The organism is Dethiosulfovibrio peptidovorans, assembly GCA_002748665.1.
GTDB lineage: Bacteria > Synergistota > Synergistia > Synergistales > Dethiosulfovibrionaceae > Dethiosulfovibrio > Dethiosulfovibrio peptidovorans_A.
On sequence record PDTB01000017.1, the window covers coordinates 1 to 111,010 of the forward strand.

Genomic DNA, 111,010 nt, shown 5'->3' on the forward strand with positions numbered 1-111,010 from the left:
TGGATGATTCACATACGACCAGGGCCATGAGCGTACTCGATCCTCATCGGTATCGGGTTATCCCCCAGCTGGGAGAGGTCTATTTTGACTTGGCGGGGATCATTAAGGGGCAACTGACATCCGCAGGCATCCCTGATTATAACATCGCTGTCGCAGACACCTGTACGGCTTGTGGCGAGACGTGCTGTTTCTCATACCGCAGGGGGGACATTCGGGATCGAATGGTTCTTTTTTCCCGTGTAGATCATGCCATTTTTGTCGAAAAAAAGTGATACTATTAGAAGTAGTAGCATATAAATGGATGATCTCATATTAATAACCACACGTTGTGTCTATATCCGCTTAGATGGGGAGTGAAAAACGTGGGATTAGAGAGAATGGGTGTCGTCGGCGTTGGCCATTTGGGACAGCATCACGCCCGTATTTATACGGAGGTTCTGGGGGCCCAACTGGTGGGCGTCGTCGATGTCAATAGTGATCGGGCCGCCAGTATTGGGCAATATCTGGGCGTTCCATACTATGACACCATAGATGAGTTGCTGGACGTGGCCCGCCCCGACGGTATCAGCGTGGTGGTCCCCACCGTACACCACTTCGAGGTAGCACAGAAGGCTCTTCTTCGAGGGGTCCATGTGTTCATAGAAAAGCCGGTTACGACGACCGTGGATGAAGCGGAACAACTGCTCTCTATAGCAGCTGATCGGGATCTGGTTCTTCAGGTGGGGCATATAGAGCGGTTCAACAGTGCCATCCAATACGTTTCCAAAATCTCTCACGAGCCCATGTTCCTCCAATCCCGCCGCCTTGGCCCGTTTTCCTCCAGGATCAGCGATGTTGGAGTTGTCCTGGATCTCATGATCCACGATATCGATATCGTCCTTTCCCTTGTTCGTTCCAAGATCGTGAGCATCTCAGCTACAGGACGCTGTATTCGCTCTGATTACGAGGATATAGCCTCGGCTCAGCTCTCTTTTGAGAACGGAGCCATGGCCCATATCCTGGTCAGCAGGGTCTCCGAACGCCGCCTTCGTCAGATGGAGATTATGGAGCCCGAGCGGTATCTCTCCATCAACTACGAGACTCAGGACGTCTCCATCCATCGATGCGTGAACAAAAATGGTTCTGGGTTGGTCGAGGTTATTGAACATCCCATCTTTCCCAAGAGCGAGCCTCTCAAGCTGGAGCTCCAGCACTTTATCGGGTGTATCCGGGATGGCAAGCAACCATTGGTGGGTATTTCCGACGGAAAACGGGCTTTGGAGGTCGCTGTGGATGTCCTTAAACAAATCCACGGGGGGATGCAGAGCTCAGGAACAAGAGGCCATCTGATGGGCTTTTGATCGCCAGGTAGTGTACAATACAGGGGAGGGGCTCTCGGGCCACCTCCCCGTATTTTTTACGGTCATTCGAAGGAGGACCTGTCATGGCTTTTATTCAGGCGATTCCCAGGGTTAACCTTCAGGCTCTTCTGGCTCTGGGATGTTTTGGACTTTGCCTTTTTTTCTCCCGGGTTGTCCGTCGGATCTCCGAGGGAGTTCTTCCTGGTGGACCAGGAACCGTGGCGTACATCCGATGCCTCATCGGTTTTCTTTTTGCCGCCGCAATCGCCTTAGGCGTAGCCTCTTTTGCCGGTTTGGATCTCTTGCACAAAGGAATATTGTATCCATGAGAGTGATGCCCATCCTCTGTCTTATTGTATTGTGCTCCTGGAGCTGTAGAGAGCCGCTCTTTGCCGTGGAACCTGCTACGATCCCCACCACGGAACTCGTTCGACCCCCTAAAGGCGACCGTGTCGAGTCGGAACGCCGTTTTGTCGAGAGCTATAAATCCTTTGTCGATCGCCGATATTGGGATGCTTTGGATGCTGTAGATGCGAGTCTCCAGGCCGATCCGTACAACGTGGACTGTTATCTTCTTCGCTCGTTGATCCGCTCGCATGTAGGACTCTCCGAGATGGCTCTTCAGGATCTTCGCTCCTATCTGGAGGTTCGTCCCATGGACGCCACGGTTCAGAAGATCTTGTCGGCAGTCGTGAAGTTTCATGTGGATCCCCTCAAGAAAATAAAAACCGCCTATACTGGTTTTTCCCAGTCTCTAAAGAGTTTTCTCTCTCTTCCCCCTGAAGTGCCAACGGGGACAGTCGGCTTGAGACAGTGTGCGGCTCTGGGCGACGCCATCCTTCTAACAGATCAGTTTGCTGATTTAGTCCAGGTTTTAGAGCCACATCGGCGGCGGAACCTGCCCTTCCCCGAGCCCGTTTCGGTGGTGTCTTTAAGTCGCTCTCGATTCCTGGTGGGGTCCAGGCAGGGACTTCTCGTCGAGTATGAGGATGACGGAAACACCTTTCTGTCCCTTCGAAGTCGCGATATCGGACCAGACGTGGGGGATATGGCCCTTCTCTCGTCCTCTCTCCTGGTCGTCACTCGTCCTATGGGGCGAACGGTGGACATCTATGACTATCCGTCTTTGAAAAAAATCCATAGCTGGGATCCCGACGATAAAGGCGTTTTCGAACCGAGAGCTGTGGCGATCCGGGGAAAGACGATCGCCGTCTCTGATCGGAACGGAGATCGTATCTGTCTGTTCTCCTGGCCTCGTCACGACAAAGTACGTTTTCTGAAGAAAAGGTCACCCCGCTCTCTTGTCTGGGGACCGACTGGCGACCTTTTAGCTCTGTCCGACGACGGCAGCCTCTCGGTGTTTGCTCCTCAGGAGGACGGGGCGTGGGAGCAGACCAACCTTTTCGATGTTCCCGATGGAATGGCCCTTTTTGCCTTGGACGATCGTCGTGTCGTACTGTCCTCCGATGGACGATCCATTATGGTTTTTCAGCCCAGACCAGGCGATAAAAGTGGCATTTCAACCCTTGCGGCTCTAGCGGCCCCATCGGTGGACTCTGTCGATGCCGAACATGGATTAGCTGTGACGATTTACTCCGTCATGGGTACGGCATTTCCCCATTATCTTAACGAACAACGTGGTGTGCTTTCCGCCGTATGGAAAAATAAGATGAAGGCTGGCCGACTTTTGAAGGATTCTCGTACGAAAGGAGACGTGACTGCTGTCGTGGCACCCGGCCACGAGGCGAAGCTCTCAGCTGCGGTGGTCGTATCTGAGGCCGTAGGAGTGGATGATATCCTTCGCGACCTTTGGGGAAGGTCCCAAAAGATCTCACAGATCGTAGTCGATACTGCGGTCTTTTTCTCTCAGGCGGACATGAGACGACTAACCCGCTTCTGTCTCTTCAATGGAGTTTCCGTATCAGGCTGGGTGACCGATATTCCCGATGATCCCTTCCTGTCCATGGTGGAGAATACCGGGGGACGGTGGTACTATGCTCCTGTGCTCAACGACAACGACATAGATGATCTTTTTTCAAATACGTTTGTTTTTAAGATTTTTTACCCTCAAACAGTCAGGTCTTCTGGATATCCCAGTAAAAACATGTTATCAACCATCGTGGATTTTGGTATGATCTCATACCGGGGCTGGTTGCCCCTTTGGCCCGATCTGCTGTGACAATTGATGCGAAAGGGGGATCTCGGAGAGTGGAGAGACCTGAGGGCACGGGTTCAGACCAATTTGTTCACTAATTAGGAGGGAAAGGGAATGGCGAGTCGATCCATCGACGAACTGTGTACACACCTTCTGGAAAAACGAGAGAAGGTGAGCTTAGGTGGCGGAACTAAAGCTGTTGCCAGGCAGAGAGAGAAGGGGAAAGGGACGGCCAGAGAAAGAATCCAGATGCTTTTAGATCAGGGTTCTTTCGTGGAGATTGACGAGTACGTTGAGCATCGGTGCCATAACTTTGGGATGGAGTCCAAGGTTATCCCCGGTGACGGGGTCGTCACTGGATGGGGAACCGTCGACGGACGAGTCGTCTACGTCTACAGTCAGGATTTCACCGTTCTGGGTGGTTCCCTGGGGGAGATGCACGCAAAAAAGATCTGTAAAATTATGGATCTGGCTCTTCAGAACGGAGCTCCGGTGGTGGGGATCAACGACAGTGGCGGTGCCAGAATCCAGGAAGCTGTCGATTCTCTTAACGGGTATGGGGGAATTTTCTATCGAAACACCCAGGCCAGTGGGGTGGTCCCCCAGATATCGGTTATCGTGGGGCCTACAGCAGGAGGTGCCGTCTACAGTCCAGCTCTGACCGACTATATTTTCATGGTAGAGAAAACTGGGATTATGCACATCACAGGTCCAGCCGTCATCAAGGCCGTGACCGGCGAAGAGGTCTCCAGCGAGGAGCTGGGAGGAGCGATGACTCATAACAGCAAGTCAGGCAACGCCCATTTCTTCGCCTCATCCGAGGCCGAGTGTTTTCAGCAAGTCAGGGAGGTCCTGGGCTTTCTTCCAAGTAACAACATGGACGACGCCCCCCTCCGAAAGACGGCGGACAGGGCTGATCGGGTGGAACTTGCCCTTCGGGAGTTGGTTCCCACAAATCCCAACAAGGCTTACGACGTTCGAGACGTGATCACGAAGATCGTGGACGACGGACGTTTCGTGGAGGTCCAGCCCTTGTGGGCCAAAAACATGGTTATCGGCTATGGATCCTTCGGCGGACAGGCTGTAGGTATCGTGGCCAATCAGGCCAATAACATGGCGGGATGCCTGGATATCGACAACTCGGACAAGGCCAGTCGATTCATTCGTCATTGTGATGCTTTTAATTTACCTATAGTAACACTGGTCGACGTCCCTGGGTATCTACCTGGAAAGACCCAGGAATGGAACGGCATTATCCGCCATGGAGCCAAGCTTCTGTACGCCTATAGCGAGGCAACGGTCCCCCTGATCTCCGTGGTATTGAGAAAAGCCTATGGAGGGGCCTACTTGGGTATGTGTGCCAAGGCTCTGGGGGCCGATACGGTTTTGGCGTGGCCTCAGGCCCAGATTGCCGTCATGGGAGCCGAGGGTGCCGCCAACATCATCTTCCGAAAGGAGATATCCGAGGCTGAGGATCAGCAGGCCACGAGGCAGCAGAAGATCGACGAATACGAGAAGGCTTTCGCCAATCCCTACCAGGCAGCGAGTCGAGGGCTTGTGGACAAGGTGATCCTTCCCGAGGAGACTCGACAGGAGATTATCCTTGCTCTTCAGAGCAACGGATCCAAGCGTAAGGCTCCTCCTCGCAGGAAACACGGCGTCATGCCCCATTAAAGGAGGTCTGTTATGGAAAACGCCGTTTTCGAGGGAATCAGCGGTGCTTTGAGCCTGTCTGTAATAGCCTTCAGCATCGTCTTTCTGGTCCTGTTGGGACTGACGGTGGTGATATTCACGATCCGGCTGTTCGTGAGCTTTAAAAAAGAGGTGCAATCTCCCGGAGGTTCAGGTAAACCATCCCAGATGGCGCTGTCTCAAGCCGCTGTGATGCCCCCCCTCTCGGGATCGATCCCGTCGAAGGGATTGTCTCCTGAGCTGGTCGCGGCTATCAGCGGTGTGCTGATTGCAAAGCTGGGGAATGGGACTCGGATTCTCAGTGTTCAGCCGGCTCGAGGGGAAGGTCTTCGGCACTCGTGGCTTAACTGGGGGCGTTTTGATGGACTGCAGGGATTGGATCGATCGGCCTGGACCGCAGGTAATCGAAAGTTTTAGACGTATTATGAAAGGATGAATACGATCATGGCGGAAAAATACAGAGTGACGGTTAATGGAACGCCCTTCGATGTGGAAGTGGAGGCCCTGGGCGCTGTCTCAGCATCGGCCCCGTCTCCTGCACCTGCTCCGGCTGCGCCCCCTGCTCCAACTCCAGCTCCGACTCCAGCCTCCAGTCCGGCTCCAGCTCCTGCGCCAACGCCAGCAGCGTCGGTCTCGGCATCCGGTGGTGAGTCCGTGACGGCTCCTATGCCCGGAAAGATCCTTCGGGTTGTCGTCGCCCAGGGGGGATCCGTGGCGACCGGTGATGTGCTTATGATCCTGGAGGCCATGAAGATGGAGAACGAGATCGTGGCTCCTGCCGCCGGAACGGTAACCCAGCTACTCGCAAAAGAAGGAGCTACGGTCAACAGTGGTGATGTCCTGGCCGTAATCGGCTGATTTGGAGGAGTGCTATGGAGCTCTATCTCCAATCTATGGCAAAGGTCCTGGGATCGTCAGGATTTGCCGCCCTGACCTGGGGCAACATCATCATGTTGGTCGTGGCGTTTGCCTTTCTGTATCTGGCCATAGCCAAGGGCTTTGAGCCGCTCCTTTTGGTGCCTATAGCCTTCGGATGCGTTCTTGTGAACCTTCCTCTGTCGGGGATTATGGATGAAGGTGGCTTTCTTCGGTATGTCTTTTTTGGAACGGAACACGAGATTTACCCGGTGATCATCTTTATGGGTATAGGAGCCTTGACGGATTTTGCGCCGCTGTTGGCTAATCCGGTGACGTTTCTCCTCGGAGCGGCAGCGCAGCTGGGCGTGTTCATCGCCCTATTCGGGGCCATGGCCATGGGTTTTTCGGTCAAGGAGGCAGCTTCTATCGCCATTATCGGCGGAGCCGACGGTCCGACCAGTATCTATCTCACCATGAAGCTGGCCCCTCAGATTCTGGGTGCTGTCGCTGTGGCTGCCTACAGCTACATGTCTTTGGTCCCCCTGATCCAGCCTCCTGTGATCAAGCTCCTGACCTCCAAGGCCGACAGAGCCATCCGTATGGATAATCTTCGTCCGGTCAGCAAGATGGAGAGAATCCTGTTCCCCATCGTATGTACCGTGGCGGCGGGGTTGCTCTTGCCTATGTCGGTCCCCCTTATCGGGATACTCATGTTTGGGAATCTCGTCAGGGAGTGTGGTGTGACCGATCGGTTAAGTCAAGCAGCTCAAAACGAGATACTCAACGCGACCACCATTTTCCTGGGGCTGTCGGTGGGAGCGACCATGAACGCCGCCGATTTTCTTACCCTGGGGACCATCAAAATCATCGTGCTGGGGTTGGTTGCCTTCGTCGCCAGCACAGCAGGTGGGGTCCTGTTTGGTCAGCTGATGAAGGTCCTGAGCGGAGGGAGGATCAATCCCATGATCGGAGCTGCCGGGGTTTCGGCTGTCCCTATGGCGGCTCGAGTGGTTCAGAACGTTTCTCAGAAGGAGAATCCAGGTAACTTTCTATTGATGCACGCAATGGGGCCCAACGTGGCCGGTGTGATAGGTACTGCCGTGGCTGCGTCGGTGATGCTTACGTTGCTCAGCTAAAGGAGAGGTCCCATGAGAGTCGTCATCGGGTCGGACCATGCCGGGTATGACCTTAAAAAAGAGCTGATCTCCTTCCTCCAGAATCTCCATTTGGATGTGTCCGATTTTGGGACCGATAGTGGAAATGTCTCCTGCGATTACCCTGACATCGCTCTTCAGGTAGCTAAGATAGTGGCTTCCGATGAGGCTGACCGGGGAATCCTGATCTGTGGTTCCGGTATAGGCATGTCCATAGCCGCCAACAAGGTACCTGGCGCGTACTGCGCTCTCTGTCGGGATCAAGGGGATGCTGAGCTCTCCCGGCGTCACAACGATGCCAACATCTTGGCGCTGCCCGGTCGGGGAGCCGACGTGGATCGATCAAAAGACATCGTCTCTGTGTGGCTGAAAACCGATTTTGAGGGAGACCGTCATGTCCGGCGTACTCAGAAAATTCGTGCGTTTGAGCACAGTCTCTCCAAGTCCTTTGGGCAAAAACGGGGGGAAATCGTGATTTTCGACCATCCCCTGGTCCAGCATAAGGTGAGTCTCATCCGGGATGTCCGCACGTCGGTCAAGGATTTTCGAGACCTGGTCCAGGAGATATCCAGCCTTATGGTCTACGAGATCACCCGGGACTTGCCTTTGGAGATGATCGACGTGGAGACCCCCCTGACCACGACCAAGGCCTACGCTCTGGCAGGAAAAAAGCTCGCGGTGGTCCCCATCCTTCGAGCGGGCATGGGCATGATGGATGGCATCCTGGATCTGGTACCGAACGCCAAAGTCGGATTTATTGGCCTGTACCGTGATCCCGAGACCCTGGAGCCTGTTGAGTATTACTGCAAGCTTCCCGGCGATATCAATGAAAGGGAGATTTTTATCCTGGATCCGATGTTGGCGACGGGAGGCTCGGCCGTGGCGGCCATTGACATGATCAAAAAACGAGGGGCCCGGCGGATCTCCCTGGTCTGTCTTATCTCCGCTCCCGAGGGAGTGGAGCGGGTTCATCTGGCCCATTCCGACGTTAATATCTACTGCGCAGCTCTGGATAGCCATCTGAACGACCACGGCTACATCGTCCCCGGCCTGGGGGATGCCGGAGATCGACTCTTCGGGACCAAATGACCTGGATCTCCCTTGATGCCTCGACGATCACGGCAACGGTGTTTCTTTTTTTATGGGGGATCGGACTGACCCCTCTGTCCATAAAACTTGCGGGGCGTTTTGGGCTGGTTGATCGCCCTGAGCCCCGCAAAATCCACAGGGAGCCCGTTCCTCGAGGAGCTGGGCTCATCCTCTGGGCTGGATACCTGTTCTGGAGTCTGATATTCTCCCCGGCAGGTATTTTTTTCCCGACATTGATCACAGGATGTTCAATGGTGTTCCTGGTGGGATATCTGGACGATATGATTTCCCTGAGTCCACGCCTGCGTCTCTTGGTTCATCTGATGGCTGCAGGGCTTGTCGCTGTGCCTTTTTTTAAGGGTGCTCTTGTGCCCACTATTCTGTCGATCCTGTGGATCGCTGGCACGACCAATGCATACAACCTGATCGACGGAATGAATGGCCTGTCACTGTCCATGGCCACCTTGGCTTTGGCTGCTCTGGCCCTTCGAGGCTATCCTGCGACGACCCTCCCTCTGGTGGCCCTCTGCCTGGGGGTTCTTCCCTGGAACTGGCCGAAAGCCAGGACGTTCCTGGGCGATGGAGGCGTTTATTTTCTTGGATTTGTGGTCTCCTCTCTGACTTTACCCTCTCTCTCCTCCTTCTTTATAAAGCCGGGAGGTCGAGAACTGCTGGGGCTCGTCTTTTGGGGAGGGGTTCCGGTCATCGACACCATGATCACTATCGTGCGTCGTCTTCTCAGACACCGTTCCCCTTTTTTGCCGGATCGGGGGCATGTACATCATCGCCTTCTGGATCTTGGTTTCTCCACGCAAGCCGTTTTGGCGATTCTCTCCCTTGCTCAGGTTTTTGCCTTGGGAGTGGGGACGTCTTTTTTACGATAACTCACAGACCGGTGATGGTATAATCAACAGATGATCATGAGATCGGGATGCGGGAGAAGTGTCGATTCCCGGGTACGATGAAGATGCTAGGAGTGGTATCGTGGAAGACACGTTGAGAATTAAGGGTGGGATCCCCTTAAAGGGGACCATTCGAATGCAAGGGGCTAAAAACGCTGCCTTGCCGGTGATGGCTGCATCTCTGCTTCTTCGAGACGCCACTTTGGTTATGGACAACGTGCCGGAACTTAAGGATATCACCACCATGGTAGATCTTCTTCGAGTCTTGGGAGCTGATATCACCTTTTCGGATCATCGAGTTGTCGTAACGGTTCCAGACTCTGTCTCATGGGAAACCCCGGGAGAGTTAGTTCAGAAAATGCGGGCGTCCTCCCTGGTACTCGGTCCCTTGCTGGCTCGTGAGGGACGTGCTGTCATGCCTCTTCCTGGAGGATGCTCGATCGGGAGCCGTCCCATTGACCTCCACCTTAAGGGACTGGCCCAAATGGGCGCCTCCATCGACCTCCGTCACGGAGCGGTTCACGCCTCGACGAAGGGCCTTAAAGGGTGTCGCATCTACCTTGATTTCCCCTCGGTGGGGGCCACGGAAAATCTTCTCATGGCTGCTGTACTTGCAAAGGGAGAGACGGTGTTGGAGAACGTGGCTCGAGAACCTGAGATCGTCAATTTGGCCGATGTCCTCAGAAAAATGGGGGCCAAAATCGAGGGCGAGGGGACCGGGGTTTTGACCATTCAGGGGATGGCAGATCTGAGCGCTGCGTCCATTCGCATCATACCTGACAGGATCGCCGCCTGTACGTATCTTCTGGCTGGGGTTATCACGAACGGGGCTGTGACGGTTGAGGATGTCATCCCTCAGCATTTTGACTCCTTGCTCGCCAAGTTGGAGGAGGCCTCGGTGGAGGTTCACTCTATGGAAGGCTCCGTCTCGGTCGTTCCGTCGCAGGAAAGAATGAAGGCCGTCTCTATGAAGACGTTGCCCTATCCCGGATTCCCAACCGACGTACAGCCTCAGCTCATGGCTGTTATGTCTCTGGCTCGGGGGACCAGCATCATCAAGGAGAGCATCTTCGAGTCTCGGTTCCTTCACGCCAGCGAGCTCAAAAAAATGGGGGCCGACGTGGAGCTCCAGGGGAATACCGCCATAGTCACCGGTGTCCACTCTCTGAACTGCGCTGACGTGGTGGCCTCGGACCTCCGGGCCGGAGCGGCTCTCATACTTGCAGGGCTCGCCACTCAGGGAGAGACGGTGGTTCATGGTATGAGCCATGTGGAGCGCGGGTACGAGCGGATCAAGGAAAACCTCATGGCACTGGGGGCCCAGGTTTCCTCTGTGGTCTCAAGTAAGCGCTGAAGGCCGTCATGACAGGCCCGCTGGAGAATATTCGGGTCATCGCTTTTGTCGGTCCGGCCGGAACGGGGAAAAGCCTTCGAGCCCAGTTTGTGGCCCGTCAGAAGGACATCGAGTATATCATCGACGATGGCCTGGTTATCGCCAGAGGGCGAATTGTGGCGGGAAAAAGTGCGAAAACCGAGAAAAACATGGTCCGAGCCATTCGACGGGCCATGTTCCTCTTTCCCGATCATCGTGCTGAGGTGATTTCGTTCCTGGCTCAGAGGAAATCATGTTCCCTTATGGTGATCGCTACCTCCTATGGGATGGCTGAAAAAATATGTCGTTCTCTCGGTCTGAACCAACCCGAGGAGTTTGTCCTCATATCGGATGTGGCCTCTCCTGATGAAATCGCTAAAGCTCAATATGAACGACGGCATAAGAGGCAGCATGTTATACCCGTGTCCCAAGCTCAGATCAGAAAGAACTACACAGGTAAACTGGTAGGGCGACTCAGAAATCTCCTGCGTTTCAAAGACTCGTATGAAAAGACCATCGTTCGTCCTCCTTTTAGTTTCTACGGAGATATCAAGATAGAGGCCGATGCTGTCGAACAGATCGGCCGTCATCTAGCTCAGAAACACCTGCAGGTCTCTCAGGTAACCGGTCTCCAGGTCCGTGAGACCGATGGGGCCGTGGATATGTATCTGACAGTCTCACTCGTCGTCGGAGATCTTACGTTGCTTGCCGTGGCTCGAGAGTTATCCGCTTGTGTGAAGCTGACCGTCGAGTTTCTCTGCGGTTTAGAGGTGCGAAAGGTCGATGTGGATGTGAATGAGGTACTCCTCCCGTGAGCTTGGATCGGGTCAGAAAAATCCTGAGTAGCGTCGAACAAGAGGCGGCTCGGTGTGAGCGATGTGCTTTGTCCGAGGGGCGAACCAACGTTGTCTTTGGAGCAGGGCCGGCAGATGCTCCTCTCATGTTCGTCGGTGAAGGACCTGGTGCCGATGAGGACCGACAGGGAATTCCTTTCGTGGGCAAAGCTGGTCAGCTTCTGAATCGGATCCTCGATGCAGCCGGCATAGATCGTCAGCAGGTATACATCACCAACGTGGTCAAATGTCGGCCTCCGCAGAATCGGGTTCCTTTCATAGAAGAAACCATGGTCTGTCAGCGTTTTCTTGAGGCTCAAATCGCCGTCGTCAATCCAAAGGTCATCGTCTGTCTTGGGAATACTCCCATGAAATGGTTCCTCGGAACGGGTGGAGGTATCACCAAATTGCGGGGGCAGTGGTTTTCATGGAAAGGAATCGATCTTATGCCTATGTTTCATCCAAGCTATCTACTGCGAAACGAGTCTCGTCGCCCTGACGGCCCCAAGGCCCTGACCTGGAAGGATATCCAGGAAGTACGGGCCCGGCTGGATTCTTTGACTTCTGGAGGGCGGTCATGATCGATCAAGAAGGCGTTCCGGGACACCTTGCCGTCATCATGGACGGTAATGGCCGGTGGGCCAAAAAACGAAAGCTCCCCAGACTCCTGGGTCACCGGGCAGGTGTGAGAACCCTCGAGACAATCGTGTACGCTGCCAGAGACAGGGGGATCAAATATCTCTCGATCTACGCCTTCTCCAGCGAGAATTGGAGAAGGCCGACTCTTGAGGTCACCGGCCTCATGAAGCTGTTCGGATATTACGCCAGAAAAAAGCTCAAAGACCTCCTTCGAGAGAATATCCGGGTGCGATTCGCCGGCAACCGAGACGGCCTTCCCGCAGCAGTGCTGGAAGCCATGGATACGGCTGAATCCTCAACCTCGGCGTGTACAGGGCTTCAGCTCATCGCATGCTTCAACTATGGCGGTCGTCGAGAAATAGTGGACGCCGTGAACCGCTTTATACAGGAGAACCCCGGTCAGTTCGTCTCGGAGGATATCCTGTCCCAACGGATGTACCTCTCAGATGTTCCCGATCCCGACCTGATCGTGAGAACCAGTGGGGAACTCCGGCTGAGCAATTTCTGGCTTTGGCAGGGGAGTTATAGCGAGCTCTACTTCACCGACACCCTGTGGCCCGATATGACACCTCGTGAGTTGGATGACATCCTTGAGTCCTTTAGAAGAAGGGAACGACGGTATGGTACTGTCCGCTGAACGACGTAAAGAGCTGTTCATCCGTACTTTCAGCGGTCTCACGGTCGCAGCGGTGGTCTTGGGAGCCATCATCTATGGTGAATGGGCTTGGGGAGTTGTGGTCACGGTTATCGCAGGGACATCTCTGGTTGAATTCTACCGTCTGGCTGGTCGGAGGCTAAAGGTCTCCCCGGGGATTGGTCTCATTGCTGGCGTCATCGTCCTTTTAGGTGTCGGGCTCGCCGATATGGGGGCACGAGCTATCCTGGTCTCTCTTGGGGTGACTTTCTTTATGACCATGACCTTCGAGATTCTTCGGCGGCAGAACTCCGAGGTGAGTACAGCGCTTGAGAATGGGGCCGGGATCATGGCTGGTTTCGTCTATGTGGTCCTTCCATGGAGTTTCGCTATCCTGCTTCGGAGCGCTCCGGCAGGGAAGATATTGCTTCTCACCGTTTTCCTCTGTACGTGGACCTGCGACGTCTTTGCGTACCTCGTAGGAACCGCCTGGGGACGCCATAAAATCTGCGATCAGGTGAGTCCCAAAAAAACTTGGGAGGGGTTCCTCAGCGGGTTGGCCGGAAGTTTTTTGGCGGCCTCCCTCATGGCGTACCTTCGTCGCTTCCCCCCGTTTCCTCTGCTGGTGATTGCGATAATCTGCGGGATAGTGGGACAGGTTGGAGACCTGGCCGAGTCGATCCTGAAACGGGAGGTCTCCGTCAAGGACAGTGGCAACGTCCTTCCCGGGCATGGAGGGATGTTGGATCGTTTCGACAGCGTTCTTTTCAGCCTGACCGTCGTGTATCTTCTCTTTGAGGTTATCTGGCGGTGACTGTCGGCGTTGCCGTGATCGGCTGTACCGGCAGCGTGGGGGCGTCTGTTATGGAGGTCTGTCGTCGCTATCCTGACGAATTCTCCGTGATCGCTCTGGCTGCCAACAGCGATATGAAAAAAATGGGACCGCTCGTTCAGGAGTTTCGTCCCGCCCTGGCCGCCATGGCTGGTCTCTCAGGGAAAACGTCGCTCCCCAGAGGGCGTACTACCAGGTGGAGCTTCGGTCCCCAGTCCCTGATGGAGGTCGTTGACCATCCTGACGTCTCTCATGTCGTCGTGGCCTCGTCGGGGACTGACGGGATCCCAGCCCTCCAGGCTGCCCTGATCGCTGGGAAGGACGTCTCTCTCGCTAACAAGGAAAGCGTGGTGGTCGCAGGGCCGTGGGTATTGCCTGAGGCGGCCCCTGGACAAATTCGCCCCCTGGACAGCGAACACAACGCGATCTGGCAGTGTCTTCTGGGCGAGGACATCGCTGCCGTCGATCATGTGGCGGTGACGGCCTCGGGAGGTCCTTTTCGTGAAACGCCCCTGGAGGAGCTTGCGTTGGTCACTCCCGAGATGGCCGTGGCTCATCCAGTATGGTCCATGGGAGATAAGATCAGCGTGGACAGTGCCACCATGATCAACAAGGGCATAGAGATCGTCGAGGCAATGAGACTCTTTGATCTGCCCCACGATCGAGTGAGAGGGTATATCCATCCCGGCTCCTCAATCCACGGTCTGGTCCGGTTTATCGACGGGACGGTCAAGCTCCTCATGGCTCCTCCAGACATGAAGCTCGCCGCTCTCAGTGCCCTCGGGTATCCCAAAAGGGTTCCTCTGGCCCCCTTGGGGATCTCGCCGTTGGACCTGGATGGCGCTGACCTGTCTTTTCGGAGTCCTGATCGAAACCGATACCCTGGATACTATCTCTGTCTTGAAGTGGCCAAAGCGGGGGGCAGTTATCCCACAGTCCTCGTCGGAGCCGACGAGGTCGCTGTCCTTGCCTTTTTGCGTGGGGTGATCCCGTTCACTCATATCTGGCGGACAGTTGCGTCGGTCCTGGAACGATTCGATGGGCGGAGGGCCTCCTCTTTGGAGGACGAGCTGTCCATTCTGGACTGGGCCCGTCGGGAGGCCCGTTCCATCTGTGTTTTGGAGGAATAGACATGTTTATCAATATATTGGCGTTTGTATTCATCATCGCCGTGTGTGTCGTTATCCACGAATACGGTCACTACCGAACTGCCGTGGCCTGTGGCGTACAGGTTCATGAATTTGCTTTCGGTATGGGGCCCTCGTTGATCTCGATTCAGGGAAAGAGGAACCTCTGGTCCATCAGGCTGTTTCCCATCGGTGGATTCGTTCGACTGGCTGGCATGGAGGAGGACGACGGGAAGCCCGTCGCCCCTGGAATGGGGTTCGATGAAAAATCGGGCTGGGCCCGATTGGCCGTTTTATTCGCGGGGCCGGGAGCCAATATACTTCTGGCCTTCATCCTGACGGCGGGCCTGCTCTGGTGGCATGGAGTCCTGGACATGGAGGCCGCCCGGATCGGCGTCGTCATGGACGGATATCCGGCCCAGTCTGTTGGTCTGCAACCTGGCGACGTGATCCTCTCCGTGGACGGTGAGGCTGTCGACGACTGGGCTTCCATGGCCGACCGGATCCGTTCCCACGATGACGATTCGCCCTTGGATCTCCAGGTTCGTCGAGGCGAGGGGGTTTTCTCCATAACGGTTAAGGTTCCCGTGGATCCCTCGTCAGGGCGGCCACTGCTTGGGGTTCAACCTGGGATGCGGCGCTATCCCCTCCTCCTGGCCCTGAAAACCTCTGTCTCGTATACCATCTCTATGTCGGTCGCTATGGTCCGGGGGATATTCGACTGGATTGGAGGACAGAGCCAGGTCGATGTCTCCGGTCCCGTGGGCATCGCCTCCATGGCCGGATCGGCCGCAAAACAGGGATTCTGGGCGTTTGTGTCCTTCCTGGCGATTATCAGTCTGAACTTGGGGGTAGTCAACCTTTTCCCATTTCCGGCCCTGGACGGCGGTCGAATCGCCTTTATCATAGGGGAGATGATCCTGGGCAAAAAACTTCCGTCGAAGATCGAGGCGTACATTCATCTGACCGGATTTGTCGTGCTGATCGCTCTCATCGTGGTTATCACCTGGCACGATGTGGCCCGGCTTCTGTCGTCGTGAGGAGGACGTCATGGCCAGACAGGTACTGATCGGGGGCCTTTCCATCGGCGGGGACGCTCCCATACGGGTTGAAAGCATGCTGAAAACACCTCTGAACCATCGAGACATCTGCCTGGCCGACTTAAAAAAACTGCATGAAGCTGGATGCGAGATGGTCCGGGTGGCCTTCCCGTCGGCAGACCTCAGGGAAGACCTGGGCTTTGTCGTAGAGTACAGCCCCATCCCCGTCATGGCCGATATCCATTTTGATCCGGCCCTGGCGGTGGAGGCTCTGGTCAGAGGTTGTGCCGCTATCAGAATCAACCCGGGAAACATGGGGAGCCCGGAAAAACTGAGGGGCGTCATCGCCGCTGCCAGGGAACACGAGGCCGTCATTCGGATCGGAGCCAACAGTGGATCGATCAGCCAAAGACAGGTGAAAGAGGCTCAGGGAGACAGGGGAGCGGCCTTGGCTCTTGCCGTAGAGGAACAACTTTGGATGCTTCAGGAACACGATTTTCATGACGTTATCCTCTCGGCCAAGTCGACCAGCGTGGGAGAGACCCTGACGGCAAACGGGCTTCTTCACCAGCGACATGGTGACTACCCTTTCCACATTGGCATCACCGAGACCGGATCCGGTATTCCTGGTGTGACCAAAAGCGCCGTCGGTCTCGGTATCCTTCTCTCCAGAGGGATTGGCAACACCCTTCGGGTAAGCCTGAGCGACTCGCCTCTGGTGGAGGTCCAGACAGGGTACGAGATCCTTCGCTCCTTGAACCTGCGACATAAGGGAGTTGAAATTATCTCCTGCCCAACCTGCGGACGAAAGAAACTCGACGTCATTGGCGCTATGCCCGATCTGGCCCCTCTCCTCGAGGATCTTCCCGATGGGTTCACGGTGGCTGTCATGGGTTGTGAGGTCAACGGACCTCAAGAAGCGCGTCACGCCGATATCGGGGTGGCGGGATCTCCGAGCGGGATCGTCTTTTTTCGAAAGGGGAAAATCGTGGGCCGATGTCCCAGAGATAAACTTGCTGAAGAAATGAGTTTACTTCTTGCACCATATCGGCTACAATCTACGGAGAGAAAAGAGGACTCGTAGAGCCCGAAAAAAAACAGTGTATATTTTGAAGGGAGTGCGTTTTGCTATGCCACTTAATCTCAAAGGACGAAGCTTTCTCACGCTGAAGGATTTCACGTTCCAGGAGATCAACTATCTTCTTGACCTCGCCATGGACCTCAAGCGTAAGAAAAGGGCTGGAATCAAAGGGAACCTCATGGATCGGAAGAACGTGGCTCTCATCTTCGAGAAGTCGTCCACCAGAACGCGGTGTGCCTTCACTGTCGCCTGCATCGACGAGGGTGGTCATCCTGAGTTCCTGGGAAAGAACGACATCCATCTGGGCAGAAAAGAGGACGTTCAGGACACCGCCCGGGTGCTGGGACGGATGTTCGATGGAATTCAGTTCCGGGGATTCAGCCAGGAGCTGGTGGAGGCGTTGGCGAAGTACAGTGGCGTGCCTGTATGGAACGGCCTGACCGACGACTACCATCCCACCCAGGTGCTGGCCGATTTCCTGACCATGCGGGAAGCCTTCGGATGCCTCAAGGGCCTGAAGCTCGTCTACGTGGGCGATGGACGGAACAACATGGCGAAATCCCTGATGATCGGCGCTGCCAAGGTCGGCATGCACTGCACAATCGGCTCGCCCGAGAACCTGTTCCCCGATAAAGAACTCATGGACGAAATCCAGGAAATCGCCAAGGAAAGCGGTGCCAAAATCGTTCTTGAGAGCGACCCCAAAAAGGCAGTCGAGGGAGCCCATGCGGTATACACCGATGTCTGGGCATCCATGGGCGAGGAGGACAAGGCCGCCGAGAGGGAGGCTCTCCTGCGCCCCTACCAGGTGAACGCCGAGCTCATGAAGGCTACCGGGAATCCCGACGCCATCTTCCTCCACTGTCTGCCCGCCATCAAGGGACAGGAAGTCACCGAGGAGATCTTCGAGTCGGCCAACTCCCGGGTTTTCGACGAGGCGGAGAACCGGCTTCACACCATCAAAGCCGTCATGGTCGCCACTATGGGAGCCTGATCCAGCAGCTGTTTCGTAAAAAACCGAACAGGGGCCTCAGACTCAGGGATCTCCTGCGCCTGAGGCCCCTGTCTTTCAGCCCCGACGCCGAGCCCCTGCTCGCGCGTCGGGGTTTTGTCTTGCCCTTCATGGTCTGTGCTTCTCATGGCACCCTCCCGGAAGCGGTGTGACCGATGCCCGGGGACGTCCCACATCCCACGGAGGATGTCCTCCCTTCCTCCCGTCCTTTCCCCGCTTTTTTCCCGACATTTTCCACTGTTCAGAGCTTGACAGAAGGGGAACGGCGCGGTAGTGCGTTAATACTCAGATAGAGAAACAGGCGCCATGTATTATATATTATGCATTACATGTTATATGTTATGCGTTATCTGTATATGTTTTCGGAGTGTGCTCTCCGATGCCCATATATATATGTCACATATCATATATCACATATCAACGTGAAAGGAGATGAAGTCATGGGTGGATTGGGGGGGCGTGGAGACGGAGGCACGAGGAGAGGAAAAGGGAGAGGGGAAGGAATGGGGGCAGGAGGGGCGATCCTGGTTCTGACTTTGGTCGTGGCCCTTCTGAGCGGATCCGCCTGGGCAGTGACGATCCTGAGGGTCGATGCCGCAAATACCGGTGGTGGCGACGGTTCTGATTGGTCCACAGCCCTGAACGAGGTCCAGTTTCGAGAGGCTTTGAAAGCTGTCCCTCCTGCCAACGGTGACGTGGAGTTCTGGGTGAAGGAGGGCGTCTACCGTCCCGGTACCAGCAACACCGACTCCTTCGTGTTGCGGAACAACGTGGCCCTCTACGGCGGGTTCAAAGGGGACGAGACGAGCTCCGCCGAGCGGGATCCCTTCAAGAAGATCACGGTCCTCACCGGGGACATCGACGATAACGATACCCACGACATTCACGGAGCCACGGTCTTGGCGGATCATATTCAGGGGACCAACAGCCTCCACGTGGTGAGGTCCACCGGCTGCGGCGATACGGCGATCCTTGACGGGTTCACGATCTGCGCCGGGGCTGCAGATCTCTCTGGCGGCGGGATGGGCAACTGGATAAGCAGCAACCCCGCCGTGACTAACTGCATCCTCTGGGACAACGGGACGGAGATCTCTCATGACGCCAGTGTTCCCACCGTGAAATACTGCGTGGTGGAGGGCGGGTACACCGGAACGGGCAACATCGCATCCGACCCCAAGCTCGATCCCCTGGCCGACAACAGCGGTCCGACCCTCACCATGGCTATCGGATCAGGCAGCTCGGCCATCAAGGCGGGCACGTGGGATGTGGGCGCTGGCATCAAACCCCTCATCGCCAGGGATCAGAGGGGCGAGCTTCGAACCCCCGAACCGGTCAACCCCGACATCGAGGCCTACGCACTGACCGTGGGGACTCCGTCACCGGGCACCGACCTCGACAAGCCCGATGCGTTCGAATTCGTCATCCTGAACTCCGGCGACGTGTACATCACGCCAGAGCTCGCGGGTACCGTATTGATTGTGGAGGAGGTCCTGCCGAAAAACGACGGGGAGGAGCGAACGATGATCGACGCCGTGGTCGGGACACTCACCTCGAAGGAGATACACCTGGGTCCCGGCAGAATCGCCACCTCGGTGAGGGCTCTGTCCGTCATCCCCCTCGAGACGGCTGATACGATCCCCGAAAACGTGACCGACGCCCGCATCGAGATCACCCTGACGGAGGAGAACCTGGGTAAATTTAAGAACGTGAACACCGTAGCCGCCCTCATGAAAGCACACAAAGACGGCGACATCGACGCGGGGGGGACCCTGGTACAGGTGAAGCGGGGTCGGTGGTACGGCCCGCCCGTCATCGCATCGAGGTTCATCTCCAGGAACACGCTTGAGGTCACGATCCACGGCTTCAGGAACTTCTTCTCGCGCGGCGACCTCGTCCTCGTGGAGCTTGAGACGACCCAGGGGTCATCGCCCGAGCCTCACTCGTCCTCGGGTGGTGGGGGATGCGCCACGGGGCTTTCCCCGGCGTCGGTGCTCCTCGCCCTGCCCCTGCTTTTCCTGAGGCGATGAGGGACGCACGAGCCGGGAGAGTAAGCCATACGGACGCGCCGGAGACGGACAACGGGTAGAGCGCAGCGTATGGTGTATAGCGCGCATAGCGCATAACACATGAGGAACACGAGGAGCCGTCCCGATCGTCGGGGCTGCTCCTCCTCTGTCTCGCACTTGTCGCCAAGCGACCATCACGTCCCTTCCAGCTCTCCTCACGTACGCCGATCCAGGCGTTCCCGGACGAGATGAGGAGAGGAACGGGACGTTCATCGAGAGCTCCGGGCTCGGAGATGCCCCGATCCGTCGCTCTCTCCTGAGCCTGTATGGTACAATAACCAAGTTGTCTATCAAGGAGGGAGAGCCGTGATCGAGATTCGACGGGCCCCGGCGGAGATCGTCGAGGCCATTCGGGTTTGGCTGAGACGCAAACTCGACGAGAGTCCATGCTCAGGTGCGGTCGTCGGTCTGAGCGGAGGGTTGGACTCGGCGGTGGTTTCAGTTCTACTCCGGAACGTGTGTGGAGAGCGTATGCTGGCGGTGAAGATGCCCTGTCACAGTCTGGCCGAGGACTCCTGTCACGCCGATCTGGTCATCGATGCCTTTGGTTTGCCGTCGGTCACGGTTGACCTGTCGGAGGTGTATGATACTCTGGTCTCCGTAACGGGAGTCGATCCTCACGGACTTGCCGGGGCTAACGTCAAGCCCCGGCTTCGGATGACGACCCTCTATGCCCTGGCTCAGAGCCGAAACTATCTGGTCTGCGGGACGAGCAACAGGGCTGAGTTCACGGTGGGGTATTTCACCAAACACGGCGACTCGGGAGTCGATCTCCTCCCTCTGGGGGCTCTCACAAAAGCCGAGGTTCGAGCCGTGGCCTCGTATCTGGCTGTTCCTCCGCTTATAATCGAGAAACCGCCGTCAGCCGGTCTCTGGGAGGGACAGACTGACGAGGAGGATATGGGGCTCTCCTACGAGAGGATCGACGGCTATATTTTGTCCGAGGGACAAACTGGCGATGGGGACGTTCGGCGACGCTACGAGCTCAACGCCCACAAGCGATGTTTCCCCGAAATATGCGATCCGTTCGGAGGCGACATGGCGAGGGGCGCAATACACCAATCAACGAGGTGATGGAAAAATATGTCTGGACATTCAAAATGGGCGAATATAAAGCACCGCAAGGCCGCTCAGGACGCCAAGCGGGGCAACCTTTTTCAAAAATTAATCAAAGCTGTAATCATCGCTGCCAAGGAGGGGGGCGGTGATCCAGCGACGAACATCCGTCTGAAGGCGGCCCTTGACAGGGCCAAGGCGGCCAGCGTTCCGTCGAGCAACATCGAACGGGCCATCAAACGAGGTACCGGTGAGATTGAGGGCGCGACCTACGAGGAGCTCATCTACGAAGGCTACGCCCCCGAGGGTGTGGCTGTGATCGTCGAATGCCTGACGGATAACAAAAATCGAACGACCCCGGAGATTCGGATGATCCTGGACAGAAACGGAGGCTCTCTGGGGGCCAGTGGATGCGTTGCCTGGATGTTCGAGCGTCGAGGCGTGATTACCTTGGCTGGGCAGGAGCTGGACGAGGAGGAGCTCATGGAGGCCGCTCTTGAATCCGGGGCAGAGGATGTGGAGACCGACGGCGGCTTTGTAGTGTATTCTGACCCCTCTGTGGTGGACGACGTTCGTTCAGCCATGGAGGCCAGAGGGTACTCTGTGGAGGATGCCGAGAGTCAGATGGTGCCCAAAAGCACGGTGAAGGTGAGTGATCCAGACAGAGCCCGGAAGATATTGAAGCTCATGGACCTTCTGGAGAACCATGACGACGTCCAGAACGTCTCATCCAATTTCGATATTCCCGACGAGGTCATGGAACAGATTGAGTGAGGCAATTCGGTGTTTGGGTATCGATCCGGGCATCGGCCGAATGGGATATGCTGTGGTGGAACAGCGGGGAAGCCGATTTCGACAGCTCATCTACGGCTGTGTCGAGACATCCCCCCGGATGGGTGTTCCTCAACGTTTACGTCGGCTCTATCGGGCCGTGAGGGAGCAGATAGAGACATGCTCCCCTCATTTTATGGCAGTGGAACGGCTCTACTTTGGTCGGAACACCACCACGGCCGAGAGCGTCTGGGAGGCCCGGGGCGTGATCCTTCTGGCGGGAGCAGAGAGCGACCTGGTCGTCCTTGAACCCAAACCTTCGGAGGCCAAGATCACCGTCTGTGGAGACGGTCGGGCCGAGAAGGGGCAGGTTCAGCGTATGGTTCAGACTATCCTTGGTCTCGACGATCTTCCGAAGCCGGACGACGCAGCAGACGCTCTGGCCGTGGCCTTGGCTGGGCTTGCTCTTTGGCCGGGAGTCCTTGCGGGGAGGTCCTGAGAGATGCTGGCGAGAATCAGGGGAACCGTGGTCGATGAGACCATTTCCGGTGCTATCGTTGACGTGGCTGGCCTTGGTTTTGAGATCCAGCTGAGTCGAAAGGCCGGGGCTCTGTGCTCCCTGGGTGCTCAGGTGGAGCTTCACTGTCACGTCCAGTTTGCCGAGACCGGGCCAAGCCTTTTCGGATTTGCCGACGGCCTTGAGAAGGCCGTCTTTCTCCGCCTTCTCTCGGTTCGGGGCATCGGTGGAAAACTTGCGATGCAGGTCCTTCAGGGCATGGCTGCCGAGTCGGTTGTTCAGGCGGTTACCCTGGGCGATCCTGCCGCTCTGACGTCCGTTCCGGGCATCGGAAAGAAAACCGCCGAGCGTATCTGCTTTGAGCTTCAGGAGAAGATGACTCGAGGTCTTCCTGAAACGGTGGAAAGAGGGGATTCAAGAGCGGTCATTCCCGATAGAGAGACCGTCTTGGAGGCTCTGGAATCACTTGGTTTTTCCCGCCAAGCATCGGTCCAGGCCATGGCCGTGGTGGCTGAGCACCGTTCTTTGGAGGGACTTGGTGTGGAGGAGCTGATTATGATAGCGCTGAAACACCTGAGTTCACACGGGGCGGAGGGGCGGTGATCTGTCATGAGCTCTGATCAGCGTCTGGTCGACGTCTCCGATCAAGACGACGACCTTTCCCTTCGTCCCCTTTCTCTGGACGATTTTACGGGGCAGGAGCCTATCAAGAACAAGCTTCGTATCTATATCAAGGCAGCCCGTCAACGGGGCGAGGCCCTGGATCACTCCCTTTTTTACGGACCGCCGGGGTTGGGCAAGACCACCCTTGCAGGGATCATCGCCCGGGAGATGGGGGGGGATCTTCGAATTACCACAGGGCCTGCCCTGGAGAAGACCGGAGATCTGGCAGCTCTTCTGTCAAATCTCCAGGATAACGATGTCCTGTTCATCGATGAGATTCACCGTATGAACAGCAGCATCGAGGAGATCCTGTACTCGGCTATGGAGGACTTCTCCCTCCACATTATCGTCGGCAAGGGGCCTTTGGCCAGAAATATCTGCCTCTCTCTTCCCCGGTTTACCCTGGTAGGAGCCACCACCAGACTTGGTCTTCTCACGTCCCCACTGAGGGCCCGATTCGGCATCGTTGAACAGCTCTCCCTCTATTCAGGACGGGAATTGGCATCTATCATCGATCGGGGGGCCTCGGTGCTTCGGGTGCCCATCGACCCCGAGGCCGCTCTGAAGATCGCTGAGCGCTCCCGGGGGACCCCTCGCATTGCCCTTCGAGTGCTTCGTCGAGTTCGAGACGTGGCGGAGGTCTCTGGGAGTGGGATCATCACGGCCGCTCTTGCGGAACGGGCCATGGCCATGCTCGGTCTGGATGATCTCGGATTGGACGAGGGGGATCGTCGTATCCTGGAGGCCTTGGTCGATCTGTTCGGAGGCGGTCCCGTGGGACTCTCCACCGTGGCGGCGGCTCTCAACGAGGAACCTCAGACGGTGGAGGACATCTACGAACCGTACCTGCTTCAGCTGGGCTTTCTGGAGAGAACCCCCCGAGGTCGAAAGGCTACGGCCCGGACCTATTCGTATTTAGGGCGCTCTGTACCTCAGGATCGTCAGCTTGTCATACCCATTAAGGAGGATCAGTGAATGCCCTTTTTTCGTAAAACGAGGGTCGTGTTGTGGCTCATAACGGTCGTTCTTCTCTGTTCTGTGTCCCCCTCCGGAGCCGAACAACTCATCAGGGTCGGCCTTGCCGAGAGACGCTCACGTGTCGATATCTCGTCGTCTTCGGCTCTCTCTTTTTCTGATCGATCAGGAAAACGGATCTCCGCAGGGCGATCTGCGTCCGTGATGGTCTCGGGCTCCTCCCTACGTGTCAACGGCCAGACGATGGCCCCGCCGGTGTCGGTATCGTCGTCGTCGATGCTTATCTTCAACAAACGCAGATACCTTGGGCGATTCGACCTCCTGCTTCGGGCCAGGAGGATCACCGTGGTGAACGTCCTGGGCGTGGAGAGCTATCTTCGTGGCGTTCTCAAGATGGAGGCTAATCCATCCTGGCCTATCGAGGCCCTCAAGGTCCAGGCCATCATCTCCCGAACGTACGCCCTGAGACAGATTGGGCGTCACAGCAAAAAGGGCTACGACGTCTGTGATACCCACCATTGCCAGGCTTATCGGGGAGGGAGCGCCCACGATCCTGTCACGGATCGGGCCATCGCCCAAACTAGGGGGATGGTCCTCACCTACAGAGGGAGGCTTGCCAAGACCTTTTTTCACTCCGACTGTGGCGGGGTCACCGCTGCGGTGAAGGATGTATGGGGTGGAGACGTTCCATATCTTCGCTCTGTCGCCGATCCCATACCCTCGGGATCGCCCTATATGACGTGGACCGCCTCCCTGAAAGGCTCGACCATCGGTCGAGCCTTGGAAAGGGCCGGATTTCCTGTCGGAGTTGTCTCCGCCATGACGGTCCTTGACCGGGACGCTTCTGGACGAGTTCGGACTCTCTTGGTCACTGGATCGAAGGGGCAGAGGAAAATATCGGGGCATCGTTTCCGCATGGCTGTCGGAAGTCGTCTGGTCAAGAGCACGGCTTTTCAAATTCGGGGCAGCCGGGATTTCTATCCGATCCAGATGCCTGTATCCTCTCCTCGCCCAGTGCTATCGCCCACCGTCGATGTGGTTGCTCCTCTGACCGCTACCGAGGAACAGCTCCTGTTCTTGCTCACAAAACAAGGGGCCTTTACGTCAAAGGAGCTTATCGAGATGCTCGTCGATCCGTCTCGTAAACGACACTATCTTCAGAGGGAAGGTGGCAGCACGTCAGGAACCGGCAGCTTTTCGGTCAACAAGCCGATCTCCGTCCCCATCGGGAAATCCTCCCATGGTGCCTTCGTCCTGAAAGGGCGGGGTTGGGGGCACGGCGTCGGGCTTTCCCAGTGGGGAGCTCGGGCTCTCGCCCTCTCTGGCTGGCCAGCCAGGAAGATCCTGTACCATTATTATCCTGGAACGACGTTGACGACCCGTTGAGTGCCATGACTGACGAGAGGCTCTACCTGACGTCTTCCTATGGGTATCAGCTCCCCGAGGGGCTCATCGCCCAATCTCCCGCGGTTCCCCGGGATTCATCGAGGCTTCTGATCCTGTCCCGTCGTGATGGCACGATGGAACATCGCCGTTTCTCCGACCTGACGGAGTATCTTCATCCCGGAGATTTGTTGGTTCGCAACGATACCCGGGTTATGGCCGCCAGGCTGATGGGAACCAAGATCGGAGGAGGGGCCAAGGTGGAACTCCTTCTGTTATCCCGACTCAGCGATCGAACCTGGGAGGCCCTTGTACGGCCGGGACGGCGTCTTCAGCCCGGGGTTCCCGTCGAACTGGAGGACGGAACGACGGTCACCATCGAGGCAAACAGATCGGAGGGACTCAGAGAGGTCGCTTTCCCCGATGGGCTGAACGTGGACAAGCTCATGGACCGACTGGGGGTCGTGCCTCTGCCGCCGTATATCACGAATACGTCGTCTCCAGCCGAGTCCTACCAAACGGTTTTTTCCCGAAATCCTCGATCTGCGGCAGCGCCCACGGCCGGGCTTCACTTTACCTCAGAACTTTTGGACAAAGTGGCCCGTATGGGGGTGGAGATCGTCGACGTGACCCTTCACGTCGGGCTGGGGACATTTCGTCCGGTTCAGGAAGATGACATTCGAGCTCATCACATGCATCGGGAGCGGTGCTTCATCTCGTCGAAGACCGCCGAGGCCGTGAACCGTGCTCGGCGGGAAGGTCGTCGGGTCGTGGCGGTGGGGACTACGTCGGTCCGTACCCTGGAGTCGATGGTTGAGAACGGCGAGGTCGTCTCCGGGAGTCGAGAGACGTCTCTGTATATCTACCCAGGGTTTCGGTTTCAGGCTGTGGATGCCATGATCACTAATTTTCATCTCCCCCATAGTTCCCTCCTCATGCTGGTATCTGCCTTTGCCGGTTTGGATATGGTTCAGAATGCCTACAGGGAGGCCGTCCGTCGTGAGTATCGTTTTTTCTCCTTCGGCGATGCCATGCTGATCACGTGAGGTCCTGGGTATGAAACGATTTTTTTTGTCTCTGGCTTTTCTGGCCGTCGTCCTGGGAGGCTGGGCCACATGGCACTTGGGTACCTCCTTCTGGACCGATCTTCTGATAATGCCTTTTCGAAACGATGCACCGGTGGATTATCATCTTCCTCCAGGACAGTCAGCATCCGTCACGGCCACCGAGCTTGTGCGACTGGGAGTCGCTGTTCATCGTCGCTCTCTGGTCTGGTGGATGGTGCACACGGGCGTGGATCGGAAACTTCGGCCGGGACTCTATTCCCTTTCTCCCGGTGCCAGCTGGCAGGTGGCTGCTCAGCTTGGAACCCAGGAACCCACGGTATGGCCCGCCACGATCGTTCCTGGAACCGATCTCGAGCAATACTATCCCTTCGATGAGGACGATCCGTCGGCAGATCGCCTGGCCCCTTTGTCCGACGACGCCTTTCCGGGGGCAATGGTGCCGTTGTTGCCCCTGGACGTTCGCTTCAGGGCCGCGTATCTTTTGCCCGAGACCTATCTTCTTCCTGAAAAGTCTCCTCGAGTCATGGTTGCCCTGGCCTCTCGGGGATGGTGGCGACGTTTTGATCAGAGAGTGGCCGGGAGCACATCGGCCGATCTGTTTCAGGCCGCTGTCGTGGCCTCCCTCGTGGAACGGGAATCTCTTCGTGATGAGGAGCGTCCACGGGTGGCTGGGGTGATCCTCAATAGGCTTCGCCTGGGAATGCCTCTTCAGATCGACGCGACCGTGGTCTATGCCTGGAAGCTTCTTGGTCGAACCATTCGTCGGGTGACCTACGACGATCTGAAAGTGGACTCGCCGTACAATACGTATCGGATAGGCGGGCTGCCTCCCGGGCCTATATGTATTCCATCGGCTCCTTCCTGGGAAGCGGCTTTGAATCCCGAAAGCCACGACTACCTGTATTACGTAGCTGACGGATCGGGAGCCCACCGATTTTCCAGAAGTTACGAGGAGCATCGACGGGCGATCAGATCCATTCGTATGCCGTAAAAATCGGTGAGACCTGCTACAATAGGAAAGGAACTGGTGTTTTGAAAAGAACTGACGTATTTAGGAAAGGAGATGACATGAACTCCGATCACGAGAAAAAATGTCCCGGTTGCGGGAGCCTGTTTCAAACCGACGATCCTCGGGAAGCGGGGTATCTTCCGCCAGGCAAGGTGCCACAGGATGGTGTCGTCTGTCGCCGGTGTTTTCAAATGCGCCACTATGGCGTCTTCGCTAAGGCCACCATACGGGATCGAGCCATCAAAAACGAGATCCGTCAGGTCTCTCGCCAGACCGAGGCTATCTTTATGGTGTTGGACGTGGCGCAGTTTGAGGTCTCGTCCAGTGCGCTGGATTGGGTGTCGGATCTGGACCAGCCGGTGTTCGTAGTTATCAACAAGTGTGATCTGCTTCGAGGCAGGCTGGACAGCGGAGGCGTTGCGCACTGGGGGGCGGCTCGGCTCGGTGTTCCAGAGCATCGGGTATTTCCGGTATCAGCTACCAGTTCGGGCTCTGTGGCTGAACTCCGCCGTCGTATCGAAGCGGGGGTTCCTGCTGGAGCAGCTCTCCTTTTTCTGGGGACCACCAACGTGGGGAAGAGCACCTTGCTTCGAGGCCTGACCGGGGATCGGGTCCTCACGGTATCCCGGCTTCCGGGCACCACCTTGGGCGTAAGCTCAGTGACGGCCAGAAGCGGTTTACGATACGTGGACGTTCCTGGATTAAAAGAATCTAACCCATGGTTAGGGCGTCTGTGTCCCGACTGTCTCGTCAGTCTGGTGCCCCAGAAAAAGCTCAAAAATCTCTCGTTCGTGATGAGGGCCGAACAGGCGCTGGCTCTTGGAGGCATGGGATGGCTTGTCATGGATTGGGCCGGAGTTCAGGGCTGGGCTCGCCTGGAAGCCTTTGTCGCCGACGGGGTTGCCTTACATCGGACGTCTTTCTCTCGCCTGGAGGAGCTCCTGAGTCCCTATCGATCGGATATCCTGATGCCCCCGTGTCCCAGCTGCTGGTCGTCGCTGGACGGTCCCGGTTATATCTCCCACGAGATAGACATCCGCGAGGGTGAGGACCTTGTCCTTCCCGGCTGCGGCTGGCTCGCCGTTCGAACTGGTCGCTGGATTGGGCGATTTTTCCTGCCCGAAGGGGTAGAACCGGTCGTTCGCTCCTCCCTGGTACCGTCGCTTGCGAAAAATCCCCACAGGAGACGACGATAAACGAGGACGGATGGGCGGGGGTGGCGTTTTGAAAACGTCGTGAATATCGGCGCGGCTCTGGGTACACCTCGGGACTGTACGTAAGAAGCGGTCAGAACTTTCCGGTTATGTGAGTTTAGCTGTTTTTTTGATTAATTAAAAGCATGATGGTTAGGAGGGAGTTCGACGACCCCATGTCCATGAATCAAGATAGCAATCAAGTCATCATCAGAAGACGAAAGCGACGGAATCCTCGTCTTTCCGTCGAGAAACGCCGGATCCTTTCCACTCGGCTGACGTTTTTGATTCTGGCCTCAGTCCTGATCTACGGAATCCTCACAATCTGGGTACCGTGGACGGGCTTTTGGGGTCGAGCATTGGGAGACTGGCTCTTGGATACGTTGGGAGGTTCGGTGATCATTCCCTTTTGTCTGGGAATATATCTTCTCTTTGCAGCGGGGACAGGGCGCTCTATCTCATCTCTGCCAAGGCAGTGCGGGGGGACTCTTCTTTTGTATCTTGCGGGGTCCATCATGATGGGACTCATGTCCCTCTCGGGCATGGCGTTTCGTCCCTTAGCTCCCGGTATCGTCGGGACGGTTCTAGCCTCAGGTCTTTGCTACTGGACCGGTGCTTTAGGAGCCCTGTTCATAGGAATCGCCATAACGGTTCTTTCGGCCGTCGTCTATGAGATCACGAGCATTTCTCCCGATGACCTGAAACGGGTGGTACAGAAGCTTACCTTAAAGATTCGATCCAGAAGATTTCGTCGTCAGAGGCAAGTCGTTCAGGAGGATATTCCCGTCTCCTGTGACGACAAGGAGGAATCGGGTCAGGATGTTTCTCATGAAGAACCTCTGGATGATAAACTCGTTGATGAACCGATGGCTTTCTCATCTACGGAGTCGGAGATTCCTGTCGATCATTCCTTTCCGGTGGAGCGATCTTTCGGTGCCGAATCCTGGAGCATGAGGGAGTACTCTCCGGTGCGTGATAAAAAACGCAGGCTTGAGGACAAGGAGCTTGATTACGGTGCCTCTGAGAGGATTGAGAGGTTCAGGGATATGACTCCAATGTCCGACTCATCCGTTCCAGACCAGGTTCAGGAGGATCCTGAGCCTGTCAGACCAAGACGTACCAGGTTTTATGTCTCGGGGAGAACGGAGATACCGACGAAGAACCAACCTGCTTCGGAGACTTCCTTTAAACCTCGAACCAGCGTTTCAGCTCCGTCTCAAGATCGTGTGGTGATTGAGGAGAAACAATACGTGGAGCCAGCCCCTGCAGATTTTCCTCCCTTGATGGATGCCTTCGGGCCAAAGGATACCGGAGCGATGAGAAACGATCCCATCATCCTTCGACAAAAGGGACTCGATATCGTCACGGCTTTAGCCAGTTTTGGTGTGGAGGCCTCTTTAGCTCATACGGTGGAGGGACCTACAGTGATTCAGTACCAGCTTCAATTGGCTGCAGGGGTAAAGGTCAGTAAGGTGGCTGGGTTAAGCAAGGATATCGCCGTAGCCTTGGCTGTCCCCTCTTTGAGGGTTGAAGCTCCGATTCAGGGAACCTCCTACATCGGGATTGAGGTTCCTAATCGAAAACGGCGCTCAGTGACGCTTCGGTCGGTTGTGGAGTCTCAGGAGTTCTCCTCGGCGGAGGTCCAGCTGCCCCTGCCTCTGGGTTTCAGGGTCGATGGTTCGCCCGTCGTTGTCGGACTTGAAGAACTGCCCCACCTCCTGGTCGCCGGCACTACGGGATCGGGTAAGAGTGTGTTTGTGACGAGCTGTATCACAGCCCTCTGCGCGACTAGGACGCCCCAGGAACTTCGCTTCATCCTGGTTGATCCCAAGAGGGTCGAGATGGCCATTTTTGAACATCTTCCTCATATCCTGGCGAAACCCGTCGTGGACCCACAAAAGGCCGTTCATGCCCTTGGCTGGGCTGTTCGTGAGATGGATCGTCGGTACGAGGTCTTTGCCCGAGCCAAGACGCGAAACCTCTCAGGGTACAACGCTAAAGTGCTGCCGAAAGATCAATTACCCCATATCGTCATCGTGGTGGACGAACTGGCAGACCTTATGCTCACTGCGTCTAAGGATGTTGAGGAGTTCATCTGCCGGCTGGCCCAAATGGCCCGGGCAACGGGCATTCATCTTATTCTGGCGACACAGAGACCATCGGTGAACGTCATCACCGGCCTCATCAAGGCGAATATTCCTGCTCGGGCGGCCTTTACATTGCCGTCCCAGACCGACTCCCGGACTATCATCGACGTCACAGGAGCCCAGCAGCTTTTGGGGAAAGGTGACATGCTTTTTTCCAGCACAAAAAACCCTAAACCTATTCGAATTCAATCTCCGTTTATCGATGAGGATACGACCTTACAGGTCATTGACTCGCTTCGACGAACTTTCGGTGATCCCGAGTACGTGGAGATAGAGGACCAGCAGAACGGCCGAAACGGAGGCGAGATGGATTTTGCCAACGACGACCGGCTGGAGGAGGCCGTTGAGCTGATCCTGAAGAGCGGTATCGCATCAGCCAGCCGTCTTCAGAGGCAAATGCGAGTTGGGTTTACCCGAGCCGCCCGTATGATCGACGCTATGGAGATGATGGGTATCATTGGCCCTCAGGACGGTGCTAAGCCCCGGGAGATATACGTGGACGAAGCTCAGGCCCAGAGGATTCTTGAGGAGCATTTTGGTCGATGATCTCATGGGGGTTTTGAGTCTTCCTGGACTGCGTCTGTATTTCGAGGCCACAGAGGAGCCTGTATGTGTCCTGGTTGCTGGAGGACGCCCCCCCGAGCCCTGGTGGCTGAAGAGTGTTGGGGTGGATCGGTGTCTTTGGGCGGTGGACGCCGGTGCCGATGCTTGTCGGTCAGCTTCCCTGATCCCTCATCTCGTCGTGGGCGACTTAGACAGCGTCTCGTCCCGTACTTTAGAGTGGTTGACGGAGTATCGTGTGCTGCTGGAACGCTATTCGAGGGATAAGGACAAAACCGATTTTCAACTGGCACTGGAGCGATGGCTCCTTCATCCGTCTCGAACGTTGATCGTTTCGGGCTGCTGGGGTGGTCGTTTTGACCACCTGTGGGCCGTGGTCCACGATTGTGTGCGGGTTCGAAAGGCCAAGCTCTCGTTTGTCTGTCTTGCTGACGAACAGGAGGCCATGGTGATCATGGGGGATGGTGATCGGGGACGTATCCTTCCCGACGGAGGATTCCCTCCGTCGATTCTCTCTTTGCTGCCTCTGTCCGATTACGTCAAAGGCGTTACTCTTGAGGGGGTTCGTTGGCCTCTGAGGGATGCTACCTTGTTTCGGGAGTTCTCCTACACGGTGAGCAACCAGCCCTTGCCCTTGTGGGCTTCGGAAAGGGACAAGGGCGTGGACGTCTCTCTGGGCGAGGGATGGATGGGGTTGTACCTGGCTTGGGAAGATGTTGGAGATAGAATTTTCGAGGCTCGAAGAAAAAATGAGGAAGCGGGCCCTTAAAGGGCCCGCTTGACCTTACTGGATCGAAGGCAACGAGAACAAATACGGAGTCTTCTGACCTCACCGGCACCCATATCGACTCGCACCGAGTGGAGGTTGGGGAGCCAGCGCCGACGGGTTTTCCTGTGGGAATGGCTGACGGAGTTGCCCGTCGCAGGGCCCTTACCGCAGCAATCGCACATCTTGGACATGATAAATAGGCCTCCTTACGTAGGTTCAAATCAACTGAGGCATTGTATCATAGAAAAAGCTAAAGAAGCAAACGAGACCTCTCAAGGAGGAGTGGTTTATAATGAGCTTTTCCGAAAAAATGATGGCTCTTGAGGATATCGTTCATCGGTTAGAGGTTGAGGCTTTGCCCCTGGAGGATGCCCTGGAGCTTTTCGAACAGGGTGTGAACTTAGTGAAGGATGGGCGGCTGTTTCTGAGCCAGGCGGAACAGCGAATCTCTGTCTTGACCGAGGACGGAGAGCAGCCCTTTTCGATTGGAGAGGTCCCGAACGATGACCGTTGATGTGAAAGCTGAACTCAATGCCAGGAAAAACCTGTTCGAGGCCTCCCTGAACGAATGGTGTGACTGTCGTCCACCAGCGGCTCCGCCCCGCATCTGGGAGGCCATGACGTACTCCCTTCTGGGAGGTGGAAAACGGCTTCGGCCCGTTCTGTGTATAGCGGCGGCCGAGCTCTTTGGATCTCCCCCAAAAAACGTCTTCCCCATGGCCTTGGCTCTGGAGATGGTCCACACAGCGTCGTTGATCCACGACGACCTTCCGACTATGGACGACGACTCGCTGAGGAGAGGACACCCCACCAACCACGTGGTTTACGGGGAGGCTTTGGCTATCCTGGCGGGGGATGCTTTGTTGACTCATGCCTTTCAGTTGCCACTCCAGGCCCTGTCGGGGCTTGTTCCTGCAGAACGGATCGTCGCAGCCATGGCCGATTTTGCTCAGGCACTTGGCGCCCAGGGTATCTGCGGTGGTCAGGTTCTGGATATGGAAGGGGATCTCTCAGGATTGAGCGACGCCACACCTCTGGTCATCGCTGAACTTAAGACAGCGGCCTTGATCCGAACGTCCTTGGTCACCGGGGCTATCCTGGCCGGGGCCGACGACGATGCTCAGAAGGCACTGAACCGATATGGTTTGGAGCTCGGGGTGGCCTTCCAGATTGCCGACGACATCCTGGATGTGGTCGGGGAGCAGGAGAGCATGGGGAAATCCCTGGGGAAAGATCGGGACCAAAACAAGAGGACCTTCATCAGCGAGTATGGTCTTGAGGGTGCCAGGGAGTGCCTGTCTCGCAGGACCAAGAATGCAGTGGAGTATATGAGGTCCTTTGGGGCGTCGGGTACTTTTTTAAGGGAGTTGGTCCTGTACCTGGAACATCGAACACAGTGAAAGGGGGAATTGTCATGGCATTGTTGGAGCATATGAATGGTCCCGAGCAGCTGCGTGACCTGAACTCCGGCGATATCGCCATGCTCTGTCAGGACGTGAGGGACATGATCGCCGACGTGGTTTTTGAGAACGGCGGTCATCTGGCCTCGTCCCTTGGTGCTGTGGAGTTAACGGTCTCTCTCCTCAGACAGTTTGATCCTCTGAGGGACCGGATCGTTTTCGACGTTGGACATCAGACGTATCCATATAAAATCCTTACCGACCGCCGAGACCAGTTTGCTACGATCCGTCGCTTCGGAGGACTCAGCGGTTATCCCAAGAGGAGCGAGAGCCCGTATGACCATTTCGATGTAGGGCACAGCAGCACGTCTCTGTCGGCAGTACTGGGGTACGCCAAGGCTCGAGACATCCTGGGGCAGGATCATCATGTGGTGGCCGTTATTGGCGATGGGGCTATTATCAACGGAATGGCCTTCGAGGCGTTGAATCATCTCAGGGAGACCGATACGAAGGTTATCTATATCCTGAACGACAATGCCATGTCCATCAGTCCCCGCGTGGGGGGAGTTGCGACCCATTTTGCCCATCTTAGCGCCAATCCGTACTATCTCAAACTCAAAAAAGCGGTGAAAGATTGCTGTAAGGGCTTGCCCAAGGGCGAGACCATCGAGCATATTCTGGGCAGGGCGAAGGACCAGATCAAGAGCCTGGTCAAACCCGACAACCTTTTCGATTCCCTGGATATCGCTTATTGGGGCCCCTTTGATGGTCATTCAGTGGAGGAAATGGACCTTATTTTCACCCTGGCCAAGCAATACGACAAGTCGGTTTTGATCCATCTCATCACCCAAAAGGGACGAGGACTTCTGGCGGCCGAGGAAAATCCCAGTGCCTATCATGGAGTGTCCCCGGCATCGTCCAAATCAAAGCCCTCGTCCACAAGCTGGAGTCAGGCTGTGGCTGATTGCGTCTTAAGTGCTGCTGAGTCCGACCCTCGAGTGGTCCTCCTGACCCCCGCCATGAAGGAGGGGTCGAAACTTGGAGTTTTCGCCAGGCGTTTCCCAGACCGCTTCTTCGACGTGGGAATCGCGGAGGAACATTCTCTCACCCTGGCAGCTGGTATGGCAGCTGGAGGTCTTCGTCCGGTAGTCTCGATTTACTCCACGTTTTTACAGCGAGCCATGGATCAACTGGCCTTGGACATCTGCCTTCAGGATTTGCCGGTGGTCTTAACCCTGGACAGGGCTGGGATGATCGGTGAGGACGGCGAGACTCATCAGGGACTTTTCGACATGAGTTGGACCCGGACGATCCCCAATCTGGTGGTCCAGGCTCCTCGCGACCGGGTCGATTTGGCCCGGATGATGGACGACGCTATGGAACGTTCCGGCCCCACAGCAATTCGCTTTCCCCGGGGGGCGGTGATCGAGTCCCTTCATAGGGAAACGTCCTCCGAAAAAGGGGCTCTTCAGGCCGAGGTTATCTTCAGCTCCGAGGGGGCGGTCTGGTACGTGGGGGTGGGAAAGACCGTTGCCTTCCTGAGTAACGCCCGTGAAGAGGCTATCCGCCAGGGATACCTGGCTCCAGGATTGGTCGATCTTCGGACCATATCTCCTCTGGACTGGAACGTGTTGGACCCCGTCCTGTCGCTTGGGGGTGTCGTCCTGATCGCCGAGGACGGATACCTGGAGGGGGGCGTAGGAGAGGCCATAGCAGCTCGAGCCGCTGAAATCGGCTCGTCGTCCTCGATCCACCGTATGGGGGTGCATCAGATATTTATGCCTCATGGCACGATCGACGAGCAATGGCGTCTGTGTGGTATGACGATAGAGAAAGCGGTGGCCGTCTGCGGTGAAAATACAGAGAGAAAGACTGGATAAGCTCCTGGTGAACCGGGGCTTCGTACAGACCCGTACCAAGGCCCAGGCGCTTATCATGAGCGGATCTGTCCTGGTAGCCGATGAGGTGGTGGATAAGGCGGGAACCGCCGTGTCCACGGATGCCTCTATTGAGATCCGGGGCAAGGGAGATGGCTGGGTCAGTCGTGGGGCTCATAAGCTACTTCGAGGTCTTGACGCTTTTGCCGTTGATCCTCAGGGTGCTGTCTGTCTGGATGTCGGGGCATCCACTGGAGGATTCACCCATGTCCTGCTGTCTCGGGACGCTTCACTGGTTTACGCTGTTGACGTTGGGTATGGACAGCTTCACTGGACTCTCCGGCAGGATCCCCGCGTGGTGGTCATGGAGCGAACGAACGCCCGATCTCTGCTGCCTTCGTCTTTTGATCCGCTCCCGACACTGGCGGTCATGGACGCGTCCTTTATCTCAATTCGCCTCATCCTTCCGGTCCTGGAGGCTGTTCTCCCATCCGACGCTACGGTCGTCACCCTGGTCAAACCGCAGTTCGAGGCGGGACGTAATAGGATTGGCAAAGGGGGCGTCGTCCGCTCGGCTGAGGTTCATCGGGCCGTTCTGGGCGAGCTTCATTCCTTTCTCTCAGAAAACACCTCTCTGGGGCTCATGGGATGTGTCCCGTCCCCTATACGTGGACCGAAGGGGAACGTGGAGTTTCTCTTTCATCTTGTGAAGGGGGTGCCGAGCCGAATCGTCGATCTCGACGAGCCGGTACGAGAGGCCCACGAAGGACTTCTACCATGAGTTTGTCGTCACGACACACGACATTAGGGATGATCGTCAACACACAAAAAAAACGGGCCGCGGATCTCGCTCAACGGCTTCTTCGTTGGGCTCCTGCGCAGGGCATCAATTTTCGGCTCCCTCCACAGGACTCCTCAGCCCTCGACGTGGAGCCTTGCCTTGGCCCATGGACCGATGGTCTCTCGGTCGCTTTGGTCATCGGTGGTGATGGGACATTCCTTCGAGCTGCCCGATATATTTTGGAGGAAGAGATCGCCCTGTACGGCATCAACGTGGGGCGTCTGGGCTTTTTGGCTGCTGGCGATCCAGAGAATGCTGAGAGGGACGTCCTTCAGATCGTTCAGGGAGATTTTCATCGCGGACAACGAAGTCTTCTCTTCGGCGAGATCGTTCGAGATGGCAAATCCGTACAGACCATGTACGCCTTGAACGACCTGGTGCTCACCAAGGGACCTCTGGCCAGAGTGATGGAGGTGGAGATACTGGTCTCAGGGTCCCTGGCCTGTGTGCTTCGCTCTGACGGAATCATCGCCTCGACCCCTACGGGTTCTACCGCCTATTCCCTCTCGGCCGGAGGCCCGATCGTTCCTCCCCACGTTCCATGCATGATCATGGCTCCCATATGTGCGCACACTCTCTACGCTCGTCCTATGGTTTTAGGGCCTCGGGATGTCCTGCGCCTCCATCCCAAGGGAGAGGGGATCACCCTCACCCAAGATGGCCAGTTGGGCTATGAGCTTTTTCCGGGAGACTACATCGACATTCGGCTCTCCTTCGACAAAAATCTGGAGACCCTCTGGCTTCCCGATCGAAGTTACTACGATCTTCTCAGGGCAAAGCTCATGTGGGGGCATTCAGGCCTCGAGGATTCGGTGTGAGGTGAAAAAGGATGATTGAAGAGCTCCACATTCACGGTATCGGCGGCATCGACGAGGCCCATCTTTCCCTGTCGTCTGGACTGACGGCCATAACCGGCGAAAGCGGTGCGGGGAAGAGCAGCGTCGTCCGATCCCTGGAATTGGCATCCGGGAAACGGGGGAACTCCTCGGTTATCCGGTCGGATCGCCAGGACGCCGTGGTCGAAGCTATTTATACTTGGGACGATGATAACGAGGACGATCCCTATGCGCCTCAGGAAGGGCGTCTCTTCGTCCGCAGGGAGTTGGCTCGTAACGGTCGGGGGAAGGTCTTTCTTCAGGATTGCCAGGCCCCCCTCTCCACCCTCTCTGATCGGGTCCAGAAACTTATCGTCATTCAGAGCCAGTTTGCGCAACTTGAGCTTCTGGATCAGGAGAAACAGCTGGAGTTGGTCGATCACTGCGGAGGTTCTGAGCTGGCGTCCGTGAAGGACTCCCTGGGGAGGATGGTTCGGGCCACCATTGAATCGGAGAGGCGTCTCCAGTCACTTCGATCTCGTCAGAAGGAGATTACCGATCGATTTCAGGGAGCCGAGGACGTGATTCTGGGCTGGCGCCAATCAGCCATATCTCCGAACGTCGAACGCAACTGGGAAGAGCAGTATGAACGGGAGACTCGGGAATTGGCCTCTCTGGACGAGATCGCCCGGATTATGGACAACCTGGACGGAGATGGGGCGGAGACCCTGAGGGAGCAGCTGGAACGAACGACCGGGCGCCTTTCGGAACTGGTCTCTCAGGATATTGAGCCTCGGCTTTCTCAAGCCCTGAACGACCTGTGGAACGGGTTTGAGGCTCTCCTGGAGGTCATGAAAACCGCCTCAATACCGGGATGTCGATCCAGCCTGGAGGAGTCGGTGGAGCGGCTGGAGACGAAACTCGGCGGGCTTCGGAAGCTGAAACGGGCGGCTGGAGTCTCTTCCACGGAGGAACTCGTGGCATATTGTACGGACGCTGACCGAGAGTTGACCTGGCTTGAGGAGAGCCATAGTCAAAAGGCACACCTTGAGGAGGAGGTAGAGACTTTTCGTCGCCGAGCCTCTCGGATGGCCCTGGAGCTGCGACAGCTGCGGCATCAGGCGGCACAGTGGCTGGAGAAGCGGGTCAACAGCCATCTCTCTGAGATGGCTATGGAGGAGGCTGTTTTCTCTGTCCGGTGTACCCCCGAACGCAGACTTCGTTCCCACGGTGCCGATTCAGTTGATTTTCAACTGTCGTGGGGGGATGGACCTCCCGGCCCCGTCTCCAAGATGGCCTCGGGGGGCGAACTCAGCCGGATTCTCCTGGCGGTTCGGCTTTCCTTGCCGGAGGATGGCCGACCGGCTACGGTGGTCTTCGACGAGGTGGAGGCTGGACTGGGAGGGCAGGCCGCAGTCCTGGCGGGCTTGAAGCTGAAGGACCTTTCCCGGGAAACCCAGGTCATCCTCGTGACCCACGAGGCCTCTATTGCGGCTCTGGCCGACCGCCATTTCGTAGTTCGACGTCAGGAACTCCTCAGCGATGTTCGGGAGCTTCGAGGTGACGAACGTGTGCCAGAAATTGCCCGGATGCTTTCGGGGGATTTGAATCTGAACGAAGCTCAAGTCCATGCGTCTCGGTTGTTGCAAAAAGAGCAAAAGATCTGACCTCAGAAGGGAGGACTCGACATGAAAGCCCGACTGGCAACACCGTTCGACATAGATATGGTTCTGGGACTACAGAGGAAAAACCTGGTGTCCAATATGACGGACGAAGAGAAGAGAAACGGGTTTGTCACCACACCGTTTACCCTGAAACAATTGAACGACCTGATTCAGGTTGATGGGCTCTTCGTTCTGGACGACGATGGAGCCGTCGTTGGGTATGCCATGGCAGCCGGTTGGGACTACTTTGAGGGACGGCCTATGTTCGATTACATGATCGAGAGATTCTCCGGCCTGAACTACAAGGGAACGGCCATCATGCGCGACAACTTCTTTCAGTACGGCCCTGTGTGCATCGCCGGGGAAAAACGGGGAACTCACACCCTCCCCGCCCTTTTCGAGGAGATGAGGGCCCACATGTCGTCCAGTTTCGATGTCGGAACGACGTTTATCAATAAAACGAACGCCGATCTTTCGAGGCTCACACCAGAAAGATCGGGCTCGATGTAATCGACGAATTCGAGTTCAACGACAACAGCTACTATGGGTTGGCCTTTCTCACCCCTGTGGGAACTACTCAACAGAACGCACCTTAATAATCAGAATAACTGGAAGAATCACTTTTCAGGGCAGACGTTTGAAAAATATTTTAAAAGATTGCTTAATGGAAATTCTAAAAGCTCAAGAGATGAGCTCTCATGACGACCTGCCTGTAACGGATGTATTGAACAACTGCACAATGCCCCGTCAGAAGTGTTGCCGTGAGTCTTGACGCCCCAGGGCCTCTCCCGTATAATGTCAAAATTGTTAGTGAGCCGCATGAGACGGGTTTTTAAAGCGAAGCTACCCGATCTTGGCGAGAGGAGAGGATTAGTATGTATGCGATCATCGAGACCGGAGGGAAACAGTATCGAGTTCAGCCCGGCGACGAACTTCGAGTGGAGAAGCTCGCTGTTGAGGAAGACGGCGCTGTGACCTTCGATAAGGTGCTTTTACTGGGCTCCGATGAGGGCGTTACGGTGGGAAGCCCGACGGTGCCCGGAGCGTCGGTTACGGGAACGGTTCTGTCCAGCGGAAAGGCGAAAAAACTCATCGTCTTCAAGTACAAGAACAAGACCAATTACCGCAGGTTTCGGGGGCACAGACAGCCTTACAGCCTGGTTCGGATAGACGCCGTCAACCCCTAAGCTCATGACCAGGGTCGAGGTGTCCCTTCGAGGGGAACTCATCTTTGGTCTCTCTGTGTGTGGGCATTCGGGCTACGCCCCGTCTGGACAGGATATCGTCTGTTCTGCCGTAACGACTCTGGTTCAAACGCTTCATATTGGCCTGGCCGACGTGCTTCATCTTTCGCTGGACTCCCAAGTCCATCGGGAGTCGGCGGTGATCGCCATGAGATGGCGTGATGAATCGCCTGAAGCCCAGGCAATAGTGGCTACCGTGGTCGAGAGCTTTCGGGCTCTGGCCCGAACTTATCCCGAAAACGTAGAAGTGGTGGAGGTGCAGGAATATGCTGTATAGTTTTTTTGAACTTCAGTTTTTCGCCCATAAAAAAGGCCAGGGAAGCAGCTCAAACGGGAGGGATTCCCGGGGGCAGAGGCTTGGTCTCAAGCTGAGCGATGGTCAGCTCGCCAAGGCAGGCAATATCATCGTTCGCCAGAGGGGCACGTCCTTTCATCCCGGGCAGAACGTGGGGCTCGGCAAGGACTATACCCTGTTTGCCCTGAAGGACGGTGTGGTTCGCTTCAAGAGCAAAGGGAACAGAAAATACGTCCTCGTTGAAGAGTCGGCTGTCGCTGTTTAACGTTTTTTCTTCGGCATAGCCAGCTACGGGCCCAGGTTCCCCTTGGCCCGTTTTTTTTTCATGGATATTCAGGGGGCCTTTTCGTGAAATTTGTGGACATGGTGACCATCCAGGTCTCTGCTGGTCGAGGTGGCAACGGGTGCATGAGTTTCCGTCGAGAGAAATTCGTCCCCAAGGGTGGCCCCGATGGGGGGAACGGCGGTCGTGGGGGGCACGTGTATCTTGAGGCTACTCCCGATATCCACACCTTGGCCGATTTCGAGTATTCCCGGCGAATCTCAGCTACCGACGGAGAACACGGTCAGGGCTCCAAAAAATTCGGAGCCAATGGATCGGACGTGGTAGTGAAGGTTCCCTGTGGGACGGTAGTGTTCGATAAGGATCGAGGCGAGCCTCTGGCCGATCTCCTGGAACCGGGGGATCGGTGTCAAGCTGCCCGAGGCGGTCGTGGAGGTAAGGGAAACGCCCATTTTGCCAGTTCCCGTCGGCGGGCACCTCGCTTCTCGGAGAAGGGCGAGGAAGGACAAAAGCGAACCATTACGCTGGAGCTTAAGCTTATCGCCGACGTCGCGCTGGTGGGACTCCCCAATGCCGGCAAGTCCAGTCTCCTGGCTGCTATCTCCGGTGCTACCCCGAAAGTGGCCGACTATCCTTTTACGACCCTGTCCCCTAACTTGGGCGTACTTTGCCTCGACCAGGAAAAAATCGTGGTTGCCGATATTCCGGGACTCATAGAGGGAGCTCACGAAAACAAGGGGCTAGGACACTATTTTCTCCGCCATATCGAGCGAACCAGAGCCATCGTCCACGTCTTGGACCTGTCGGCCGGCGATCCTAACTCGGTTCTGTCTCAGTGGGAGACCGTGCTGGATGAGTTTCAAGCGTATAACGCTGCCCTCTTGGATCGCCCGTATCTGATCGTAGGGAATAAGACGGACCTTCCGGGAACCGCTGACGTATCGCGAGGTGTGGCTCAGCACTTTCGGGAGCGTAGTATCTCCTATTTCGAGACGAGCGCCCTGACTGGCGATGGCGTGTCTGATTTTATCGATGCCATCGTACGGCTCTGTCGGGAACATCCAAGACCTACTGGGATGACCAGGCTTTACGCCACGGTGGAGGAGGAGTCCCATGGACCTTGGGGACGAGGGCGCGTTCAGGTGATTCGTCTTGCCGACTCGGGACATTTTCGGGTGATCCATCCTCGGATCGAGGTGGCTGTTGCCCGGTATGATTTCGGCCAGGAGGAAGCGGTGGTTCGATTTATGCGGATTCTTCGGGAGTATCGGGTGGAGGATCTTCTGGAGGCCGGTGGAGCCCAGGAAGGCGACACCATTCATATCGGCGATGTCACTTTTGAATTTCAGCCCGAACGGGCCTACTGAGAAGGACTTCCCCCGACGGATCGGCATCATGGGGGGAACCTTCGATCCGATTCATCATGGACATCTGGTGGTAGCGGAAGAAGCCTATTGGGCTTTGGAGCTCGAACGGGTTATTTTTATCCCGACGGGCAACTCTTTCCATAAATCGGAGCGTCGGATCTCCTCGGCCGAGGATCGATACATGATGACCTGTCTGGCTACTTTGGAAAACGAACATTTTCGGGTCTCCCGAGTTGAGATCGATCGTCATGAACCCAGCTACACCGTGGAGACCTTGCGCGAGATGAGGCACTGGTTTTCTCAGGGAGAGGCCAAGTTTTTCTTTATCACCGGTATCGATGCCGTGTTGACCATCCTTGATTGGCACGAACGGGATGCCCTGCCCGATCTGTGTACCATAGTGGCGGTCAACAGACCGGGTTTCGACGATAGGGCCGGGCTCGACGCTATCCAGGATCTGCCCGCCCCCCTCCGGAAAGTGGTTTTTCCTCTGACCGTACCTTCTCTGTCCATATCGAGTACCGATGTTCGACGTCGAGCTGCGGAGGGGAAGAACATCCGCTATCTGGTGCCTCCTCTGGTGGAGCGGTATATTCTGAAAAGACGCCTGTACCAGGAAGGCAATCACGGCGGGATAGTCAGAAAGGGATGAAATGATGGTACGGAAAATGCGGATTTTGATTCTGATCCTGGTCGTTCTGGCATCTACTTCGGCAGGTGTCGCCTGGCGTCTCAGGAGGCTCATCTCTCCCGAGGCGAAGGATATCAAGCAGACTGTCCAGTTCGACGAGAAGACTGGCAGCGTGAATATCCTGGCCGTCGGGATGGACGATGTCGAGGGAGCCCACCGATCAGATACCATCGCTTTCATAACGGTTGACATCGATCAGAAATGGATCAAGATCATCTCCCTTCCAAGGGATACCAGGACGTCTATTCGAGGACACGGAACTCAAAAGATCAATCACGCCTTTGCCTATGGGGGCATGGATCTTCTGAAGGAGACGGTCGTCAACCTCCTGGGAATGCCCATTCATTATTCGGTGGCGGTCAACTACCAAAGCTTCCCCAAAATAGTGGATATCCTGGGCGGCATCGACATCGACGTTCAAAAGAACCTCCGATACACCGACAAGGCCGGTCATCTTTCCATAAATATCAAAAAAGGTTGGAGGCATCTGGACGGAAAAACCGCACTAGGATATGTCCGCTTTCGCCACGACGCCCTGGGGGATATTGGCCGAATTCGACGGCAGCAGCGATTTCTCAAGGCTCTCCTGAAAAAAATGTATGACCCGGTCACTATGTCGAACCTCTCAGAGATCACCTCGGAGCTTCTTTCCGTTCTCAAGACCGATATTCCCCCAAGTCAGGCTCTTTTGCTTGCGTCGTACTTGAAGGATATCCCCCCGAGCAGGGTCTCCTTTTTGACCATGCCGGGCAAGGCAGCTCTCATCAACGGTATCAGCTACTGGTCGCCGGATTTGGTCGAGATGTCGACCATGCTCACGTCGGATGAAGCGGAGGAGGAGCAGGCCTCGACCAACGAGGGAGCTCAGGACTCAAATACCACCAGCAACGACGTTCAGAAGGTACTTCAAGCTATCGACCGTCCTGTCGCTGTCCTTAACGGCGATGGAGCCTCGGGACTTGGAAAAAAAGTGTCGTCCCAATTGGAGCGTCAAGGTATCGAGGTGTTATACGTGGGGAATGCCAAACATTTTGATTTTCACTACAGCACTATAAGCCATAAACCAGGGGAGCAAAATCATTCAGCCGCCTTGGCTTTGGCCGATTTATGCGATATCTCGGAGAACCTCGTCCAGTCGGACACTAAATCACCCTATGAGGTTACAGTGACCCTAGGACACGATAAGGATCGAATCCTGGATATTCTGGAGCGGGTTCAATGAGAGGGATAGAGACAGAGAAGGAGGAGCCATACGTGGAGAAGGATAAGACCGTCGAGATGGTGGTAGCCCAGGCGGTTGCCGACAAACGGGGGCGTGACGTGACCGTCATGGATGTCTCCAAAGCATCGACCATAGCCGATCAGTTCATAGTCGTCACCGCAAACTCGGATATTCACATGGGCACCCTGTGCGATGCGGCGGGAGATGTTCTGGACGAGTTGAACGTGGACTATACCGTTGAGGGACAAACGAGCTCCCAGTGGCGTCTCCTCGACGCCGGAAATCTCCTGGTCCACGTCTTCAGTTCCAAAGGACGGGAATTCTACGACCTGGAACGGGTCTGGGGGGACCATCCTTCGTATCGTCTGGAAAACGTGGACTGAAGATGAAGACGGACGAGGTGTTGAGATCATTCTCGATGCCTCGTTTTTTGACAGCTCGTTATGTCCTATAATATATCTTATGTTGCGCATGATCCATTATGGTCTGTCTTGCAATCATGTTGCTTATGCAATATAATTGCAAGAGGATGAGGATGCAGGCGCTTGAAAGGAGATCTGTTCATGTACCGTCGAACTCTATGCCCCTGGCTTATGGCTGGAGTTATCCTTCTAGTTGTATCACCGGCTTTGGGACGATATCCCCTGGAGATCAGGGATGTCCTGTCGGGAGATCCCGTGGCTTCGGCGATTTTTTTTCGGATCAGGGTTCCCAGGATCCTGGCCGGTCTTATGGTGGGGGCTTCTCTGGCTTCTTCCGGAGCGGCTTTTCAAGGCCTTTTTCGAAATCCTCTGGCATCTCCGGGGTTGTTGGGAGCTTCTTCAGGTGCTGCCTTTGGAGCGGCTTTGGGAATTTTTTTGACCCTGGGCACCGGTACTATCGAGCTGGCCTCTTTTTTTGGCGGTTTGGCCGCCGTGATTGGGACGTTTTTCCTGGGAAGGCGATTTGCTGTTGGGGGAACTTTCGGTCTCATCCTCTCGGGAATAATGGTCTCATCTCTCTTTTCGGCAGCGGTATCGTTTCTGAAGTTTTTCGCCGATCCCACTGATACATTGCCCAATATCGTATTCTGGCTTATGGGAAGTCTGTCGTCGACCGATATGAACGACGTGGTGCGGATCACTTTGCCCGTTATCGCGGGTCTCTGTCTTCTGTGGGGCTCGGCATGGAGAGTCAACGTTCTCTCCTTGGGTGAGGCTGAAGCCGCCGCCCTCGGTCTGGATGTCCGTCTCTGGCGAACGGCGATTATCGTGGGCTCCACCGTTCTTGTGGCCTCGGCGGTCTCGATCAGTGGGGTCATCGGATGGGTGGGCTTGGTTGTGCCTCATTTTGTCCGATTTTTGGTTGGCCCTGATTTTCGGCTGGTCATTCCCTGGTCAGGGGCTTTCGGAGGGGTGTTTCTCCTGGCTGCTGACACGGTGTCCAGAACGGCGTTCCCCGTTGAAATTCCTTTGGGCATCTTGACGGCGATGATAGGTATTCCCTGTTTTTTGATCCTCATGGGACGGAAAGGAGGTCCTTTATGGCGGTGATCTTCAGCGATCTTTCCTGCGGTTACGGACGTACCCCTTTGATTTCCGGTCTCTCCGGCACAGTTGAATCTGGGCAGGTCCTGGCAGTTCTCGGACCAAATGGGGTTGGAAAGACGACTTTTTTTCGATCTATTCTGGGCCTTATTCCTCTTATGGCAGGTTCTTTGACCGTCGACGGGTACGCTGTTCTTAGGCAATCTCCCAGGGAACGAGCCAGGCTCATGGCGTACGTCCCTCAGGAATCGCCTTCACCCTATGGGTATTCGGCCCTGGACATGGTGACCATGGGCAGAACGTGCCACCTTGGTCCTTGGACTTCTCCGTCCCGTCGGGATAAGGAGGTGGCCAAGGCGGAGCTTGCAGCCCTGGGTATCGGCTCTATGGCGGAGCGATCCTACACGACCCTGAGTGGCGGCGAACGTCAACTTGTTTTGGTTGCCAGAGCCCTGGCTCAAGAGCCCTCAGTGCTTGTCATGGATGAGCCCACGGCCAGCCTGGACATGGCTAATCGTCACGGAGTCATGAGCACGGTCAGGAAGGTGACTGGGCGGGGCATATCGGTCATCTTCTCCACTCATTCTCCCGAGGAAGCCTATCGCTACGCCGATCAGGTCCTCCTCATGGGGACTGGATCTGTCTCCTGGGGAGGAGCTCGAGAGATTATCTCCGACGCATCCATGTCGAAACTCTACGGCCTTCCTGTTCATATATCGAGGCTTCACGGCGGTTTAATCGCTGCGACCGTATAAATCAGACGAGGAAAGAGGTATTGGTATGGTGAGAAAAGGAACGTTATGGAGTCTGATCGCTGTTTTGCTCGTCGCTTCCTGGGCGGGATTAGGCAATGCCAGAGAGTTCCGGGATATGGCCGGTCGGGTTCACTCGATCCCTGAGCGAATAAGCAAGGTTTTCTCTATCGGTCCTTCGGGGACGGTGCTCCTCTACACGGTGGATTCCAATCTGCTGTGTGGGTGGAACTATACCCTGAAGGAGAACGAAAAACGTTATATCGCAAAGGCCCTGTGGGATCTCCCCGTACTGGGTGGCTGGTTCGGCAAGTCAACGGGCAACCCCGAGGAGATCGCCAGGGTCGATCCTGAGGTGCTCTTGTCAGTCGGATCCCTCTCACCTCAACGGGTCTCCTTCGCCGATAAGATTCAGGCCCAAATAGGTATTCCGGTGATTATGCTGGACGGGGATCTCGCAAGGTCGCCCGAGCTCTACGAGGCTATGGGTGAGCTGACGGGACGGGGTGACCGATGTCAGAAACTGGCGGCTTTCTGTAGGGAGACGTTGGACTTGTCCAAGGCAATCCTGGCCGAGGTTCCGAAGGAGCAGCGCCCCACTGTCTATTATGCCGAGGGCCCAGAGGGACTCAACAGTGAGTCCGGGGATTCCAGACATCTCCAGGTCCTCTTTTTGGCGGGAGGACGGAACGTCGTTCCCGGAGAGACCACGTCGGGGCGGGGAATGAAAGCCGTGACTCTGGAGCAGATTCTTCTGTGGAATCCCGAGATCGTCCTATGCTGGAGCAGCAGCAGGGGCGGGGCGTACGACGTTATTCTCAAGGACCTCCTGTGGGGACGGTTGCCCGCCCTGAGGAACCGTCGGTTTTACGAAATTCCTCAGGATCCCTTCAACTGGTTCGACCGACCTCCGTCGGTAAACCGCATTATAGGGCTTCGGTGGCTTCTGGGACTCTTCTATCCCAGCCGGATAACGACGCCTCTGGATCAGGATGTGGCCTCCTTTTATGAGCTTTTCTACGGACTGAAGCTCTCAGATAAGGACCTGGAGAAACTGCTCAGCCGTGCCCGATAGGCCCCGAGCGGTCTTCCTCACCGGTGACGTCGGCTCGGGGAAGACCACGGCCCTTGAAAGGGTCGTCAGGACGCTCGGGCTCGTCGTCTCGGGGTTTCGGACTCCTGCCGTCAGAAAGGATGGACGTGTTCGAGGTGTGCGTCTCGTCTCTCTGGGTGATGGGGGGAGAGAACACCCCTGGGTGGCGACTATCGAGTCAGGGAGACTTCTCCCCTACCCCGATGTTTTTGAAACACAGGGAGTACAGATCCTCCAGAAGAGTTTGAAAGATCGATCAGCCCGTTGTCTGGTTATGGATGAGCTGGGATTTCTGGAGACCGAGGCAGTATGTTTCCGAGCCATGGTTCACAGATGCATCGATGATGGACCTTTGGTTCTGGGGGTGCTGAAGCGAGGAGATGCTCCCCTGCCCAGTTCTGTTGCTGCTCGACCAGATGTGGCTGTTGTGGAGATAGAGAAGACCAGGAGGGATGAGGGGACTTCGTCTCTCCTGGTCTTGGTGTCGTCTATTCTCGACGTTGACTACCGAGCTTGAGCCATAGCGGCGAAGGACGACGGATTCATGGATGCACCTCCAACCAACCCGCCGTCGATGTCGGCCATAGCGAAGAGTCCCGAGGCGTTATCGGGTTTGACGCTCCCGCCGTACAGGATGGGGATCCCCTTCCCGGGAAAACGACCTCTCAACCATCTTCGGATGGCTCCACAGACCTCCTGAGCGTCGCCCGGCGAGGCCGTACATCCCGTGCCGATGGCCCATACAGGCTCATAGGCGACCAGAAGCAGATCAGGATTGACGGAGCCTGCCAATCCGGTATTCAACTGTCGTTCGACTACGACCCAGGTCTTACCGGCCTCCCGCTCCTTCAGGGTCTCGCCCACGCAAAGCACCGGCCGAAGTCCCTCACAAGAGCAAGCCTCCAATTTCTGCGCTGTTGCCTCATCCGACTCGCCGAAGATGTGTCGTCTCTCGCTGTGTCCCACCAGGGCGTAGGTCGCGCCGCAATCGAGAGCCATGGAGATCGATATCTCCCCAGTGTACGAACCGTGATGGGCGCTGTGGACGTTTTGAACCCCGAGAGCCACGGGGCTCCCTGATCGCTCCACGGCCCTGAAGGCCCGCTCCAGATAAATCGACGGGGGGAAAACAGCCATGGTTACGTCGGATCTGGAAGCCGAGGGCAAGTTGTCAAAAAAATGATCGGTATCGGCTCCAGACATGTTCATCTTCCAATTTCCAAAAAGGTATCGTTTCATAGCGCAGCAACTCCTCAGAGCACGAGGGGAGCGATACCAGGCAGGTCTTTCCCTTCGCAGAACTCCAGGCTGGCACCGCCGCCCGTCGATACGTGAGAGAAACCGTTGGCGAAGCCCATGGAAGAGACAGCTGCAGCCGTGTCGCCTCCGCCTACGACCGAGAAGGCCCCATTCTCCGTAGCTTTGACGACCGTCCGGGCAATCTCCCGGGTCCCTCCGGCAAAGACAGGAGATTCGAACACCCCAGAGGGACCGTTCCAGAGAATTGTTTTAGCTTTCACGATCTCTTGAGCGAAGGACATCACCGTTTTGGGGCCTATGTCCAACCCCATTTTGTCGTCTGGAATGGCCGAGGCAGGAACCACCGACGTGTTCAGATCCTCCGGTGACGAGGTCGCCAGCACGTCGTCAGGCAAGATCACCGAGACTCCTACATCTTTCGCCCGGTCGAGCATGGCCCTGGCGAAATCCAGATGGTCGGTATCCACCAGGGATCGGCCGACGGATGCACCCTGGACCTTGAGAAAGGTGAAAGCCATGCCTCCCCCAATGAGGATAGCCGAGGTCTTATCCATGAGGTTCTCGATAACGCCAATTTTATCAGCGACCTTGGCTCCCCCCAGGATGAGGACAAACGGAGCTTCAGCCTCGTCTCGAACTTGCGAGAGGGCCTTGATCTCGTTTTGCAGGAGGAACCCTGCGTAGGAATCTAAATGAGACTGAACCCCTACGGTGGAACAATGGGCTCGATGAGAGGCGCTGAAGGCGTCGAGGACAAACCCATCGAAAGGCTCTGCCATGAGCCGGGAGAAGTCCTGATCGTTTTTCTCCTCTTCTTTGTGAAAACGGGTGTTCTCCAGAAGAAGGAGCATCCCATCATCTTCGGCCATAACGACTGTCACACTTTCCCCCACGCAGTCTGGGACGAAACGAATCGGTCCCAGAACCGGCTCAATGGCCGGGATGACCTGAGCTAGAGAGAATTTCTCCTGTACCTGGCCTTTCGGTCGTCCCAGATGAGAGACCAAGGCGATCTTAGCCCCTGCGTCCTTGAGTGCTGAGATCGTCTCCCTGTGGGCCCGTATCCTAGTGTCATCGGTGACGATGCCCTCCTTAAGGGGGACGTTGAAGTCCACCCGAACCAGGATTTTCTTGCCTTTCAGGGAAGCGTAGTCAGGGCTCCGAAGCTCCATGGGTCTACAACCCCTTTTTGATCATGTGGTTGATCAGGTCGATGCAGCGGCAGGAATAACCCCACTCGTTGTCGTACCAGGCCAGAACCTTCACCATGTTGTCAACGACCATGGTGTGGCTCGGTGCGAAGATGGACGACCGGCTGTTGTGGACGAAGTCCATCGAGACGCAGTCGTCGGTCTCGTACCCGATGTACTTGGCCATGTCGCCCTCGGCATGGCGTCGGACGGCGTCGTTGATCTCCTGGGCTGAGACGGATTTTGGCAGTTCTACCACCAAGTCGACTACCGACACGTCCGGCGTGGGAACCCGAAGGGCCATCCCGTTGAGCCGGCCCTTGAGCTCGGGGATGACCAACCCTACGGCCTTGGCTGCTCCGGTGGAGGTCGGAACCATGGACAAAGCTGCTGCTCGGCCCCTGTGAAGTTTTTTGTGGGAGGAGTCCACCGTCTTCTGATCGCCGGTGTAGGCATGGATCGTGGTCATGACGCCTTTGACGATGGAGAACTCATCGTTGATGACCTTGGCGACGGGGGCCAGGCAGTTGGTCGTACATGAGGCGTTGGAGACCACGTGATGGATCATCGGGTCGTAGGTGTTTTCGTTGACTCCCATGACGAAGGTACCCAGACCGTCGCCGCTCCCCGGAGCGGTGATGAGGACCTTCTTGGCCCCGGCATCCAGGTGAGCCTGGGCTTTAGCTGTATCTTTGTAGAGGCCCGAGGCCTCGATGACAATGTCCACACCAAGCTCACCCCAATTGAACTGATCCGGTGAGGTGTGCCGCAAGGTTCGCACTCTCTTGCCGTCGATGATGATGGCGTTCTCGTCGCAGGATACGTCGCCCTGATAGCGGCGATGAACCGAGTCGTACTTGAAGAGATAGGCCCTCTGGTCCGAGGTGGATCGGCTGTTGGTGGCAACGATGTCGAAAAGTCCTTCATCGTCATACTCGTACAACCCCCTGAGGACAAGCCTCCCTATGCGTCCAAATCCATTAATGGCTACTTTTGCCTGAGACATGTAACACCTCTCCCTTCTGATAATTCGAAGCTTTTCTAGGGCACCTTTAAAGACCTGCATCCGAGTCTTCCAGCCTCAGGTCGTTTCGCCAGAGCCCTGTCTTGCCTCAACGTATTTTTTGACCTGCTTGCTCCATCTCGAATGGCACCTCCTGTGCCCTCTCGGCTTGGGACGATGGCCACCTTGCCTCAGTCGATATTTCACGACGGCAGGTCAAAAACACGAACCTCGAATGGACTTCGTCGAAACGGCCTGAGGCGAGTTTCTGAGTTTTTAGAGGATCCCTCTACAAATTATTATCGAACCCGTAGGATTCTGCTATAGCCTGAAGTTTTTTCCATCGATAGGTTACGGTGCTTTTGCTTACTGGCGTGTTCATAGCGGCTCCCAGCTCGCTGAGACTTGCGCTGGGAGCTGCCTTTCGGAGCTCTATAAGCTCCACAAGCTCGGGGGAAAGGGCATCTATTGGGCCATTCTCTCTCAAAAAATCGATAAGTTGTCCCTGTCTTTCAGCAGCAGCCACCGATTTTCTGATATTTGACGCATCGCAGTTGACCAGCCTGTTGGCCCGATCTCTCATAGAACGTACGATAGACTTCTCCTCCAACAACAGGGCCGACTCGGGCAGGCCCATCCCGACCATAAGATCCACGATAGCACTTTGGTCCCGCAAAATGACTTCGACGGCATGAGCCACCGGTCGATAAGAGATGGGAAAGCCGTTTTTCTCCAGATGATCCTTCAGTCCCGCAAACACCGAACCAACGGGAGCTCGGAAGAGAAAATAGTACCCCCTTTTCGGAAAGTACAGAGCCCCCACTCCGCCGAATACTCCACGAATCCATGGCCAGCGAAGAAAACCACTATTGAGTTCCTTGGTCTGCATGGCCAAGGCGAGGCCTAGGGGAAGCTCCAGACGAACACTCCCCTTATGACGTTCAGGAACCCGAAGAATATCTCCGAGATCGAGGTCGCGGCTCCATCCGGTTTTACTCCAGAGGTGTCGGATTCGACGAAACGTCCAAAGTCGTCGAGACCATAGGATAATCTTCTCAGAAACCTCTTTGTTTCGAAGACAGGACAGGATTCCCGAGAGCTCCGATTCGGCAGAGACTCGGTCTGAAACGGAATCGGAGACCCATTCATCCCAAATTCGGGCACTCAGGGACTCCACGTTAAAATCGGGCCTCCTCTCTTTCCGTATGGACGAGAGAGAGGATAGCCTCGGAGAGACGCCATCCATCATGACGAATCACTGGTTCACCCTGGATGGTATCTACCCGGAGAAATGATCCTCGGATAACCCGACATCCCCGTTCATACAAGGCTCGTTCCTCCTCGTCTCCCAGATACAGGGGATCAGCTCCCTTTGCGTTGTATCGTGCCAGAAGTTTCTGGGGGATCTTCTGGTCGTTGACGACCACGTACTCTGGTATCTTCCCCAGGATTTTTTCGATCCAGCACACGTGCTCCATGATGGACATGCCCTCGGTCTCGTTAGGCTGGGTCATGACGTTGGCCACGTAGACTGTCGGTGCCAGGGAGACCCGGATTTTATCCTGAAAACCCTGGATCAGGAGATTGGGTATGACACTGGTGAAAAGACTTCCAGGTCCCAGGACGATCACGTCGGCCACCTCCAAAGCCGACATGACGTCTCGAACAGGTCTGACGTCCTTGGGCTCGATCCACACAGACTCCAGACGAGAGCCGTTAGCGGATATCTCCAGTTCTCCTCTGACAGGGACATCATCGGTCGTTTTGCCCATCAGCACCATGTTCTCCGTTGAGACGGGCAGGACACGGCCGCGGATAGCCAGAAGCTGATTAATTTTTTCTACGGCTAATTTGAAGTCACCTGAAATTTCTGTCGCAGCCAAAAGCATGAGGTTCCCCAGACTATGACCAGCCACGTCACCTCTGTCGAAACGAAAATCCATGAACGAGCGAAGGGCTGCGTCGTTTTCACTCAGGGCCACGATACAGTTGCGAATATCGCCGGGCGGCAGAACGCCCCAATCCCTGCTGAGTCGACCGGAACTCCCCCCCTCGTCGGTCACCGTGACGACAGCTGTGATGTTTTTAGTGAAGCCCTTAAGCCCCAGAAGGAAGGACGACAGCCCGGTACCACCGCCGACGGCAACCACGTAGGGACCAGCCGAGAGATGGGTTCGAAAGGCAGAGCCCAGGACGGACGACTCGAGGTGAGATGAGAAGAGTTTTCCTGTAAGAACCACCCCCACACCCCCTAACAGGAGTCCCGCTACGAAATACCACATGGCTAGAGTTTGCCCACATCTCTGTGGCACGGAGAGACGACGAACCCCTCGCCCCTGAGCCGACGTGTGAGCCATTCCACCACGGCCACCGATCGATGCCTGCCCCCGGTACACCCCACGGCGATATGGACCGAGTTTTTGCCCAGACGGGCATAGCGAGGCAAAAGGAAGGTAAGGTACTCTCCGGTCTGGTTAAGAATTTCGTCCAGGTCAGAGCATTGCTCTTGAATGTATTTTTTGACGGGGTTGTCGCGTCCATCCTTTTGCCGTAAATTCTGGACGTAATACGGATTAGGCAGAAAACGGACGTCCAGAACGTAGTCACTATCGCTGGGAATACCGTGTTTGAATCCGAATGAGGAGAGAATGACTGTCATATGAGGCTGTGGTTCTCCAAGGGAGCGGAGCAGTTCGGCTCTGAGGGAGCGAAGATCCAGTTTGGACGTGTCGATGATGACGTCGGCCTCGTCCCGGATCGGAGCCAGAAGTTCTCTTTCCTGACGAATCCCCTCCATGATAGGAAGGTGATCCCCCAGAGGGTGTGAGCGCCGGGTTGTCTTAAATCGCTGAACAAGGACCTCGTCGGTTGAATCGAGAAACAGAACCCGGCAAAAATTCATCTCGTTCCGAAGAGCTCGAACCACAGAGGGAAATTTACGAAGATCCCGACTTCTGATATCCATGACGGCTACGACACCGTTAGCCACAGCCGACTCATGCCCCTTCAGGAGATTGAGCAATTGGGGCAGAAGAGCTGCAGGGATGTTATCCACAGCAAAAAGACCTTGATCCTCCAGGAGGTTCAAGGTACTTGATTTGCCACTCCCAGAGAGGCCGGTGACGACGACCAGCTTATCCACCGGATACATGCTCATGGAGTTCTGAGCCTCTACCGTTTGGGAAATACGAAATACTCGTACCCTAGCCGAGCGAGCTTCTCCCCAATCATCATGGCGCTCTCTCGTGTGCCCCCCCCGGGAAGCCAGACTTTGTAATATTTAACCCCCGAGACAAGCCCTTCACCAAGGACAGGCTTATAGCCTTTTCCTCGAATGGTTGAGATGAGCTCCATCGCCATCTTCTTCTGTTGAAAAGCCCCGATTTGAACGACCCAGGGGCCTGACGACGCTGACGGAGTTCCCGTTACCGATGGCTTCTTAGGTTTAGGTTGGGGCTTGGGTTGGGCTGGCCGACGTGCCGTTTGAGGCTTCTCAGGGGCCGGTTTCGGTTGTTTTGGTGTTATTACCTGGGGGGTGGGGAGAGGCGCTCCAACAGGCGCCGCTACGACCCCCTCAATCGTGTCGTCGGACTCTTGAATTGTGCCACCGAACTCTTGGGGTGTCGAGATCGGGGGTGTTTGGGGTTTTTCCTGGTACACCGAATAAGGGGAGGACTTCTCTGATGCAGATTCCTGCTGAACGTATAACTTATAAGGGTCGTGTTCTTCAGGGAGGAAGAACACTCTGATGCCAAATACCAATATGCCCAGAGCGATTAGGCCCAGGACTGGCAGCATCATGTCCCCAAAGGGAAGAATAGGTTTTCTCTGTCGTCTCGGTGCTCTCATTATGCAGAGTCCTCTCTCGCGGTATTCTTAGGTGATCTAAGAGTTCGAGATCTCCATTATGTTCAGTTTTTTTCCTTATTTTTCCGACGAACCTTCCTGAGGTAGGCCGGAACATCGTAGGAGTCTTTTGGAACCCCTGGAAGCTCGAACATGTTGGGCGATTCGTCGTCCTGAGACAGGTCAGTGGGCTCCAGATGGACACTGGGAGCCTTTTTTTTCCCCCCGTGAGCCGACGGAGCACCTTTGATAGGCTCTACTTTCCTGTCGTTTTGGGATCGACACTGATCGTAGCTGGCAAAACCCGTCGCGATGACCGTGATCTTGATTCGATCCTCCATCTCCTCGTCTATGGCGCTTCCCCAAATGATATTGGCGTCCTCGTCAGAGGCCTCGTTGATTATTCTCGCCGCCTCTCGGATCTCGTGGATGCCAACGTCTGGCCCTCCAGCGATGTTGAAGAGCACGCCCTTGGCACCGCTCATGGGGATGGACATGAGCGGGCTGTTGATAGCTGCCTGAGCTGCCATGGCAGCTCTGGAGTCACCTCGTCCCTCGCCGATGCCCATGATAGCTGATCCGGCGTTCTGCATGACTGAACGGACATCGGCAAAATCCACGTTGATCAGAGCTGATCGAAGAATCAGGTCGGTCACACCCTGAACGGCTTGGCGAAGAACATCGTCGGCGACCCTGAACGCATCGGTGAGTGCAGTGTTTTTGTCCGAGATCTCCATAAGCTTGTCATTCTCGATAACGATAAGGGCATCCACCTTTTCCTGAAGGGTTTTGATTCCCACTTGAGCCTGTTCATTGCGTCGCTTTCCCTCCCAGAAAAAGGGCATGGTGACGACGGCCACGACCAAGGCGCCCGACTCCTTGGCGAGCTCGGCAATAACTGGGCTGGCACCGGTTCCCGTTCCACCGCCCATACCGGCAGTCAGGAACACCATATCAGATCCCGTTAAGAGCTCTTTCAGCTCGTCAAAGGACTCCTTGGCAGCAGCATAGCCCACCTGGGGATCGGCCCCAGCCCCATGTCCCCGGGTCAGATCACGACCCAATATAAGTCGGGTCGAGGCCTCGGAGAGGTCAAGGGATGCCATGTCGGTATTCACCGCCAGGAACTCCACTCCGGTAACTCCGCTTCGTATGATGTTGTTCAGCGCGTTGCCGCCGCCGCCCCCAACACCGACAACCTTGATGATTTCCCTATGGGGGCTGTGTTCTGCCGTAACATTAAAGACCCCGTTCATCTCCATATTCAACCTCCCAGTGGATCGCTCTCGTTAAAACAGGTCCTTGAAAGCTTGTTTGATGGAATCAAAGATCCCATTGGTGTCACCCAGAATCGGTAAGCGCTTGGTCGTCTTTTCCCTGATGGCTCCATAACCTCCTCCTCGAAGCACATGAACAGGGGTCTCAATGTACCTGTACTGATGCCGATCCTTCTCCACCAGATAGCGGACAATTCCCGCCAACGCTGCATGTTGGCATGTTCCCAAGCCAGGAGGCATTTGATGGGAGACTACGGGTATCCCGATTCGGACCGGCAGGCCCATGATCTCCGATACAAAACCTTCCAGCCCTTCCATAAGGGCAACTCCCCCGGTGAGTATGATCCCTGAGGGGAATGCGTGATAGTTGACTCCCTCCAGGAGCCCCTTGACATGGTGGGAAAACAGCTCCTCAAGGCGACAGGAGACCACATCCGAGAGTGCGTCTACGGGCATAACCTTCGATTTGCCCCGAATCACGACCTCGAACTCGTCTTCCCCAGTATCAGGCTCAAGGGACAGCTTTTTTTTCAGTTCTTCGGCCACACTGATGGGGATTTTTGCTACATAGGCCAGATCATTGGTTATATGGTCACCCCCAATGGGGATCACCGACAGTTTCACTGGTCGCCCATCCACAAAGAGGGCCGCACCGGTTGTCCCCCCTCCGATGGAGATGACCACAGCTCCTGCGGTTCTTTCTTCTGCGGAGAGAGCCCCCAGTGCTGCCACAAGAGGCTTGACCACAAGGCCAGAGACCGACACTCCTGCCCGTTCCACACAGTTCATGACGTTCTGAAGAGCTGTGGTCGGAACCACCACGGACTGAAGTTCGATCTCGAGACGGATTCCCGTCATTCCCAGGGGGTCGTCAATCCCCGAGTTGCCATCGATGGAGTATTTTACCGGAATCGTGTGAAGAACGCTTCGGTTTGATGCCACGGAGAGTTCACTTTGAGCAGTCTCGATCACCCGTTCGATGTCGTCGATCTCAATCTGCCTGGGGGTTCGTCCCAGAGAGACCATCCCATGAGACATGACGCTGTCAATTTCCACTCCGCTGAAGGCCACAGTCACCTCGTCCAAAGGGAAGCCAACCATGGTCTCCGCCTCGCGAACGGCTCGCCGAACCGACAGGACTGCCTGTTCAAGGTTGACGATCATGCCCTTTCGAATCCCTGCGGAGGGAGCCTGTCCGATCCCGATGATCTGAGCCTCGTCATAGCGTACATCTCGCTCTGCCACGACAACCGATACCTTCGAGGTGCCGAGGTCGAGACCGACAAAAACATCAGGCTCTTTTTTCACGAGGCCATCGCTCCCTTCATATGGGCGTTCTTGAATCAGCTATCCTGTACGACTATTTTATCCTTGTACGATGCGTCGATGATTCCGCCACTTTTAATCTTTACGCCAGAACGAAATAACTCAATAACCGCCTGTACCTGAGCTCCGATATCGCGGTTTCGATCGACGACGATGGTGACGAATCCATCCTTTTGACGGAGGTAGACGGAGGCAAGATCCTCTCCTCCCTGTCGAAAGAGACGTAAAGCCGCTAGGACTCCCGGCCACCGTGCATTTCGAATTTTTTGCATATTCTCCGTAAAAGTCGCCAGATCGTAGGCAAATTGCCGAACCGGAGCCTCTCCCGCAACGGGAGAGGGCATAGACGCATCGACAGTTATCTCAGGTTTATTCGGAACACCATAGAGCTCCTTGTTGATCGGGTGGTCACCGCTCCACACTGCTCCGTTCTCTGCAAGGTACCACGGACAACCATTCCAGGAAAAGACATCGACGATCTTCAGGGGAATCATACAACAACGGAGCCCTTGCCACAGAGGCTCTAGTCGTACGGCCAAAGGCTCCTGTTCCGTTATGGTTGATATCAGCTCGCTTCGTTTTCCCAGGAACAATGGCCAAAAACGCCATACATCCGACGGAATCCCCGCAAAAAACTGTCGCTCAATACGAGACGACGGACACCCTTCAAAAAACACTTTCTTGAGACGAAGCCATTGATACGTCCGTTCCAGACGAAACGGAAAGGCCGCAAGAAACGAGAGCAACAACAGGAGAAAAAGCCATCCCCGTCGCCTTTCCGCCACGTTTTCTTCTCCTGATGAATGCCAGAAACGGAGATCAGGCGCTGACGGCGATCAATGACGAGGTGGATCTCTGCCGAAGCAAGCTCTTCACCAACAGATCTCCGACATCCGCGACGTCTCCCGCGCCGATGGTGAGAACCACATCCCCCTGGTTGATCATACTCAATGCCTGAGGAACAACGTCGTCCCCGGGGGGTAGCATGGTAAAGCAAGGATGACCACTCTGGCTAAGAATGTCACCTATCAGAGCTGAGGTTACCCCGGTCAGGGGTTCCTCGTCGGCGGGGTATATAGGGAGAAGGAGCACTTTATCCGCCCCTTTTAAAACCCGGGCGAACTCATCAGCCATAGCGGCAGTTCTGGTATATCTATGAGGCTGGAAAATAACCAAGACTGATCGATCAGGGAAGATCTGATTGACCGCCTTCAAGGTGGCCTCTACCTCACGGGGATGATGGCCGTAATCGTCGTAAATATCAATGCCATTTAACGAACCTTTAAACTGAAGGCGACGTTTCGCACCCTGAAACTGTCGGAGGGTCGTCGCTATGACGGAAAAGGGCACAGAGAGCATATCGGCGACAGCACAGGCAGCCAGGGCGTTGAGGACATTATGATCCCCCGAGACGGCGAGCTCAAGTCGCCCCAAGAGATGGTCTCCTTTTCGAACGATGAAGGAAACCCCTCCTCCTTGATTATACCGTATATCCAAAGCACCCCAATCCCACTGATCGTCGAAACCGTACGTTGTCTGTGAGCACTCCTCGGGTATGACCTTTAAAAGACGACGAACTCCAGCGTCTTCACCACAGAGGATAAGAGCCCCTCCGGTGCGGACGTTTCGGGAAAAATCCTCAAAGCTTTCCAAGACCGAATCCAGGCTGGGATAGTGGTTCACGTGATCCCAATCGACGTTCGTGATTACCGATATTGTAGGGTGAAAAGACAGAAAAGAACCGTCGCTCTCGTCGAGCTCGGCCACCATATGAGGTCCGTTACCCAGTCTGGCGTTGCAACCGATATCACAGAGTTCGCCACCGATGGCGACCGTCGGCTCAAGCTCGGCTCCGTTCAAAATCAGGCTGATCATGGACGATGTCGTGGTTTTGCCATGAGTTCCGGCAACCCCGATACCGTACCTCGCATCGAAGATGGCACTCAGAACCTGCGCCCGTTTAGCCACGAGTATTCCCGCCTTTCTGGCGGCTACAAGCTCGTGGTTATCCTCGGGGATGGCGCTGCTGTAGACTACGAGATCCGGCGTAAACTTCTCAAGATGGTCCGGATTGTGTCCGATGTCGAAGTCAATATGAGCCTGGGTAACCTTGTTCACGTAGAATCCGTAGGACATGTCACAACCGCTGACGATGAATCCTAATTCCTTGAGAAGAAGGGCAAGTCCACTCATGCCAGCACCGCCAATGCCCATCAGGTGTATGTGACGAATTCCATCTAAAGTGATCTTAGATAACTCCAATACCGGACTCTCCTTTCATGACATGAGAACAAATCAATAGCCACAGCGAGGCGGATGGGGAGGTCCCCCGTCCTTTTCTGTACCTGGAAACGGACGAAAGCGTCTGATCGACGAGGTTCGCCAGACCAGCTCCCCCCGTTGAGGGAGACCAAAGTCGCCCCAACCCCGTTTCCCGGATAAAACAGGTGGCGTTTGCTTTTTGATGTTCCTGTGTTGCCCCTTCCCACGGAGCGATGATGGCAGGTATCCCCTGAGACCGGAGCTCCGCCAGAGTTGCACCGCCACCTCGGCAGATGACCAGGTCGGCTACAGCATACACCGGCGACATATCCCATTGAGGTGGCAGAGATACCACGGTGTCTGTAGATGTCTCGGAAGAGCTTCCGATGCAGAGAAAACAGCACCCCACAGATTTTACCATAGATGAGGCAATAGATATCGATTTTGAAAGAAAAGAGCTTCCCAACGACCCCCCAAGAACCACCACTATTGGGCGAATTCCCCTTGACCATCGGCAAAGGCCGAGTTCCTTAAGCGCATCATCTCGACTTAATGATCGAAATGAGCGAACGGGGATGCCTGTGTAGACTCCTCGAACGCCTCGACAGAAGCCCCATCCTGTGGCTACAGGAACAGACAAGAGGCCAGCTAACCGGGTAACTCGACCAGCCACGGCGTTCTGTTCGTGGATCACGGCAGGAACACCCATACATCGAGCGGCGATAAGAGCGGGGAGACTCAAATACCCCCCAAAAAGGACTACGGCACGAGGTCGTTCTCTGTGGATTAGGTCCCTCATTTGCGCAAGGGCTCGAATAAGACCAGCTGTTCTGGTAAGAATATCGCCCGGTTTTTTTGTCCCCAAAGGGGAGCCTTGAACCGGCAAAATCACCGGATTGACCCCATGCTCCCGGTAAATTTCCTGTTCGAGGAGCCTGGTTCCACAGACGTATCTGACTTTCTCACCTCGAGTCCGAAGCCATGCCCCGAAGGCCAGAGCCGGAATTACGTGTCCTCCGGTTCCACCTGCGATCAGCAACACGGTCACTCCATCACCTCCATCTCTCTCACAGCTCGAAGAAGCAGACCGACCTTTATCCAGGAGACGACCAGAGAGCTTCCACCGTAACTAAGAAACGGCAGAGGCATGCCGGTCATCGGGATTAAGTTGGTAACCCCTCCTACGTTGATGATCAGGGGAAGAGCCACAGAGAGTCCCATTCCCCAAAACAGCAGTGATATCTTTTGGTTCTTACATTGGTTGAAATGGACATAGACTCTAATGAACCAGAAGAAAAAGAGAGCCAGAACTCCGACGCTCCCCCATACGCCCAGGGTTTCGCTCAGTGCCGCAAAAATGAAGTCAGTATGGGCTGCCGGAAGAAAGCGGCTTCTCTGCATAGCTCTCCCCAGACCAGTTCCCCAGAATCCGCCGTTGGCAAAAGCGACCAGACCTTGAATAGTCTGGTATCCTACATCGCTGGGATCCGACCATGGGTCGAGCCAGGCGACGATCCTTCTGTGGCGATACTCTTTCTGAGATAGAAACATGAACACCGGCGAGAGCAGGATAACCGACATCAGAGGAAGCAAGATACCGTGTGCTCCCACGTATAGCCCCATAGCGAGAAAGAAGAGGAGGAGAGAACCTCCTAAATCGGGCTGAACGAGGATAGGAAGCATCACCATCGCTCCGAGCAGCAAAGTCAGCACAAAAGACCGGAGACCTTGAAGTTTTCCTCGACCGTAAATATTGCATAGGTGTACCACCAAAAAAAAGGTTAAAAACTCCAAAGGCTGGAACGTCATACTGCCGACCCGAACCCATCGAAGGGCCCCACCGCCTCCGGCGCCTATCCCAGGGATCAGAGGAAGCCAAGAGAGCGCCCAGGCAAAGATCAGGAAAAAACCACTGTGGTCCAACCAGAACCGGAGGGGAACGGCACTGACTATGAGCATGGCACCCAAGGCAACGGCAAGCCACTGAGTCTGCTTCTTCCCCAATATGAACGACAGAGAGCCATCACCCAATCGCACAGACGTGAGAGACAGAATCACGATGACCCCAAGAGCCGACAGAATCAGGGGAATGACCCATAAAAACGGATCTCGACGACTCACGGAGACGATGCCTTCTCCTTCAGAGTGGCGACCAGCTGTTGAAAATGGTCTCCCCGGATCTCGTAGTTGTCGTACATGTCCCAACTGGTGCAGGCAGGAGACAGAAGGACCGTGTCGCCGCTCTGAGCCTCTTTCGAAGCATGATCGACGGCTTCATCCATGGATTCAGCTAACGTCCAATGGGAAAAACCCCGCCGTTTCAGAGTGTCGGCTATGGCCTGTCGTTCCTCGCCGATGAGTACCGCCCAACGACATGTCTCATTCACGGCAGACGCCAGAGTCTCGTAGTCTTCCCCTTTTCCCCGTCCTCCCAAGATGATGACCTTATGTCCCGGAAGAGAGCGCAAAGCAGTGCACGTGGAGGCTACATTGGTTCCCTTGGAGTCGTCCACATACGTCACATCTTTCACGGTTCCGACGAGCTGACACCGATGGGGAGGCGGCTGGTAGGATTGAAAACCTGCCGCCCAGTCTTCCGTTCGATTCGTGGAGAGAAAACAGGCAGCTACCGCCATGGCCCCGTTTTCAACGTTGTGTCGTCCCAACAGAGGCAAACTCTCCACGTCGAAAAACTTTGTGGAGTGTCCGTTGATGGTGATAGAAACCGACCTGTCCTCCATCCAAAGTCCATCGCCGGATGGTACCCCGTGACTGAGTCCGATGATCCTGGGTGTATTCAGGCTCCTCAGAACCTCTCGGTCCATCTCCTGGATGACAGCCCATCCGTGGGGACTGCGGCGCTCCAAGATACGTCGCTTGGCGGCGACGTATCGATCATATCCACCGTGCCAGTCGATATGATCCGGTGCCAGGTTGGTGACCACCGAGACGTCGAAAAGAGCGTGATGAGTCCAGTATAGCTGGAAACTACTGAGTTCAACCACGAAGACGTCTCGTTTCTGACCAGCAAGAGCTCCCAGGGGAGCGCCGATATTTCCGGCTTCGACCGCATCCAGCCCGGCATAGCGCAAAAGGTGAGCCGTCAAAGATGTCGTGGTCGTCTTACCGTTCGTTCCCGTAATCGCCACGACTATTCCGTCCATGTAGGGCCTTGTCAGATCGACCTCACCGACGACAGGTATGCCTTGGCTTTGGGCACTCAGGATCACAGGAGCCGTGGGCGGAACTCCCGAGCTGAGGGCTAGCATGTGGCACTCCAGAGCCCGAGCCGAATGTCCCCCCGTCTCCCACCGGACTCCGAGGGATCGAAAGTCCTCCAGGTGAGATTCAGGTATCCCCGCTTTTGCCTCGGTCACGAAGGGCTCTCCGCCGTGTACGGCGATGAATCGGGCCAAAGCCGCTCCGCTAACGCCGCCACCGATGATGGTGATCTTTTTTCCGGTAAGGGCTTCCAACCGCTTCTCACCTCCTTTGCTATCCCTGCCGAAGCAGGAAACCGCCCACGGTCAGAGCTCCGACCATCCCCATTAAGTGAAGAAGTAGAAAACGAGTTACTATGGTGACCTCGCTCCATCCTGCCAACTCGAAATGGTGATGAAGTGGGCTCATGAGGAAGATTTTTCTTGAAAAACACCGGATCGCCACGATCTGAATCGCAACCGACAGAATCTCCACGCCGAACAACGCCCCAGCTGGAACGAGATAGAGACAGCCTCCGCCACAGACGACGATGGACGTCAACAGACCTCCCAGAAAATGGGACCCGCAGTCTCCCATAAAAATTCGAGCCGGGTGAGCGTTGTGCCAGAGAAAGGCTGACGAGAAGGCCGCTCCCATGACGGCTCCTACGGTCCCTTGATGGACCACCAGAGAGAGGTAGATAAAGGATATGGCCGAAGCCCCTGCAGCCAATCCGTCCAGCCCATCGGTCACGTTGACGGCGTTGATCATGGAGACCACCAAAAAGGCGATCATCGGAACGAACATCCTCACGGACATGGGATTGCCAGGCAAAACCCTGATGCCAGGAACCTGAGCAGCCCACATGGACCAGCCGATGGCGATGATCACCTGAAGCCCCAGTTTTTGAAGACTAGAGAGTCCCTCGCTGGAATGGCGGACGTATTTTAGGAGGTCGTCCCACAGACCAATACACCCCGCCAGAAGAGGAAGGGACCATAGACTGATCTGAAAAACGAAGGAGCCGTCCCCCAGGGAATACCCGATCAAAAAGGCCGGAAGCGACATGAACATAAAGACCAAGCCTCCCAGAGCGGGAGTCCGCCCCTTGAGGGGATCTCTGGTTGGGCCGTATTCCTTTTGTACGAGGCGGAGGTTATGGCTCTGAAGCCAGTTGATCCAAGCCCTCTGCAGGATACAGGAGGCAATGGCTACGATCATACTCCATAAAAGAACTTGCTCCCCCCTCATCGTAGAGCCTCCAGAACCCGTTCCATCCGATTCGACAGGGAGCCTTTGATCAGAACCAGGTCTTTGGGCCTCAGCTCCTGCTTCAACGCTTCGATAAGCGCGTCCATTTCCTTCCAGACTCGATGATTTGCCCGAAGAGGCCAGCTTGAGCCGAAGAGATAGAGATTCCCTGTCCTTTCCGCCTTCTTCAGGATCTCCTCGTGCGCTTTTTTTGAGGCTTCTCCCATCTCTCTCATTTCACCCAGAACGAGAAAACAACGCTCCTTCGGAACTGGAGCACTGCGTACCAAGTCCAGTGCGGCACTCATGGATGCAGGATTAGCGTTGTAGGACTCGTCCAATACCTGAACTCCGTTCAGAGACAACAGACGCCCCCGCCCTTTGCAGGAGGTACAGTGGCTCAGACGATAAGCGACCTCTCCGGGATCTCGACCAAGGTGGACAGCGGTTCCCCAAGCCAGAGCGAGGAGAAGGGCGTTCTGAACGCCCGACATCTTGGCCCTCACGGTCCAAGAGCCATTCCTATGATGAGGTAACTCTAACTTCACAGAGACAATCGGCACATCGGACCAGATCAAGGATCGGTCTTTTACCAGAACCTTCCCCTCTCCCTCCCCAACAGCCCAGGCTTTCCATCGAGAGTCGTCTGATCGGGCCTGGATGGCTTTGCTCAGTTCTTGATCGTTCCCATTGTAAATGACCGTTCTCAAACGGGAAGAGCCGAAGATCTCCGACTTGGCCTGAACGACTCCGTTCAGATCGCCCAGGCCCTCCAGGTGTGCCTCGGAAATCTTGGTGAGGACGACCACATCTGGCGGGAAGAGAGAGACCATCTCGGCAATCTCGCCCGGGTGATTGGTCCCCATCTCCAACACGGCGATGGAGGTTGTGACAGGCATCTCTGCCAGGGTGAGGGCACAGCCGATTTTTGTGTTATGACTCTGTCGAGCTCGATAGACTCCTGCGTGCGAACCGCCCAAAGCTTTGGCTATCATCTCACGGGTCGTTGTTTTGCCCACGCTGCCGGTCACAGCTATCACGTTGGTGAGCTGTTTCATTCGAGTCTCGGCGAGACGAATCAGGGAGGCTTCGACATCTGCGACCAGTATGTATCGCCCTGAAGGGACCTTCTTGTTGCCCCATCGATCCTGGTTCACCATGGCAGCTTCGGCCCCTCGGTCAAATGCCTGCTCCAGAAAATCATGCCCGTCAACTCTGCATCCCGGAAGAGCTACGAACAGGTCGCCGGGATGGACCGATCGGCTGTCTGGTGTGCACACGCCTCGTATCGGTCCATCGCTCCCGACGAGATAACCTTCCGCCATCGAGGCCAGATCACTCCATCGAAGGCCCATGGGGTTTACGTCCATGACAGGCCTCGATCCTCTCCCCATCGTTGAACCTCTTGAGCATCGTTATAAGGGATTTTCGTGTCTCCAACGAGGATATACCGCTCAGGTCCCTTTCCGGAGATAACCACGATGTCACCCAGTTCAGCCTGATCAAGGGCACGACGAATGGCCTGTGAACGGTCCAGAACGATCTCCCAGCTGGCGTTCGGGATCATCTTAACCCCTTTGAGAATGTCCTGGACAATGGCTTCTGGTTCCTCTGATCTGGGGTTATCCATCGTGAGGACAAGGTGGTCGGCCATCGAGGCTGCCACCTCTCCCATGGCCCATCGATTGTCCCGAAATCGATCTCCACCCAGGCCAAAAACACTGATGATCCGTCCCCGGCAAATCTCGGAGACGGCGTCAAGGAGGTTTTTAAGCGCATCGGTAGAGTGGGCGTAGTCCACCACTGCACATGGACCGTCGACAAAAGCGAATCGTTCCATTCGGCCGGGGATCTGGGGAAGAGTCCTCAGCCCCTCCAAAACCTCGTCCCGGTCGTACTTCAGGGCCAAAGATGCGGTGACGGCGGCCAAAACGTTGGCCACGTTGTAGCGCCCGATGATGGGCACGACCATCGGCAGGATCATTTCGTCCATGAGCAGATCAAATGAGACACCCCGATCACTGAGAGAGATGGAACGCGCTGATACGGATGCCTCCCGCCCCTCCATAGAATAGGTCAGAGCCGAGGGAATCCCTGAGGCCAACCGACGACCGTACGGATCATCCAGATTGATGATGGCCCGACCGCCCGGCTTGATATAGGATTCAAACAACAGATTTTTCGCCTGGAAATAGGATTCCATGTCTCCGTGATAGTCCAGATGTTCCGACGTTAGATTGGTGAAGACACCTACGTCAAAAAGACATCCCTCCAGACGTCCCTGCTCCAGACCATGAGACGACGCCTCCATGACACACCCGTGACATCCCTTGTTTACCATATTGGCCAGGTAGCTCTGTATATCCGGCCCCTCGGGCGTTGTTCTGTTGGCCTCCACTACTTGATCCCCATCGTCGTAACAGATGGTTCCCATCAGGCCGGTTTGTCCTCGACGGTTCATGATGGAGCGAATCATATATGTCGTCGTACTCTTGCCGTTCGTACCCGTCACTCCGACCATCGTCAGACGATTCGACGGCTGACCGGCGACGACGGCTGCTGCGACTCCCATGGCCCGTCGGGAATCCTTCACTATCAGGATGGGAAAGTCGTGAGGAAGGCCTTCAGGAAGGCGTTCACATAGCAGGGCCGTCGCACCACGTGCAACGGACTGAGCAGCATACTCATGTCCATCGACGTGAGCTCCGGGGACACAGCAAAACAGGTCGCCAGAGGAGACCTTTCTGGAGTCAGAGACCACCGACCGAAGGGGAAAATCCATGGCGTGAATTGTCCTGATCAGGAATCCTCTCCGACGAAGCTCCTCCACAACTTGTTGAACTCCGTTCATCACAGTGCCTCACTCTCCCGAATCCAACCGTTCGATGTCTTCTACCATAAAGCGAAAGGGTGGTGCCGCTACCTCTCCGCCGTAATATCGTCCTGCACGGGGTTCTCCCAGAACGACCAACAAGGTGTACTGAGGATCATCGTAAGGCCAGTATCCGATAAAAGACCCCACCATCCGCTCTTTTTTATATGTGCCCTTCTCCGCCACTTGGGCGGTGCCGGTCTTTCCTCCGATCTTTACAGACGAACACTCGGCCTCCTTGCCCGTTCCCTCTGTCACTACTTTTCGAAGGACGTTTCTGAACCATCGAACATACTGGGAGGAGAGGACGTTTCGAACCACCTCTGTCGCTGATCGATATACCACTTTGCCGTGGCTGTCCTGAACCTCGTCCACTACGTGAGGACGAAGAAGCCTCCCACCATTGGCGATAGCGTTGAACGCCATAGTGAGCTGCAATGGCGTTATCGCCACCCCCTGGCCTATTGCAACGTTAGAAGGAATGACCCCATACCATCGTTCCGGTGGGAGGAGCAACCCTGATTCCTCCCCGTTAAGTTCGACCCCTGTCGGGTGGCCGACTCCCCATGCCTGGAGATCCTTATATGCCTCGTAGGGGTTCCATTTCATTCCGATCTGGGCCATGGCGACGTTGGATGAATAGATGAGAACATGGGGCAAGTCGATCTTCCCCTTCCCTGTACCGTGTGAGTTTGATATCCATCCATCGGCCACCTTTATTCGTCCTCGATCCAGAAAATGGGATCTTTTTGACACGATGCCCGACTGAAGGGCCATGGCCATCACAATCGGTTTCAGAGTGGATCCCGGCTCGTACACTCGACTGATACAACAATTGACCATGTTCTTCGTCTTCATGGATTCTCTCTTATTGCCGTCGAAGGTCGGCCAGCTCGCCATGCCGAGGATCCGGCCGCTCTCGCTCTCGATACAAAGGGCTGCCCCCCATTTGGCTTTCTCCTTCATCGCAGCGGCGAAGAGGTGTTTTTCGAGGATATACTGAATACGTCGGTCTATGGTCAGACGCACGATGCCGTCTTTGAGCTTCTCGCCCTCACGACCATCTCGACCGCCTATCCTGACGGACCACTGAGCCGGTGTGAAGAGAACATCGTCCCAGATTCGCTCCAGACCGGACAGACCGTGTCCGTCGATATCGCACACACCCAGAACGTGAGAAAGCAAAGCCCCGTTAGGATACGAACGACGATTTTCCTGAAGGGCAAAGAGTCCGTCCAATCCCAGCTCCAGGATTTTTTTTGCCTGAACATCCTTGATCTGGCGATCGAGCCAGAAGAAGCGTCCCTTCATAGGGCTCGACAGAGAACGAACCTTTTGAGGGGGAATCAATCCCTTGAGGCGATGAGCCTGTTTTGTGTCCCATATCTGAGGGTCAACGTATAGACTGGCGGCAGGAACCGACAGGGCTAAAGGCTCTCCTCTTCGATCTACGATCATCCCTCGATTTGAAAAGGTCCGGGCGATACCACCTGTCTGGGCACTCAGTCTGGTGAGAGTCCTGCTCTCCGGGTGAACTTGAAGAGCCCAGGTTCTCCACACAAGAACTGCCAATACAGTCGCCAGGAGCCCCCAGGGGAGATGTTTTTTCATGAGAAACGCCGAAGAACCCTAACGCTTGAGCCTCGGCGATATCCCGAAACCAGGCAGGGATCCCCTCCAGCGTTCACTATCCAGAGGTTTCTCAAGAGCGGTTGAAAGGGACATCTGTACATGGACGACACCTGCCACGGTGGTCTCCGTCATCCCCAAACGCTCACAGGCATATCCATAGACCACCGAGGGAGACGAGAGAGCGAAACACTTTTTATGGGTCGACGTCACATCTCGATCTATAGCCTGAGCCCGATGAATAACGCTGTTCAACCGAGCCTCCAACGCCAGTCCCTTCATCCGAAGAGACACGAGGGTCGTACACAGTCCCATGATGATCACAACCATAACGACCGCCACAGGGGTCATAGCATGTCCCGAATCTATCTGGTCGTTTCTTGGTCGTGCTCGATATGGGGCCATCTCAACGTCTCTCCTTTCCTCTTGAAGTCTTTTATTTTTTCATAAACGCTCTGAGCTTGGCGCTTCGGCTTTTTGGGTTTTTCTCGACCTCCCGTTCAGACGGCAGCAGAGCCTTTCGGGTAAGAATCACACCAGTGCCAGCGTTGGCCCATTCTCGAAAACGCCACTTCACAGGTCTGTCCTCCAGAGAGTGATAGTCCACAACCACTATCACCCCTTGGGGTGCTAAAATCTCAAGGGCTTGGTCGAGACCTCGATCCAACGAGTCCAGTTCCTGATTGACGGCGATACGAAGAGCTTGAAAAACCTTCCTGGCGGGATGTCCCTTGGCCTTACGCATCACCGGTGCGGGTAAGGTCTCTCGTATGATCGACACCAATGTGTCGGTGTCTTTCAAGCGACCATAGGCTTTTCGGTGTCGGTCAATGGCCTTGGCGATAGGCCAGGCAAACCGTTCCTCGCCGTAACGCCGAAAAATATCACAGATATCCTGTGTCGAGAGAATTTCCAGCAAATCGGCGGCTGAGGGAGCAGTGCCATTTTCCCCATCCATCCTCATATCCAAGGGACCGTTCTCTCGGAAGGAAAACCCTCTCTCGGGCAAGCTCAGCTGCATGTTGGAGACGCCCAGGTCGAAGACGACCCCGTTGATCGGCACAGCGCCGACCTCGCTCAGAAGACAGGACATGTCGGCAAAATTGCCCTCTAAGGGATAAAATCGTTCTCCAAATCCCTGGAGACGTCTGGAAGCCATCTCCAGGGCCTGGGGGTCCCGGTCGATCCCAAAGACCGTAGCCCTGGGAAAACGACGAAGCATAGCCTCCGAATATCCTCCCAGTCCCAGAGTGCCGTCCACCAATCGAAGAGGAGTGTCTATGGCGTTAAACGTCTCCATGACCTGATCCAACATCACGGGGATATGTTCGACCCTCTCCGTCACTCCATCACTTCCTCAATCATGCTCCCCAGTCCGTCGAGCAAGGCTGAACGGCGTTCGACCCAACGCTGAGAATCCCATATCTCGATGTGATCCTCCACCCCTATGACCGACACGTCTCCGTCAAGACAGGCGTAGTTACGAAGCCCCGGAGAAATCATAATTCGCCCAGTTTTATCGGGTACCACCTCGTCGGCCATGGAGAAAAGAACTCGCTTGAAGTTTCTCGCACGTTCCTTGGAGAAAGGAAGGGCGTCAAAACGAGATACGAACGCTTCCCAGTTTTCCATGGGGTAGATAGCCATACATTGTTCCATCCCCACGGTGCAGATCAGCGGAGAACCAAGAGCACGACGAAATCGAGAAGGAAGAATCAGCCGCCCCTTTTCGTCGATCTTATGGTCGAAGCTCCCCAAAAACATGGAAAACACCCCCAAAATACTCCACGATGCTCCACTTTCTACCACATAAACAGTAAAACGAAAATCGAAAAGAGTCAAGTACTATGGGTTTTTTTTCTTTATTTTTTGTGGGAAAAGTTGTGGAGAGTCGTAAGGCGTAAGCCCTTTTGAGACATCACGAGAACGATAGGGGCTAAGAGAATGGAGCGTTACTTAAAAAAAGTGTCGATGCGCCTTCTCGACACATCGACACTTTTTTTATTTGTTATTGGCGGAGACGTGTGGGAATCGAACCCACCGAGGACGGCCCTATGCCGCCCCCCGCACGGGTTTGAAGCCCGGGGCGCCCACCAGGACACATTCGTCTCCGAAGGACAAACTGTATTGTATCTTATTTCCTCCGATTTGAAAACCGAGGCCTTAAAATCCCCGTTCCCTTCGGATGGTCTCGTACGCTGACTGGATCTCCTGAAACCTCCTGGAAGCCAAACGGATAAACTCCTCGTCCAGATTCATACCGACAAACTTGTCGGGGTGATATGTGCCAATCAGGTCTCGATAGGCCCGCTTGATCTCCTCGACCGAGCTCGAACGGGAACAGCCCAACACCTCATACGGAGATCGGCGATTCAACGATTCCGACCCGGTTGATCGGTGTCGCTGTTGCCCTCTATCTTGAAATCCCCGGTAACCAGGTGAGCCGCCATCCCTAAAAAAATCGCCGAACCCCTTGCCGTTTCGATATCGATAGATGGCCAGGGCGTTTCGGATGAACATCCCCACGACGTAGAAGATGATCAGTGGGAATATCATTCGAATCAAACGAAAAATTAAGGTCATGAATCGTGACCTCGTCCCACGGAGTCCTTAGGGGGCACGGCGATCATAAGTGTTCGATAACCCCGCCAACCAGGGCAGTGAGTTTTTTCGCTGATTTGGCCATCTCGTCCAGGACCTCCTGCTCAGAGAGTGGGTTAGACGTCATACCAGCGGCGTAATTGGCCACACACGAAATGGCGAAAACCCTCATGCCGCCATGACGAGCGGTGATAACCTCGGGCACCGTGGACATGCCCACTACATCGGCACCTAGAGTGCGAGCCATTCGGATCTCCGATGGAGTCTCGTAGGACGGTCCCGTAAAAGCGATGTACACCCCTCGTCTGGTACTGATCCCCTCGGAGCGGGCGACATTCTCGGCCAGTTCCAGGATATCGCGATCATAGGTGAAGGACATATCAGGGAATCGTTCCCCTAGATCGGGAAGGTTAGGGCCGATCAGGGGGTTGGTCCCCATAAAATTGATGTGGTCGTGAATCAAAACCATATCCCCAACACCCAGACCGTGGTTCACCGCCCCACTGGCGTTGGAAGCGATGAAAACTGGCACGCCCCATCGGGCGAATACCCTGACGGGAAAGACGACCTTATCCATGGGATAGCCCTCGTAGACATGAAGTCGGCCCTGCATGGCCACGACTCGCTTTCCTCTGAAGGATCCCACCACGAGCCGACCAGCATGTCCCGGAGCGGTAGACTGAGCCCAGTGGGGAATTTCACTGTAGGGAATGATCACCTTATCCATTATGGCATCGGCCAAGGCTCCAAGGCCCGATCCCAAAACCACAGCCACATCAGGAATGTAGTCGATTTTTTCCCTGATAGCGGATAGGGCTTCATCGATAGATTTTATCATGATAATGTATTCCTCCTATATTGTGTCTATGCTCTGGGGTGGCTCCTGTCGTAGACATCCCGAAGTTCCTGATCGAAGTGGAGATACTTTTCCGTGGTCCCGATCGACTTGTGTCCCAAAAACTCCTGGAGAGTCCTTAAATCCATACCTCGGCGTAACAGGTGGCTGGCTACGGTATGTCGAATTACGTGAGGATGAAGACGACTCGTCGGGATGGAGGCTGTCTTTCCCCGAGATCGGATCATCCTCCAGAGAGCCTCTCGGCGCAGAGGATATCCTCGTCTGGAGAGGAAAATAACGTTTGATACCCCCTTCTCAACTAGAGGACGCCCCTCTCGGATATATCGTTCGAGCCAGTGCCTGGAGCTCCCGACGAGGGGGACCATTCGTTCCTTCCCTCCCTTACCCAAAATCGCCAGACTACCCGGACCCCGGATGTCCTGAATACGGAGAGCACAGAGTTCAGATGCCCGAAGTCCACAGCCATAGAGGACCTCCAGAACCGCGCGGTCACGGAGATCCAGATAGGTGAGCCGTTCTCCCTCACATGTTCGAAATAGACGGAGCATCTCTCCTTCCGTGAGGAGTTTAGGGAGCCTCTCCGGTTGCGACGGAAGCTCTGGCAGGGTCGGTGGTGCCGACAGATATCCCTCCAGAACCAGAAAACAAGACCAGGTCCTCATTGCGGCGCACTTTCTCTGGATAGACGCCGGAGCCAGACCAAGGGAACGTAGGTGAGAGATAAAGCCATCGTACAGAATAGGCGAAGGCACCATGGGATCGTTGCCACGGTCGAGGCAGAACTCCGTCCATTGCTCAAGGTCAACTCTGTACGCTTGAGAGGTGTTCTGACTGAGCCCTAACTCCAGGCGAAGATACTGAAAAAAATCTTGAAAAGTTGATTTGAAGGACGTCATCGTCCCAACTCCTCGAAAAAAAAGTTGAGGGAGGTTCAAGCCTCCCTCAATGATATGGTATTTTCCGCTCCAACGCCAGTCGAGTTAGTATAGCGACGGTTTTTCCATCCCGGATGGTCTCGTCTCGAATCATCTCCCATACGGACGACCAAGGGAAACGTCGAACTGTGATGGATTCGTCGTCGTCGGCAGGAAGCTTAGAGGGAGTCAATCCCTCCGCGAGGAAAAGGAAAACAACCTCATCCGTGAAGCCTGGAGACACATACAGCCGTCCCAAAGGTTCCAGCCTCTGTGCCCGATAACCAATCTCCTCCTGAAGCTCTCGATGGGCCGTCTGTTCTGGTGTCTCCCCAGGTTCGATAAGGCCAGCGGGGATCTCAAAGAGCGTTTCCTGAACGGCGTACCGATACTGTTCGACCAAGAAAAGGCATTTATCCGAGATGGCGACGATCCCCACGGCCGGGGTATGTTCCACCACTTCCCTCTGGGTACGTCGTCCGTCAGGGAACTGAACGTTGTCCACACGAAGATTCAGGATTCGTCCTCTATAGACGGTATTTTTGCTGATGGTCTTTTCCTGACGATCCATGACGAGAACCTCAGGCCAGGAACTTTTCCGCCACAGCCACCCCTTTATCGAATGCTTGAAGGTTCATGGGGAGGAACTTAGGCTTCTTCGTCCCCAACTTCTCCTTGATGATATCGAGACAATCCTCCTGAGAGACGATCCCGGTTGCCTTGACGATCACCCCAAGCATGATGATGTTGGCCACTCGGTCACTTCCAAGTTCCTGAGCTATGACCTGGGCTGGCACGGGAATCACGGTGATGTCGGTCCGGGGATTGTCGTAGGTAACCAGGTCACTGTTGTAGATGAGATAACCGCCGGGCTTGACCTTAGGAGCAAACTTCTCCAAGGATGGCTGATTCATCACCAGCACCACATCGGCCTGGCCGACCACGGGAGAACCAATTTCCTCGCTGCTCACCACGCAGGAACAATTGGCTGTCCCCCCCCGCATCTCGGGTCCATACGCTGGGATCCAGGTGACGTGCCGCCCTTGATGGATTCCGGCATAGGCTACAAGCTGACCAAGCATCATAATGCCCTGACCACCAAACCCGGCAGCCAACAGGTCCATATAAAACCTATCCGACATTACAGTCTACCCCTTTCTTATTCAAAGTCCTTGTAGACACCGAGAGGATAGTAGGGGATCATATTCTCGATCTGCCATTCAAAGGCCTCCACGGGATTCATTCCCCAGTTGGTGGGACATGTGGATAAAACCTCGACGAAACAAAAGCCCCGGCCTTCTTTCTGATATCTGAAGGCTTTCTGAAACGCCTTCTTGGCCTGCATTATGTACTTGGGTTTCGCCAGGGAGACACGCTCAATGTAGGCCGGAGTTTCCAGTGTCGCCAGCAACTCGCAGATACGCATGGGGAAACCGGCAAGTGCGGGGTCTCGTCCCTCGGGGCAGGTAGTGGCCCTCTGACCGATCAGGGTTGTCGGGGCCATCTGACCACCGGTCATGCCATAGATAGCGTTGTTGATGAAGAACGTGCAAAACTTCTCGCCCCGGTTGGCGGCGTGGACGATCTCGGCCATGCCAATGGAGGCCAGGTCGCCGTCACCCTGGTACGTAAAGACGAACTTATCAGGAAGAACCCGTTTAATTCCGGTTGCCGTCGCGGGGGCCCGTCCGTGGGAGGCCTCTACGTAATCGATGTCGATGTAATCGTACATCATGGCGGCACAACCTACGGGAGACATGCTGATCGTCTCGTCCTGAATTCCCATTTCGTCTATAACCTCGCAGATCATACGATGAGCGATGCCGTGACCGCAGCCTGGACAATAATGGGTGTGAACCCCCCTCATCCACGATTTCGGACGTGAATACACCTTTGTCTCAACTTTTTCGGCAGTAGACGTAGTCATCGTGATACCCCCTATTTATCAAGGATGGACTTGCATTGCTCCTCGATCTCCTCGACCGAGGGAGCGACCCCTCCGCATCGACCGTAAAAGCTTACGGGGAAGCGGCTGCTGGTGGCGACCTTTACATCCTCCACCATCTGCCCCATGTTCATCTCCAGATCCAGGATGTGGGTCACTCTATCCGTCAGTTTTTTGAACGGCTCATAGGGGAAGGGAAACAGAGTGATCGGACGGATCATACCCACCTTATAGCCCGCCTCTCTCAGGTGTCCGAGAGCTGACTTGGCAATTCGGGCCGTCGTGCCATAGGAGGCGATGACCAGTTCGGCATCATCCAGGTGGAGTTCCTCCCACTGGACATCCTCCTGCATCTTGTCGTACTTCGCTTGGAGCTTGGCGTTGTGGGCCTCGAGGAGCTCGGCGGTCAGGTACATACTCTTGAGCAGACTCCGCTTCTTCCCGACTCGATCCCCCTTGTTTCCCAGCCCCCAGTCCTGCCATTTCCCCCGCTTTGTCTCATGGGGTCCGATATCCACGGGTTCCATCATTTGTCCCATAAAACCATCGGCCAGGATCATCACCGGATTTCTATACTTAAAGGCGTAGTCCCATGCGGATTGAACGACCTTCACGGTTTCCTGAAGGGTACTGGGAGCAAAGACCATAAGATGGTAATCTCCGTTGCCGCCGCCCTTGGTTGCCTGGAGATAGTCGGCCTGGGAGGGCAGTATACCGCCAAGCCCTGGACCGCCCCGCATCACGTTGACCACCACTGCGGGCAGTTCAGATCCAGCCAGATAGCTGAGTCCTTCGGACATAAGAGAGATCCCCGGACTGGACGATGTGGTCATGACCTGGTAGCCGGTAGCCGCAGCTCCCAGGATCATGTTGACCGACGCAACCTCGCTCTCCCCCTGGATATAGGTCCCTCCGTACTTGGGAAGATGGGCCGACATATACTCGGGAATCTCGTTCTGGGGCGTGATAGGATAGCCGAAGAAATACCGGCAACCTGCCTGAATGGCTGCCTCGGCAATTGCCTCGGTCCCTTTCATGAGCACCTTAGCCATACTTGAACTCCCCCTCCTACTTTTCCTTGTAAACCTCGATAACTGCGTCGGGACAAGAGATAGCGCACATCGCACACCCGATACAGCCGTCCTTGTACTGCTCCATTGGCCGATGTCCTCTCGCATTCAGGTGATCCGAGATCCGAAGCACCTTCACTGGACAGGCCGCTACGCAAAGACCGCAGCTTTTGCAGTACTCCTCAGAGACTACGATTCGTCCCTTTGCCATGAGCAACAACACCCCTCTCGTGTTTTTCGATACTCAAAGCTCTTTATGCCTTTCGTCCCTCCTGATGGAGGATTCGAGCCCCTTGATTTTTGGACGGCAGCCCGGTAGACCACAGGGCTCCCTCTTCCCAGGGTAGAAGCATATATCGGGAGACCGGCCATGGACTGGAAGACCTTTCGGCCAGACGCTGTTGGGCTTCATCGTCCATATGAGGAGGAACCCCAGCGTAGAGAACCGGCAGGTTGAGCTCCCTCCCAGCAGCTTCTACGAGATCAAGCCCCTCGCTCACCACGTCCATAGTTGTCTCGGTCATAAGGTGTGAATTGGATATCAACGCTCCTACCTTGAGTCCTCCGATCTCCTCCATTCGTTGCCTCATGGTCGTGATTCCCTCGACGGACGATGTCATGGGGCGATAGGCGTTCACTACGAGGATGAGAAGATACCCCACGGAGATCATACGTTCTCGATATTTTTTCAGGGCCAATGCACCTTCAGCATCACCACCTACGTCCAAAAGCAGACGACCATTAGGGTCCGACAGGGCCCAGTCTACCTGTGCGGTCACCAAGGGCATATCGGCCCACTTCGCCTTATCGGGCGCAGTGAGGACGGTAAAACCCTGCTCTTCCAGGGTATCCGAGACCTGCCTGATACAGAAATACGGGTTGATAATGTCCACATCGGCGATGGTGACCTTCTCACCAGCCAGACTGAAGCCCAGAGCTAAGTTGAGCACCCATTCAGTCTTCCCCGATCCTAATGCCCCAGTTACGGCGATGGATTTAGGCCAGGAGTACTTTTGGATAAGGGAGGAAAATCTCTTCGTATCGTGATTCATTCCATCAGTTCTCCTTCTTTGATATGAGAGCCTTTGGCCCACTCTCGAGCATCCATCCGTCGTCTGCCCTCCGGCTGGACCTCTCTCAGTCTCACTGCCCCCTTTTGACATTGGACCAAGGGGTATCCGTTCGTATCCAGACAAAAAACACCCACAAGAGGACCCTCTTGGCCTGGTAGCCAGTCGGTCCTCCATATCTTCAGGCGCTGAGATCTGAAAAGAACGTAGGCCCCCAAAGAGGGATTAAGGCCACGAACAAGGTTATGCACTTCGTTCGCCGGCCGTTCCCAGGAGATACGTGATTCGGATTTATCGATCTTTTTGGCGTAGGTCGCTCGGTCGGCGTCCTGTGGCTGGAGTGATAATTCCCCTTTACATATCAATTGTACCGTTTTTTTTAAGAGGGCGCTACCTATGTATGCAAGTCGGAAAAGTAATTCTCCACTTGTCTCTTCTGATTCTATCGTTATCGTTTGAGCGATCACGATAGGACCAGCGTCCATTTCGGGGATCAGTCGGAAAACGGTGACCCCCGTTTCGCTGGCTCCATCCATGATGGCTCGTTGGACCGGTGCGGCTCCTCGATACTCTGGCAGACGTGACGGATGGACGTTCAGACACCCTACGTGGGGTGCCGAAAGGAACGGTTCGTCTATTTTCTGTCCAAAGTCCACAACGAAGATCGCCTCTGGTGGGGATTCGGCGATAGCCCTGAGCAGAAAATCATCTTGGTTCACGTTGGCAGATCTATAGAGTCTCAGCCCCAGTTCGCATGCCTTCGCTTCGACTGGAGTTGGCTTGAGACTGAGTCCTCGACGGCCTGCGGGGCGGGGGGGCATGGTAATCGTCAGGTCGGGAAAGATCCCGTCTGAGCAGAGTCCATCCAGGCAATTGGCGCCGAAGCTCCCGCTTCCCATAAACCACAAAGACATTATGCCCTCTTTTTTCTCTTGAGCAGTTTTTTCTTTATCTGCTCTCGCTTTATAGAAGAGAGGTGGTCGATCATGAGTTTCCCACGAAGGTGGTCGATCTCATGACAGAAAGCCCGTGCCAGAAATCCCTCAGCCTCTATTTGTCGCATTTCTCCATTCTCGTTCTGGCTCTCAACCGTCACTCGTTCTGGTCTGGTGATGTCTTCGAAGATGTCGGGAAAGCTGAGACATCCTTCCTGCCCTCGCTGTTCACCTTCGCTTTTGATGATAAGCGGGTTGGACAGGACGTACAGGGTATCCCCGTAGAATACGACAGCCACGTCCAGGGATTCCCCTACCTGAGGCGCCGCCAGACCTACACCGTCGTATCGAAACATGAGGGTTTCCAGTTCTTTCACGAAGATACGGAACTCGTCGTCAAAGTTCTCAATTGGTCGAGTCGGTTTACGAAGCACCGGATCGGGGTAGATACGTAACTCCCGTTCTGTCATGCTACTGCCTCCTTTCTTTGGTCTTCGTTTCCGTTCTTTTTAAAAAACGCCATCCCCCCAGAGCGGAGGATGGCGTTTGTGACAGGGAAAACAGAAGGTTATTCTTGGTCAAAAAGAGTCCCAAAGGCGTCACCCAACGTGATGGGTGTTTCCTCAGACTGGAAGTTGGTCACGGGGCGCTCGGCTTCGCTCTTCCTCCGGCGTCCGCCTCCCGCCGGAGTGGCTTTGCTGCTCGCCGTTTTCCGATCCCCTTCCTCCAAGGCACTGAGGCTCAGCCTGATTCGGCGATCCGAGGAATTGACCTCGATGACTCGAGCCGTGATTTCCTGCCCCTCCGAGAGGACATCCCGAGGGTGATCGACTCGTCGGGTGCTGAGCTGAGAGATGTGAATCAATCCCTCAACGCCTTTCTCCAGCTCGACGAAGGCCCCAAAATCGGCCAGACGAACCACCTTCACCGGAACGTCCTGTCCCTTTTGATACTTCTCGTCGATACCGTCCCAGGGATCGTTGAGTTGTTTATACCCAAGGCTCAGGCGCTTACGCACCGAGTCCACGTTCAGAACGATGGTCTCGAGTTCCTGTCCTTTTTTAACGACCTCCTTGGGGTGCTTAATCCGAGCCCAGCTCAGATCGCCGATGTGGACGAGCCCCTCAATGCCAGGCTCCACCTCGACGAAGGCCCCAAAGTCCGTGACGTTGGTCACCACGCCTGTGGCCGTGTCCCCGTCCTTCCATCTTTCGGTGATGGTCTCCCACGGATCGTCCTTTGTCTGTTTCATACTCAGGGAGATTCGGTTATGCTCCTGATCTATGCCGATGACCTTAACCGTGACGGCATCGCCTTTTTTGACGATATCCTTGGGCTTGGCGTTCCTTTGCCAGGAAAGTTCGCTGATGTGAACCAGTCCGTCGATGGGGCCCAGGTTGACGAACACCCCAAAGGAGGTGAGACTGCTCACCGTGCCCTCCAGAACAGTGCCTTCGGAGACTTCCCTGTAGAAGGTTTCCCGCTGTTCCTTGAGCTCTTCGTCGAGAATGGCCCGTCGAGACAGGACAAGACGCCGTTTCCGCCGGTCCTTCTCCAGAAGCTCGACCTCGAACTCCTCGTCGATGAACTTTCCGGGATTGATCCCCCTGCCTTCCTCGGCGAGATGTGATATGGGAATGAACCCCTCTAGGGAGCAACAGTCCACCATGAGACCACCTTTAACCTTACGCAGGCCCCGAACAGGGAAGATCTTCTTGTCGCTGATGGTCTCCTCAAGGTTCTGCCAACGCCGGTCGAACTCGCAGCGCCAGCGACTGACTGTCAGTTGAGACTCCTCTCCTTGGCGGATACTGACGACCTGAACGTCCAAGTCCTGTCCGACGTCCGGCTCTGCACTGTCACCGACAAGGATGTGATGAGTCCATTCCCTCGTGGGGAGGAACCCCTCGCATTTGTAGCCCACGTCCACGAGCCACCCACCGTCAACCCGCCCAACGACCTTGCCGGAGATAACCTTGCCTCGCTGGATATCCTCCATACCTCCGGTGCTCTCAAGGAGTTCGGCCATAGTCATATCGGCAGATTCGTCCACGGTCTTGATCGTATCGTTCTCCGTTATGGTGTTTCGGATCTCTTCACTCATTTTTTTGACATCCCCCTGACGTCCAGCGATGATTATCCTCCATCGCTTGTTGTAGTTGTTCTATGAGCCAGTCCGGCGTGCTGGCACCGGCGGCAATTCCTACAGTCGCCTTTCCCGCCAACCACCTCCTATCCAGTTGATCCGCCTGCTCCACCCATACAGCCGGTGTTGCCGACTCCTGGGCGATTCGAAAAAGCTTTCCCGTATTAGCGCTGTTATGGCCTCCAATTACCACGATTCCGTCGACGAATCCCGCCAGAGAACGGACCGCATTTTGACGTTCGACTGTAGCACGACAGATGGTATTGAAAACCCGAACCTCTTTTGCCAGACCTACAGCATGAGCGACCAGAGCCTTGAGTGTCGATTCCTGTTGAGTCGTCTGGGATATAATACCAATTTTACCGATTTTTTCAACAGTATCGAGATCCTTCTTACCCGACACCACCAAAGAAGGTCCCTTGACATATCCAAGAATTCCCTTTATCTCCGGATGATTTTCGTCACCTAAGACAACGGGGAAATAGCCCTCCTCGGAGAGACGACCGGCCATTTGTTGGGCCTTCCTGACGAATGGACAGGTGCCATCGATGATCCTGGTCTCTTTTTCTTTCAGACGGGAAAGTACCGATGGGGCTACTCCGTGAGCCCGAATGAAGACTGCCTCACCTGGAGGCACCTGGGCGTCGTCATCGACCACAACTAACCCCTTGTCCTCCAGACGCCGGACCTCTTGAGGGTTATGAATGGGGCTTCCCATGCAGAATACCCGTCCTTGACGCTCCAGAGTTTCCTCCATGGTACGAATGGCCCGGGAGACGCCGAAACACAGCCCTGTAGGCTCGGCTATAAGCACGTTCATGGTACCAAATCCCCTGACGCAAGGTGTTTCCTGGAGTCATCAAGCATCGACAATAACACTTCATTATACATTATTTTTGAGAGGTCGTACCATCGAACTGGAAAAAAAGTCCGAAACCAGGTCATCTGACGTTTGGCAAACTGACGAGTCGCAACGACATCGGATTCGACCGCCTCGTCAAAAGTCATATGGCCTTGATGGTAGAGCACGAGTTCCCGATATCCGAAGCCCTTCATAGAGGGGAGATCTGGCGGGAATCCCTTATCCAGAAGCCATCGAACCTCCTCGGGATAGCCATTACCAAATTGCTCTCGAACCCGTCTGGCGATGGTGTCCGTCAACTCATCTCTGGGCCTGATCAACCCCAGGTAGAGCGGACTGTACCGACACGGGGTCTGAGAGGTCGGACGCTCATGCCACCACGAAAGTGGACGCCCCGAGATACGGTAGACCTCCAGGGCACGGATGACCCGGACAGAGTCGTTTGGATGAAGTCTCTGTGCGCTTTGGGGATCGGCCCTTTTAAGTTCGTCGTGGAGTGCTTGTCGTCCTTTCGACGAGACAGCTTGATCCATGAGCTCCTTTCGGACGATCGGATCCGATGGCACGTTCACCGTCAGGATCCCATCAAACAGAGCTCTGTAGTAGAAAGCAGTTCCCCCTACCAGAATAGGCGTTCGGCCTCGGGCTAAAATACGATCTATGGCTGACGACGCACGGTCGACGAAATCCGATGCGTTGAATATCTCGTCGGGGTCGACCACATCCAGGAGATGATGGATGATCTCCTTTCTCGTCAGTCCGTCGATTTTATCGGTCCCGACGTCCATATACCGATATACCTGGCGGGAGTCTACCGAGATGACCTCGCCATCCAGGGCTCGGGCCAGGTCGAGGCTTAAGGCAGTTTTCCCCACTGCCGTGGGACCGATAAGGGCGACTACAGGGATAGGCATAGGATCATCGCCTCTCAAAATGAGCTGCTATAGTGGCAGACCTCAGTCGAAACAGAGCTGGTCGACCGTGAGGACACGCTGAAGGAGTATCACATAGCAGCAGGCGTTGCCAAAGAACCTGAGCCTCCTCGGGGGTGAGGGACCAGGTGAGTTTCACCGAAGAACGGCAGGCCACGGTGGCCCATCGGAGCCAGATCACCTCTCGGTTCTGGTTCTCCTCCGCCAGGCCGATAAGCGTCGTTCGAAGGAGGTCTAAAGGGGGAATAGACGCTCCCTTAGGAATGTCGGGAATACCTCGAAGAACAGTTCTCCCATCGTTGGTATCAAGGGAGAAAGCGAGGGCATGAAGCTCATCGATTTTGGGTTCTGCCTCAGAGGAGAGGGTGGGAGGCAGCTCTATCGGAACGGCCAGGAGCTGGGAACCATATCCTTTCGAACATCTTTCCCTGATCGTCTCGAAGTTGATCCGCTCGTGAGCAGCGTGGGGATCGATGAGTATCAGGTCACCCCGATCGTCGAAGAGCAGATATCCCGACGTTAACTGCCCCATGTAGACAGGGGAGGGGAGAGCGTCAGAAGGAGGCGTATCCCGCTTCACAGATGGATGAGACTCCTTCTCTGTTGGTTCAAAAAGTTGGTGAGATTCAGTAGCGGGAAAAGGTTCAATCCTTCGAAACAGGGACTCCCCCCGGGGGGGAGCCGCATATCGGGATGGAGAGGCAACCTGAAGAGGAGCATGATCCGTCGGGGAACGGGAGGTATTTCCATCAAACCACACGGGACAGTCGTTCTTCATGGATGCTGCCGCCTCTCTCACAGCTGCGAAAAGGTCACTTCCACGTCGGAAAAGGACCTCGGCCTTGGCTGGATGGACGTTCACGTCAACCTCCGACGGGGCCGTCTCGATCCAGACGGCCCAGTTGCCCCCTGGATGGGTCTCCCCTGAGGAGACAGCTGCCCGGATAGTCCCGTCGTCGATTCTTCGTCCGTTGACGAAAGCCATGAGAGAGATCCGAGAGCTCGCCAATCTCTGCCACCACACGGTCACTCTGTAGGGGCCCTGAGCCCCTGATGCCGTTGAGACAGGAGGCTCGTCTCCCCAAAGTCGGCGAAGCACCGACAGACGATTGCCACCGCCGGAGCTCTCGTAGACCTTTCGTTCATCGCTGTGAAGGACGAAGGCCACATCAGGATTGGCCACACTCAATTCCTGAAGCAGCCTGGATATACGACGAAGTTCGGCCCCTGAGCTTTTCAGGAACTTCCGTCTTGCAGGGAGGTTGAAAAACAGGTCGTCAACCTGAACCCTGGTGCCAGGACGGCAGTTTTGTTCCTCGACCGAGATAGGACCGCCACCCTGAACCCGAAGCCACCCTCCTGTGGATTTGCCTTCAGCCCTGCTGCGAATATCCAGACGGCTCACCGCCGCCATGCTCGCAAGAGCCTCTCCTCGATACCCTAAGGTGTCGATGGACTCCAGATCCTCGAGGGAGAGGATCTTGCTTGTGGCGTGCCTCTCCACGGCCAGAGGAAGATCCTCCAGAGGGATTCCTCCACCGTCGTCCTCCACCATCATGGAGAGCCGACCACCCTGAACGGTCGAGACCACGATACGTCGTGCACCGGCATCCAAACTATTCTCTACCAATTCCTTGATCACGGATACGGGGCGTTCAATAACCTCCCCGGCGGCGATTCTCATCGCTACCGATTGGGAAAGCTGGTGTATTTTCAAGGGGACACCGCCTTTCTCGCCTCGTCCCGAAGCTCATATAGCTTCTCAAGAGCCTGGATGGGCGTCATGTCATCGGGTCGAAGAGCTGCCAGTTCCTGGATCAGGGCGTCGCCCTTCAGGTCGAAAAACTCCATCTGAACCGACGGCTCGGGAACTGGAGAACGGCGATCTCCATCGGCTTCGAATCGCTCCAAAAGCTCCTGTGCCCGGCAGAGAACGACTCTTGGCAGACCGGCCAACCGGGCGACCTCCACGCCGTAAGATCGGTCGGCAGGGCCAGGAACCACCCGATGCAAAAACGTAACGCCATCGGGGCGTTCTTCCACTTCCACCCGGAGGTTCCATGCATGGGAAAGCCCCCCTTCCAGGGCTGTCAGTTCATGATAGTGGGTTGCAAAGAGAACTTTAGGAGATCGGCCACAGGCACCGTGAAGAAACTCCAGTACTGCCCAGGCGATGCTCATGCCGTCGTATGTCGACGTCCCCCTGCCGACCTCGTCCAGGATCACAAGGCTCCGGTCCGTCACGTTATGAAGGATGTTCGCCGTCTCCACCATCTCCACCATGAAGGTACTGTTGCCGAAAGCCAGCTCATCCCGCGCGCCCAAGCGGGTGAACACCCGGTCGTAAAGCCCGAACTCGGCCGACTCGGCTGGAACTGCGCATCCCATCTGAGCCATAATGACCAACAAGGCTGCCATGCGAAGATAGGTGGACTTACCAGCCATATTGGGGCCCGTAACGATAGCCACGCGGTGGTGATCCGTCACGAGATGAATATCGTTGGGCACAAAGGGGACCTCCCTTTGAATTGCCTCCACGACAGGATGGCGTCCCCCACATACGTGCATATCGGATCCCTCGACAAAGCTTGGCCGGACATAGCCTCTCTCAATGGCGACCTCCGTCAAGGACGCAAGGACATCCAGAGTTCCCAATGCTCGCCCCAGCTGCTGGAGTGGCTCTGTCTGAGCGAGAGTCGTCTGGATCAGTTCCCGATAGAGAAGGGCCTCTCTCTCCCTCGTCTCGCTCTCGGCAGAGGTCATGTGTTCCTCAAAATCCCTGAGTTCGGCCGTCGTGTATCGTTCGGCCGATACCAAAGTCTGACGACGTTGATAATCCTCTGGAAGCGTCATATCGGTCTTCATGGAGCTCTTGCTGATCTCGACGTAATAGCCAAAAACCCGGGAGAAGCCCGCCTTCAGCTTGGGCAAACCCAGACGGATTCGTTCCCGGGCGAGAAAGTCCTCCAACCATTGATGGCCCTTCCGGGCAAAATCCCGCCATCGGTCCAGCTCCTCATCGTATCCATCCCGAATCACCGTGCCATTGCCCAGAATTCGGGGAGGACTCGCCTCCAGAGCCCGAGACAACGTAGCTCCCAGCTCTTCCAGTTCACGAGGAAATAGGACGAGGGCCTCAAGTCCAGATTTTTTCAAGGCGTCAATCACGCAGGGAGCAGCCATCAAGGTCTCCCGAAGGGCTGAGAGATCTCGTGGAGTTCCTGATCTGAGATGGAGACGAGCCAGGGCACGTTCCACGTCACGACATTGGGCCAGAGCCGATTGAAGGGACTGAAGAGACGAAGGGCATCCTCTCAGACAATCCTGGATATCCAGCCGTTCGCCGATGGAGCGGACATCCAGAAGAGGGCGGGAAATCCACTCCCGAAGAATTCGCCGGCCACAGCCGGTTCGACATCGGTTCAGAACCGAATAGAGTGATGGACCATCGCCCTCGAAGAGTTCCAAATTTCTCTGGGTCGTGACGTCCAGATGAAGGAATCGATCGGACCTGAGGAGAGTCAAACCTCGAACGTGTTCAGCAGCACCGAATTGAGTTTCCTCCAGATATCGAAGAAGTCCGGCAGCGACCCCCGCCTCGGGGCTGTCGTCGAGCACACCGAAGCCCTGAAGAGACCCCACATCCCACCGATGTTTGAGCCACCTGGTTCCTCCGGTCGGGTCGAACTCCTCCTTTGGGAGCTCCACCGGTGATCTCAGGCTGAAAGCTCTCTTCGACGTACCGGCTGTGCCTCGGGGCACCAGAACTTCAGCTCCATCACAGGAGGCGAAAAATCCCTGGGCTTCGCCAAAATCCAGGAGGCCCACCTGGAGTGATCCCGTCCCGGGCTCGAGAGTTCCAACCGCCCATCTCTCCCGCCCTACAGGCATCACGGCCGCCAGTCGACCATCTTCTCCAGCCTCCTCGGGAAGATAGGTCCCCGGGGTGACCAACCGAACGACCTCCCGTTCAACGAGAGTTCGGCCGTCAGGCTCGGTTATTTGCTCGCAGATGGCCACGTTGAAACCCTTTCGAACAAGTTTCCCCAGATATCCCTCAACAGCATGATAGGGAACACCTGCCATGGGAATTCGCTTCCCCTGGTCCCGGGCTGTCAGAGCTATGTCCAGTGCCTCGGATGCCACCAAAGCATCGTCGAAGAATAGCTCGTAGAAATCGCCCATCCGAAAAAAGAGAAGAGCCTGAGGATACCGATTTTTCCAGTGAACGAACTGCTCAAGCATGGGGGTCATTCTGACCCCTTCGGGGAGGTGAAAACCGCTCACGGTTCGACTGTCCTTCGGGTGTCCAGATAGGTTTGAAGAATTACCGATGCGGCCAGTTTGTCGACCACGGCCCGGCGCTTCTTTCGGGAGAGATCACCCTGAATGAGCACCTGGTTCGCGATGGTCGAGCTATACCGCTCGTCCACCGGTATAATCGTCACATCCGGGAACGTCTCTCGAATTTGTCTCATATTCTCCTCCACCTTGAGAGCCGACGGTCCCCTGGTGCCGTCTTCCCGGATGGGAAGGCCCACCACCACGGTGGAAGCCCCCGTCGATCTCAACAGATCTCCCAGATTGCACAACCAGTCATTCCTTGCGTCCCATTGAGCGACCCCCTGGGCAAAAGTCCCCAGGGGGTCGCTCACGGCAACTCCGATGCGGACCATCCCCAGGTCGAGGCCGACGATCCGTTCAATCACTGAAGAAACCCCTCTACGACTTTTCGGGACTCCTCCAGAGCATGGGAAGTCCCATCGGTTCTGGGCCCTCCTGCCTGGGCCATGGTCGCCTTTCCACCGCCCTTGCCTCCAACGAAAGCCGCCACCTCTTTGACGATCTTGCCAGCGTGAAGTCCCTTCTCGACGGCGCTGGGCCCAACCATACAGATCATCTGAGTTCGCTCTGGTCCATCCGAGGCCAGAATGACCACCGATCCTGAATCCTTGTCCTTGATGCTGTCCCCCACCTCTCGAAGCCGATCAGCGTTGACGCCGTCGATGGCCGCCGTGTATAAGGTGATACCGTCAGCCAAGGAAGTCTTGACAACTCCCTTGTCGAGATCCTCCATGGCCGATTGAAGGGTCAGCCGTTGGAGCTCCTTCTGCAGAGCCCGGTTCTCCCGCTCCATGGCGTCAAGTCGCTCCACCAGCTTGGTCGGCTGAACACCGAGACGTCCCGACAGCTCTTTCAAAACCGACACGGTCTCCTGATAGCGATGGAGGGCACACATGCCGGTGACCGCTATGATCCGCCGAACCCCTGAGCCCACGCTCTCCTCGGACACGATCTTGAACAGGCCGATATCCCCCGTGGCTGTTACGTGGACGCCACCGCAGAGCTCGGTGGAAAAATCGCTCACCGCGACGATCCGAACGCGATCGCCATATTTTTCCTCGAAGAGAGCCTTAGCCCCCTTCTCCCTGGCTGCTGCCATGTCGGTCTCCTCCACGGTCAACCTGTGGTTCTTTTGGATCTCTCTGTTGACGGCAACCTCGACCTTCGCGATCTCCTCAGGGCTCAGGGGGTCAAAGTGGGTGTAGTCGAAGCGAAGAAACCGATCCGAGACGAGGGATCCATTTTGACGGACATGCCCTCCCAGCACTCGAATCAGAGCTTCGTGGAGAAGATGGGTGGCCGTGTGATTCTGTGTCACGGCCGTTCTCCGTCCACCATCGACATCCGTATCGGCCCGATCTCCGACTGTAATTTGCCCCCGTCGAACGACGCCCTTGTGAAGGATCAGATCACCTGAGGCGTACACGGTGTCGTTCACCTGAATCTCGTATCGCTCCCCCTGGATGACCCCCTGGTCCCCCACCTGGCCGCCTCGTTCGGCGTAGAAAGAGGTCCTGTTCAGGATCACTCCGATCTCATCACCTTCCTGAGCCTGCTCCACCACCTCACCGTCTGCGACCAGGGCCAAAACCTCGCTCTGGGCGGAGAGTCCGTCGTAGCCCAAAAACTCCGTAGCTCCATGCTGAGACAGAAGCTCGGCGTAGAGATCACCAGTTAGGATAGCCCCCATGTGTTTGCTCGACGAACGAGCACGTTCCCTCTGACACTCCATCTCAGACCGAAAAGCCTCTTCGTCCACAGACAACCCCTGTTCCCTACATATCTCCACGGTCAACTCCAGAGGGTACCCGTAGGTATCGTACAGTTCGAAAGCCACATCTCCTGCCAGGACAGAGCCACCAGCCTGAAGCGCTTGGCTGATCTCCCGGCTGAGCAATTCTCCGCCCTGCTCCAGAGCTCGGCTGAATCGTTTCTCCTCGACAGCGACGACCTGCTCGATGGTCAGTCGATTGCAGAGGAGTTCCCTGTAGGGATCGGCCATAATCTCCAAGACAACTGGTATCAGATCGGTCAGAAAAGGGCGATCGAGGCCGATAAGCCGCCCGTATCGGGCAGCCCGTCGAAGAAGTCGGCGAAGCACATACCCCTGGCCGTCGTTGGCTGGAAGGATGCCATCGGCAATCATGAAAGCTACGGCTCGAACGTGGTCGGAGATCACCTTTGCTGCCATATCTCCCTCGGGAGTCCCACCGAAGGTGATACCAGCCATGGAGCAGGTTCGATCGATCAGGGGACGGAACAAATCCGTCTCAAAATCGTTGCTTACACCCTGAATCAGGGACGTCAGCCGTTCGAGTCCCATCCCCGTATCGATATTCTTTCGGGGAAGCGGTAAAAGCGTTCCATCCTCCTGACGGTCATATTGGGTAAAGACGTGGTTCCATATCTCAAGAAAGCGATCGCAGTCGCATCCTGGGGCGCAGTCAGGGCCGCAGCTAAAATCAGGGCCTTGGTCGTAGAGAATCTCCGAGTCGGGGCCACAGGGACCAACGGGCCCCATAAACCAAAAGTTCTCATCTTCTCCGAAACGAAGGATCCGATTCGACGACAGCCCCACCAGGTCAGTCCACACCGTATACGCTTCCTCGTCGTCTTTATAGATGGTGGCATACATTCGATCGGGATCGAGGCCGAGGGCCTCCGTCAGAAATTCCCATCCCCAGGTTATGGACTCCTTCTTGAAATACCCTCCCCAGCTGAAATTACCCAACATCTCGAAAAACGTGTGATGCCGAGCCGTCCGTCCAACGTTATCGATATCGTTCGTCCGAACGCATTTTTGCGACGTCACGACACTTCTCGTATCCGGCTCAGCCATGCCCAAATAGAACTTTTTAAAGGGCACCATACCTGCGATGGTGAACAAAACCGTAGGATCCTCGGGAACCAGCGAAAAACTTTCATAGTGCCTGGCCCCTTTAGACACCCAGAAGTCTATAAACAGCTGACGGATCTCCCGACCGCTTCTCCACTTCATATCTTCTCGGTCACTCCTTTGCCTCTGTCAGGTCGGTCCTTGCCTGTCGGGCGTTTCGAAGCACGTCCTCCACATCCTGACCGGGGAACGTCCCGTCCCTGTAAATCCATCGTCCCCTCGAAAGGGTCCCTTTCACGTCGGCCGACGACCCGGCATACACCAGATACATCCCCAGGTTGTCACCGTCCAGACCGACATACTGAGGACGGTCAAGATCCACGATCATGAGATCAGCGTCCCATCCCGGCCGAATTCGACCGGAGCGAGGAAAACCGAGGGCTCGATACCCCCCATAGGTGGCCGCCTCCAAAACCTGGGCGGCTGTGACGGTTGTGGGGTCCTGGTTCACCCCTTTGTGAATCAGGGCCATGGATCGCATCTCATTCCACATGTCCAGCCGGTTATTACTGGCTGCTCCGTCGGTCCCCAAAGCCACAGAGACCCCAGCGTCGATCCATCCGGGAACCGGCGCAACACCACTTCCCAACTTCAGGTTGCTCCCCGGATTATGGACCACGGTGACGCCATAGTTGACAAGAAAGTTGAGTATATCGTCGGGGATCCATACACCGTGAGCCAAAATAAGCCCGGGTGTGTCCAGTAACCCCGAACGTTCCAGATACTCCAGAGGCTCGCATCCCAGCTCGTCCCGCAGGTATCCCAGCTCCCACTGAGCCTCCAGGAAGTGAATGTGAACCGAAAGTCCCCGATTTCTAGCCAGATCGGTAATCTCCCGAAGGGCGTTCATCGGTACCGTGTATGGAGCGTGGGGGCCCATCTGAACCGTGATGTCAGGATCGTCCTTAAAGACGTCCGCCAGTTCCACGCCCTCTGTGATTTTGTGTGCATCGCCGCCCACGATACCCCGACACAGGCCACACCGCATCCCAGCGTCTCTGGCAGCTTGGCCCACCTGGTCCATCTCAAAATACATATCTCCGAAACAGACCGTTCCTGTAGACGCCATCTCCAACAGGGCTGACCGAGCCCCCCAATAGATCCTCTCAGGGGTCAGTCGAGCCTCAACGGGCCAGATACGCTGTTCGAGCCACTCCATAAGGGGACGCTCCTCCCCCAGCCCTCGGAGGAGAACCATGGCGGCATGAGTGTGACAGTTCACCAGCGCGGGAAGGACCGCTATCCGTCCTCGTCCGTCAAATACCTGGTTGCCCTCGAGGGTACCCGGAGCATCTACCGCCTTGATGCACCCGTCCTGGATCAGGACATCCCCTCGGTTCCCTTGATCCATGGAGCCATCCAGAAGCCAGACATCCCTCAGAAGGAGGGACACTTCACTCTCTCCAGTCACTCATATAGGCGGTCTGGGCCTCGGTCATCTCATCCAGTGAGATATCCAGAGACTCCAGTTTAGTCGTCACAACGAACCGATCCACATCGGCTGGCACCGGGTACAGTTTAGGCTCCATCTCCCCGTAGTGTCTGTAGACGTAGAGCGCCGAGAGAAGTTGAAGGGCAAAGCTCAGATCCATAATCTCGATGGGGTGACCATCGCCTGCGGCCAGATTCACCAATCTCCCCTCGCCCAGGAGGTAGAGTCGTCGGCCATCGGGCATACGATAACAGGTCACGTTGGGACGAACCTCGAAACACTCCTGAGCAGCCTCGGCAAGATCTGTCTTCGATATCTCCACGTCAAAATGACCGGCGTTACCCAGAAGAGCACCGTCCTTCATGAGTTTTACGTGACGGGCCGAGATAACATCTACGTTTCCCGTCAGGGTCAGGAAAATATCTCCCAGCGGAGCTGCCTGATCCATAGTCATCACGTTATGACCATCCATCAAGGCCTCAAAAGCCTTGTGAGGATCGATCTCCGTCACGATCACTCGGGCACCAAGGGCCTGAGCTCTCATCGCTACCCCTCGGCCACACCAGCCGTACCCTGCTACCACCACAGTCTTTCCGGCGATGAGGTTGTTAGTGGTTCGCATCACACCGTCCCATACCGACTGGCCCGTTCCGTACCGATTATCAAAGAGATATTTGCTATCTGCGTCGTTGACCGAGATCATCGGGAATGGAAGAACCCCCTGGCGTTCCATGGCCTTGAGGCGTTTCACTCCCGAGGTCGTCTCCTCAGAGCCGCCGCGTACGGTACCGATCAAATCTTTTCTCTCGTTCAAAAGAGTTGCGATCAAGTCAGCTCCATCGTCGACAATCACCTCGGGGTCACAGCTGAGTACGTCCCGGAGGTAGCCCAGATATGCCTCTGGAGCCATACCCCGATGGCTGAAAACATGGATACCCTCCGTGACCAAGGCAGCACAGACATCGTCCTGGGTAGATAAAGGATTGCTTCCGGCAGCGTACACCCGCGCTCCCAGACGGTGAAAAGTGCGGAGAAGACAGGCTGTCTTCGCCTCAAGATGAAGACAGGCAGCCAGACGAACCCCTGCCAAAGGCTGCTCGTCTCGGTATCTTTCCTCAAGAGACGACAGGACCGGCATGTACTGCCAAGCCCAACGAAGTTTTTCCTGTCCCTTAGGGGCTAGCTTCATATCCGCGATAAAAAAGTCCTTCATCGTATACTTCCTCCTTCAGGCAACTACACATTGCCCGTAATGCAAGTGGCAATTGAGTCTTCATAGGGTGGGCGCAAGACACCCGCTTCGGTCACTATAGCGGTTATGTTCCCCGCTGGTGTCACATCAAAACCGGGATTCCACACCGAAACCGACGAAGGGAGCATGGAGTGCCCCCATGGACGGCGTATCTCCTCCCCTGACCGTTCCTCGATCGGGATAGTCTCTCCCGAGGGTAAAGACAAATCCATGGTACTCAGAGGAGCCGCTACGTAAAAAGGCACTTCGTGGGCTTTGGCGACCAGGGAAAGAGAGTAGGTCCCGATCTTGTTGGCTGTATCGCCGTTGGCAGCGATACGGTCGGCTCCGACGATCACGGCGTGAATCTCCCGGGTCCTCATGAGCCAGGCCGCCATCCCATCGGTTATCACCGTCACATCGAACCCATCCTCCATCAACTCCCACGCAGTCAGCCCCCCCTGAAACCTGGGTCTGGTCTCGTCGGCATAGATCGTGATATTCTTTCCCGCCTCGGCACAGGATCGGAGAACACCCAAGGCTGTGCCCCAGCCAGCGGTGGCGATGGCTCCGGCGTTACAATGAGTGATCACGGTTGCTCCATCGGAAATCAGGGACTCGCCATGCGCGCCGATGGAGCGATTGACACGTCTATCCTCCTCATGGATTGCCACAGCTTCCTGAAGCATTCGATCAGATGAGACGCCCGAACGGACTAATGCGTCCATACGATCCAATACCCATCGGAGGTTCACCGCCGTCGGTCGGGTCGCCATAAGACGATCCCGTGCACGGAAGAGATCCTCTCCCGCCATAGCAGCAAGGGCCATCCCATAGGCAGCGGCAACGCCGATGGCAGGGGCTCCTCGAACCGCCATGGACCGAATCGCCTCGGCCACATCCTGGCAGGAACGACAGAGGATCCGGGACACATTCCAAGGGAGCCGGCGCTGATCGAGAATGGACAGCTCACCGGAACACCATATCATCGTCTCAGGAACCATAGGCCCTCCCCTCTCTTGGCTCAACGGTATCCACAACACACAGAGCCGTTCCGTCGGAGAAGCCCAGAGACAGACGAGCTCCGGGCTCAAGGTCGGCGGTTCTGATCACGGGCTTCCCCTCGTTGTCCTGACAGGCGACATAGCCCCGTCCCAGAACGGCCAAGGGAGACAGCCCGTCCAGAACGGCGGAGAAGCGGCTCAGCTCCGATGCAGCCAACTCCACAGTCCGACGAGCGCCAGAGAGAAGCAGCTGGGCCATATGGTCGACCTTTTGACGGTCAGTGTCAATTCGTCTCTCCACGATTTGAGGCATAGCAGAAGCCGTTCGAGCCAGCCGTTGGGCCGCCATCGTCACATCTTCCTCCAGGACTCGTTTGAGACGAGCAGCTTTCTGATCCAGCAAGAACGTGACGGCAAGTCGATCAGGACTGATGAGTTCCGCCGCCTCCGATGGAGTGGCAGCTCGACGATCGGCGACCATGTCCGACAAGGTCTCGTCGATCTCATGGCCGACACCGACCACCACGGGTACAGGACAACGCGCAATAGCCCGAATCACATCTTCCTGATCGAAAGGGTTCAGGTCGCCTCGACTGCCTCCCCCTCGAACCAGGAGCACTCCGTCGACATCAGATATCAGGACCTGTTCCAAAGCCCGAACGATCTCGTCGGGCGCCTCGGCCCCTTGAACCAGAGCGGGGATAAGCACCAGTTCAACCCAGGGGCAGCGGGAACTCATGACAGCAGCAACATCTCGAAGGGCAGCCCCAGTCATAGAGGTCACGCAGGCGATCTTCTCCGGAAAAGCAGGAAGGGCCCTCTTTCTTTTCGGGTCAAATAACCCATCATCCATGAGCTTCTGCCTGAGCTCCTCCCTGGCTCGGGATGCTGCTCCCTGTCCCAGAGGGAAAAGGCGCCGAGCGTACAGTTGATAGATACCCCGCTGAGGGTATGTCGAAACCCGACCGCCGACAACCACATGATCGCCGGGACGAGGCCAGCGGATCACGTTTGAGGCATCCGAACGAAAGAGCACCCCGGCGATTCTGCTCTCTCGACCAGCTAAGGTGAAATAACAGTGACCGCTGGTATGATGCTTCAACTCGACGATCTCGCCTTGAACAGCCACCTTGGACATCCCAAGACAGGACTCAACGGCCTTTTTGATCCTCTTGGACAGACCGTCGACGTCCAGGATGCCTGACTCAGGTGTGCTCATGAAAAACCTCAGGTAAAGTGCGGAGGATCTTGCCCAGAACCCCGTTGACGAACCGTCCCGATTCGTCCGTCCCGAAAGACTTCGCCAGCTCGACCGCTTCGGATATCGCGACAGGGACGGGGACGGATCGGGCTAAAATGGCCTCATAGAGGGCCATCCTGATGACCGATCGATCCACAGCCACCATTCGGTCACTTCTCCAGCCCACGACGTTTTGATTGATCATGTTGTCGATCTCGCGCAGATGATTCATAACCCCGTGAACCAATGTCTCCACCGTCTCCCGAAGCCCTTGATCGTCCTCGTAAGGAAACAGATCCAGAGCCTGAGCCGGATCTGTTTTTTTCGTCATATCCAAAGCATAGAGAATTTGAAGAGCGAGCTCCCGAGCTCGACGTTTCTTGTGATGAATCCCCTTGGCCTTCAATCGATCATCTCCTTGAACAAGTTGACGATTCGGTTATAGAAACCTCTCCCCGTCTCGGAGCGAACGGCGATACAGCCAACATACCCCAGAGATCCAAACAACAGGCACCAGGAAACACCCGATAGGCCAAGACGCCACAGGGCCGCAATAGACGAACAGAGAACGCCCCAAAACCACGGAGATTCGAAAAAATCCCCGCTGGGTTCCGATTCCTCATCGGACGTTCGTTTCCAGGAAACAGAGCTCTCAAGGCCTAAAGACGCCAAAGACTCGACGAGATTTTGGGAGATCACATCCCTATCGTAGGAGACAGACTCATCAACGAGCAGCGATATTAAAAACTGGTCCTGCGCATCCAGGTACTCCACGTCCCGGCAGGAAAGCCCCTCGAGAAGGCACGTCTCGACAAAGGCCTTCAGTCCCAGGGTGGATACCCAGATTCGACCGTCCCGGTGCTCTCTCCATTTGACATACACCTGTAGCTTCCGCCTCCTATTGACAAAGGGTCGGCTCGAATCCGAGCCGACCCTCAATCGTCCTCGTGATCTCCAGGAAGGTGGCCATCCGGTCCCACTGTTTCAATGGTAAGATCGGCATCCAAGGCCTCGTCCCCAACGATTTGAGAAACCTCGGGCTCCGGTGTGGGATCGTTGAAATAAATCCCCTGAACGTAGATATTGACCCCCTTAACGGCGTATCCTGTCGTCCTCTCCAGGTCGTTCTTCACCTTTTCCTGCACATCCCATGCCAGATCAGGAATACGAAGACCGTAGCGAACCACAAGAAAAGCATCAACCGAGATCGAAGGATTCTCCCCTTCGTCGACGGCGACCTTCACCCCTTCGGTCACCTTGCGCCCCAGTCCCAACTTTGACCCAATACCCGATGTGGCAGGCTGAATACCTGGAACTCGCCGCAGAGACTGACGAGCCAACTCCGTAATCACATCCTCCGATATATGAACATGACCCTGAGTGCCTGTGTTCTCCCGTTCTGGGTCGTCCACCGCCCGGTCAAGCCCCATACTCTGGGATTCAGCCGTTTGATTGAACTCGTCCATGGATTATTCCTCCTCCAGCTCCACCTCAGATGGCAGGAATGAGCGTTTACACCCTGGACACTGGATCATCTCTCCGTCCTCAAATATCTCTGAACAGCAGTAAAACACGGTAGAACAGGCGGGACAGATAATGGAGCGACAGGGAGCCTCCTCCATCTCTCCAGATCCTTCGTCCGTAGCATAAAGCTGCTGGCTCCAGATATCTTCCAAGGATTCAAGTTCCTCACCCAGATCCTCGCAGTAATCCGCAAGATCCTCCAGGTCCTCCGTTGCAATAACGAGGGAGTCGGCCTGTTCGTCCAGTTGATCCGCCAAGGCGTCCAAGGCATGAACGATAGCACCGTAGAGAACCCGATCGTACTCATCTTCCGGTGGTCTCCCTTTGAGCAGCCCTTTGACATAGGCGATTCTCTCTCTGGCACTCATCGTTCCACCTCCAATTTCGTTTGTAGTAACTATGAAGGAAAATTACTTCTTAGCCCGTTCCAGATAGGCGCCGGTTCGAGTATCGACAACGATATCCTCGCCGTTCTCGACAAACATCGGAACCGTCACTGTCAGACCTGTCTCAGTCGTGGCTGGCTTGCCACCACCGGAGGCCGTATCCCCCTTGAAGTTAGGCGATGTCTCAATGATCTTCAACACTACGCTGTTTGGCAGATCGATGCCCATGATACGCTCCCCGTACATCTGAAGGGTCACCTCCAGATTATCGGTGAGATAGCTCACTGTGCGGCTCAACATATCGCTGGACAGATAAATCTGATCATAGTTGACCATGTCCATAAAAACGTAGCTCTCACCGTCCTGATAGAGAAACTGAGCGGGACGCTCATCGAAAATGATACGATCAAATTTCTCGCCAGAGCGAAAAGCGTTTTCGATGATAGTGCCGGTATCAAGGTTTTTGAGCTTGGTCTTGATCACCGCACCCCCTCTGCCCATCTTGTGGTGCTGAAACTCAACGACCTCCCAAAGGCCGTCCTGCCATACTATTTTAATTCCTGGATAAAACTTGCTCGTATCCACTACCTGTGCCATGGGTTACCTCCCTTGTAGATATTCAGTCGTAACCCGTTTATCATACGGACCGCTGACGGTCTCTGTCAATGCCCATGGGAAAAGATATCTTTTTAGGGTACCTCTAAAAAATAACATCCGAGTCTTCCAGTCTCTCATCCTCAGGTCGTTCCACCAGAGCCCTGTCTCGCCCAGACATAGTTTTGACCTGCCGGCTCCGTAGCGTCGCCTCGAAGAGCACATTCTATGCCCTCTCGGCTTGGGGCGACATCCGCCTCGCCCCAGTCGATACTTCACGACGGCAAGTCAAAAATACGAACCTCGAATGGGTTCCGTCGAAATGACCTGAGGCAAGTTTCTCAGTTTTTAGAGGTTCCCTTTACAGATCCCATTTCTCCACAGCCCCCTCCTTGATATCGAGAATATAGGGGATAACCACCATGACAACCTCGGAGCGGTTGTCTTTTTTTCTGGACGACCGGAACATCTCACCCAACAGGGGAAGATCGCCAAGCACGGGAATCTTAGTCGTAACCGTCGAATGGGTCTCGCTGAAAAGTCCCCCCACGACGAAAGGTTCGCCGTCTTTTACCCGAACCGAGGTATTTACGTTTCGTTCGCTGGTCTCAGGAACCTCAATGTCCCGACCACCGCTCCGCCAGCGAAGGATATCTCCTGTGGATATGGCCAGTTCTACGGATATAATGCCGTCCCGTCCCACCACAGGAGTGAACTCCAGCTGAGGCCCTACCTCCTCGTCAGCGTATGTGGGGTTGCCTGCATCGTCTTTACCTGAGACGTATTTGTATTTTTTGACCAATTTGATGGATGCCTTGGAGCCGCTCAGGGTCACCACCGACGGGTTAGCGAGAACCTTAGCCTTATTTTCAGTAACGAGAGCCTTAAGACCAGCATCCAGAAGTCGAATAGTTCCTATTCCGATATCAGGTACCTTCAGTTCTTGAGGAAAATTATATGCGTTCGGATCCTTAGTGTAAAAATACCCCCCTGCAGCGTCATTAGGATCGGTACTCAACCACCAATGCTTGTATACAGCGTTCAGGAGAGCCTCCAGCTTATCCGATGCCTCGTCGTTAATCTCGACGATCCGGGCACGAAGCATCACCTGAAGTCCTGGATGATCCAGGGTTTGAAGAACACGCTCCACCTCCCGAAGCTGTCCCTCTGATGCTTTGACGAAGACTTGACGCAGACGCTCGTCCACGGTGATCTTGTCCTTCGCCACACCTGTAAGGGGGGCCAGAGTATCGGGGAGAGTCTTCATGTCGGCGTAGGCCACGTGGAAGCCCCTGGTCTTCACCTCTCCTGTTGCCTTGGAGACTCCCTCGGGAGTGCCGATAATCAGCGTCCGCCCCAACTTGGCATATGTCAGGCCGTAGGAGCGCATGAGATAGCCGAAAACTTCCTTGAGAGGAGCGTTTTCAAATTTCATCGTCACCATCGAAGATTGAGCGACTGAGGGATCCAGAAGGATGTTCATGTTCATCATCTCACCGACCATTCGGAAAACGTCCTGCAGGTCGGCATCCCGAAAGTCGATGGTGATCTTTTTTGTGGTTTGGAAGGGGTCAGAGGAATCCACAGCCGGAACTGTAACTGGCTTTTTGTATGGTCCGTCCTGAACGGGAGCTCGCCTTGCTCGAAGTTCAACGGTATACCGGTTCGACGGAGAAACTCCGACGATCTTCTTGACGACAAGCTCCTCCTCTGTCACGAGCCGAAGTCGAAGACCTCCCTTGACGTTCTCTATGGATATTTTCTTCAGGAGTGGCAGAGAGTACTCTCGGGACCACTCAGACGACGGGATTAGCGTATCCCGAAAAAAGAAATCCAAAAAACCCGGGCCACTGGCTACAACTTCCGGCAGGGGCATGTCGGTACCTCGGATTGTCAGGGACAAGCGATCGGCTCCCGCCTGTTGAGGCAGCAAACCTGAGATCGACGGGAGGTCCGTGGCCGGAAGCGGATCGGACGACCCCCAGGCCATAGACACGATTGATACCAGGATAATAAGACTACAGATCATTGCTTTTTTCTTCACGTTGTCCCGTCCTCCTCTGTTCTACTACTTTATTGCTGATCACAGCTCCACAGGCACCGATACAGGTTTACCCCGCCATCGAAAGACAATTTTTTTAGCCCGTATAGAAAGGAAACGCCCCTTTCCTCCCGAGAAAGAGGTCCCCTTACGAACTACGATTCCCTGTCCCACTCCGTCTATATCGACAACGGCCGCTGCCTTGCCAGGCATGACCATAACTGCTCTCACGACCACCAAAGGAGGAAGGGCCTCCAAATCGGCAGCAGAGGGCTCAGGCGTGGCCAGGGGGAGGTCACTGGGGCTCCTCAGTTTGGCCAGGGGGTTCCGTTCGATGGACAAAATATGCTCCGCAAGGTTCTGACTATCCCGACGTCTGGCCAGAATACCTTTGTAGATTGAGGCCTTGGTCTCCAAGGCCTCCCGTTCCTTGGTCACTTTTTTGAATTGGACCGGGGGCAGGTGTTTTTCCGGTGTCGTCACCACGTTTTGCATCTGGTAGAAAGCGAATCCACTGCCAGCCAGGGTCCCGATCATCAACAGAGCCATGAAAAAACGAAAAATCCGGGACGAGGACGATGGGTCCTCAAAAATAAAGTACAACAATCCCTCGTCGTTACCATCATAGACGCTTCTCATGACATTATCTCCCGGTCACGGTCTCCAGGACGATATCGCCCCGGACAAAGTTCCCCTCATGTTGGGAGAGGACCAGATGCTGAACCCGCAGGGCTATGCTGAGCTTTCGCCAATCAGCCAGGGTTCGGATAAACCCCTCGTAGGGGCCCTCAAAGCTGATCTTGACACCCTTACTAGGATGAAGATCGTCGGTAGTCACCGTTCCTTTTGTCTCATCGATCAATCGGGAGAGCATCCCGTTGATCGTGAGCTGTTTTTGGACGAGAGAGAAGAGGTTCACATCGTTTACGGGGACGTCAAGAGTACGAGCTTCTTCCAGAGCTCCCAGAATTTCCTTGTAGTTCTTGATCCGACGTTCGGTGAGCAGCACATGCCGTTGCTGAAGCTCCTTTTGGTGCCTTAACTGATCCAGCTCAGCACGAGAGATCTTCACTTCTCGTGAGAGGACCGTCGCTCCCACCAACAGGGCTAGAGGCAACAGGAGAAACCCCGACGCCAGAAGCCATTTCGACCTCATGTTCACGGTGCAGCCGCCTCCTTCTTCGTAATATTGGAGCCCAGGGAACAAACGAGCCGGAACTCCACCAGGCTTTCATCATCCACGGTGACCCGTCGCGTATTGGGGAAACCAACCTGGCTGATCACCGGCGACTGCATTAAACCTGTAGCGAAGAGGACCACGTCGTTCTCGTTGTACGAAAAGCCGGTGAACCTAGTCTCCCCGGCTCGTGCCTCAAGGGATTCAAGCCAGACTCCGTCAGGCAGGGATAACTCAAGCTGTTTGAATATCTCAAGCAAAGGCAGATCACTCCCTAACAGTGTGGTCGTAACGTCCATCAGAGCTTCTTTCTCCCTCAGCTTCTCCAGTTCTTTGTCCAGCTTCTTTCCTTGAACCATAAGCACCTGCTGTTCCAGGCGAACAGCGTCCTTTTCATGAGAGAGAGAACGAAATTGGAAGAGACCAAAAGCCACAGTCCCCAGCCCTACCAGGACAGTTATAAGACAGAGCCCGAAGCCAAGAACATATCGTGGGCGACCGATGGTCCATCCCTTTTTATCGACGGTTTTGTACTCCTCGGGTAAAAGATTGATTTTTATCATATCATATCCCTCACAGCCAGGCCCACCACGGCCTCGGAATCGCCAGGCTCATCGGGAGCTCCTGAGATAGACCAGTTATTCCAGGGATCGGCAACGTGGACGTCCATCTGAAACTGCTGTTCAAGCCGGGGCGTCACGTGGTCCTTGAGAGATCGATCCCCGGCAAAGACGATGCCGCCAATCTGAATATGGCGGAAGAGGGTTTTTATGTAGTTGACGGTGGCCTGGATCTCGCTGATGAGACGGGTGATAATTGCGTCCACCGATCCGGCACCGGGGGCAAAAGGAACCGCCCGATAGAAGAGACAGCTCTCCTGATAGCCGATGACGATCTGTATGGCGTCAGAGGACACGACCAGCAGCAAAGACCCCTTGTCCTGGAGCGGGAACCCCTTCATAGTCGCTCGAAATATCGCTGTGCTGTTCGGTTCAACGGCCGACAGCGGAATATCCATAAGACTTGCCGCATCGAGAAGAGGTTGAATCCTCTCCTGCCGGACCGACACCACCAAAAGGGGAGAGAGCTCGGATGGAGGACCGGGAAGATCTATAGGGGCCACGTCGTATAACGCCTCCGAGGCCGGGTACGGGAAGTGCTTCTCGAACTCCCAGAACAGGGCCTCCTTGGCCATGGCGAGTTCCATGGCAGGCATTTCAATGTTACGCATCATCACATCCCGGGATGGAATTCCCAGAGCCACCGGGCACGAGAAACCTCCGATTCTGCCGGAAAGTTCCTTGATCGCATCAACGGCTGCCGAGACGTCCACCAGGGATTCCTGGTTCATCGCTGGTTTTGGGTAGGAGACAAACTGATATTGGACGACCGACGGGAAGCGCCCCTGAGCTTCAAGCTCAAGATAATACAGACCGCCGGCCATAAGGGTCAAGCCGGCACGGGATTTACTTTTCTCCTTTGTTTTCCATAGCATAAGAGCGTGACCTCCGTCGTCGTGATCAGAGCCTGTCGCTCCCTTGTCTGGGAGCGACAGGTTCTAATGAAATCTATGCCAATACAGGGACCGAAGAAGCAGAGAGGAAGAGGCGGGGCCGGAGACCTCGGGGAGCTCCATGGAGATCACAGCTCCCGATGGATCGGTCTTTGTCTTTTGCTCCTGAAGAACCGCATCGTTCTTTTCCACTCTCTTCTCGGTGGGGTTTTGAACACCCAGATATATCTTGTTGCCTGTGGCCTGAATACCGGTAATCTTGATACCCGGTATCTCATGATACCTGGCGTTCGACGTCCATTTGCCCTCGCCGCTGAAGGCATCCATGAAGTACAACCGAGAGACACCCGGGTTACAGGGGTTACCCGTAGGATCCTCCCTGAACGTAGCAGCGATGTACAACCCTCGGTGCAGCTTGGGACGAGCGCTCACCGTCTCGTTCGTTGCCAAGTGGAGGAACCAGCCCTTCCTCTTGGAAGTGCCTCCACTACCGATAAGCTGTTCCAGATCGGACCTCCTCATCACTTTATCTTCGGAGTCGGGAAAAGCGAAGAGGATGTTAGACGGCGCAGTCGTCCCCCGAACACAGAGTTCCTTATCGTCTCCGGTGGCACCGAAAATCCACAGATTACCCGCCACGTCGCGCCCCAAGTCAACCTGTTGCGCTAAAGGTGGGGGGGAGGACCCGCCGATACCGAGATCGGCGACCTTTCGAACTGGCATGATCTCCTCGGGAACGATACACCAGACCTGTCCTTTGGAGTCACCCACATAAGCGGTATCGATCTTCAGGTACTTTCCCAGAGTGGTTTGAGCTAAAACCGACGGGGTCGCTAGGACCTCACCCATATCAGAATGAGTAAAGGCAGCATCAACAGAACCATCATCGGCTCTTATGGCATATACGGCTCTGCCTCCTCGATCGCCGCTATGGAGGAATGTAATCGAACCGTCAGCTTCGGGGGGATTTTTAAGACCTGCACCAGCACCAAAGAAAGCGACCCAAGAAGGGGCACTCTGATGGCCGAACCACCCGATAAAGGGCTTACCGATCACACGTCGCAAATCGGGGAGCCGGTTCGAACTCGTTACCAAAGGCCCCTGAACAAGGGAAGCCCCAAAAGTGGTTCCTCTCCACCACAGATCGGAATTTGTCGCGGTGAAATTATTGCCATCGTAGACAAAACTATCCCTGGCCCAGAGGAATCCGGGCTTGGTCGGATCGGTCACGTCCAAAGCATAGAGCCCGGTACCACCGTAGCCCAGAGACCCCAGCAGGATCGTTCGATAACTGTTTATCGTTCCGGTCATCTTTACGTCCTCAGCGACAATGGGCCCTGCCAGGAGATATACAGAACAACCGTTGTTCTCACTTCCCGGGGAACCGATCAGTCTCCTCATCCGTCCGTTATGCAGGACATTAGGAGGGACGACCCCCCAGAGTTCTGAGCCATCCTGATCTGCAAAACAGTGGACAATGCCGTCGTTCCCCTGCGAATAGATCACCGTATCCCGATCTCGATGATCCCACGCAAATTGAGTAAAGTCGCTGTCTGATCGGATCCCCGGCGGAGGTCCAAGACGGAGCAGGCCTCCCTTGTAGGCATCCAGCAGGGGGTGAGGTCTGGTGGATGAACTTGCCCAGTCTCCACCACGAACCCACCGGACAAAAGCTATATCCTGCGAGACCGGTACACCTGCCGCATTGGCGATAGCCTGAGCGGAGGCAGGAGTAGCATCGAAGGGAGAGAGATTCTTCGATACAGGCGTTCCTCCCGACCCCGTCCATTGAGGGTACAAGATCACTCGATTCTCCCAGCCCTGCGCCAGGATTCCAGCCTCAGCGTCCCAGATTTCAATCGTCTCGTAGGTATAATCCCCGCTTGTGGCACCGGGGCCCGTGGCTTCCTTCTTGATGTAGCGTTTTTTGTAGAGGTTCCCCGGCCACGCGCCGTTGGACAAAGGAACGCAGGACAAAGAGTAGACCACGTCCCCTGAGGCATTGACCTTGTCTGTATTCACCAGAGGAGCCGCGCCCGATGAGGCCCCACTTTTATTGATGGTCCTGAAGATCGACTGAAAGGCTTGTAACAAACTTTCGGTATCCGATGCCTTAAACGCCGCTGCATGTTCAGGAATTGTGGTATCAACCTCCCAGGCCCGCCCCTCATAGGCCATGTCATGTAAGGTCCTCATCAGACTATCACTCTGAGTCAGACCAATAACGAAGGTCCGAATGGGTTCATCGACAGGACCGTACGGCGTGGTCCATGAGCTGTATGCGTTGTAGGCACTCTGTACCGCATCTTCGGGATGGTTCGTATAACTGTCCTGACCGTCGGTGAGAACGATCAACCAGCTCTGCTGGCAGGGATAGCAAATTTGGCTTTTGAGGTATCCCGTGGCCGTCTCATTGCTGTCATTTCTATATATGGACGAGGCCAGGGGTGTCGCTCCGTTGGCCCGAAGCTCGGGATTATTGCCGTTTTCCCAGCCATCGATCAGGGAGAGAAGACGATACCACTGGTTTGAATTGGTCAAAGCGTCGGGTACACCGAGTTGAAAATCCCCGGCGTTGTACTGGAAGGGCGGTATTCTCCCAAAAGGAACTCGTAATCTTGCTGTTCTTACACTCGTATCATAGGACCAAGAGACAAAATACTTGTTGGAATCGCCATATGGGTACCCTCGATACCAATGTGCTCTGGAGGGGCCTTTCCACTGATAATACGTGGCGACACCCACGTTAAGCCCCTCCACCAGCGACGGATCGGTAAAAATATACCAGAGGGCCTTCTTGAGAGCGTACATTCGACTATCGTTGGGAACCAGCTGTTCGGTCTTATGCAGCTCTCCGTTCGGATCTCCTGCCTGAGGCAGGTAGCGGTATGTACAGGGCGTGTAGTAGTTATACGGATTTGCGATATCGTTGTTCGAAGAGTTGAGGTCCCGTCCGTAATAGATCTGCCAAAGGTTTCGATACTTCCACGGATGGCTTCCATCGCCCCAGCATCTATCACCATGCAACATGGAAAACGCCATTGAGCCGCTGGTATCCAGAAGAAGGAGGACGTTCGAGACCACCGGGTTAGTGTACTCCTTGGGGATATTCTTCAATATACTGGGGAGAACCGGGTCAGACCAAGCTGCCACTCGGGGGAGGAGGGATCCTCCCAGAACAAGGACTCCGACCAAAAGGGCGGTCAGAACCCGACGTGAAAATCGTTTATTTGCCATCGGAAGCACCTCCTCAGAACCATCTCTGAATAACCTGTTCCAGGGTTACAACATGACCTTCGCCATCGTCTACCCTGGTTCGAACCATATATGTCAGCCTTCGTTGACCCAGTTGTGCCTGATTTTGTGCGACCACCGAAAAACCCGGGGGCTGGGGCTGGGTGAGATCTTGATATTGGGGCGGAATGTTGGGCAGGGGAGTGAGACCGTTGTGACGGTACACCAGATCATAGAGCACGGTCAACGCCGAGTTTTTTTGGGAATTAGTGCGCGTTACCGCCATGTCTCCGGAGATTCGGGCAGCCAGGACATCGAAGGGGACGTCGTCTGACGTATCATCCCACTGGGAGACGAAACCGTCGCCCTCCTTGTTTCGTGGAACCCGACCGGCGTCCAGCTCGGTATTGAGGCGGGCCACCATGCGCTCTATTTCAGAAAGTCCCAGACTGTAGGCGTCCATTCGGCGCAGCTCCCGGATGGTGGAGGAGCTGCGAAGATCCACCAGATAAAAGGCCGTGCCCACCAGAGCCGAGCCCACGAGAAGGAGCACCAGCACCATGGGCAGAGCGAGACCCGGGCGTCTCATTGGTTTCGGGCCCTCCATGTGCCGACGGAGAGAACAAGTCTGTGATTATAGTCGGTCGAGACTGGAACGTCCTGGGACCGAGGCCAATTCACGGGAGCCTGAAGGGTTGGATCACAGGCATCGTCGCCCCGAGTAAGCACCGACACTCGAAGCACGTTGCCCGGCAGTCTCTCGAAGTAGATCTTCTCCACGCCACGAACCACCGGCTGAGCAGGGCTCATGTTATCCGCCACATAGAGGACGTCGTTCTGCACGTAGACATCCATGGTCCGCAGAAGTATCAAAGGGTCAGAGCAGGCAGTGGTGATGGGCACAGGCCCCCTATAGCTGGCATGTATCGATCCAGCCGTGGGAGAGGAAAGTTTTGCGGGATAACGAACTGAGGGGAAACTCCCATATCTGCGATATGCCGTGCTCACGTCCGGGACATCTGTACCCAACAGAGGGACGATGACCATCGCCCCGGGGAGCAGATCCACCATAGCGGAGGTCTCCTTTCGAAGGGCCACGCCATAGACCAATCGAAGCTCAGCTCCTGAAAGGCTGCCCCGATTCACGACGTTCATGGGTAACGTCCATCCGGGCTTTCCCAGGTTCGAATCAGCTGCAAAGGCCGCCGCGAATCGGTCAGGCGAGGATGGGACGCCCCACCCACACGCCAGGATAGCTGGTTCCAGGATGGAGAAGACCATCTGCCCCCGCTCCAAAGCCGTGGTGTACTGGGACGACTGATCGAAATTATCCATAAATGTGTATAAAAACGTCGTGGAGACCCCACCCAATATACCGACGATGATGAGAGCTATGAGCAGCTCCACGAAGGTGAGACCCCGTCTCATCCTCACCATGGTGCCACCCCCTCCCGGACCGAGGCCGGGCCGTAGTCCCGGCCCAGACTCAGGGTCTTGGGACCCCGAACTCCCTGCCAGGCCACGTCCATCGACACGGTCCACAGGTCTGCTCCCTGGGGAGTCACTGTCCTGGTCCAGGCGTACCCCCGTTCAGAACCGGAGATGGAGCCCCCCGTTAAGGACTGGGGCTCCACCTCCTCAAGCCGGGCCATAGCGACGGCAGTCGCCCTCTCCTGCTCCAGGTCATTCACCATGAGTCTGGTGGTGACCACCGGAACGGTGGCCAGACCAAACAGGCAGATAGTCAGGATGACCACGGCGATAAGAACCTCAACGAGGGAGAAAGCGGACCGTCTCATGGCAAAAGAGTATTAAACTTTTCCCGCTTACTTCACGACCATGAGAACGTTGGTGCCGGTGGAATATACCACTCCAGCGGCATCCTGACAGAGGCCTGATTTTCCTGCCATGTCGGCCAAGGCCGTCTGAACACCCCCGACGGCATAAGCGTTGGCTAAAGCAACCTGGATGTATATATCGCCCCCTGCAGTACCCGCAACGAAGGAGTAAGTCAAGTCGGGGTCTCCAGTCAGATCTCGGTCGATGTAACTATCGAGCTGGGAACCGATCCCCCCGATCGTCGGCCAGTTGTTGTTGTCAGCGTAATACAGGAGAGCTGCTGCTTTGATGGTACGAAGGTTGCTCACGATCTTGGTGGCGTTGGCCTTGTCGGTGCTGCTGCCTGCGACGAGCAGCATCGCACCGGCCAGAATGCCGATGATGATGATGACGATGAGGAGCTCGACAAGGGTGAATCCACGGGACTTACGCGCCTTTCTGATGAAACTGTTCATGATGGTACCTCCTAAAAAAATAATAATATATAGATGGTTCTGCTCATCGCCCCCCCAGGGGGGCGTGATGCACTAAGATATTATAGCACAGTCTGAAGATATTATAGCATAGTCTGAATGGCTGTGACGATCGGCGAGAAGATAGCCATGGCCACCGCTCCCACGACCACGCCGACGAAGACGATCAGTACTGGCTCAAGAATGGACGTAAGACGCTTGATGGTCTCGTCCAGCTCCATCTCGAACCAGTCGGCCACCTTGGCCAGCATATCGTCCACCTGACCGGTCTCCTCCCCCACACGAAGCATATGGGCCACCATGGGAGGGAAAATTTTGATCCCCCGAGCGGTCTCACCCAGCCCCCGGCCCTTTCGGGCAGCGGCCTCCAGGTCGTCGAAGGCTGTCTGAAAGACCACGTTGCCTGCTACGTCTCCGGTCATATCCAGAGCCTGAAGGATGGGGATCCCCGAGTGGGTCAAGGACGAGAGGGTACGGGTCGTCCGGGCGATGCAGGCCTGAAAAAGGAGCCCGCCGAAGACCGGAAGCCTGAGCTTGACCCGATCCATAAAGGGTCTGGTGGGGGTCCACCTCGCCAGAAAAACGATGATTCCCACCAGAATCAGCGTCGCAACGAGCAGGATAGGCCAGTTTTCGGCAGACCAGATCCCCACTGCAAAGAGAATCTTGGTCATCTTAGGAAGCTCCACTCCCAGGTTTTTGAATACCTTAGAGAATTTTGGCATGATCACCGTGATCAGCACGACCACCACCACCAGTGCGAAGAACATGACCACCGCCGGGTACGTACTGGCCGAGACGATCTTTTTCTGGAGGGCGTTCTGGCGCTCGAGAAAGTCGGCCACTCGCTCCATACTCTCGTCCAACGAGCCCCCCTCCTCGCCAGCCCGGATGATGGAGACGGCCAGGGGAGGAAAGATGGATCGAGTGGACATGGCCCGACTGATGGACACCCCCCCATCGACCTCTTTTTTGACCTGGGAGATGGCGTAGGCCAAACGTTTGTTCTTCGTCTGCTCTATCAGGATATCCAAAGACCCCCCGATAGTGACTCCTGCCTTGATCATGGTGGCCAGCTGACGAAAGAAGACAGCCTTGTCCTTCACCGGCACGGTACCGATCATGGACAGCTTGTCCATAAAGCTCAGATCAGAGGAGCCCTTCTTCTTTTTAAGTACGGAAGCTGACGTGCGCCTTGTTGCCGCAGCACTGCCTTTTACAGCGTCAATGGACAGAGGCAGAAAACCTCTTTGCCGAAGAATGGTCGCCGCCGCTGCCGAATCAGCGACGTCCAGATTCCCCGTCTCCACCGAGCCGTCCTGGCGTCTTGCCCGATAATTGAATTTCATGACCTAGCAAACCCTCCCATGAATCCCTTATTCCATCCCCTCGAAGACCAGTCGCTCCAGATCCTTTTTGTCGTATGCGAAGGGACGTGCCTGATCCAGGGTCAGGGTACCCCTGAGGACGAGACGCGCCAAGTCCTGCTCCATGGTATGCATTCCAGCGTCCAAGCTGGTCTGAATGATCCCCTTGAGCTGACTCGACTTGCCCTCCTTGACGCAGTGCCGGACTGCCGCCGTAGCCTGAAGAAGCTCGGTAACCACGATCCGCCCGCCGTTATGAAGGGGTACCAGCTGTTGGGAGCAGATGCCCACGAGCGACGATGCCAACTGGAGGCGGACCTGTTGCTGCTGATGCGACGGAAAGACGTCTATAATCCGGTCCACCGACTGGGGAGCGTCCCTGGTGTGAAGCGTCGCGAAGACCAGGTGCCCGGTCTCGGCTGCCGTTATGGCTGCACTGACGGTCTCCAGGTCTCGCATCTCGCCGATGAGGATGACGTCTGGATCCTGACGGAGAACGTGTTTCAAGGCGTCGGCGAATGATTTGGTGTCCTCGCCGATTTCCCGTTGGTGGACGACGGAATTTTCCGATTTATGAAGATACTCTATAGGATCTTCGATGGTGATGATATGTTCCTTTCGGGTCAAATTTATGTGTTGCAGACACGCGGCCAGGGTGGTGCTTTTCCCATGCCCCGTGGGGCCGGTGACCAGAAAAAGGCCTCGTCTCTGATCGCAGATCTCCACCAACGCTTCGGGGAGAAGAAGGTCGCCGATGGTTCGGATCTCTGTCGGGATGAGCCGAAGCGCCATAGCGGGATTGCCCAGCTCGAAGTAACAGTTCCCACGAAAGCGGCCCTCCACCCCGTCTCCATCATGGGAGAAGCTGAAGTCCAACTCCAGCCATTTTTGAAAGGCATCCCGTTGGTTCTGGGAGAGGATGGTTGCCATAACCTCCTCGATATCCCCCTCTTCCACTATCCCGGTGTCGTCAAGTTTTTCGAGAACTCCATCGATTCGCATGACGGGAAATTCGCCGACACTCAGGTGCAGGTCACTGGCACCATTTCGAATTACTCGATCCAGAAGCTCACCGATTGTAGACGATAATGCCATGACCGGTCTCCTCTCTCCTCACCTTTGCTTTCATTATACTCCATCCGCAGCATTATTGCAGCATCACAGCGTGACATTCATCATCTCTTCGACGCTGGTCACGCCGTTCAGAACTTTTGCGAGCCCCGCCTGGCGAAGAGTTCGCATCCCGAGTTCAATCGCCTTATTTCGAATCTCGGCCGAGCTCTCCTGGGAGAGAATCCTTTCCCTGATGGGATCGCTCATGGGAAGAATCTCGAACAGGGATGTCCGACCGGAGTATCCCATGCCTCGACAAGCATCACATCCCACGGGACGGAAGGCTTTGCTTCCCTCGGGGAGCCCCAGGTCCCGACAGAGGTTGGGATTCATGACGAACTCCATCTTACAGGCTGAACAAAGGCGACGAACCAACCTTTGAGCGATGACGGCCCTGACTGACGAGGCCACGAGGAAGGGTTGGATCCCCATATCGCTCAACCGAATGGGAGCACTGGTAGCATCGTTCGTGTGGAGAGTGGAAAGGACAAGGTGACCTGTGAGAGCCGCCCTGATGGCCAGGTTCGCCGTCTCACCATCCCGGATCTCCCCGAGCATGATGATGTCTGGATCCTGCCGAAGAATAGCTCGAAGAACCGAGCTGAAGGTTCGGCCAGACCGTTCGTCCACCTGCACCTGGTTGATCCCGGAGATAGAGAACTCGACGGGATCCTCGACGGTAATGATGTTGACCTCAGGTTTGTTGAGCTGGTCCAAAAAAGAGTACAGGGTGGTGGATTTTCCACTTCCAGTGGGCCCTGTCACCAATATGATGCCATAAGGCGACCGAAGTACGTCGTCGATGAGATCCCGATCCTGAGATTCAAATCCCAGCTTCTCCAGACCGACCATGGCGGCGCTTTGGTCCAGCACCCGGATGACAGTCTTTTCCCCATACACCGACGGCAGCGTAGAGACTCGAAGGTCTACCCGACGATCCAGAACCTTAATAAGAATCCGGCCATCCTGGGGCTTTCGTTTTTCCGAGATGTCGATTCCGGACATGATCTTGATCCGGGATGTCACCGCAGGATGAAGGCCTCGAGAGAAGTCCAGAGCACTGTAGAGCTGACCATCCACCCGGAATCGGACCCGAGTGTTTTTCTCAAAGGGCTCAATATGAATATCCGACGAACCTTCCCTGATACCCTGTTCGAGGATGGTATTGACGATCTTGATTACCGGAGCATCGTCGACTGAGGAATCGTCCTGAATGGCGTTGTCTCCCAGGGGAGGAGGATCGTCCTTGACGCCATGCATGACCTCAATCTCAGCGTCGTCGAGACTTTCCTGAATGGAGTAAATACGATCCAGGTCCCTGCGGATGTGAGATGCTGCACAGAGGTTGAAGTCGATCTCCGTCTCCGAGAGAATACGAAGTTCATCCGCAGCCAAAAGATCCAGAGGGTCTGCCGTGGCAACCATGAGATGACCATCATCGGTGATAGACAGGGGCAGGACCTGTAGGCGTTCTGCCACGTGTTTGGGAATCAATCGTACCGCATCAGGCATCGGGCGATAGCGAGCTGTAGATATTAAGGGGAGATGTAGTTGATTAGACAAAGCTTCTATCAGTTGAGATTCAGTAAGCCAACCATTTTTTACGAGAATTTCGCCGAGTCTATCTCGCCCTTTTTTCTGTTTTTCAAGCGCTGCCTGCAGATGTTCTTCCGAGAGAACGTTAGATTTGACCAGGAGGTCACCGAGCCTGACGTTCTTCAGTTTATTTTCTTTATCCACAATGTTATTTTCTTTATCCATAACGCGTCTCCTTGATATGCCTCCTTACGAAATTGTCCTTGGATGTCCATAAAAAGAGCTAGATTTAGGACTATCATCAACTATACCACGTAGAGGGATTCAAAACCACAACAAGGCAGAAAGATCTGAAAAAATGAAGAGGCATCTGATCATCAGAATAGAGTTATATCGGGGAGAGATAGATGAGCGGGAAGGAGAGAGAGACTTAGATTTAGAAGCACCCTCATCTGGAATTGCAACAGTCAAGAAAACTGTGTTGCCCGTGGCAAGAGATATCAGCACCATAAGAATGCCTGTAAAAAAACAGAGCAAGAGACCTGTTCCTTTTTGCAAGGCTCGAGGCGAGAAAGGAAAAGTGTGTTGAGAGGTATTGTATAAGCAAG

Annotated in this window: 113 protein-coding genes; 49 read left to right on the forward strand and 64 right to left on the reverse strand. The window is 55.5% G+C overall.

Annotation, left to right across the window (positions count from 1 at the left end; translation table 11 throughout):
• From CSA35_03175 to argF, 19 genes are all read left to right on the forward strand, one after another.
• On the forward strand, positions 1-272 hold a 272-nt coding region (locus CSA35_03175; GenBank protein ID PIE54885.1), incomplete at its 5' end, for a hypothetical protein.
• A gap of 105 nt (positions 273-377) precedes the next feature.
• Entirely contained in the window at positions 378-1,340 is a 963-nt protein-coding gene (locus CSA35_03180) for a UDP-N-acetyl-D-glucosamine dehydrogenase (protein PIE54985.1), read from the forward strand.
• An 83-nt stretch (positions 1,341-1,423) separates the two neighbouring features.
• On the forward strand, positions 1,424-1,669 hold the full coding sequence (locus CSA35_03185; GenBank protein PIE54886.1) for a flagellar biosynthesis protein FliR: 246 nt from the start codon (positions 1,424-1,426) through the stop codon (positions 1,667-1,669).
• Positions 1,666-3,519 (forward strand): hypothetical protein, encoded by a 1,854-nt coding sequence (locus tag CSA35_03190; protein ID PIE54887.1) that lies wholly within the window; start codon positions 1,666-1,668, stop codon positions 3,517-3,519. The genes CSA35_03185 and CSA35_03190 overlap by 4 nt, the downstream gene beginning before the upstream one ends.
• 90 nt (positions 3,520-3,609) lie before the next feature.
• Complete coding sequence (locus CSA35_03195) at positions 3,610-5,169, forward strand: methylmalonyl-CoA carboxyltransferase (protein ID PIE54888.1); 1,560 nt, start codon at positions 3,610-3,612, stop codon at positions 5,167-5,169.
• A gap of 12 nt (positions 5,170-5,181) precedes the next feature.
• Positions 5,182-5,604 carry a hypothetical protein gene (locus CSA35_03200; protein ID PIE54889.1) on the forward strand — a complete coding sequence of 141 codons (423 nt, stop codon included), beginning with the start codon at positions 5,182-5,184 and terminating at the stop codon, positions 5,602-5,604.
• A gap of 27 nt (positions 5,605-5,631) precedes the next feature.
• Positions 5,632-6,045: an acetyl-CoA carboxylase biotin carboxyl carrier protein subunit gene (locus CSA35_03205; GenBank protein PIE54890.1), complete on the forward strand. Its 414-nt coding sequence runs from the start codon at positions 5,632-5,634 to the stop codon at positions 6,043-6,045.
• 14 nt (positions 6,046-6,059) lie between these two features.
• A complete protein-coding gene (locus CSA35_03210) occupies positions 6,060-7,181 on the forward strand; it encodes a glutaconyl-CoA decarboxylase subunit beta (protein ID PIE54891.1) in 1,122 nt (373 codons plus the stop codon).
• A gap of 12 nt (positions 7,182-7,193) precedes the next feature.
• A complete protein-coding gene (locus CSA35_03215) occupies positions 7,194-8,288 on the forward strand; it encodes a uracil phosphoribosyltransferase (protein PIE54892.1) in 1,095 nt (364 codons plus the stop codon).
• Positions 8,285-9,172, forward strand: coding sequence for an undecaprenyl-phosphate alpha-N-acetylglucosaminyl 1-phosphate transferase (locus tag CSA35_03220; protein ID PIE54893.1), 888 nt, complete (start codon positions 8,285-8,287; stop codon positions 9,170-9,172). Before CSA35_03215 ends, CSA35_03220 begins: the two co-directional genes overlap by 4 nt.
• Positions 9,173-9,272: 100 nt before the next feature.
• A complete protein-coding gene (gene murA, locus CSA35_03225) occupies positions 9,273-10,544 on the forward strand; it encodes a UDP-N-acetylglucosamine 1-carboxyvinyltransferase (protein PIE54894.1) in 1,272 nt (423 codons plus the stop codon).
• An 8-nt stretch (positions 10,545-10,552) separates the two neighbouring features.
• Complete coding sequence (locus CSA35_03230) at positions 10,553-11,377, forward strand: hypothetical protein (GenBank protein PIE54895.1); 825 nt, start codon at positions 10,553-10,555, stop codon at positions 11,375-11,377.
• A gap of 23 nt (positions 11,378-11,400) precedes the next feature.
• Positions 11,401-11,976 carry a uracil-DNA glycosylase gene (locus tag CSA35_03235; protein ID PIE54986.1) on the forward strand — a complete coding sequence of 192 codons (576 nt, stop codon included), beginning with the start codon at positions 11,401-11,403 and terminating at the stop codon, positions 11,974-11,976.
• Complete coding sequence (gene uppS / locus CSA35_03240; protein PIE54896.1) at positions 11,973-12,671, forward strand: di-trans,poly-cis-decaprenylcistransferase; 699 nt, start codon at positions 11,973-11,975, stop codon at positions 12,669-12,671. The genes CSA35_03235 and uppS overlap by 4 nt, the downstream gene beginning before the upstream one ends.
• Positions 12,655-13,482 carry a phosphatidate cytidylyltransferase gene (locus CSA35_03245; protein ID PIE54897.1) on the forward strand — a complete coding sequence of 276 codons (828 nt, stop codon included), beginning with the start codon at positions 12,655-12,657 and terminating at the stop codon, positions 13,480-13,482. Before uppS ends, CSA35_03245 begins: the two co-directional genes overlap by 17 nt.
• Before the next feature lie 50 nt (positions 13,483-13,532).
• Complete coding sequence (locus CSA35_03250) at positions 13,533-14,630, forward strand: 1-deoxy-D-xylulose-5-phosphate reductoisomerase (protein ID PIE54987.1); 1,098 nt, start codon at positions 13,533-13,535, stop codon at positions 14,628-14,630.
• A 2-nt stretch (positions 14,631-14,632) separates the two neighbouring features.
• Positions 14,633-15,667 (forward strand): RIP metalloprotease RseP, encoded by a 1,035-nt coding sequence (gene rseP, locus CSA35_03255; GenBank protein ID PIE54898.1) that lies wholly within the window; start codon positions 14,633-14,635, stop codon positions 15,665-15,667.
• Between the two features lie 10 nt (positions 15,668-15,677).
• Positions 15,678-16,751 (forward strand): 4-hydroxy-3-methylbut-2-en-1-yl diphosphate synthase, encoded by a 1,074-nt coding sequence (gene ispG / locus CSA35_03260; GenBank protein ID PIE54899.1) that lies wholly within the window; start codon positions 15,678-15,680, stop codon positions 16,749-16,751.
• 46 nt (positions 16,752-16,797) lie between these two features.
• On the forward strand, positions 16,798-17,742 hold the full coding sequence (gene argF / locus CSA35_03265) for an ornithine carbamoyltransferase (protein ID PIE54988.1): 945 nt from the start codon (positions 16,798-16,800) through the stop codon (positions 17,740-17,742).
• Here the strand turns inward: argF and CSA35_03270 are convergent.
• Positions 17,700-17,888 (reverse strand): hypothetical protein, encoded by a 189-nt coding sequence (locus tag CSA35_03270; GenBank protein ID PIE54900.1) that lies wholly within the window; start codon positions 17,886-17,888, stop codon positions 17,700-17,702. The genes argF and CSA35_03270 overlap by 43 nt on opposite strands.
• 312 nt (positions 17,889-18,200) lie before the next feature.
• Between CSA35_03270 and CSA35_03275 the strand changes: the two genes are divergently transcribed.
• The 12 genes from CSA35_03275 (at position 18,201) to CSA35_03330 (ending at position 31,937) form a co-directional block, all read left to right on the forward strand.
• The gene (locus tag CSA35_03275) at positions 18,201-19,787 is read left to right on the forward strand and encodes a hypothetical protein (protein PIE54901.1); all 1,587 of its coding nucleotides are present in this window, start codon (positions 18,201-18,203) and stop codon (positions 19,785-19,787) included.
• A gap of 354 nt (positions 19,788-20,141) precedes the next feature.
• Complete coding sequence (gene nadE / locus CSA35_03280; GenBank protein ID PIE54989.1) at positions 20,142-20,900, forward strand: NAD(+) synthase; 759 nt, start codon at positions 20,142-20,144, stop codon at positions 20,898-20,900.
• Positions 20,901-20,909: 9 nt separating this feature from the next.
• Positions 20,910-21,656, forward strand: a complete 747-nt coding sequence (locus CSA35_03285) for a YebC/PmpR family DNA-binding transcriptional regulator (protein ID PIE54902.1) — start codon at positions 20,910-20,912, stop codon at positions 21,654-21,656.
• On the forward strand, positions 21,589-22,152 hold the full coding sequence (locus CSA35_03290) for a crossover junction endodeoxyribonuclease RuvC (GenBank protein PIE54903.1): 564 nt from the start codon (positions 21,589-21,591) through the stop codon (positions 22,150-22,152). The genes CSA35_03285 and CSA35_03290 overlap by 68 nt, the downstream gene beginning before the upstream one ends.
• Before the next feature lie 3 nt (positions 22,153-22,155).
• Entirely contained in the window at positions 22,156-22,773 is a 618-nt protein-coding gene (gene ruvA, locus CSA35_03295) for a Holliday junction branch migration protein RuvA (GenBank protein PIE54904.1), read from the forward strand.
• A gap of 6 nt (positions 22,774-22,779) precedes the next feature.
• The gene (locus CSA35_03300) at positions 22,780-23,808 is read left to right on the forward strand and encodes a Holliday junction branch migration DNA helicase RuvB (protein PIE54905.1); all 1,029 of its coding nucleotides are present in this window, start codon (positions 22,780-22,782) and stop codon (positions 23,806-23,808) included.
• On the forward strand, positions 23,809-25,194 hold the full coding sequence (locus CSA35_03305) for a stage II sporulation protein SpoIID (protein PIE54906.1): 1,386 nt from the start codon (positions 23,809-23,811) through the stop codon (positions 25,192-25,194).
• Positions 25,195-25,199: 5 nt separating this feature from the next.
• Positions 25,200-26,237, forward strand: coding sequence for a tRNA preQ1(34) S-adenosylmethionine ribosyltransferase-isomerase QueA (locus tag CSA35_03310; protein ID PIE54990.1), 1,038 nt, complete (start codon positions 25,200-25,202; stop codon positions 26,235-26,237).
• Between the two features lie 10 nt (positions 26,238-26,247).
• Complete coding sequence (locus CSA35_03315; GenBank protein PIE54907.1) at positions 26,248-27,249, forward strand: aminodeoxychorismate lyase; 1,002 nt, start codon at positions 26,248-26,250, stop codon at positions 27,247-27,249.
• Between the two features lie 77 nt (positions 27,250-27,326).
• Entirely contained in the window at positions 27,327-28,463 is a 1,137-nt protein-coding gene (locus CSA35_03320; protein ID PIE54908.1) for a hypothetical protein, read from the forward strand.
• Between the two features lie 143 nt (positions 28,464-28,606).
• Positions 28,607-31,153 (forward strand): cell division protein FtsK, encoded by a 2,547-nt coding sequence (locus CSA35_03325; protein ID PIE54909.1) that lies wholly within the window; start codon positions 28,607-28,609, stop codon positions 31,151-31,153.
• The gene (locus tag CSA35_03330) at positions 31,143-31,937 is read left to right on the forward strand and encodes a thiamine diphosphokinase (protein PIE54910.1); all 795 of its coding nucleotides are present in this window, start codon (positions 31,143-31,145) and stop codon (positions 31,935-31,937) included. Before CSA35_03325 ends, CSA35_03330 begins: the two co-directional genes overlap by 11 nt.
• On the opposite strand, the gene rpmB is transcribed toward CSA35_03330, so the two are convergent.
• Positions 31,934-32,128, reverse strand: a complete 195-nt coding sequence (gene rpmB / locus CSA35_03335) for a 50S ribosomal protein L28 (protein ID PIE54911.1) — start codon at positions 32,126-32,128, stop codon at positions 31,934-31,936. The genes CSA35_03330 and rpmB overlap by 4 nt on opposite strands.
• Positions 32,129-32,229: 101 nt before the next feature.
• Between rpmB and xseB the strand changes: the two genes are divergently transcribed.
• The 18 genes from xseB (at position 32,230) to CSA35_03425 (ending at position 47,524) form a co-directional block, all read left to right on the forward strand.
• The gene (gene xseB, locus CSA35_03340; GenBank protein PIE54912.1) at positions 32,230-32,451 is read left to right on the forward strand and encodes an exodeoxyribonuclease VII small subunit; all 222 of its coding nucleotides are present in this window, start codon (positions 32,230-32,232) and stop codon (positions 32,449-32,451) included.
• The gene (locus CSA35_03345) at positions 32,441-33,337 is read left to right on the forward strand and encodes a geranyl transferase (protein PIE54913.1); all 897 of its coding nucleotides are present in this window, start codon (positions 32,441-32,443) and stop codon (positions 33,335-33,337) included. The genes xseB and CSA35_03345 overlap by 11 nt, the downstream gene beginning before the upstream one ends.
• A gap of 14 nt (positions 33,338-33,351) precedes the next feature.
• On the forward strand, positions 33,352-35,217 hold the full coding sequence (gene dxs / locus CSA35_03350; protein PIE54914.1) for a 1-deoxy-D-xylulose-5-phosphate synthase: 1,866 nt from the start codon (positions 33,352-33,354) through the stop codon (positions 35,215-35,217).
• Positions 35,189-35,995: a TlyA family rRNA (cytidine-2'-O)-methyltransferase gene (locus CSA35_03355; protein PIE54915.1), complete on the forward strand. Its 807-nt coding sequence runs from the start codon at positions 35,189-35,191 to the stop codon at positions 35,993-35,995. Before dxs ends, CSA35_03355 begins: the two co-directional genes overlap by 29 nt.
• Complete coding sequence (locus CSA35_03360; protein ID PIE54916.1) at positions 35,992-36,873, forward strand: ATP-NAD kinase; 882 nt, start codon at positions 35,992-35,994, stop codon at positions 36,871-36,873. Before CSA35_03355 ends, CSA35_03360 begins: the two co-directional genes overlap by 4 nt.
• 11 nt (positions 36,874-36,884) lie before the next feature.
• Positions 36,885-38,537, forward strand: coding sequence for a DNA recombination protein RecN (locus CSA35_03365; GenBank protein ID PIE54917.1), 1,653 nt, complete (start codon positions 36,885-36,887; stop codon positions 38,535-38,537).
• 21 nt (positions 38,538-38,558) lie between these two features.
• Positions 38,559-39,044 (forward strand): GNAT family acetyltransferase, encoded by a 486-nt coding sequence (locus tag CSA35_03370; protein PIE54918.1) that lies wholly within the window; start codon positions 38,559-38,561, stop codon positions 39,042-39,044.
• A gap of 365 nt (positions 39,045-39,409) precedes the next feature.
• Positions 39,410-39,721 carry a 50S ribosomal protein L21 gene (rplU, locus tag CSA35_03375; GenBank protein ID PIE54919.1) on the forward strand — a complete coding sequence of 104 codons (312 nt, stop codon included), beginning with the start codon at positions 39,410-39,412 and terminating at the stop codon, positions 39,719-39,721.
• A gap of 4 nt (positions 39,722-39,725) precedes the next feature.
• A complete protein-coding gene (locus CSA35_03380; protein ID PIE54920.1) occupies positions 39,726-40,055 on the forward strand; it encodes a ribosomal-processing cysteine protease Prp in 330 nt (109 codons plus the stop codon).
• Positions 40,045-40,338, forward strand: a complete 294-nt coding sequence (locus CSA35_03385) for a 50S ribosomal protein L27 (GenBank protein ID PIE54921.1) — start codon at positions 40,045-40,047, stop codon at positions 40,336-40,338. The genes CSA35_03380 and CSA35_03385 overlap by 11 nt, the downstream gene beginning before the upstream one ends.
• 83 nt (positions 40,339-40,421) lie before the next feature.
• Positions 40,422-41,723, forward strand: coding sequence for a GTP-binding protein CgtA (locus tag CSA35_03390; GenBank protein PIE54922.1), 1,302 nt, complete (start codon positions 40,422-40,424; stop codon positions 41,721-41,723).
• Positions 41,686-42,375 (forward strand): nicotinic acid mononucleotide adenylyltransferase, encoded by a 690-nt coding sequence (locus CSA35_03395; protein PIE54923.1) that lies wholly within the window; start codon positions 41,686-41,688, stop codon positions 42,373-42,375. Before CSA35_03390 ends, CSA35_03395 begins: the two co-directional genes overlap by 38 nt.
• Positions 42,376-42,379: 4 nt before the next feature.
• Complete coding sequence (locus tag CSA35_03400; GenBank protein PIE54991.1) at positions 42,380-43,636, forward strand: transcriptional regulator; 1,257 nt, start codon at positions 42,380-42,382, stop codon at positions 43,634-43,636.
• A gap of 56 nt (positions 43,637-43,692) precedes the next feature.
• Complete coding sequence (gene rsfS / locus CSA35_03405) at positions 43,693-44,019, forward strand: ribosome silencing factor (GenBank protein ID PIE54992.1); 327 nt, start codon at positions 43,693-43,695, stop codon at positions 44,017-44,019.
• A 180-nt stretch (positions 44,020-44,199) separates the two neighbouring features.
• Positions 44,200-45,168 carry an ABC transporter permease gene (locus CSA35_03410; protein ID PIE54924.1) on the forward strand — a complete coding sequence of 323 codons (969 nt, stop codon included), beginning with the start codon at positions 44,200-44,202 and terminating at the stop codon, positions 45,166-45,168.
• Positions 45,159-45,917 carry an ABC transporter gene (locus CSA35_03415; GenBank protein ID PIE54925.1) on the forward strand — a complete coding sequence of 253 codons (759 nt, stop codon included), beginning with the start codon at positions 45,159-45,161 and terminating at the stop codon, positions 45,915-45,917. The genes CSA35_03410 and CSA35_03415 overlap by 10 nt, the downstream gene beginning before the upstream one ends.
• Positions 45,918-45,942: 25 nt before the next feature.
• A complete protein-coding gene (locus CSA35_03420) occupies positions 45,943-46,989 on the forward strand; it encodes an ABC transporter substrate-binding protein (GenBank protein PIE54926.1) in 1,047 nt (348 codons plus the stop codon).
• Positions 46,952-47,524 (forward strand): hypothetical protein, encoded by a 573-nt coding sequence (locus CSA35_03425; protein PIE54927.1) that lies wholly within the window; start codon positions 46,952-46,954, stop codon positions 47,522-47,524. Before CSA35_03420 ends, CSA35_03425 begins: the two co-directional genes overlap by 38 nt.
• Here the strand turns inward: CSA35_03425 and CSA35_03430 are convergent.
• The 62 genes from CSA35_03430 to CSA35_03735 all read right to left on the reverse strand — a co-directional run.
• Complete coding sequence (locus CSA35_03430; protein PIE54928.1) at positions 47,512-48,246, reverse strand: triose-phosphate isomerase; 735 nt, start codon at positions 48,244-48,246, stop codon at positions 47,512-47,514. The two genes, CSA35_03425 and CSA35_03430, sit on opposite strands and share 13 nt — an antisense overlap.
• A gap of 14 nt (positions 48,247-48,260) precedes the next feature.
• Positions 48,261-49,439: a phosphoglycerate kinase gene (pgk, locus tag CSA35_03435; protein ID PIE54929.1), complete on the reverse strand. Its 1,179-nt coding sequence runs from the start codon at positions 49,437-49,439 to the stop codon at positions 48,261-48,263.
• 4 nt (positions 49,440-49,443) lie between these two features.
• Positions 49,444-50,463, reverse strand: coding sequence for a type I glyceraldehyde-3-phosphate dehydrogenase (gap, locus tag CSA35_03440; GenBank protein PIE54930.1), 1,020 nt, complete (start codon positions 50,461-50,463; stop codon positions 49,444-49,446).
• A gap of 286 nt (positions 50,464-50,749) precedes the next feature.
• Entirely contained in the window at positions 50,750-51,709 is a 960-nt protein-coding gene (whiA, locus tag CSA35_03445) for a DNA-binding protein WhiA (protein ID PIE54931.1), read from the reverse strand.
• Entirely contained in the window at positions 51,639-52,742 is a 1,104-nt protein-coding gene (locus CSA35_03450) for a hypothetical protein (protein ID PIE54932.1), read from the reverse strand. The genes whiA and CSA35_03450 overlap by 71 nt, the downstream gene beginning before the upstream one ends.
• 2 nt (positions 52,743-52,744) lie before the next feature.
• A complete protein-coding gene (locus CSA35_03455) occupies positions 52,745-53,617 on the reverse strand; it encodes an RNase adapter RapZ (protein PIE54933.1) in 873 nt (290 codons plus the stop codon).
• Between the two features lie 14 nt (positions 53,618-53,631).
• Positions 53,632-54,309 carry a hypothetical protein gene (locus CSA35_03460; protein ID PIE54934.1) on the reverse strand — a complete coding sequence of 226 codons (678 nt, stop codon included), beginning with the start codon at positions 54,307-54,309 and terminating at the stop codon, positions 53,632-53,634.
• Between the two features lie 62 nt (positions 54,310-54,371).
• Positions 54,372-55,568 (reverse strand): cell division protein FtsZ, encoded by a 1,197-nt coding sequence (locus tag CSA35_03465; GenBank protein ID PIE54935.1) that lies wholly within the window; start codon positions 55,566-55,568, stop codon positions 54,372-54,374.
• A gap of 27 nt (positions 55,569-55,595) precedes the next feature.
• On the reverse strand, positions 55,596-56,891 hold the full coding sequence (gene ftsA, locus CSA35_03470) for a cell division protein FtsA (GenBank protein ID PIE54936.1): 1,296 nt from the start codon (positions 56,889-56,891) through the stop codon (positions 55,596-55,598).
• 35 nt (positions 56,892-56,926) lie between these two features.
• The gene (locus CSA35_03475; GenBank protein ID PIE54937.1) at positions 56,927-57,694 is read right to left on the reverse strand and encodes a hypothetical protein; all 768 of its coding nucleotides are present in this window, start codon (positions 57,692-57,694) and stop codon (positions 56,927-56,929) included.
• Between the two features lie 34 nt (positions 57,695-57,728).
• The gene (gene murC, locus CSA35_03480) at positions 57,729-59,171 is read right to left on the reverse strand and encodes a UDP-N-acetylmuramate--L-alanine ligase (GenBank protein PIE54938.1); all 1,443 of its coding nucleotides are present in this window, start codon (positions 59,169-59,171) and stop codon (positions 57,729-57,731) included.
• Complete coding sequence (locus tag CSA35_03485) at positions 59,158-60,219, reverse strand: UDP-diphospho-muramoylpentapeptide beta-N-acetylglucosaminyltransferase (GenBank protein PIE54939.1); 1,062 nt, start codon at positions 60,217-60,219, stop codon at positions 59,158-59,160. The genes murC and CSA35_03485 overlap by 14 nt, the downstream gene beginning before the upstream one ends.
• Positions 60,216-61,385 (reverse strand): cell cycle protein, encoded by a 1,170-nt coding sequence (locus tag CSA35_03490; GenBank protein PIE54940.1) that lies wholly within the window; start codon positions 61,383-61,385, stop codon positions 60,216-60,218. Before CSA35_03490 ends, CSA35_03485 begins: the two co-directional genes overlap by 4 nt.
• Positions 61,289-62,647, reverse strand: a complete 1,359-nt coding sequence (gene murD / locus CSA35_03495; GenBank protein PIE54941.1) for a UDP-N-acetylmuramoyl-L-alanine--D-glutamate ligase — start codon at positions 62,645-62,647, stop codon at positions 61,289-61,291. The genes CSA35_03490 and murD overlap by 97 nt, the downstream gene beginning before the upstream one ends.
• A gap of 19 nt (positions 62,648-62,666) precedes the next feature.
• Positions 62,667-63,623: a phospho-N-acetylmuramoyl-pentapeptide-transferase gene (locus CSA35_03500; protein ID PIE54942.1), complete on the reverse strand. Its 957-nt coding sequence runs from the start codon at positions 63,621-63,623 to the stop codon at positions 62,667-62,669.
• Positions 63,620-65,017, reverse strand: a complete 1,398-nt coding sequence (locus CSA35_03505; GenBank protein PIE54943.1) for a hypothetical protein — start codon at positions 65,015-65,017, stop codon at positions 63,620-63,622. Before CSA35_03505 ends, CSA35_03500 begins: the two co-directional genes overlap by 4 nt.
• A complete protein-coding gene (locus CSA35_03510; GenBank protein ID PIE54944.1) occupies positions 64,984-66,477 on the reverse strand; it encodes a UDP-N-acetylmuramoyl-L-alanyl-D-glutamate--2,6-diaminopimelate ligase in 1,494 nt (497 codons plus the stop codon). Before CSA35_03510 ends, CSA35_03505 begins: the two co-directional genes overlap by 34 nt.
• A 6-nt stretch (positions 66,478-66,483) precedes the next feature.
• Positions 66,484-68,106, reverse strand: coding sequence for a hypothetical protein (locus CSA35_03515; protein ID PIE54945.1), 1,623 nt, complete (start codon positions 68,104-68,106; stop codon positions 66,484-66,486).
• 18 nt (positions 68,107-68,124) lie between these two features.
• Positions 68,125-68,529, reverse strand: a complete 405-nt coding sequence (locus tag CSA35_03520) for a hypothetical protein (protein ID PIE54946.1) — start codon at positions 68,527-68,529, stop codon at positions 68,125-68,127.
• A gap of 31 nt (positions 68,530-68,560) precedes the next feature.
• Positions 68,561-69,439, reverse strand: coding sequence for a 16S rRNA (cytosine(1402)-N(4))-methyltransferase (locus tag CSA35_03525; GenBank protein ID PIE54993.1), 879 nt, complete (start codon positions 69,437-69,439; stop codon positions 68,561-68,563).
• Positions 69,440-69,465: 26 nt separating this feature from the next.
• On the reverse strand, positions 69,466-69,888 hold the full coding sequence (locus CSA35_03530; protein PIE54947.1) for a cell division/cell wall cluster transcriptional repressor MraZ: 423 nt from the start codon (positions 69,886-69,888) through the stop codon (positions 69,466-69,468).
• A 399-nt stretch (positions 69,889-70,287) separates the two neighbouring features.
• Positions 70,288-70,707 carry a hypothetical protein gene (locus CSA35_03535; GenBank protein ID PIE54948.1) on the reverse strand — a complete coding sequence of 140 codons (420 nt, stop codon included), beginning with the start codon at positions 70,705-70,707 and terminating at the stop codon, positions 70,288-70,290.
• 43 nt (positions 70,708-70,750) lie between these two features.
• A complete protein-coding gene (locus tag CSA35_03540; GenBank protein ID PIE54949.1) occupies positions 70,751-71,563 on the reverse strand; it encodes a purine-nucleoside phosphorylase in 813 nt (270 codons plus the stop codon).
• A gap of 26 nt (positions 71,564-71,589) precedes the next feature.
• Positions 71,590-72,480 (reverse strand): integrase, encoded by an 891-nt coding sequence (locus tag CSA35_03545; GenBank protein PIE54950.1) that lies wholly within the window; start codon positions 72,478-72,480, stop codon positions 71,590-71,592.
• A 46-nt stretch (positions 72,481-72,526) separates the two neighbouring features.
• Positions 72,527-73,069, reverse strand: coding sequence for an ADP-ribose pyrophosphatase (locus CSA35_03550; protein ID PIE54951.1), 543 nt, complete (start codon positions 73,067-73,069; stop codon positions 72,527-72,529).
• Between the two features lie 10 nt (positions 73,070-73,079).
• The gene (locus CSA35_03555; GenBank protein PIE54952.1) at positions 73,080-73,640 is read right to left on the reverse strand and encodes a 2-oxoacid:ferredoxin oxidoreductase subunit gamma; all 561 of its coding nucleotides are present in this window, start codon (positions 73,638-73,640) and stop codon (positions 73,080-73,082) included.
• Between the two features lie 17 nt (positions 73,641-73,657).
• The gene (locus CSA35_03560; GenBank protein ID PIE54994.1) at positions 73,658-74,365 is read right to left on the reverse strand and encodes a 2-oxoglutarate oxidoreductase; all 708 of its coding nucleotides are present in this window, start codon (positions 74,363-74,365) and stop codon (positions 73,658-73,660) included.
• Between the two features lie 71 nt (positions 74,366-74,436).
• Positions 74,437-75,495, reverse strand: a complete 1,059-nt coding sequence (locus CSA35_03565; GenBank protein ID PIE54953.1) for a 3-methyl-2-oxobutanoate dehydrogenase subunit VorB — start codon at positions 75,493-75,495, stop codon at positions 74,437-74,439.
• Positions 75,496-75,511: 16 nt separating this feature from the next.
• Positions 75,512-75,724: a tungsten formylmethanofuran dehydrogenase gene (locus CSA35_03570; protein ID PIE54995.1), complete on the reverse strand. Its 213-nt coding sequence runs from the start codon at positions 75,722-75,724 to the stop codon at positions 75,512-75,514.
• Between the two features lie 43 nt (positions 75,725-75,767).
• The gene (locus tag CSA35_03575) at positions 75,768-76,565 is read right to left on the reverse strand and encodes a hypothetical protein (protein ID PIE54954.1); all 798 of its coding nucleotides are present in this window, start codon (positions 76,563-76,565) and stop codon (positions 75,768-75,770) included.
• Positions 76,562-77,497: a methionyl-tRNA formyltransferase gene (locus CSA35_03580; protein PIE54955.1), complete on the reverse strand. Its 936-nt coding sequence runs from the start codon at positions 77,495-77,497 to the stop codon at positions 76,562-76,564. Before CSA35_03580 ends, CSA35_03575 begins: the two co-directional genes overlap by 4 nt.
• Positions 77,497-77,988 carry a peptide deformylase gene (def, locus tag CSA35_03585; GenBank protein ID PIE54956.1) on the reverse strand — a complete coding sequence of 164 codons (492 nt, stop codon included), beginning with the start codon at positions 77,986-77,988 and terminating at the stop codon, positions 77,497-77,499. Before def ends, CSA35_03580 begins: the two co-directional genes overlap by 1 nt.
• Positions 77,989-78,086: 98 nt before the next feature.
• Positions 78,087-79,622 (reverse strand): 30S ribosomal protein S1, encoded by a 1,536-nt coding sequence (locus CSA35_03590; protein ID PIE54957.1) that lies wholly within the window; start codon positions 79,620-79,622, stop codon positions 78,087-78,089.
• Complete coding sequence (gene ispH / locus CSA35_03595; protein ID PIE54958.1) at positions 79,615-80,484, reverse strand: 4-hydroxy-3-methylbut-2-enyl diphosphate reductase; 870 nt, start codon at positions 80,482-80,484, stop codon at positions 79,615-79,617. Before ispH ends, CSA35_03590 begins: the two co-directional genes overlap by 8 nt.
• Complete coding sequence (locus CSA35_03600; GenBank protein ID PIE54959.1) at positions 80,481-81,440, reverse strand: tRNA (adenosine(37)-N6)-dimethylallyltransferase MiaA; 960 nt, start codon at positions 81,438-81,440, stop codon at positions 80,481-80,483. The genes ispH and CSA35_03600 overlap by 4 nt, the downstream gene beginning before the upstream one ends.
• Positions 81,441-81,444: 4 nt before the next feature.
• A complete protein-coding gene (locus CSA35_03605; GenBank protein ID PIE54960.1) occupies positions 81,445-83,175 on the reverse strand; it encodes a DNA mismatch repair protein MutL in 1,731 nt (576 codons plus the stop codon).
• The gene (locus tag CSA35_03610; protein ID PIE54996.1) at positions 83,172-85,712 is read right to left on the reverse strand and encodes a DNA mismatch repair protein MutS; all 2,541 of its coding nucleotides are present in this window, start codon (positions 85,710-85,712) and stop codon (positions 83,172-83,174) included. The genes CSA35_03605 and CSA35_03610 overlap by 4 nt, the downstream gene beginning before the upstream one ends.
• Before the next feature lie 29 nt (positions 85,713-85,741).
• A complete protein-coding gene (locus CSA35_03615; protein PIE54997.1) occupies positions 85,742-86,164 on the reverse strand; it encodes a Holliday junction resolvase RuvX in 423 nt (140 codons plus the stop codon).
• Complete coding sequence (locus tag CSA35_03620) at positions 86,164-88,800, reverse strand: alanine--tRNA ligase (GenBank protein PIE54961.1); 2,637 nt, start codon at positions 88,798-88,800, stop codon at positions 86,164-86,166. Before CSA35_03620 ends, CSA35_03615 begins: the two co-directional genes overlap by 1 nt.
• Before the next feature lie 10 nt (positions 88,801-88,810).
• Complete coding sequence (locus CSA35_03625; GenBank protein PIE54962.1) at positions 88,811-90,091, reverse strand: amidohydrolase; 1,281 nt, start codon at positions 90,089-90,091, stop codon at positions 88,811-88,813.
• A gap of 1 nt (position 90,092) precedes the next feature.
• Complete coding sequence (locus CSA35_03630; GenBank protein PIE54963.1) at positions 90,093-91,343, reverse strand: adenosylhomocysteinase; 1,251 nt, start codon at positions 91,341-91,343, stop codon at positions 90,093-90,095.
• Positions 91,344-91,366: 23 nt separating this feature from the next.
• Positions 91,367-92,365, reverse strand: a complete 999-nt coding sequence (gene mtnA, locus CSA35_03635) for an S-methyl-5-thioribose-1-phosphate isomerase (GenBank protein ID PIE54964.1) — start codon at positions 92,363-92,365, stop codon at positions 91,367-91,369.
• Positions 92,355-93,584 (reverse strand): exodeoxyribonuclease VII large subunit, encoded by a 1,230-nt coding sequence (gene xseA / locus CSA35_03640; GenBank protein ID PIE54965.1) that lies wholly within the window; start codon positions 93,582-93,584, stop codon positions 92,355-92,357. The genes mtnA and xseA overlap by 11 nt, the downstream gene beginning before the upstream one ends.
• Positions 93,571-94,011, reverse strand: a complete 441-nt coding sequence (nusB, locus tag CSA35_03645; protein PIE54966.1) for a transcription antitermination factor NusB — start codon at positions 94,009-94,011, stop codon at positions 93,571-93,573. The genes xseA and nusB overlap by 14 nt, the downstream gene beginning before the upstream one ends.
• On the reverse strand, positions 94,008-94,487 hold the full coding sequence (locus tag CSA35_03650) for a hypothetical protein (protein PIE54967.1): 480 nt from the start codon (positions 94,485-94,487) through the stop codon (positions 94,008-94,010). Before CSA35_03650 ends, nusB begins: the two co-directional genes overlap by 4 nt.
• A 53-nt stretch (positions 94,488-94,540) precedes the next feature.
• On the reverse strand, positions 94,541-95,071 hold the full coding sequence (locus CSA35_03655) for an Asp23/Gls24 family envelope stress response protein (GenBank protein PIE54968.1): 531 nt from the start codon (positions 95,069-95,071) through the stop codon (positions 94,541-94,543).
• A gap of 3 nt (positions 95,072-95,074) precedes the next feature.
• Entirely contained in the window at positions 95,075-95,497 is a 423-nt protein-coding gene (locus CSA35_03660; GenBank protein ID PIE54969.1) for a hypothetical protein, read from the reverse strand.
• A 42-nt stretch (positions 95,498-95,539) separates the two neighbouring features.
• On the reverse strand, positions 95,540-96,112 hold the full coding sequence (efp, locus tag CSA35_03665; GenBank protein PIE54970.1) for an elongation factor P: 573 nt from the start codon (positions 96,110-96,112) through the stop codon (positions 95,540-95,542).
• 358 nt (positions 96,113-96,470) lie between these two features.
• Positions 96,471-98,153, reverse strand: coding sequence for a secretion protein (locus CSA35_03670; GenBank protein ID PIE54971.1), 1,683 nt, complete (start codon positions 98,151-98,153; stop codon positions 96,471-96,473).
• A 39-nt stretch (positions 98,154-98,192) separates the two neighbouring features.
• On the reverse strand, positions 98,193-98,789 hold the full coding sequence (locus tag CSA35_03675; protein ID PIE54972.1) for a hypothetical protein: 597 nt from the start codon (positions 98,787-98,789) through the stop codon (positions 98,193-98,195).
• Positions 98,790-98,793: 4 nt separating this feature from the next.
• Positions 98,794-99,312 (reverse strand): hypothetical protein, encoded by a 519-nt coding sequence (locus tag CSA35_03680; protein ID PIE54973.1) that lies wholly within the window; start codon positions 99,310-99,312, stop codon positions 98,794-98,796.
• Positions 99,309-99,890: a hypothetical protein gene (locus CSA35_03685; GenBank protein ID PIE54974.1), complete on the reverse strand. Its 582-nt coding sequence runs from the start codon at positions 99,888-99,890 to the stop codon at positions 99,309-99,311. Before CSA35_03685 ends, CSA35_03680 begins: the two co-directional genes overlap by 4 nt.
• Entirely contained in the window at positions 99,887-100,822 is a 936-nt protein-coding gene (locus tag CSA35_03690) for a hypothetical protein (GenBank protein ID PIE54975.1), read from the reverse strand. Before CSA35_03690 ends, CSA35_03685 begins: the two co-directional genes overlap by 4 nt.
• 63 nt (positions 100,823-100,885) lie before the next feature.
• Positions 100,886-104,077 (reverse strand): hypothetical protein, encoded by a 3,192-nt coding sequence (locus CSA35_03695; protein PIE54976.1) that lies wholly within the window; start codon positions 104,075-104,077, stop codon positions 100,886-100,888.
• Between the two features lie 13 nt (positions 104,078-104,090).
• On the reverse strand, positions 104,091-104,663 hold the full coding sequence (locus CSA35_03700; protein ID PIE54977.1) for a hypothetical protein: 573 nt from the start codon (positions 104,661-104,663) through the stop codon (positions 104,091-104,093).
• The gene (locus CSA35_03705; GenBank protein PIE54978.1) at positions 104,660-105,511 is read right to left on the reverse strand and encodes a hypothetical protein; all 852 of its coding nucleotides are present in this window, start codon (positions 105,509-105,511) and stop codon (positions 104,660-104,662) included. Before CSA35_03705 ends, CSA35_03700 begins: the two co-directional genes overlap by 4 nt.
• Complete coding sequence (locus tag CSA35_03710; protein PIE54979.1) at positions 105,505-105,873, reverse strand: hypothetical protein; 369 nt, start codon at positions 105,871-105,873, stop codon at positions 105,505-105,507. The genes CSA35_03705 and CSA35_03710 overlap by 7 nt, the downstream gene beginning before the upstream one ends.
• Before the next feature lie 27 nt (positions 105,874-105,900).
• The gene (locus CSA35_03715) at positions 105,901-106,368 is read right to left on the reverse strand and encodes a prepilin-type cleavage/methylation domain-containing protein (GenBank protein PIE54980.1); all 468 of its coding nucleotides are present in this window, start codon (positions 106,366-106,368) and stop codon (positions 105,901-105,903) included.
• A gap of 101 nt (positions 106,369-106,469) precedes the next feature.
• Complete coding sequence (locus CSA35_03720) at positions 106,470-107,735, reverse strand: secretion system protein (GenBank protein PIE54981.1); 1,266 nt, start codon at positions 107,733-107,735, stop codon at positions 106,470-106,472.
• A 27-nt stretch (positions 107,736-107,762) separates the two neighbouring features.
• Positions 107,763-108,848: a type IV pili twitching motility protein PilT gene (locus CSA35_03725; GenBank protein PIE54982.1), complete on the reverse strand. Its 1,086-nt coding sequence runs from the start codon at positions 108,846-108,848 to the stop codon at positions 107,763-107,765.
• 63 nt (positions 108,849-108,911) lie between these two features.
• Positions 108,912-110,627: a type II secretion system protein GspE gene (locus CSA35_03730; protein PIE54983.1), complete on the reverse strand. Its 1,716-nt coding sequence runs from the start codon at positions 110,625-110,627 to the stop codon at positions 108,912-108,914.
• Positions 110,628-110,726: 99 nt separating this feature from the next.
• Positions 110,727-111,010 (reverse strand): hypothetical protein (locus tag CSA35_03735; protein ID PIE54984.1); only part of this gene is annotated, 284 nt, incomplete at its 5' end.

Bases quoted from the DNA above. Each gene is read 5' to 3' on its own strand.
- def (PIE54956.1), bottom strand. From the start codon at position 77,988: ATGACAGAACGGGAGTTACGTATCTACCCCGATCCGGTGCTTCGTAAA.
- CSA35_03230 (PIE54895.1), top strand. From the start codon at position 10,553: ATGACAGGCCCGCTGGAGAATATTCGGGTCATCGCTTTTGTCGGTCCG.
- CSA35_03660 (PIE54969.1), bottom strand. From the start codon at position 95,497: ATGAGTGCCAGAGAGAGAATCGCCTATGTCAAAGGGCTGCTCAAAGGG.
- ispH (PIE54958.1), bottom strand. From the start codon at position 80,484: ATGAACGTGCTTATAGCCGAGCCTACAGGGCTGTGTTTCGGCGTCTCC.
- CSA35_03245 (PIE54897.1), top strand. From the start codon at position 12,655: ATGGTACTGTCCGCTGAACGACGTAAAGAGCTGTTCATCCGTACTTTC.
- CSA35_03730 (PIE54983.1), bottom strand. From the start codon at position 110,627: ATGGATAAAGAAAATAACATTGTGGATAAAGAAAATAAACTGAAGAAC.
- xseA (PIE54965.1), bottom strand. From the start codon at position 93,584: ATGAGCACACCTGAGTCAGGCATCCTGGACGTCGACGGTCTGTCCAAG.
- CSA35_03520 (PIE54946.1), bottom strand. From the start codon at position 68,529: ATGGCCCCATATCGAGCACGACCAAGAAACGACCAGATAGATTCGGGA.
- pgk (PIE54929.1), bottom strand. From the start codon at position 49,439: ATGGAGCTTCGGAGCCCTGACTACGCTTCCCTGAAAGGCAAGAAAATC.
- xseB (PIE54912.1), top strand. From the start codon at position 32,230: ATGAGCTTTTCCGAAAAAATGATGGCTCTTGAGGATATCGTTCATCGG.
- rpmB (PIE54911.1), bottom strand. From the start codon at position 32,128: ATGTCCAAGATGTGCGATTGCTGCGGTAAGGGCCCTGCGACGGGCAAC.
- CSA35_03385 (PIE54921.1), top strand. From the start codon at position 40,045: ATGCTGTATAGTTTTTTTGAACTTCAGTTTTTCGCCCATAAAAAAGGC.
- whiA (PIE54931.1), bottom strand. From the start codon at position 51,709: ATGATGGATGGCGTCTCTCCGAGGCTATCCTCTCTCTCGTCCATACGG.
- dxs (PIE54914.1), top strand. From the start codon at position 33,352: ATGGCATTGTTGGAGCATATGAATGGTCCCGAGCAGCTGCGTGACCTG.
- CSA35_03215 (PIE54892.1), top strand. From the start codon at position 7,194: ATGAGAGTCGTCATCGGGTCGGACCATGCCGGGTATGACCTTAAAAAA.
- CSA35_03395 (PIE54923.1), top strand. From the start codon at position 41,686: ATGTCACTTTTGAATTTCAGCCCGAACGGGCCTACTGAGAAGGACTTC.
- efp (PIE54970.1), bottom strand. From the start codon at position 96,112: ATGGCACAGGTAGTGGATACGAGCAAGTTTTATCCAGGAATTAAAATA.
- CSA35_03505 (PIE54943.1), bottom strand. From the start codon at position 65,017: ATGGGGAGAGGATCGAGGCCTGTCATGGACGTAAACCCCATGGGCCTT.
- ruvA (PIE54904.1), top strand. From the start codon at position 22,156: ATGCTGGCGAGAATCAGGGGAACCGTGGTCGATGAGACCATTTCCGGT.
- CSA35_03455 (PIE54933.1), bottom strand. From the start codon at position 53,617: ATGAGCATGTATCCGGTGGATAAGCTGGTCGTCGTCACCGGCCTCTCT.
- CSA35_03610 (PIE54996.1), bottom strand. From the start codon at position 85,712: ATGACCCCCATGCTTGAGCAGTTCGTTCACTGGAAAAATCGGTATCCT.
- CSA35_03270 (PIE54900.1), bottom strand. From the start codon at position 17,888: ATGAGAAGCACAGACCATGAAGGGCAAGACAAAACCCCGACGCGCGAG.
- CSA35_03570 (PIE54995.1), bottom strand. From the start codon at position 75,724: ATGGCAAAGGGACGAATCGTAGTCTCTGAGGAGTACTGCAAAAGCTGC.
- CSA35_03195 (PIE54888.1), top strand. From the start codon at position 3,610: ATGGCGAGTCGATCCATCGACGAACTGTGTACACACCTTCTGGAAAAA.
- CSA35_03710 (PIE54979.1), bottom strand. From the start codon at position 105,873: ATGAGACGGTCCGCTTTCTCCCTCGTTGAGGTTCTTATCGCCGTGGTC.
- CSA35_03690 (PIE54975.1), bottom strand. From the start codon at position 100,822: ATGCTATGGAAAACAAAGGAGAAAAGTAAATCCCGTGCCGGCTTGACC.
- CSA35_03530 (PIE54947.1), bottom strand. From the start codon at position 69,888: ATGTTTTTGGGGAGCTTCGACCATAAGATCGACGAAAAGGGGCGGCTG.
- CSA35_03315 (PIE54907.1), top strand. From the start codon at position 26,248: ATGAAACGATTTTTTTTGTCTCTGGCTTTTCTGGCCGTCGTCCTGGGA.
- CSA35_03700 (PIE54977.1), bottom strand. From the start codon at position 104,663: ATGAGACGCCCGGGTCTCGCTCTGCCCATGGTGCTGGTGCTCCTTCTC.
- rsfS (PIE54992.1), top strand. From the start codon at position 43,693: ATGGTGGTAGCCCAGGCGGTTGCCGACAAACGGGGGCGTGACGTGACC.
- CSA35_03420 (PIE54926.1), top strand. From the start codon at position 45,943: ATGGTGAGAAAAGGAACGTTATGGAGTCTGATCGCTGTTTTGCTCGTC.
- CSA35_03200 (PIE54889.1), top strand. From the start codon at position 5,182: ATGGAAAACGCCGTTTTCGAGGGAATCAGCGGTGCTTTGAGCCTGTCT.
- CSA35_03210 (PIE54891.1), top strand. From the start codon at position 6,060: ATGGAGCTCTATCTCCAATCTATGGCAAAGGTCCTGGGATCGTCAGGA.
- CSA35_03450 (PIE54932.1), bottom strand. From the start codon at position 52,742: ATGTGGTATTTCGTAGCGGGACTCCTGTTAGGGGGTGTGGGGGTGGTT.
- CSA35_03725 (PIE54982.1), bottom strand. From the start codon at position 108,848: ATGGCATTATCGTCTACAATCGGTGAGCTTCTGGATCGAGTAATTCGA.
- CSA35_03515 (PIE54945.1), bottom strand. From the start codon at position 68,106: ATGAAAAAACATCTCCCCTGGGGGCTCCTGGCGACTGTATTGGCAGTT.
- CSA35_03380 (PIE54920.1), top strand. From the start codon at position 39,726: ATGACCAGGGTCGAGGTGTCCCTTCGAGGGGAACTCATCTTTGGTCTC.
- ispG (PIE54899.1), top strand. From the start codon at position 15,678: ATGGCCAGACAGGTACTGATCGGGGGCCTTTCCATCGGCGGGGACGCT.
- CSA35_03715 (PIE54980.1), bottom strand. From the start codon at position 106,368: ATGAACAGTTTCATCAGAAAGGCGCGTAAGTCCCGTGGATTCACCCTT.
- CSA35_03220 (PIE54893.1), top strand. From the start codon at position 8,285: ATGACCTGGATCTCCCTTGATGCCTCGACGATCACGGCAACGGTGTTT.
- gap (PIE54930.1), bottom strand. From the start codon at position 50,463: ATGTCTCAGGCAAAAGTAGCCATTAATGGATTTGGACGCATAGGGAGG.
- CSA35_03565 (PIE54953.1), bottom strand. From the start codon at position 75,495: ATGGCTAAGGTGCTCATGAAAGGGACCGAGGCAATTGCCGAGGCAGCC.
- rseP (PIE54898.1), top strand. From the start codon at position 14,633: ATGTTTATCAATATATTGGCGTTTGTATTCATCATCGCCGTGTGTGTC.
- rplU (PIE54919.1), top strand. From the start codon at position 39,410: ATGTATGCGATCATCGAGACCGGAGGGAAACAGTATCGAGTTCAGCCC.
- CSA35_03300 (PIE54905.1), top strand. From the start codon at position 22,780: ATGAGCTCTGATCAGCGTCTGGTCGACGTCTCCGATCAAGACGACGAC.
- CSA35_03310 (PIE54990.1), top strand. From the start codon at position 25,200: ATGACTGACGAGAGGCTCTACCTGACGTCTTCCTATGGGTATCAGCTC.
- CSA35_03600 (PIE54959.1), bottom strand. From the start codon at position 81,440: ATGCCTATCCCTGTAGTCGCCCTTATCGGTCCCACGGCAGTGGGGAAA.
- CSA35_03675 (PIE54972.1), bottom strand. From the start codon at position 98,789: ATGAGAAGCGTCTATGATGGTAACGACGAGGGATTGTTGTACTTTATT.
- CSA35_03410 (PIE54924.1), top strand. From the start codon at position 44,200: ATGTACCGTCGAACTCTATGCCCCTGGCTTATGGCTGGAGTTATCCTT.
- CSA35_03630 (PIE54963.1), bottom strand. From the start codon at position 91,343: ATGAAGGACTTTTTTATCGCGGATATGAAGCTAGCCCCTAAGGGACAG.
- CSA35_03345 (PIE54913.1), top strand. From the start codon at position 32,441: ATGACCGTTGATGTGAAAGCTGAACTCAATGCCAGGAAAAACCTGTTC.
- CSA35_03705 (PIE54978.1), bottom strand. From the start codon at position 105,511: ATGGTGAGGATGAGACGGGGTCTCACCTTCGTGGAGCTGCTCATAGCT.
- mtnA (PIE54964.1), bottom strand. From the start codon at position 92,365: ATGGTTCCTGAGACGATGATATGGTGTTCCGGTGAGCTGTCCATTCTC.
- CSA35_03560 (PIE54994.1), bottom strand. From the start codon at position 74,365: ATGAGGGGGGTTCACACCCATTATTGTCCAGGCTGCGGTCACGGCATC.
- CSA35_03325 (PIE54909.1), top strand. From the start codon at position 28,607: ATGATGGTTAGGAGGGAGTTCGACGACCCCATGTCCATGAATCAAGAT.
- CSA35_03465 (PIE54935.1), bottom strand. From the start codon at position 55,568: ATGGAGATGAACGGGGTCTTTAATGTTACGGCAGAACACAGCCCCCAT.
- CSA35_03400 (PIE54991.1), top strand. From the start codon at position 42,380: ATGGTACGGAAAATGCGGATTTTGATTCTGATCCTGGTCGTTCTGGCA.
- CSA35_03720 (PIE54981.1), bottom strand. From the start codon at position 107,735: ATGAAATTCAATTATCGGGCAAGACGCCAGGACGGCTCGGTGGAGACG.
- CSA35_03305 (PIE54906.1), top strand. From the start codon at position 23,809: ATGCCCTTTTTTCGTAAAACGAGGGTCGTGTTGTGGCTCATAACGGTC.
- CSA35_03180 (PIE54985.1), top strand. From the start codon at position 378: ATGGGTGTCGTCGGCGTTGGCCATTTGGGACAGCATCACGCCCGTATT.
- CSA35_03590 (PIE54957.1), bottom strand. From the start codon at position 79,622: ATGAGTGAAGAGATCCGAAACACCATAACGGAGAACGATACGATCAAG.
- argF (PIE54988.1), top strand. From the start codon at position 16,798: ATGCCACTTAATCTCAAAGGACGAAGCTTTCTCACGCTGAAGGATTTC.
- CSA35_03620 (PIE54961.1), bottom strand. From the start codon at position 88,800: ATGAAGTGGAGAAGCGGTCGGGAGATCCGTCAGCTGTTTATAGACTTC.
- CSA35_03185 (PIE54886.1), top strand. From the start codon at position 1,424: ATGGCTTTTATTCAGGCGATTCCCAGGGTTAACCTTCAGGCTCTTCTG.
- CSA35_03535 (PIE54948.1), bottom strand. From the start codon at position 70,707: ATGACCTTAATTTTTCGTTTGATTCGAATGATATTCCCACTGATCATC.
- CSA35_03525 (PIE54993.1), bottom strand. From the start codon at position 69,439: ATGTTGGATCAGGTCATGGAGACGTTTAACGCCATAGACACTCCTCTT.
- CSA35_03415 (PIE54925.1), top strand. From the start codon at position 45,159: ATGGCGGTGATCTTCAGCGATCTTTCCTGCGGTTACGGACGTACCCCT.
- CSA35_03290 (PIE54903.1), top strand. From the start codon at position 21,589: ATGACGACGTCCAGAACGTCTCATCCAATTTCGATATTCCCGACGAGG.
- CSA35_03460 (PIE54934.1), bottom strand. From the start codon at position 54,309: ATGAGAGCACCGAGACGACAGAGAAAACCTATTCTTCCCTTTGGGGAC.
- CSA35_03285 (PIE54902.1), top strand. From the start codon at position 20,910: ATGTCTGGACATTCAAAATGGGCGAATATAAAGCACCGCAAGGCCGCT.
- CSA35_03580 (PIE54955.1), bottom strand. From the start codon at position 77,497: ATGTCTTTGTGGTTTATGGGAAGCGGGAGCTTCGGCGCCAATTGCCTG.
- CSA35_03250 (PIE54987.1), top strand. From the start codon at position 13,533: ATGGAGGTCTGTCGTCGCTATCCTGACGAATTCTCCGTGATCGCTCTG.
- CSA35_03685 (PIE54974.1), bottom strand. From the start codon at position 99,890: ATGATAAAAATCAATCTTTTACCCGAGGAGTACAAAACCGTCGATAAA.
- CSA35_03430 (PIE54928.1), bottom strand. From the start codon at position 48,246: ATGAAACGATACCTTTTTGGAAATTGGAAGATGAACATGTCTGGAGCC.
- CSA35_03360 (PIE54916.1), top strand. From the start codon at position 35,992: ATGAGTTTGTCGTCACGACACACGACATTAGGGATGATCGTCAACACA.
- CSA35_03695 (PIE54976.1), bottom strand. From the start codon at position 104,077: ATGGCAAATAAACGATTTTCACGTCGGGTTCTGACCGCCCTTTTGGTC.
- CSA35_03550 (PIE54951.1), bottom strand. From the start codon at position 73,069: ATGGATCGTCAGGAAAAGACCATCAGCAAAAATACCGTCTATAGAGGA.
- CSA35_03575 (PIE54954.1), bottom strand. From the start codon at position 76,565: ATGAATCACGATACGAAGAGATTTTCCTCCCTTATCCAAAAGTACTCC.
- CSA35_03555 (PIE54952.1), bottom strand. From the start codon at position 73,640: ATGTCGGATAGGTTTTATATGGACCTGTTGGCTGCCGGGTTTGGTGGT.
- CSA35_03545 (PIE54950.1), bottom strand. From the start codon at position 72,480: ATGACGTCCTTCAAATCAACTTTTCAAGATTTTTTTCAGTATCTTCGC.
- CSA35_03320 (PIE54908.1), top strand. From the start codon at position 27,327: ATGAACTCCGATCACGAGAAAAAATGTCCCGGTTGCGGGAGCCTGTTT.
- CSA35_03275 (PIE54901.1), top strand. From the start codon at position 18,201: ATGGGTGGATTGGGGGGGCGTGGAGACGGAGGCACGAGGAGAGGAAAA.
- CSA35_03190 (PIE54887.1), top strand. From the start codon at position 1,666: ATGAGAGTGATGCCCATCCTCTGTCTTATTGTATTGTGCTCCTGGAGC.
- CSA35_03655 (PIE54968.1), bottom strand. From the start codon at position 95,071: ATGGACGAGTTCAATCAAACGGCTGAATCCCAGAGTATGGGGCTTGAC.
- CSA35_03370 (PIE54918.1), top strand. From the start codon at position 38,559: ATGAAAGCCCGACTGGCAACACCGTTCGACATAGATATGGTTCTGGGA.
- CSA35_03540 (PIE54949.1), bottom strand. From the start codon at position 71,563: ATGATAAAATCTATCGATGAAGCCCTATCCGCTATCAGGGAAAAAATC.
- CSA35_03500 (PIE54942.1), bottom strand. From the start codon at position 63,623: ATGAGGGGGGAGCAAGTTCTTTTATGGAGTATGATCGTAGCCATTGCC.
- CSA35_03205 (PIE54890.1), top strand. From the start codon at position 5,632: ATGGCGGAAAAATACAGAGTGACGGTTAATGGAACGCCCTTCGATGTG.
- CSA35_03365 (PIE54917.1), top strand. From the start codon at position 36,885: ATGATTGAAGAGCTCCACATTCACGGTATCGGCGGCATCGACGAGGCC.
- uppS (PIE54896.1), top strand. From the start codon at position 11,973: ATGATCGATCAAGAAGGCGTTCCGGGACACCTTGCCGTCATCATGGAC.